At 72.3% G+C, this 113,660-nt stretch carries 99 protein-coding genes and 1 tRNA gene (2 of these 100 running past the window's edge); 50 read left to right on the top strand and 50 right to left on the bottom strand.

Annotation, left to right across the window (positions count from 1 at the left end):
- Window positions 1-2,530, bottom strand: partial view of an ABC transporter permease gene (locus tag ACF08W_RS06110; protein ID WP_392278572.1) — the 5' portion only. It extends 59 nt beyond the left edge of the window; the window shows 2,530 of its 2,589 coding nt (coding positions 1-2,530); its start codon is at window positions 2,528-2,530; the stop codon falls past the left edge of the window.
- Complete coding sequence (locus ACF08W_RS06105; protein WP_392278571.1) at window positions 2,527-3,315, bottom strand: ABC transporter ATP-binding protein; 789 nt, start codon at window positions 3,313-3,315, stop codon at window positions 2,527-2,529. The genes ACF08W_RS06110 and ACF08W_RS06105 overlap by 4 nt, the downstream gene beginning before the upstream one ends.
- Before the next feature lie 519 nt (window positions 3,316-3,834).
- On the opposite strand from ACF08W_RS06105, the gene ACF08W_RS06100 reads away from it, so the two are divergent.
- Window positions 3,835-4,248 (top strand): DUF485 domain-containing protein, encoded by a 414-nt coding sequence (locus tag ACF08W_RS06100; protein ID WP_385206708.1) that lies wholly within the window; start codon window positions 3,835-3,837, stop codon window positions 4,246-4,248.
- A complete protein-coding gene (locus ACF08W_RS06095) occupies window positions 4,245-5,870 on the top strand; it encodes a cation acetate symporter (protein ID WP_392278570.1) in 1,626 nt (541 codons plus the stop codon). Before ACF08W_RS06100 ends, ACF08W_RS06095 begins: the two co-directional genes overlap by 4 nt.
- A 212-nt stretch (window positions 5,871-6,082) precedes the next feature.
- On the opposite strand, the gene ACF08W_RS06090 is transcribed toward ACF08W_RS06095, so the two are convergent.
- The gene (locus ACF08W_RS06090) at window positions 6,083-6,589 is read right to left on the bottom strand and encodes a GNAT family N-acetyltransferase (RefSeq protein WP_392278569.1); all 507 of its coding nucleotides are present in this window, start codon (window positions 6,587-6,589) and stop codon (window positions 6,083-6,085) included.
- Window positions 6,590-6,826: 237 nt separating this feature from the next.
- On the opposite strand from ACF08W_RS06090, the gene ACF08W_RS06085 reads away from it, so the two are divergent.
- The gene (locus ACF08W_RS06085) at window positions 6,827-7,375 is read left to right on the top strand and encodes a GNAT family N-acetyltransferase (protein WP_352276894.1); all 549 of its coding nucleotides are present in this window, start codon (window positions 6,827-6,829) and stop codon (window positions 7,373-7,375) included.
- A gap of 1,870 nt (window positions 7,376-9,245) precedes the next feature.
- Here the strand turns inward: ACF08W_RS06085 and ACF08W_RS06080 are convergent.
- The 3 genes from ACF08W_RS06080 to ACF08W_RS06070 form a co-directional block, all read right to left on the bottom strand.
- Window positions 9,246-10,157 (bottom strand): cellulose-binding protein, encoded by a 912-nt coding sequence (locus ACF08W_RS06080; RefSeq protein WP_392278568.1) that lies wholly within the window; start codon window positions 10,155-10,157, stop codon window positions 9,246-9,248.
- Window positions 10,158-10,371: 214 nt separating this feature from the next.
- Window positions 10,372-12,948, bottom strand: a complete 2,577-nt coding sequence (locus ACF08W_RS06075) for an SUKH-4 family immunity protein (RefSeq protein WP_392278567.1) — start codon at window positions 12,946-12,948, stop codon at window positions 10,372-10,374.
- Between the two features lie 5 nt (window positions 12,949-12,953).
- A complete protein-coding gene (locus tag ACF08W_RS06070; protein ID WP_352276889.1) occupies window positions 12,954-13,931 on the bottom strand; it encodes an SMI1/KNR4 family protein in 978 nt (325 codons plus the stop codon).
- A 361-nt stretch (window positions 13,932-14,292) separates the two neighbouring features.
- On the opposite strand from ACF08W_RS06070, the gene ACF08W_RS06065 reads away from it, so the two are divergent.
- Both ACF08W_RS06065 and ACF08W_RS06060 read left to right on the top strand, forming a co-directional pair.
- A complete protein-coding gene (locus ACF08W_RS06065; RefSeq protein WP_352276887.1) occupies window positions 14,293-14,817 on the top strand; it encodes a YwqJ-related putative deaminase in 525 nt (174 codons plus the stop codon).
- A gap of 10 nt (window positions 14,818-14,827) precedes the next feature.
- Complete coding sequence (locus tag ACF08W_RS06060; RefSeq protein ID WP_352276885.1) at window positions 14,828-15,361, top strand: SUKH-3 domain-containing protein; 534 nt, start codon at window positions 14,828-14,830, stop codon at window positions 15,359-15,361.
- Between the two features lie 139 nt (window positions 15,362-15,500).
- Here the strand turns inward: ACF08W_RS06060 and ACF08W_RS06055 are convergent, their stop codons facing one another.
- The gene (locus ACF08W_RS06055) at window positions 15,501-16,817 is read right to left on the bottom strand and encodes a histidine kinase (RefSeq protein WP_352276884.1); all 1,317 of its coding nucleotides are present in this window, start codon (window positions 16,815-16,817) and stop codon (window positions 15,501-15,503) included.
- Between the two features lie 155 nt (window positions 16,818-16,972).
- Here ACF08W_RS06055 and ACF08W_RS06050 point away from each other — a divergent pair, with 155 nt between their 5' ends.
- The 7 genes from ACF08W_RS06050 to ACF08W_RS06020 all read left to right on the top strand — a co-directional run bounded on the left by ACF08W_RS06050 (window position 16,973) and on the right by ACF08W_RS06020 (window position 22,705).
- On the top strand, window positions 16,973-17,845 hold the full coding sequence (locus ACF08W_RS06050; protein ID WP_392278566.1) for a hypothetical protein: 873 nt from the start codon (window positions 16,973-16,975) through the stop codon (window positions 17,843-17,845).
- Window positions 17,846-17,856: 11 nt separating this feature from the next.
- Window positions 17,857-17,927: transfer RNA gene (locus tag ACF08W_RS06045), tRNA-Gln, on the top strand.
- A gap of 148 nt (window positions 17,928-18,075) precedes the next feature.
- Window positions 18,076-19,524, top strand: a complete 1,449-nt coding sequence (glmU, locus tag ACF08W_RS06040) for a bifunctional UDP-N-acetylglucosamine diphosphorylase/glucosamine-1-phosphate N-acetyltransferase GlmU (protein ID WP_352276882.1) — start codon at window positions 18,076-18,078, stop codon at window positions 19,522-19,524.
- 118 nt (window positions 19,525-19,642) lie between these two features.
- The gene (locus ACF08W_RS06035) at window positions 19,643-20,617 is read left to right on the top strand and encodes a ribose-phosphate diphosphokinase (protein WP_352276880.1); all 975 of its coding nucleotides are present in this window, start codon (window positions 19,643-19,645) and stop codon (window positions 20,615-20,617) included.
- 179 nt (window positions 20,618-20,796) lie between these two features.
- A complete protein-coding gene (locus tag ACF08W_RS06030; protein ID WP_352276878.1) occupies window positions 20,797-21,381 on the top strand; it encodes a 50S ribosomal protein L25/general stress protein Ctc in 585 nt (194 codons plus the stop codon).
- Window positions 21,382-21,508: 127 nt separating this feature from the next.
- Window positions 21,509-22,102, top strand: coding sequence for an aminoacyl-tRNA hydrolase (pth, locus tag ACF08W_RS06025; protein WP_352276876.1), 594 nt, complete (start codon window positions 21,509-21,511; stop codon window positions 22,100-22,102).
- Window positions 22,103-22,231: 129 nt separating this feature from the next.
- The gene (locus ACF08W_RS06020; RefSeq protein ID WP_352276875.1) at window positions 22,232-22,705 is read left to right on the top strand and encodes a hypothetical protein; all 474 of its coding nucleotides are present in this window, start codon (window positions 22,232-22,234) and stop codon (window positions 22,703-22,705) included.
- A gap of 37 nt (window positions 22,706-22,742) precedes the next feature.
- Here the strand turns inward: ACF08W_RS06020 and ppc are convergent, their stop codons facing one another.
- Window positions 22,743-25,472 carry a phosphoenolpyruvate carboxylase gene (gene ppc, locus ACF08W_RS06015; protein ID WP_352276873.1) on the bottom strand — a complete coding sequence of 910 codons (2,730 nt, stop codon included), beginning with the start codon at window positions 25,470-25,472 and terminating at the stop codon, window positions 22,743-22,745.
- A 324-nt stretch (window positions 25,473-25,796) separates the two neighbouring features.
- Here ppc and ACF08W_RS06010 point away from each other — a divergent pair, with 324 nt between their 5' ends.
- Together ACF08W_RS06010 and ACF08W_RS06005 are read left to right on the top strand one after the other, a co-directional pair.
- Entirely contained in the window at window positions 25,797-26,816 is a 1,020-nt protein-coding gene (locus ACF08W_RS06010; protein WP_385206736.1) for an acyl-CoA desaturase, read from the top strand.
- Entirely contained in the window at window positions 26,813-27,499 is a 687-nt protein-coding gene (locus tag ACF08W_RS06005) for a TetR/AcrR family transcriptional regulator (RefSeq protein WP_366292311.1), read from the top strand. Before ACF08W_RS06010 ends, ACF08W_RS06005 begins: the two co-directional genes overlap by 4 nt.
- Window positions 27,500-27,556: 57 nt before the next feature.
- Here the strand turns inward: ACF08W_RS06005 and ACF08W_RS06000 are convergent, their stop codons facing one another.
- Both ACF08W_RS06000 and ACF08W_RS05995 read right to left on the bottom strand, forming a co-directional pair.
- Window positions 27,557-27,952 carry a VOC family protein gene (locus tag ACF08W_RS06000; RefSeq protein WP_392278565.1) on the bottom strand — a complete coding sequence of 132 codons (396 nt, stop codon included), beginning with the start codon at window positions 27,950-27,952 and terminating at the stop codon, window positions 27,557-27,559.
- Complete coding sequence (locus tag ACF08W_RS05995; protein WP_352276866.1) at window positions 27,949-28,758, bottom strand: trans-aconitate 2-methyltransferase; 810 nt, start codon at window positions 28,756-28,758, stop codon at window positions 27,949-27,951. Before ACF08W_RS05995 ends, ACF08W_RS06000 begins: the two co-directional genes overlap by 4 nt.
- 88 nt (window positions 28,759-28,846) lie before the next feature.
- Here ACF08W_RS05995 and ACF08W_RS05990 point away from each other — a divergent pair, with 88 nt between their 5' ends.
- Window positions 28,847-29,341, top strand: a complete 495-nt coding sequence (locus ACF08W_RS05990; protein ID WP_352276865.1) for a MarR family transcriptional regulator — start codon at window positions 28,847-28,849, stop codon at window positions 29,339-29,341.
- Here ACF08W_RS05990 and ACF08W_RS05985 read toward each other — a convergent pair.
- From ACF08W_RS05985 to ACF08W_RS05960, 6 genes are all read right to left on the bottom strand, one after another.
- On the bottom strand, window positions 29,303-30,100 hold the full coding sequence (locus ACF08W_RS05985) for a LuxR C-terminal-related transcriptional regulator (RefSeq protein WP_385207595.1): 798 nt from the start codon (window positions 30,098-30,100) through the stop codon (window positions 29,303-29,305). The two genes, ACF08W_RS05990 and ACF08W_RS05985, sit on opposite strands and share 39 nt — an antisense overlap.
- Before the next feature lie 350 nt (window positions 30,101-30,450).
- Window positions 30,451-31,620 (bottom strand): galactokinase, encoded by a 1,170-nt coding sequence (galK, locus tag ACF08W_RS05980; protein ID WP_392278564.1) that lies wholly within the window; start codon window positions 31,618-31,620, stop codon window positions 30,451-30,453.
- Window positions 31,617-32,597: a UDP-glucose 4-epimerase GalE gene (gene galE / locus ACF08W_RS05975; protein ID WP_385206748.1), complete on the bottom strand. Its 981-nt coding sequence runs from the start codon at window positions 32,595-32,597 to the stop codon at window positions 31,617-31,619. The genes galK and galE overlap by 4 nt, the downstream gene beginning before the upstream one ends.
- Window positions 32,594-33,637, bottom strand: a complete 1,044-nt coding sequence (gene galT, locus ACF08W_RS05970) for a galactose-1-phosphate uridylyltransferase (protein ID WP_392278563.1) — start codon at window positions 33,635-33,637, stop codon at window positions 32,594-32,596. The genes galE and galT overlap by 4 nt, the downstream gene beginning before the upstream one ends.
- 106 nt (window positions 33,638-33,743) lie before the next feature.
- Window positions 33,744-34,646: a serine hydrolase gene (locus ACF08W_RS05965; protein ID WP_385206754.1), complete on the bottom strand. Its 903-nt coding sequence runs from the start codon at window positions 34,644-34,646 to the stop codon at window positions 33,744-33,746.
- Window positions 34,643-35,632, bottom strand: coding sequence for a LysR family transcriptional regulator (locus ACF08W_RS05960; protein WP_392278562.1), 990 nt, complete (start codon window positions 35,630-35,632; stop codon window positions 34,643-34,645). Before ACF08W_RS05960 ends, ACF08W_RS05965 begins: the two co-directional genes overlap by 4 nt.
- Before the next feature lie 179 nt (window positions 35,633-35,811).
- On the opposite strand from ACF08W_RS05960, the gene bla reads away from it, so the two are divergent.
- Window positions 35,812-36,765: a class A beta-lactamase gene (gene bla, locus ACF08W_RS05955; RefSeq protein ID WP_392278561.1), complete on the top strand. Its 954-nt coding sequence runs from the start codon at window positions 35,812-35,814 to the stop codon at window positions 36,763-36,765.
- Window positions 36,766-36,839: 74 nt separating this feature from the next.
- Here the strand turns inward: bla and ACF08W_RS05950 are convergent, their stop codons facing one another.
- From ACF08W_RS05950 to ACF08W_RS05930, 5 genes are all read right to left on the bottom strand, one after another.
- Window positions 36,840-37,517, bottom strand: a complete 678-nt coding sequence (locus tag ACF08W_RS05950) for a response regulator transcription factor (RefSeq protein ID WP_352276858.1) — start codon at window positions 37,515-37,517, stop codon at window positions 36,840-36,842.
- A 168-nt stretch (window positions 37,518-37,685) separates the two neighbouring features.
- A complete protein-coding gene (locus ACF08W_RS05945; protein WP_385206767.1) occupies window positions 37,686-39,611 on the bottom strand; it encodes a PQQ-binding-like beta-propeller repeat protein in 1,926 nt (641 codons plus the stop codon).
- A 169-nt stretch (window positions 39,612-39,780) separates the two neighbouring features.
- Window positions 39,781-41,628 carry a PQQ-binding-like beta-propeller repeat protein gene (locus tag ACF08W_RS05940; protein ID WP_392278560.1) on the bottom strand — a complete coding sequence of 616 codons (1,848 nt, stop codon included), beginning with the start codon at window positions 41,626-41,628 and terminating at the stop codon, window positions 39,781-39,783.
- A 280-nt stretch (window positions 41,629-41,908) separates the two neighbouring features.
- Window positions 41,909-43,714, bottom strand: coding sequence for a PQQ-binding-like beta-propeller repeat protein (locus tag ACF08W_RS05935; protein ID WP_392278559.1), 1,806 nt, complete (start codon window positions 43,712-43,714; stop codon window positions 41,909-41,911).
- 165 nt (window positions 43,715-43,879) lie between these two features.
- Window positions 43,880-45,697, bottom strand: coding sequence for an ABC-F family ATP-binding cassette domain-containing protein (locus ACF08W_RS05930; RefSeq protein WP_392278558.1), 1,818 nt, complete (start codon window positions 45,695-45,697; stop codon window positions 43,880-43,882).
- A gap of 129 nt (window positions 45,698-45,826) precedes the next feature.
- Between ACF08W_RS05930 and ACF08W_RS05925 the strand changes: the two genes are divergently transcribed.
- Window positions 45,827-46,573 carry a lipoprotein gene (locus tag ACF08W_RS05925; protein WP_392278557.1) on the top strand — a complete coding sequence of 249 codons (747 nt, stop codon included), beginning with the start codon at window positions 45,827-45,829 and terminating at the stop codon, window positions 46,571-46,573.
- Window positions 46,574-46,631: 58 nt separating this feature from the next.
- Here ACF08W_RS05925 and ACF08W_RS05920 read toward each other — a convergent pair whose 3' ends face one another.
- The 5 genes from ACF08W_RS05920 to rsmI all read right to left on the bottom strand — a co-directional run bounded on the left by ACF08W_RS05920 (window position 46,632) and on the right by rsmI (window position 51,073).
- Window positions 46,632-47,525, bottom strand: a complete 894-nt coding sequence (locus ACF08W_RS05920) for a 4-(cytidine 5'-diphospho)-2-C-methyl-D-erythritol kinase (RefSeq protein WP_392278556.1) — start codon at window positions 47,523-47,525, stop codon at window positions 46,632-46,634.
- Window positions 47,522-48,418 carry a 16S rRNA (adenine(1518)-N(6)/adenine(1519)-N(6))-dimethyltransferase RsmA gene (gene rsmA / locus ACF08W_RS05915; RefSeq protein WP_392278555.1) on the bottom strand — a complete coding sequence of 299 codons (897 nt, stop codon included), beginning with the start codon at window positions 48,416-48,418 and terminating at the stop codon, window positions 47,522-47,524. Before rsmA ends, ACF08W_RS05920 begins: the two co-directional genes overlap by 4 nt.
- Window positions 48,419-48,521: 103 nt before the next feature.
- Window positions 48,522-49,388, bottom strand: a complete 867-nt coding sequence (locus ACF08W_RS05910) for a TatD family hydrolase (protein WP_392278554.1) — start codon at window positions 49,386-49,388, stop codon at window positions 48,522-48,524.
- Between the two features lie 122 nt (window positions 49,389-49,510).
- Window positions 49,511-49,909 carry a hypothetical protein gene (locus tag ACF08W_RS05905; protein ID WP_392278553.1) on the bottom strand — a complete coding sequence of 133 codons (399 nt, stop codon included), beginning with the start codon at window positions 49,907-49,909 and terminating at the stop codon, window positions 49,511-49,513.
- 246 nt (window positions 49,910-50,155) lie between these two features.
- Window positions 50,156-51,073 carry a 16S rRNA (cytidine(1402)-2'-O)-methyltransferase gene (gene rsmI, locus ACF08W_RS05900; protein WP_392278552.1) on the bottom strand — a complete coding sequence of 306 codons (918 nt, stop codon included), beginning with the start codon at window positions 51,071-51,073 and terminating at the stop codon, window positions 50,156-50,158.
- A gap of 53 nt (window positions 51,074-51,126) precedes the next feature.
- Between rsmI and ACF08W_RS05895 the strand changes: the two genes are divergently transcribed.
- Window positions 51,127-52,896 (top strand): dolichyl-phosphate-mannose--protein mannosyltransferase, encoded by a 1,770-nt coding sequence (locus ACF08W_RS05895; protein WP_392278551.1) that lies wholly within the window; start codon window positions 51,127-51,129, stop codon window positions 52,894-52,896.
- A gap of 279 nt (window positions 52,897-53,175) precedes the next feature.
- Here ACF08W_RS05895 and ACF08W_RS05890 read toward each other — a convergent pair.
- Window positions 53,176-53,993, bottom strand: a protein-coding gene (locus ACF08W_RS05890) for an IS5 family transposase (RefSeq protein ID WP_392278550.1) whose coding sequence is annotated in 2 segments (ribosomal slippage) — window positions 53,176-53,663 and window positions 53,663-53,993 — 819 coding nt in all. Because the reading frame shifts where the segments join, the coding sequence is not laid out codon by codon here.
- Between the two features lie 93 nt (window positions 53,994-54,086).
- Here ACF08W_RS05890 and ACF08W_RS05885 point away from each other — a divergent pair.
- The 5 genes from ACF08W_RS05885 to ACF08W_RS05865 all read left to right on the top strand — a co-directional run bounded on the left by ACF08W_RS05885 (window position 54,087) and on the right by ACF08W_RS05865 (window position 58,722).
- Window positions 54,087-54,533 carry a DUF6228 family protein gene (locus ACF08W_RS05885; RefSeq protein WP_392278549.1) on the top strand — a complete coding sequence of 149 codons (447 nt, stop codon included), beginning with the start codon at window positions 54,087-54,089 and terminating at the stop codon, window positions 54,531-54,533.
- A gap of 435 nt (window positions 54,534-54,968) precedes the next feature.
- A complete protein-coding gene (locus ACF08W_RS05880) occupies window positions 54,969-55,334 on the top strand; it encodes an SH3 domain-containing protein (RefSeq protein WP_392278548.1) in 366 nt (121 codons plus the stop codon).
- Between the two features lie 354 nt (window positions 55,335-55,688).
- The gene (locus ACF08W_RS05875) at window positions 55,689-57,323 is read left to right on the top strand and encodes a penicillin-binding transpeptidase domain-containing protein (protein ID WP_385206798.1); all 1,635 of its coding nucleotides are present in this window, start codon (window positions 55,689-55,691) and stop codon (window positions 57,321-57,323) included.
- Window positions 57,324-57,376: 53 nt separating this feature from the next.
- Window positions 57,377-57,874 carry a YbaK/EbsC family protein gene (locus ACF08W_RS05870; RefSeq protein ID WP_352276834.1) on the top strand — a complete coding sequence of 166 codons (498 nt, stop codon included), beginning with the start codon at window positions 57,377-57,379 and terminating at the stop codon, window positions 57,872-57,874.
- Complete coding sequence (locus ACF08W_RS05865) at window positions 57,871-58,722, top strand: DMT family transporter (RefSeq protein WP_352276832.1); 852 nt, start codon at window positions 57,871-57,873, stop codon at window positions 58,720-58,722. Before ACF08W_RS05870 ends, ACF08W_RS05865 begins: the two co-directional genes overlap by 4 nt.
- Before the next feature lie 38 nt (window positions 58,723-58,760).
- Here the strand turns inward: ACF08W_RS05865 and ACF08W_RS05860 are convergent, their stop codons facing one another.
- A complete protein-coding gene (locus tag ACF08W_RS05860; RefSeq protein WP_392278547.1) occupies window positions 58,761-59,330 on the bottom strand; it encodes a GNAT family N-acetyltransferase in 570 nt (189 codons plus the stop codon).
- A 425-nt stretch (window positions 59,331-59,755) separates the two neighbouring features.
- On the opposite strand from ACF08W_RS05860, the gene ACF08W_RS05855 reads away from it, so the two are divergent.
- Window positions 59,756-60,922: an SGNH/GDSL hydrolase family protein gene (locus ACF08W_RS05855; protein ID WP_385206805.1), complete on the top strand. Its 1,167-nt coding sequence runs from the start codon at window positions 59,756-59,758 to the stop codon at window positions 60,920-60,922.
- A 145-nt stretch (window positions 60,923-61,067) separates the two neighbouring features.
- Here ACF08W_RS05855 and ACF08W_RS05850 read toward each other — a convergent pair whose 3' ends face one another.
- Window positions 61,068-62,678, bottom strand: coding sequence for an MFS transporter (locus ACF08W_RS05850; RefSeq protein ID WP_392278649.1), 1,611 nt, complete (start codon window positions 62,676-62,678; stop codon window positions 61,068-61,070).
- Window positions 62,679-63,014: 336 nt separating this feature from the next.
- Here ACF08W_RS05850 and ACF08W_RS05845 point away from each other — a divergent pair, with 336 nt between their 5' ends.
- The gene (locus tag ACF08W_RS05845) at window positions 63,015-64,007 is read left to right on the top strand and encodes an Lrp/AsnC family transcriptional regulator (RefSeq protein ID WP_385206808.1); all 993 of its coding nucleotides are present in this window, start codon (window positions 63,015-63,017) and stop codon (window positions 64,005-64,007) included.
- 12 nt (window positions 64,008-64,019) lie between these two features.
- Here the strand turns inward: ACF08W_RS05845 and ACF08W_RS05840 are convergent, their stop codons facing one another.
- From ACF08W_RS05840 to ACF08W_RS05815, 6 genes are all read right to left on the bottom strand, one after another.
- Window positions 64,020-64,463 (bottom strand): nuclear transport factor 2 family protein, encoded by a 444-nt coding sequence (locus ACF08W_RS05840; RefSeq protein ID WP_392278546.1) that lies wholly within the window; start codon window positions 64,461-64,463, stop codon window positions 64,020-64,022.
- 143 nt (window positions 64,464-64,606) lie between these two features.
- On the bottom strand, window positions 64,607-65,431 hold the full coding sequence (locus ACF08W_RS05835) for an SDR family NAD(P)-dependent oxidoreductase (RefSeq protein ID WP_392278545.1): 825 nt from the start codon (window positions 65,429-65,431) through the stop codon (window positions 64,607-64,609).
- On the bottom strand, window positions 65,428-66,597 hold the full coding sequence (locus tag ACF08W_RS05830) for a serine hydrolase domain-containing protein (RefSeq protein WP_392278648.1): 1,170 nt from the start codon (window positions 66,595-66,597) through the stop codon (window positions 65,428-65,430). The genes ACF08W_RS05835 and ACF08W_RS05830 overlap by 4 nt, the downstream gene beginning before the upstream one ends.
- Window positions 66,598-66,675: 78 nt before the next feature.
- Window positions 66,676-67,473, bottom strand: a complete 798-nt coding sequence (locus tag ACF08W_RS05825; protein WP_385206817.1) for an energy-coupling factor ABC transporter ATP-binding protein — start codon at window positions 67,471-67,473, stop codon at window positions 66,676-66,678.
- Entirely contained in the window at window positions 67,470-68,231 is a 762-nt protein-coding gene (cbiQ, locus tag ACF08W_RS05820; protein WP_352276819.1) for a cobalt ECF transporter T component CbiQ, read from the bottom strand. The genes ACF08W_RS05825 and cbiQ overlap by 4 nt, the downstream gene beginning before the upstream one ends.
- A gap of 1 nt (window position 68,232) precedes the next feature.
- Window positions 68,233-69,294: an energy-coupling factor ABC transporter permease gene (locus ACF08W_RS05815; protein WP_352276818.1), complete on the bottom strand. Its 1,062-nt coding sequence runs from the start codon at window positions 69,292-69,294 to the stop codon at window positions 68,233-68,235.
- A 201-nt stretch (window positions 69,295-69,495) separates the two neighbouring features.
- Here ACF08W_RS05815 and ACF08W_RS05810 point away from each other — a divergent pair, with 201 nt between their 5' ends.
- Window positions 69,496-69,819: an SsgA family sporulation/cell division regulator gene (locus tag ACF08W_RS05810; protein ID WP_352276816.1), complete on the top strand. Its 324-nt coding sequence runs from the start codon at window positions 69,496-69,498 to the stop codon at window positions 69,817-69,819.
- A gap of 109 nt (window positions 69,820-69,928) precedes the next feature.
- Here ACF08W_RS05810 and ACF08W_RS05805 read toward each other — a convergent pair whose 3' ends face one another.
- Both ACF08W_RS05805 and ACF08W_RS05800 read right to left on the bottom strand, forming a co-directional pair.
- On the bottom strand, window positions 69,929-72,163 hold the full coding sequence (locus ACF08W_RS05805) for an MMPL family transporter (protein ID WP_385206821.1): 2,235 nt from the start codon (window positions 72,161-72,163) through the stop codon (window positions 69,929-69,931).
- Window positions 72,164-72,360: 197 nt separating this feature from the next.
- Window positions 72,361-72,933, bottom strand: a complete 573-nt coding sequence (locus tag ACF08W_RS05800) for a TetR/AcrR family transcriptional regulator (protein ID WP_385206824.1) — start codon at window positions 72,931-72,933, stop codon at window positions 72,361-72,363.
- Between the two features lie 264 nt (window positions 72,934-73,197).
- Here ACF08W_RS05800 and ACF08W_RS05795 point away from each other — a divergent pair, with 264 nt between their 5' ends.
- From ACF08W_RS05795 to ACF08W_RS05785, 3 genes are all read left to right on the top strand, one after another.
- Window positions 73,198-76,554, top strand: a complete 3,357-nt coding sequence (locus ACF08W_RS05795; protein ID WP_385206827.1) for a S41 family peptidase — start codon at window positions 73,198-73,200, stop codon at window positions 76,552-76,554.
- A gap of 333 nt (window positions 76,555-76,887) precedes the next feature.
- Window positions 76,888-78,435: a serine/threonine-protein kinase gene (locus ACF08W_RS05790; protein ID WP_352276811.1), complete on the top strand. Its 1,548-nt coding sequence runs from the start codon at window positions 76,888-76,890 to the stop codon at window positions 78,433-78,435.
- A 209-nt stretch (window positions 78,436-78,644) separates the two neighbouring features.
- Complete coding sequence (locus ACF08W_RS05785) at window positions 78,645-79,049, top strand: hypothetical protein (RefSeq protein ID WP_392278544.1); 405 nt, start codon at window positions 78,645-78,647, stop codon at window positions 79,047-79,049.
- A gap of 173 nt (window positions 79,050-79,222) precedes the next feature.
- Here ACF08W_RS05785 and ACF08W_RS05780 read toward each other — a convergent pair whose 3' ends face one another.
- On the bottom strand, window positions 79,223-79,900 hold the full coding sequence (locus ACF08W_RS05780) for a hypothetical protein (protein WP_392278543.1): 678 nt from the start codon (window positions 79,898-79,900) through the stop codon (window positions 79,223-79,225).
- A 316-nt stretch (window positions 79,901-80,216) separates the two neighbouring features.
- Between ACF08W_RS05780 and ACF08W_RS05775 the strand changes: the two genes are divergently transcribed.
- The 3 genes from ACF08W_RS05775 to ACF08W_RS05765 all read left to right on the top strand — a co-directional run bounded on the left by ACF08W_RS05775 (window position 80,217) and on the right by ACF08W_RS05765 (window position 82,513).
- Window positions 80,217-80,942 (top strand): hypothetical protein, encoded by a 726-nt coding sequence (locus ACF08W_RS05775; RefSeq protein WP_392278542.1) that lies wholly within the window; start codon window positions 80,217-80,219, stop codon window positions 80,940-80,942.
- Between the two features lie 224 nt (window positions 80,943-81,166).
- Window positions 81,167-81,877, top strand: a complete 711-nt coding sequence (locus ACF08W_RS05770) for a chitinase (RefSeq protein WP_392278541.1) — start codon at window positions 81,167-81,169, stop codon at window positions 81,875-81,877.
- A 294-nt stretch (window positions 81,878-82,171) separates the two neighbouring features.
- Complete coding sequence (locus tag ACF08W_RS05765; RefSeq protein ID WP_392278540.1) at window positions 82,172-82,513, top strand: lysine transporter LysE; 342 nt, start codon at window positions 82,172-82,174, stop codon at window positions 82,511-82,513.
- A gap of 40 nt (window positions 82,514-82,553) precedes the next feature.
- Here ACF08W_RS05765 and ACF08W_RS05760 read toward each other — a convergent pair whose 3' ends face one another.
- Window positions 82,554-83,489 (bottom strand): MarR family transcriptional regulator, encoded by a 936-nt coding sequence (locus ACF08W_RS05760; protein ID WP_392278647.1) that lies wholly within the window; start codon window positions 83,487-83,489, stop codon window positions 82,554-82,556.
- Window positions 83,490-84,123: 634 nt separating this feature from the next.
- Between ACF08W_RS05760 and ACF08W_RS05755 the strand changes: the two genes are divergently transcribed.
- From ACF08W_RS05755 to ACF08W_RS05745, 3 genes are all read left to right on the top strand, one after another.
- Window positions 84,124-84,708 carry a hypothetical protein gene (locus tag ACF08W_RS05755; protein WP_392278539.1) on the top strand — a complete coding sequence of 195 codons (585 nt, stop codon included), beginning with the start codon at window positions 84,124-84,126 and terminating at the stop codon, window positions 84,706-84,708.
- A gap of 410 nt (window positions 84,709-85,118) precedes the next feature.
- Window positions 85,119-86,015: a helix-turn-helix domain-containing protein gene (locus tag ACF08W_RS05750; protein ID WP_392278538.1), complete on the top strand. Its 897-nt coding sequence runs from the start codon at window positions 85,119-85,121 to the stop codon at window positions 86,013-86,015.
- Complete coding sequence (locus tag ACF08W_RS05745) at window positions 86,012-86,956, top strand: helix-turn-helix domain-containing protein (protein ID WP_392278537.1); 945 nt, start codon at window positions 86,012-86,014, stop codon at window positions 86,954-86,956. Before ACF08W_RS05750 ends, ACF08W_RS05745 begins: the two co-directional genes overlap by 4 nt.
- 126 nt (window positions 86,957-87,082) lie before the next feature.
- On the opposite strand, the gene ACF08W_RS05740 is transcribed toward ACF08W_RS05745, so the two are convergent.
- From ACF08W_RS05740 to ACF08W_RS05720, 5 genes are all read right to left on the bottom strand, one after another.
- Window positions 87,083-87,538 carry a peptidoglycan-binding domain-containing protein gene (locus tag ACF08W_RS05740; protein WP_385206853.1) on the bottom strand — a complete coding sequence of 152 codons (456 nt, stop codon included), beginning with the start codon at window positions 87,536-87,538 and terminating at the stop codon, window positions 87,083-87,085.
- Between the two features lie 286 nt (window positions 87,539-87,824).
- On the bottom strand, window positions 87,825-88,055 hold the full coding sequence (locus ACF08W_RS05735; protein ID WP_385206855.1) for a hypothetical protein: 231 nt from the start codon (window positions 88,053-88,055) through the stop codon (window positions 87,825-87,827).
- Window positions 88,056-88,140: 85 nt separating this feature from the next.
- On the bottom strand, window positions 88,141-89,034 hold the full coding sequence (locus ACF08W_RS05730) for an SDR family oxidoreductase (RefSeq protein ID WP_385206858.1): 894 nt from the start codon (window positions 89,032-89,034) through the stop codon (window positions 88,141-88,143).
- Entirely contained in the window at window positions 89,031-90,050 is a 1,020-nt protein-coding gene (locus ACF08W_RS05725; protein WP_392278536.1) for an alpha/beta fold hydrolase, read from the bottom strand. The genes ACF08W_RS05730 and ACF08W_RS05725 overlap by 4 nt, the downstream gene beginning before the upstream one ends.
- Window positions 90,047-91,579: an NAD(P)/FAD-dependent oxidoreductase gene (locus ACF08W_RS05720; protein ID WP_352278222.1), complete on the bottom strand. Its 1,533-nt coding sequence runs from the start codon at window positions 91,577-91,579 to the stop codon at window positions 90,047-90,049. Before ACF08W_RS05720 ends, ACF08W_RS05725 begins: the two co-directional genes overlap by 4 nt.
- A gap of 180 nt (window positions 91,580-91,759) precedes the next feature.
- On the opposite strand from ACF08W_RS05720, the gene ACF08W_RS05715 reads away from it, so the two are divergent.
- On the top strand, window positions 91,760-92,440 hold the full coding sequence (locus ACF08W_RS05715) for a MerR family transcriptional regulator (RefSeq protein ID WP_392278646.1): 681 nt from the start codon (window positions 91,760-91,762) through the stop codon (window positions 92,438-92,440).
- 144 nt (window positions 92,441-92,584) lie between these two features.
- Here the strand turns inward: ACF08W_RS05715 and ACF08W_RS05710 are convergent, their stop codons facing one another.
- Window positions 92,585-92,761 (bottom strand): hypothetical protein, encoded by a 177-nt coding sequence (locus ACF08W_RS05710; RefSeq protein ID WP_352278221.1) that lies wholly within the window; start codon window positions 92,759-92,761, stop codon window positions 92,585-92,587.
- Window positions 92,762-93,393: 632 nt separating this feature from the next.
- Here ACF08W_RS05710 and ACF08W_RS05705 point away from each other — a divergent pair.
- Entirely contained in the window at window positions 93,394-94,626 is a 1,233-nt protein-coding gene (locus tag ACF08W_RS05705; RefSeq protein ID WP_392278535.1) for a multiprotein-bridging factor 1 family protein, read from the top strand.
- On the opposite strand, the gene ACF08W_RS05700 is transcribed toward ACF08W_RS05705, so the two are convergent.
- Window positions 94,607-95,269 (bottom strand): HAD family hydrolase, encoded by a 663-nt coding sequence (locus ACF08W_RS05700; RefSeq protein WP_392278534.1) that lies wholly within the window; start codon window positions 95,267-95,269, stop codon window positions 94,607-94,609. The two genes, ACF08W_RS05705 and ACF08W_RS05700, sit on opposite strands and share 20 nt — an antisense overlap.
- Before the next feature lie 177 nt (window positions 95,270-95,446).
- Between ACF08W_RS05700 and ACF08W_RS05695 the strand changes: the two genes are divergently transcribed.
- A complete protein-coding gene (locus ACF08W_RS05695) occupies window positions 95,447-96,040 on the top strand; it encodes a flavoprotein (protein ID WP_392278533.1) in 594 nt (197 codons plus the stop codon).
- Here the strand turns inward: ACF08W_RS05695 and ACF08W_RS05690 are convergent.
- Window positions 96,028-96,843: an exodeoxyribonuclease III gene (locus tag ACF08W_RS05690; protein ID WP_392278532.1), complete on the bottom strand. Its 816-nt coding sequence runs from the start codon at window positions 96,841-96,843 to the stop codon at window positions 96,028-96,030. The genes ACF08W_RS05695 and ACF08W_RS05690 overlap by 13 nt on opposite strands.
- A gap of 78 nt (window positions 96,844-96,921) precedes the next feature.
- Window positions 96,922-97,695: an SAM-dependent methyltransferase gene (locus ACF08W_RS05685; RefSeq protein WP_385207607.1), complete on the bottom strand. Its 774-nt coding sequence runs from the start codon at window positions 97,693-97,695 to the stop codon at window positions 96,922-96,924.
- A 158-nt stretch (window positions 97,696-97,853) separates the two neighbouring features.
- Between ACF08W_RS05685 and ACF08W_RS05680 the strand changes: the two genes are divergently transcribed.
- Window positions 97,854-100,583 (top strand): BTAD domain-containing putative transcriptional regulator, encoded by a 2,730-nt coding sequence (locus ACF08W_RS05680; RefSeq protein ID WP_392278531.1) that lies wholly within the window; start codon window positions 97,854-97,856, stop codon window positions 100,581-100,583.
- Between the two features lie 168 nt (window positions 100,584-100,751).
- On the opposite strand, the gene ACF08W_RS05675 is transcribed toward ACF08W_RS05680, so the two are convergent.
- Entirely contained in the window at window positions 100,752-101,810 is a 1,059-nt protein-coding gene (locus ACF08W_RS05675) for a hypothetical protein (RefSeq protein WP_392278530.1), read from the bottom strand.
- Between the two features lie 196 nt (window positions 101,811-102,006).
- On the opposite strand from ACF08W_RS05675, the gene ACF08W_RS05670 reads away from it, so the two are divergent.
- The 3 genes from ACF08W_RS05670 (at window position 102,007) to ACF08W_RS05660 (ending at window position 105,296) form a co-directional block, all read left to right on the top strand.
- Window positions 102,007-102,180 carry a hypothetical protein gene (locus ACF08W_RS05670; RefSeq protein ID WP_392278529.1) on the top strand — a complete coding sequence of 58 codons (174 nt, stop codon included), beginning with the start codon at window positions 102,007-102,009 and terminating at the stop codon, window positions 102,178-102,180.
- 49 nt (window positions 102,181-102,229) lie between these two features.
- On the top strand, window positions 102,230-105,097 hold the full coding sequence (gene lanL, locus ACF08W_RS05665) for a class IV lanthionine synthetase LanL (protein ID WP_392278528.1): 2,868 nt from the start codon (window positions 102,230-102,232) through the stop codon (window positions 105,095-105,097).
- 73 nt (window positions 105,098-105,170) lie between these two features.
- Window positions 105,171-105,296, top strand: coding sequence for an ALQxL family class IV lanthipeptide (locus ACF08W_RS05660; protein WP_352278210.1), 126 nt, complete (start codon window positions 105,171-105,173; stop codon window positions 105,294-105,296).
- Between the two features lie 199 nt (window positions 105,297-105,495).
- Here ACF08W_RS05660 and ACF08W_RS05655 read toward each other — a convergent pair whose 3' ends face one another.
- A complete protein-coding gene (locus ACF08W_RS05655; RefSeq protein WP_385206904.1) occupies window positions 105,496-106,143 on the bottom strand; it encodes a ScbR family autoregulator-binding transcription factor in 648 nt (215 codons plus the stop codon).
- A gap of 270 nt (window positions 106,144-106,413) precedes the next feature.
- On the opposite strand from ACF08W_RS05655, the gene ACF08W_RS05650 reads away from it, so the two are divergent.
- From ACF08W_RS05650 to ACF08W_RS05615, 8 genes are all read left to right on the top strand, one after another.
- Entirely contained in the window at window positions 106,414-107,403 is a 990-nt protein-coding gene (locus ACF08W_RS05650; protein ID WP_385206907.1) for a ScbA/BarX family gamma-butyrolactone biosynthesis protein, read from the top strand.
- A gap of 50 nt (window positions 107,404-107,453) precedes the next feature.
- On the top strand, window positions 107,454-108,200 hold the full coding sequence (locus tag ACF08W_RS05645) for an HAD family hydrolase (protein WP_392278527.1): 747 nt from the start codon (window positions 107,454-107,456) through the stop codon (window positions 108,198-108,200).
- 188 nt (window positions 108,201-108,388) lie between these two features.
- The gene (locus ACF08W_RS05640; protein WP_392278526.1) at window positions 108,389-108,991 is read left to right on the top strand and encodes a TetR family transcriptional regulator; all 603 of its coding nucleotides are present in this window, start codon (window positions 108,389-108,391) and stop codon (window positions 108,989-108,991) included.
- A 168-nt stretch (window positions 108,992-109,159) separates the two neighbouring features.
- Window positions 109,160-110,125 (top strand): 2-dehydropantoate 2-reductase, encoded by a 966-nt coding sequence (locus ACF08W_RS05635; protein WP_392278525.1) that lies wholly within the window; start codon window positions 109,160-109,162, stop codon window positions 110,123-110,125.
- Window positions 110,122-111,216, top strand: coding sequence for an NAD(P)/FAD-dependent oxidoreductase (locus tag ACF08W_RS05630; RefSeq protein ID WP_392278524.1), 1,095 nt, complete (start codon window positions 110,122-110,124; stop codon window positions 111,214-111,216). Before ACF08W_RS05635 ends, ACF08W_RS05630 begins: the two co-directional genes overlap by 4 nt.
- A gap of 48 nt (window positions 111,217-111,264) precedes the next feature.
- Window positions 111,265-111,561, top strand: a complete 297-nt coding sequence (locus ACF08W_RS05625; protein WP_385206922.1) for a 2Fe-2S iron-sulfur cluster-binding protein — start codon at window positions 111,265-111,267, stop codon at window positions 111,559-111,561.
- 262 nt (window positions 111,562-111,823) lie between these two features.
- A complete protein-coding gene (locus ACF08W_RS05620; protein ID WP_352278198.1) occupies window positions 111,824-112,576 on the top strand; it encodes a hypothetical protein in 753 nt (250 codons plus the stop codon).
- Between the two features lie 87 nt (window positions 112,577-112,663).
- A protein-coding gene (locus tag ACF08W_RS05615) for an acetyl-CoA carboxylase biotin carboxylase subunit family protein (RefSeq protein WP_385206926.1) crosses the window boundary here: on the top strand, window positions 112,664-113,660 show its 5' portion. The gene runs 365 nt beyond the window's last position; only the first 997 of its 1,362 coding nucleotides appear in the window; it begins with the start codon at window positions 112,664-112,666; its stop codon lies off the right edge, out of view.

Genomic DNA, 113,660 nt, shown 5'->3' with positions numbered 1-113,660 from the left:
CCAGTGCGGCGAACAGGCCGACGAAGGCGGAGGCGACGAAGACCGTGAGGATCGTCGGCCACGGGATCTCCAGGACGTCCAGCCCCTCCAGGGCCAGCAGCCGCTGGGCGGCGGTGCCCCAGCCCATGCCGAGCCCGAGGCCGAGCAGGGCGCCGAAGACCGCGATGACGACGGACTCCAGACGGATCATCCGGCGCAGTTGGCGGCGGGAGAGGCCGATGGCGCGCATCAGGCCGATCTCGCGGGTCCGTTCGACCACCGACAGGGCCAGGGTGTTCACCACACCGAGCACGGCGACGATGATCGCGAGCGCCAGCAGCCCGTAGACGATGTTCAGCAGCTGGCCGATCTGGTCCTTCAGCTCCTGCTTGTAGTCGGCCTGGTTGCGGACCACGTACTGGGGGTACTTGGCGAGGGCGGTCTTGAGCGCGGCGTACGTCTCCTTCTCCTTGCCGTCCACGGCCTTGGCGAAGAGCATCACGTCCTGCGGCATGGCGTCGGCGGGGAGGTACCGTTCGGCGGTCCGGATGTCGGTGTACATCGCGCCCTTGTCGATGTTCACGTCGTCCGAGGTGATCGCGCCGATCCGCAGCTTCGCGGTCCTGCCGTCCCGGAACGCGACGGTGAGCCGGTCGCCGACCTTGAGGTGGTGCTTCGCGGCGTAGCCCTCGCCGACCGACATGGCGCCGGGGGCGTAGGCGTCGGCGAGTTCACCGGAGACGGTCTCGCGGCGCAGGTCGTCCTTGTACGTGGGGTCGACGGCGGAGAGGCCCTGCTTCTCGGTGGTGCCGTCGGGGGCGGTCACCCGGGCCTCGACGCTGCGGTAGCGGGAGATGTGTTCGAGGTCGGGTACGGCGGTGACGGCCTTCGCCGCCTGGTCCACGATCGGGGAGCCGTCCCCGGCGGACTGGACGATGAAGTCGGCGCCCACGGAGCGGTCCAGTTCCTCGGTGGCCGAGGCGACCATGGAGGAGCCGACCACGGAGAGGCAGGCGACCAGCGCGAGGCCGACCATCAGGGCGGCACCGGTCGCCCCGGTACGGCGCGGGTTGCGCAGGGCGTTGCGTTCGGCGAGCCGGCCCACCGAGCCGAACACCCGCAGCAGCACGGCGCTGAGCACCCGGACCACGAACCCGGCGAGCAGCGGGCCGATCACGATGAAGCCGACCAGGGTGAGCAGGACGCCCACCCCGAGCGGGAGCGAGCCGCGGCCCGCGTCGTCGGCCCGTGCCGCGGCGACCAGCGCGGCGCCGCCGCCCAGTGTGAGGACCAGCCCGAGCGCGGCCCGGACGCGGCCGGTGCGGCCGTCCGAGGGCGTACCGGAGTCGCGGAGCGCGGCCATGGGCGAGACCTTGCCCGCCCGGCGGGCCGGGAAGTACGCGGCGACGACGGTGACGACGACGCCCAGCACCAGGCCGGTCACCGGGGTCGTCCAGGCGACGGTGAGGTCCTCGGTGGACAGCTCCATGCCCACCGCGCCCATCAGCTTCATCAGGCCGACGGCGAGGCCGATGCCCGCGCCGACCCCGAGGAGCGAGCCGACGGTGCCGAGGAGCAGCGCCTCGACCAGCACGGACCGGTTGACCTGCTTGCGGCTGGAGCCGATGGCCCGCATCAGGCCGATCTCGCGGGTGCGCTGGGCGACCAGCATGGAGAAGGTGTTGACGATCAGGAAGATGCCGACGAGGAGGGCGATCCCGGCGAAGCCGAGCATGGCGTACTTCAGCACGTCGAGGAAGGAGCCCATGGAGTCCTTGTTGGCCTCCGCCGCCTCCTTCTGCGTCCGGAGCTCGTACGCGCCCTGGTCGCCGACCGCCGTGGCGACGTCCTTCTTCAGGCGCTCGTGGGGGACGCCGGTGTCGGCGGTGACGTTGACCAGGCTGAAGACGTCGTCCCGGCCGAGCAGCATGCGCTGCGCGGTGGCGGTGTCGAAGTAGACGACGGCGGCACCGGGGTTGGTGATCCGGAAGGTGGCGATGGCGCTGATCCGTGCCCGGATGTCGCCGTGGGGGGTGATGGTGCGCAGTTCGTCGCCGAGCTTCAGGTGGTGCTTGTCGGCGGTGTCGGCGTCGACCATGACCTCGGTCGGGCCGCGCGGTGCGTGGCCGGAGGATATCTCCATCGAGCGCAGGTCGTTGCGGGTCCAGTTGCCGGCGATGGTCGGGGCGCCGGTGGTCGAGCCCATGTTCTTGTCGTGGCTGTCGACGACGGTGACGGACATGCTGGTGACCGCGCCCTCGGCGCTCTTCGCGCCGGTGGCCTTCGCGGCCCGTTCGACGACGGAGGCGGGGACGGTGGCGGGCTTGCCGCCGCGCGGCCCCATCAGGTCCTCGTCCTCGGCGGTGCGGGGGCCGACGGTGACGTCGGCGGAGGTCGCGGCGAAGAGCTTGTCGAAGGTGGTGCTCATGGTGTCGGTGAAGACGAGCGTGCCGCACACGAACGCCACCGACAGCAGGACCGCGACGGCGGAGAGCGCCATCCGTCCCTTGTGGGCGAGGAAGTTCCGCCGTGAGGTCTTCCAGACGGTCATGAGGTCCGCCCGCGCGCGTCGAAGTCCTTCATCCGGTCGAGGACCTGGTCGGCGGTCGGGTCGCGCATCTCGTCGACGATCCGCCCGTCGGCCAGGTAGAGGACCCGGTCCGCGTAGGAGGCGGCCACCGGGTCGTGGGTGACCATGACGATGGTCTGGCCCAGTTCGTCGACCGAGCGGCGCAGGAAGCCCAGCACCTCGGCCCCGGCCCGCGAGTCCAGGTTCCCGGTCGGCTCGTCCCCGAAGATGATCTCCGGCCGGGCGGCCAGGGCACGGGCCACCGCGACGCGCTGCTGCTGGCCGCCGGAGAGTTCGGTGGGCCGGTGCTTCAGCCGTCCGGTGAGCCCGACGGTGTCCACGACCTGCTGGAGCCAGGCGGCGTCGGGGCGGCGGCCGGCGATGTCCATCGGCAGGGTGATGTTCTCCAGCGCGTTGAGCGTGGGCAGCAGGTTGAACGCCTGGAAGATGAAGCCGATCCGGTCGCGGCGGAGCTGGGTGAGCTTCTTGTCCTTCAGGCCGGTGATCTCGGTCTCGTCGAGGAAGATCTGGCCCGCGCTGACGGTGTCCAGACCGGCCAGGCAGTGCATCAGGGTCGACTTCCCGGAGCCGGACGGGCCCATGATCGCCGTGAACTCTCCCCGGACGATGTCCACATCGACATGATCGAGCGCGACGACCCGGGTCTCCCCCGCCCCGTAGGCCTTCACGACCTGCCGCGCCCGCGCGGCAACGGCCGTGCGTCCCGCGACACCCCCACGGCTGGGAACGGTTACCGCCGTTGTCACGATATTTCTCCTCTGTCGGCCGATGCCGGGAACGGCTCGGTACGCGTACGGAATCAGGTGCCGGAAACAGCCCGACACCTGCGCGTCCGGCCCATCCCCCGGGCGGGGTCTCCCCCGCCCGTCCCCCCGGGCCCGCCATGTCCGCGGCGGGCTCCAGCCGCTCCTCGCGGCGTAAGAACACCGTAAGGAATCAGCCGTCCCGGCCACGTCCTCCGCCGGGAGGAACGGCCCCTGCCCAGAACTGAGGAGCCACCCCTAAGGGTCTCGGCCCCTGGGTGGAGCCCTTGTAGGGGACTCCCCCCAGGGGTGCACCGACCGCCCCGCAGCGGTCCCCCGTCCCGCCCCGGGGCCACCTTCCGTTCACCGCCGGATGCTCAACTGAGCCAATACCAGAGGTAATTCGCTTCACACACTCCCCAACCGCCGTACTGGCGAGTAAGGTTCACGCTTCCGACCGCACCGCACTCCTGCCTTGCCGTCCCCGACCAGGACCCGAGCCACGCAAGGAGCAGCACCCCGATGTCGCACGGAAACCCGTCCCCGTCCCCCCAGCGCGCCGACTACCTGCTGCCCTGGCAGAGCACCGCTCCGGCCCCGCCCGACCCCCTGGCCGACCCGTCCACCGCTCCGGCGCCCGCCGCCCCCGTCCCGGGCCGCCACAGCGACCTGCGCCGGCTGCGGACCGCGTACCGGGCGCTGCGGCGGATCGCGACGCTGACCGCGCTCGGCTATTTCGTGGCCTTCCTGCTGCTGTCGGCGTTCGCCAAGGACGCGATGGCCACCCCGCTATTCGGCGGCCTCAATGCCGGTATGGCGCTGGCCGTCCTCCAGCTCCCGGTGACGGTCCTCGCCCTGGTGGTGTACGAGCGGACCGCCCGGCGCACGGTCGACCCGCTCGCCGCCCGTATCCGCAGAGCGGGAGCCGCACGGTGAACGGATTCGACAACTCCGCGCAGTCGATGTCCCTGGTGGCCTTCCTGGCGGTCGGCACCGTGGCGCTGCTGCTCTGTGTGATGACCGGCCCGGACCGGGACGACCTCGGCGAGTTCTACACCGGTTCCCGCTCGCTGGGCCCGGTACGGAGCGGGCTCGCCCTGGCGGGCGACTACCTGTCCGCCGCCACGGTGCTCGGCACCACCGGCATCATCGCGCTCACCGGGTACGACGGGACGATCCTCGCCCTGAGCATCACGCTCTCGCTGGTCCTGCTGATGTTCCTGCTCGCCGAGCCGCTCCGGAACACCGGCGGGTTCACCATGGGCGACGTGCTGGTGCGCCGCTCCCCCGGCCGCGCGGTCCGGGTCACCGCCTGCGCGGCCACGATCGCCGCGCTCGTCCCGATGATGGTCGTCCAACTGGCCAGCAGCGGCGATCTGCTCGCGTTCATCCTGGGTTTCGACACCTCGGGCTTCCGGACCGGCGCCATCATCGGCCTCGGCATCCTGATGATCGCCTACGCGGCGATCGGCGGGATGAAGGGCACGTCGCTGATCCAGATCGTGAAGATCGTCGTCCTTCTCGTGGCCGCCTTCAGCATCGCCGTCCTCATCATGAACCGGTTCGACTGGAGCACCGATTCGCTGCTCTCGGCCGCCCGGCAGAGCAGTGGGGCGGGGGCCGCGTTCCTGAGTTCGGGGCTCCAGTTCGAGGGCAGCGGGCTCGACATGGTCAGCTCCGAACTGACCGTGGTCCTCGGCGCCGCCTGTCTCCCGCACGTCACCATGCGGATGTCGAGCGCCCGCTCCACGCAGGCCGTCCGCCGCTCGATGTCATGGGCGGTCGGTACGGTCGCCACGATCTGCCTGCTGCTGGTGGTCATCGGTTTCGGCGCGGCGGCACTCGTCGGCCACGAGGGGATCACCGCCGCCGGGGCCTCCGGGAACAGCGCGATCCTCCAGATCAGCGGGGAGGTCGCGAACGGTACGCGGATGGGGGCGCTGATCATCACGACGATGACGACGGCGATCTTCCTGACGCTGCTCGCCTCGGTCGCCGGGATGATCCTGGCCTGCGCCAACTCCCTGGCCCACGACCTGTTCGCGCACGGGCTGCGCGGAACCCGCCGACCGGGCCGGGGACCGATGACGGGCCGTACCGAGATGCGTACGGCACAGATCTCGGCGATCGTCGTGGGCATCATCGCCATCGCCCTCGCCGTGGTGGCCCGGCACTGGAACGTGCAGGCCCTGGCCACGCTCTCGTTCTGCGTCGGCGCGTCGGCGCTGGCCCCGGCGCTGGTGTACAGCATGTTCTGGCGGCGCTTCACCCGTACCGGGCTGATCTGCACCCTGGTCGTCGGCACCGTCACGGTGCTGGTGCTGATCACCGGTACGAACCTGGTGTCCGGCTCGCCCACGTCGGTCTTCCCCGACCACGACTTCAACTGGTTCCCGTACACCACCACCGGGCTCGTCTCCATCCCGGCGGGCTTCCTCGCGGGCTTCCTGGGCACGGTGCTCCCCCGCAACACGGCCCCCGCCGCCCGCCGCGTCTACCAGGGCGAGGAGCCCCGCATCCTGGCCGGCGCCCCACCGATCCCCGCCGACCCGCACTGACCGCCCCGGCTGCCACGCGGCGGAGCCGGTACCGTGCTCCCGGCTGCCCCGAGCCAAGGGCGGGTCGGTGCGAGGCGGCGCAGGCCACCGGCCCGCACGGAACGGGACTGGCGCCGCCTGCCGAGCACGGAACTGGGCCCCGGTCCGCTCGATGGACCCTCGGCAGGTCCTCCGCCGTGATGGGCCGACGAACGCGTCGGTGATCAGCGGCTCTACGCGGCGGACGAGTCGAACGAGATCCAGACGTCGGGCGGCAGTTCGGGCCGGCCGGGAACCGCTCTGCGCTCCTCCGTCCACGCGTCGCCGGCGATCTCCGTCGCGACACGGCGCCAGAACCGCACCGCGGCGGTGTTGGCGTCCTGGAACGCGATCTCCCACGGACCGGGGTGCCGGGCCACGATCTCCTGTACGGCGCGCAGCCCGGTCCCCGCCCGCCGCGCCCCGCGCACCACGAAGAAGCTGTTCAGCACACGTGTCGCGGCGGTCAGGTTCCGGACGAAGGCGAACCCGGCCGGGCTGCCGTCACCGCTGGTGAAGAGGTAGGGCGCCCAGTCGGGGTCGTCGGAGAAGGCCGTGTGGAGCCGTTCGCCGCGGAAGGTTCCGTCGGCGTTGGGCAGCACACCGTCGAACTCCGAGAGGTCATGGCGGAACATCAGCCACAGCCGCTCCACCACGGCGCGGTCGGCGCTGCTGGCGAGGCGGACGGATACGTCGGGCACGGGACTCTCCTCAAGTCGGAGGCCCTCGACCGCGGCCTCCGTGTCCGGGTACGGGTACAGGTACAGGTACGGGTACGGGTACGGGTACGGGTACGGGTACGGAAAAAGCCTCCCCGGCGGATGTCTTCATCCGGGCCAGGGAGGCTCGTAGTCGGCGGAGACTTTAACAGACCCCCTCGGATACGTCCGCGTTCCGCACGAGTACCGTCCGGCGGGGCCTTCGGTAGATTCCCGCGCATGACCGAACCGAAATCCGTTGTCTGGCCACCCGCTCCGATCAGGACCGAGCGGCTCGTGCTGCGGGCTCCCGAGCCCCGGGACCGTGCGATGTTCGTCGAACTGTTCAGCTCGCCGGAGGTGGGCACGTACATCGGCGGACACCGGCCCCGGGACGAGTGCGAGCGCGCGTTGCCCGAGGAGCCCGAGAGGCGGCCCGGCCTCTTCGTGGTCGAGCTCGACGGAACGATGATCGGCACCGTCGAACTCAACCGACGCACCACGGAACACCGGGACGAGCCCGAACCGGGCTCGGGGAAGGCCGAACTCGGCTACCTGTTCCTCCCGGAGGCATGGGGACAGGGATACGCCGGCGAGGCGTGCGCGGCGGTGCTCGGCTGGTTCGCCGAAGCGCTTCCCGGCGAAACGGTGGCGCTGCGCACCCAGACCGCCAACGCCCGCTCGATGCGCCTCGCGGCAAAGCTGGGCTTCACCGAGGCGCAGCGGTACGAGGCATGGGGCGCCGAACAGTGGCTCGGCACGGTGTCCCCGGTCGCACCACCCGCTTGACCGGGGTTCCACCCCTGCCTCACGTTTTACATGACACTTGGGGCCAACTGTCACATTTTCTCAGGGGTGGGGTCGGGCTCGCGGCAGGGACGGCAGAGTCCGTCGCGGAAGGCTTCGGGCCTTCCCGGTACGCCACACTCGGTGCACTCCGGCATCACCCGGCGCACCGGGGCCTCCGCCGGTACGGGCGGAACGGGCGTCGCGGGCAGGTGGGGCGGAAGCTTGTCCTGGAGACGGCGGCGCACCAGCCCGAAGGGAGACCCGACCGCATCGGGAAGCCCTGCCGTCAGGGCCCGGGTCAAATAATCGGCATCCACACCCCGCGCGAACCACTCGACCACCAGCCCCTCCAACCCCGCACAGTCCGCCGCCGAAAGCGCCAGACGGGAGTCCACCCGCCCCAACCGCGCCAACGCCACGAACGCGGGCGAGGGAACACCACCCTGCGACTGCGGGCAGGACATCGGCAAAGGTCCGGGCTGGAGTCGAGGCTGGGGTTCCGGGCGGGACCAGGACTGAGCCTGAATCTGCGGCTGCGGCTGAACCGGGGGCACCGGCTCCGCCGCACGCGGCTGCGGGACCTGCGCAGCAGGTACGGGTACGGAAGCGGGAGCGGGCACCGAAGGAGCGGCGGCGGGGGCCTGGGGGTTGGGCTGTTGGGTGGCTCGGTGGTTCTCGGCGGCGAGGAAGGCGGTCCACCACTCGTTGTCGTGGGCGACCCGCGACCAGAACGTACGCGTGACCCAACGGACCTGACCGTCCTGGATACTCACGCAACGACCCCGGCGCAGGTGACCGGCCACACTCAGCGCCCGTAACGCACTGCCCACCGCCATCTGCCCGTACAACGGCAGAGACTTCGCAAGCGACTTGATATCCATCGCCGCACCCTCCGCCAACGCCTCCACATAACCCGCAATGTGCCGCTCACGCACCGGCAACGACGCGAAGTCGGCCTCACACGGCGGTCGTTCCTCCGGAACGGAACGCTTCCCGTAACCCGGCCTCGCCTTCGGCGGGGCAACGCGCGGAGCTGCGGGCGCACAAGGGTCGGAGATAAGCTCGGAAACAGCCACGGGATCGGCTTTCTACTTGGTTGCGATCTTGGGGTCAGACCCCGGGCAGTGCTCCAACACTGTGCCGGGGTCGTTTCGTTCGCACCGTAAACGGGCGCGACTCTGCGCCGCAACTTGATCACAATTAGTCATACTTGCTGGCCGTGACGGGTACGGGAGGGTGGGTGGGGTTCCCCAACCCACCCAAAAAACCAACCACTTGGAACACACCGCTCGAATCCCGAACCCCGAATCCCGGCCCCCGAAGCCCGAAGCTCAAGCCCCGGGCCCGCGCCCGTTTCCGCGCCCACGAAAGAGTGAACCGGCCCCCTCCCGAAGCTCGGGACTCGGGATTCGGGAAGCACTAGCTCCGCCGACAGCTCGGCGTCCTTCCGCAGGGCACGCCCGTTCCGGTGGGGGCGCGGCGTCGCGTCGCCGTTCGCCGGATCAGCTTCCACATCCGGAGGCGCCATCGCGGTTTCCAGCTCCACCCGGCCCCGTTCACGGCGCCACCGCAGCTCCCGCAGAACGCGCCGCCCCAGATTCGCCGTCTCGCCCACAGTGGCACTCTCCGCACGGGTCAACACCCCCACGCCATACGCACCCACGGCCGCCGTCGGATACGCGGCCCTGCCTGCTCCGCCGACTCCGCGCCCCCTCGGGGAGGCGCACCGGAGTCGGCCGGTCCAGCGTAGGAAGGCCACGGCCGTCCCGTAACCCGGAACACCGAATCCGCCCGGCCCGGTTTCGGGACGGGCCGGGGCAGGACACGGCGCGGCGGGGGGAGGAGGGCGCGCAGTGCGTTGCGGCCGGGGTCAGTTGTGGAGTTCGTCCACCGGGGCGGTGACGCGGCCGGTGAGGGCGGCGAGGGCGTTGCGTACGTGGGCCATGTGCGCGTGGAGCTGCTCGCGGCTCTCGTCGTGCTCGCGCACGACGCGCTCCGTCTCCCGGACCACCCGTTCCTCGCGGACCCTGGCCCCGGCGATCAGTTCGGCGGCGCGCGCCTCGGCGTCCTCCTGGCCGTGCCGGGCGGCCTCCTCGGTCTCCGCGAGGGCGCGCCGGGCCTCCGCCAGCCGGGCCTCGGCCCGCTCGGTGAGGTCGTCGTGGCGGGCCGTCTGCTCGGCCTCGGCGTCGGCGAGTTCGCGTTCGGCCGTCTTCAGGCGCTCCGTGTGCTCCTGCTCCTGGTGGGCCAGGACGCTCGCGGTGCGGCTGACGGTCTCCGCCATCATGGCGCGCGCCTTCTCCCGCACCCCGGCGGCCTCCTCGCGGGCTTCGGCCACCGCCGCGTCGGCCGTCTCCCGTGCGGTGGTCAGCGTGGCCTCCGCGTACGCGAGGGCCTCGGCCCGTATCGCCTCGGCGGCCTTCCCGGCCACGGCACGGACCTCGCGGCCCGCCGCCTCCGCCGCGTCCCGCAGCTCCTGCGCCCGGTCCCGGGCAGCGCTCCGTACGCTCGCCGCCTCGCCCTCCGCGAGGGCCAGGATCTGCTGGGCCCGCTCGCCCAGCGACTCGTAGGTCTGCGGAGCGAGCGTGGCGACGACCTCGGCCAGCCGGACCGACTCCGCCGACATCTCGGCCACCAGGGCGGTCAGCCGGTCCACCTCGGCCAGGGCCTCGTCCCGTTCCGCCGAGAGCGCGGACACCGCCCGGTCCACCTGCTCCGGTCGGTAGCCGCGTCCCCGTACACCGATACCGACGAAGCCGTGCGCGGACACCGGTACAGAACTCATGCGTGAAGCCTCTTTCCGACTCTGCGACCATCAGCGACACGTCAAGGATGCGGCAGATCGGACCATAAGTCGGAATCGATCATCTGCTTTACAGACAGAAGCGACAGGCATCACAGCCCCATGGACACCACAGAGCGCGGCGCCCGGCCCCTTCCGGGGACCGGGCGCCGTACGCGGATGGCTCAGAGCCCCACGAGGCCCGCAGGGCCTGCGATCAGAGCAGTCCGTCCCACATCTGTTCGAGCAGCACGGACCACCAGCTCTCCGGCGACGCCAGCGCCGCCGCGTCCAGCGCCATCAACTGGGCCTGGAAGTCGACCGTCCAGCGACCCGCCTGCTCCGGGGTGAGCCCGAACCGCAACCGCCACATCCGGCCGAGCAACGCCATCGAGCGCTGGAACTCCGGCAGCCCGGTGTTCACGAACTGCGGCGGCACCGACTGCCCGCCCGGACCCGCCTCGACGGGCACCGCGACGATGTTCGCCGTCCCGTACTGGACACAGATCGCCCGGCCGAAATCGGACCCCATCACCAGGTACGAGCCCGCGTCGGGCGCGGCCTGCACCTGACGCTGCTGGGCCAGCTCGCCCAGCGTCGGCACCACCGGCTGGCCCGGCTGCGCCCAGAAGAACGGCCCGAAATCGGCGGGCAGCCCCGCCCACACCAGCGCCCGGGCCACCGTCTCGGGCACCCCCTGACGGGACACCGCGCGCTGGTCGAAACGGAGGATGCCCTGCGGCCCGAAGCTCTGCAGCAGCTCCTCCGCGACGGCCTCCGGCGGCACCACCGGCGCGGCCGGCATCTGCGGGAGCGGTGCGCGGACCGGCGCCGGACGGGCCGGACCGTCCGCCACCTGGTGCAGCTCACCCTGGTGGGTGAGGAGGTGCTGCATGCCCTGCTGGCGGCTGGCGTGGTCGGTGCCGTACGGGGCGACGCTGGTGATCCGCACCTGCGGCCACGTCTCACGGATCATGCGCGCGCAGTAGCCGCCGGGCAGCTCGCAGGACTCCAGCTCGGTGTGGAGCTCGATGACCTGCTGCGGCGGCACGTTCATCGCCCGCAGCTCGTGCAGCATCTGCCACTCGGGGTGCGGGGTGCCGGGCGCCGAGCGGCGGATCAGCTGCTGCTCGCTGCCGTCGGGCGCGCGGTAGCGCAGCACGGCCTGGTAGCCGGGGCCGACGGTCGGCTGGCCGGACGGGGGCTGCTGCGGGTACCCGTACGCGGGCGGCGGCGGGGTGTGCGGACCCTGCGGCGGCACATGGCCGGGGGCACCGGGCGGACCGGGCGGGCCGGGCGGACCGGGGGGCTGTACGCCACCGGGGCCACCCATGCTCGGGTTGGCCAGCATCGTCGCGGCCTGATGGACCCCGCCACCGGGCGGCGGCGTCGCACCGGGCGGACCCGGGGGCCGCACACCACCGGGGCCACCCATGCTCGGGTCCGCCAGCATCGTCGCCGCGTGGTGCACCCCGCCACCGGGCGGCGGGGGCGGCGTCGCACCGGGCGGAGGCGGCGGCGTTCCACCGGGCGGACCGGGCGGGCCCGGGGGCTGCACCCCACCGGGGCCACCCATGCTCGGGTTGGCCAGCATCGTCGCGGCATGGTGCACCCCGCCACCGGGCGGCGGAGGCGGCACGGCACCGGGCGGGCCGGGCGGCGGCGTCGAACCGGGCGGCGGCGGCACCGAGGCACCCGGCGCACCGGGCGGACCCGGCGGCGGCACCGGCGCACCCGGCGCACCGATCTGCGGGGCGAGCTGGGTCGGCAGATACCCGCCCGCCGGGGCACCGGGCGCACCCGGCCCCGAGGGCGGCGGCACCGGCGCCCCAGGAACCCCCGGCGCGCCCGGAGGCGGCGGAGGTACGGCGCCACCACGCGGACCGGGCGGAGCCACGGCGGCCTTGCCGGTGGTCGCGTCCGCGATGCCCCCGGCCCCGGGCGCACCCGGAACCCCCGGCGCACCCGGACCTCCCTGACCGCCCGGCGCACCGGGACCACCCGGCCCGCCCGGCCTCTCCGGCGACGGCAGACCCGGCACCAGCGCGGTCCGGGGAAGCTGACTGCCCCCCGACATCAGGGCGGTCGGGGCGTCGGCCGGCACCACCGGCGGCGGCGTGTTCTCGTCATCGGCACCGGAGAGCGGCGGCGCGAACACCGTCGCGGGCAGCGGCACCTCCGCGTCGTCGGAGTCCGCACCCGTATTGGTGTCCGTACCGGCCCACGGGGTCGACCCGTCCGGCACACCCGCCGGAACCGGGGGCGGCGCCGCCGGAGCCGCCGCCGGGGCCACCGGCGGGACCGGCGCCGGGGGCGGACCTGCCGGAACACCGTCGTTGGCGGTCGGCTCATACGCCGGCTGCCCACCCTGCGAACCCGGCCCGCCGCCCGCCGGCGCACCCTCAGCGCGACGGTCCGGGATGCCCAGCTTGTCCGCCGCCTCCTGGAGCCACTCCGGGGGGCTCAACAGGAACGACGTCTGATTCAGATCGATCCGCTGCGGCGGCTCCGGAGCGGCCGCCGCCGCCTCGGCCCGCGCCCCGTACTCCTCCTCGTACCGCCGGATCACCTCACCCACCGGCAGCCCCGGCCACAGCGTCGCCTCACCACTGTCCCGGGCGATCACCAGACGCTGGTTGCCACCGTCCGAGACGGGGCCCTCCGCCCGGTCCTCGCCCCACACCACGAAGCCCAGCTCGAACTCCCGCACCCGCACCTCACGGTGCTGGTACGCCGGAACGTCCCCGTTGATCCACTCGTCCGCGCGCTCCTGCGCCTGCGCAAAAGTCACCATCGCGCTCACCCCTCCACCGGGACGGCCCGCGCGAAGCCGCCGTCCACCATCAGGTTCGCCACGGTCTCCAGCTCCGGCGGATTGCCCGCCAGCCGCTGGAGGAAGGCGTCGAAATCCGCACCGCACGGCAGCAGCAGCCGGCCCACCCGGTCCTGCACCGACCAGCCGTCCCGGTCCCGGGCGTCGTCATAGGCGCAGAACCACACCGAACCCACGCCGTCACCCCGCACCTTCACCGCGACGATGCCGCCCTGGACGAAACCGACGCCCAGGAAGTCCTTCGTGAGATGGTCGCGCAGACACTTGTTGACGTACACCAGGTCGTTCACCCCGGCCTGCTCGCGCACCGTGAAGAACGGCTGGTCCACCAGGAGCCCCAGCTCCGCGTCGAGCGCCGCGCCCACCGGCGCCGCACCGCCCGCCGCCTTCAGGAACGAGCGGTACGCCCCCGGCAACCGGTAACCGAGGTCCTCCTCCACCCCCAGGACCTGCGACTCGCTCACCGCGACGGCGCCCTTCGGCAGCCGGAAGTGCGCGGGCCGGGTCTCCTGCAACGGGCGGGTACCCCGCTTGTCGTGGTCGACGGCCGTACCGGCCAGCCCCGCATGGTGCCGCAGCAGCGCCTTCACCTCGACCGGGACCAGCTCCATCCGCCGGCCACCGGGCACGTGGTGCCAGGTCCAGCCGTGCGGGGTGGCGACCGCCGGAATCGTGTCCCAGAGCTCATGGCCGCTCGCCGCGAGCGCCGCGTTCGCCGAGACGTAGTCGGTGAGCCGCAGCTCGTCGACCCCGAAGCCCTGCGGCGGTTCGGCGACCTCGGCGGCGGCACGCGCGTACGGCGTGAAGACCGGGCTGCCGTTCCCGTCCATACGCACACCGCCGGGGTGGCGGGACGCCCGGACCGGGTCCGGGAAATGCACGAGCTGCCCGGCGTAGGCCGCGTTCGGTGGCGCGGCTTGCTGACCGAGCCGACCTGTCGTCATGGCGGTTGCCCCCTGCTGCGTCTGGCTGGTGAGGGACCGGCCCGCCCGAGAGCGGCGGTCCCGGCACAGCCTATGCGGTGACGCAAGGGCCGGTCCCGCCCATGTGACCTGTCCTACCCGCCCCTCCCCACAACCGTCACCAACCGTCACAACGGCGTGACGGACGAGCGACGCGCCCGGCACCGGCCCCCGCCCGAAACCACCCCGGCACGCGCCACGAAGCCGCTCCCCGCGCGACACGAAGGCACGTTTCACCCGCCCCAGCTTCCACACCAGCCCGGACATTTGGCAGGCTGTCACCGCAACTCGGGGGCGTGCACATCGCGCAGCTACCGCTGCCGGCACGGGAGGGAAAGCACCAATGCACACAGCACAAACAGTCACATCCGGAGATCCGCGCCTCAGCTGGAGCAGCGCCGACGGCAGCCGGACACCCCGGCTGATCCACCGCCGCGACGGCATCCTGCCCGCGGTCGCGGCAGCGCTCTCCGTACGCGGCGAAACACTGACCTGCACCGCGGGCAAGGGCGACCAGCCCCCCGTACTCCACCCGCTCGTCCAGGACTTCCTGGACACCCTCCCCAGCGGCCGGCGCGAACGGTTCACCGGCCGCTGCCCCGAAGCGATACTCCTCTCCCGGCAGCTCACCGCCGCCGAGTCCACCCGCTCCAAGCGCGCCCAGCGCAAGCCGCTGACCAACGGCGAAGCCCGGCGCGCCCTCAAGCACTCCCGGCTCACCGCGCGGCGCATCCGCGAGGACGGCGACCCCCTGCACGGCAGCTACGCGCCCCCGTGCCGCTCCTGCACGGCCATGCTCGCCCACTTCGGTGTACGCCCCGTCGACCTGACGACGCCCACGGCCACGACCACCGCCGAGAAGGGCTGACCGCACGCCGATGCACGACCGAACCGACCTGCCCGCACAGACGGGCCCCGCCGGACGCGACCGGAACACCACCACCCGCTTCCCCGTCGCCGTCGACGCCGCCCTGCGCGCCGCCGGCTGGGAACCGGGCCGCTGGGACATCCGCCGGGCCGAGGAATGGGCCGACACGCTCAGCTCGCACGTCTCCCCCGCCGGCCACCGGCACGCGGTCTTCCCGGCCGCCGTGGAGGCCTGGGCCGAATTCGGCGGGCTGCACATCACCGCCTCCGCCCCCGGCCGCCAGATCGCCCCCGCCCCCGTACGCATAGACCCGCTGAGCGGACTCCACCTGGCCCGGACCCTCGGCGACCTCGGCCGGGCCCTGGAGACCGAGGTCAGCCCCCTGGGCGAGGAGGGCGACGGGCAGGCCGTACTGGCCATCGACACCGAGGGCCGCGTCTACAGCATCGACCACACCGGCGACTGGTACCTCGGCCCGGACATCGACCAGGCCCTGGCCACCCTCGTCTCGGGCATCCAGCCGGCCCGCCTCGTCTCCGGCTGACCCGGACCGGGCCCGCGCCCACCACGGACCACCCCGCACCGGCGGCCCGCTCCCGAACCCGAGCCGGGACCGGGCCGCCGAAGCCGTACCCGGCCCCGCGCCCGTACCCGTACCCGTACAGAAGGGGAGCCGGAACGGATCAGACCGCCGTCTCCCCCACCGGCAGCACCGCCGACACCCGGAAACCCCCCGCCTCCGTCGGCCCCGACACGAACACCCCGCCCAGACCCAGCACCCGCTCCCGCATACCTACCAGCCCGTTCCCCCCGCTCGGCAGCCCCGCGTCCGCCGTCGCCGCGTCCGACGGACCGTTCTCCACCTGCATCGCGACCTCCGCACCCCGATGCGCCAACCGCACCCAGGTCCGCGCCCCCGCCGCATGCTTGTGCACGTTGGTCAACGCCTCCTGCACCACCCGGTACGCCGTCTGCTCGACCTCCGGCGGATACCCCCGCGCCTCCCCGTCCACCGACAGCTCCACCGTCATCCCCGCCGCCCGGGACTCCCCCACCAGCGTCTCCACCTCACGCAACCGGGGCCCGTCCTCCGCGGCCGCGGCCGCCGCCGCGGCAACCGCCTGCCCCACCGACGCCAACGGCACCCCGGCCGGACGCGACGACACCGGCTCCCCCGCCCGCAGCACCCCGAGCATCTCGCGCAACTCCGTCAACGCCTGCCGCCCCATGTCCCCCACCAGCGCCGCGTTCCGCACCGCCTTCGCGGGATCCTTCGGCGCGACCGCCTGGAGCGCCGCCGCGTGGACCACCATCAGACTCACCCGGTGGGCGACCACGTCGTGCATCTCCCGGGCGATCCGGTGCCGCTCCTCCGTACGCGCCCACTCCGCCCGCTCCTCGGCCCGGTCCGCGAGCAGCGACAGCTCCCGCTCCAACGAGTCCGCCCGCTCCCGCAGGCTCTCCATCAGCCGCCGCCGCGCCCCTATGTAGAGGCCGAGCAGCACGGGCGGCGCGGTCAGCCCGAGCGACATGAACAGCGAGATCAGCGGTACGTACCAGTCACCGGGCCCGAAGTCCGCCTGCTCCGCCACGTTCTGCCGCAGCCGCACGTACGACACGATGAACGAACCCGCGAAGGACATCCCGCTCAGCACCGCCGTGATCCGGCGCGGCACCTCCGACGCGGCCAGGCTGTACAGACCCACCAGCCCCATCAGGAACGCCATTCCGGCCGGCGCCGTCGCGATCGACACCAGCACCACCGCGATCGGCCACCGCCGCCGCAGCACCAGCACCGACCCCACCAGCAGCCCGAACAGCACCCCCACCGGCACCGGCAACCCGGCGTCCCCGGCGAAATCCACGCCCTCCAGCGCACACTCCAGCGCCGAGAGAACCCCGAGCCCCACGTCCAGGGCGACACTGCGCCGCCGCTCCCACCACCAGTAGCCGCGGGTGGTCGGTCCCGCCGCCTCCTGGTCTGCCCCCGTTGCGGTCATGGCATCCACCCTACGGGCGGCCGCCGCCCGATCCCGGAGAACCCGGACAGCACAGACGGCCACCACCGGAAGCCGAAACAGCCACTTATCGCTTGAAATGGCGAATCGATCAGCCTTTCGCACCGGACGCCCGCATTCCGGACGACGCTCACCGCATGACGAAGATCACGAGCACCTGTGCCGACTTCGAGAATCTGCGCGAACAGGCGATCACCCTGCGCCGGGAGGGGCTCAGCCTGCGCCAGATCCGCGACCGCCTGCGCATCCACAACAACGACCTCCTGAACCGCCTCGTCCGCGGCGAGCCCGCCCCGGAGTGGACGAAACGCCCGCGCGCCAGGGACGACCTCCGCGAGAAGGCCCGGGAGCTCCGCCTCCAGGGCATGACGTACGACCGGATCCAGTTGGAGCTGGGCTGCTCGAAGAGCTCGATCTCGCTGTGGGTACGGGATCTGCCGAAGCCGGAGCGCAGGCGGTCCCGGGAGGAGGCGTCGGCCATCGCCAGGCGCGGCTGGGAAACGACCCTCCGGCGACGCGAGGAGGAGCGCGGGGAGGCGAAGAGGAGGGCGGCGGCCGAGATCGGCCCGCTGAGCCCGCGCGAACTCTTCCTGCTGGGGGTGGGCCTGTACTGGGCGGAGGGCTCCAAGGCCAAGCCGCACCGGCCGCAGGAGCGGGTCACCTTCACCAACAGCGACCCGGGCATGATCGAAGTGTTCCTCGCCTGGCTCCGGCTGCTGGGGGTGGCCGACGCGCACCTCCGCTTCCACGTGCACATCCACGAGACCGCCGACATCGCGTCGGCGGAGCGGTTCTGGGCCGCCCTGACGGGGGCCGACGCCTCCGCGTTCGGCAAGACCTCCGTCAAGAAGCACTCACCGAGGACCAATCGGAAGAACGTCGGGGAGAACTACCGGGGTTGCCTGGTGGTGCGCGTTTTGAAGAGCGCCGACCTGTACCGTCGCATTGAGGGCTGGTGGTACGGCATAGTAGAGGCCGGAAAGCGATCCGATCAAGGAATTCGGACATAAGGGTCGCTCTATCCCGGGTCGTCTAATGGCAGGACAAATGGTTTTGGTCCATTGAATGAGGGTTCGATTCCTTCCCCGGGAGCAGCGCGGAGCGCCGTGAGGCATCACGGAGAGCGCCGCACAGCGCCGTGACGGGCCCCGACCAGCAGGTCGGGGCCCGTACCCATGCCCGGCCAACAGCCCCCCGGTATCCTTCGGGTGTCCACCACCCGAAGCCGAAGGGCATTTCCGTGAGCTCCGAACGCCCGGCAGCCGTCGTCGTCCTCGCAGCGGGTGAGGGCACCCGCATGAAGTCGAAGACCCCCAAGGTCCTCCACGAGATTTCCGGGCGCTCGCTCGTCGGACATGTCGTCACCGCCTCCCGCGAGCTGGACCCCGAGCACCTCGTCGTGGTCGTCGGCCACGCGGGCGAGCAGGTCACCGCGCATCTCGCCACCGTCGACGAGCGGCTGCGCACCGCCCACCAGCCCGAGCAGAAGGGCACCGGCAACGCCGTGCGCGTCGGGCTCGACGCGCTGGGCGGCTCCGTCGAGGGGACCGTGATCGTCGTCTGCGGCGACACCCCGCTGCTCTCCGGCGGGACGCTCCGCGCGCTCGCCGCCACCCACGCGGCCGACGGCAACGCCGTCACCGTGCTGACCGCCGAGGTCCCCGACTCCACCGGCTACGGCCGCATCGTCCGCGACCCGGCCGACGGCGCGGTCACCGCGATCGTCGAGCACAAGGACGCCACCGACGCCCAGCGCGCGATCCGGGAGATCAACTCCGGGGTCTTCGCCTTCGACGGCCGGCTCCTGGCCGACGCCCTCGGCAGGCTCGGCACGGACAACAGCCAGGGCGAGGAGTACCTCACCGACGTCCTGTCGATCCTGCGCGAGGCCGGTCACCGGGTGGGCGCCTCCGTCACCGGGGACCACCGCGAGATCCTCGGCATCAACAACCGGGTCCAGCTCGCCGAGGCCCGGCGGCTGCTCAACCAGCGGCTGCTGGAGCGGGCCATGACGGCCGGGGTGACGGTCGTGGACCCGGCGTCCACGCTGATCGACGTCACCGTGACGTACGAGCGCGACGCGGTCGTGCACCCGGGCACGCAGCTGCTCGGCGCCACCCACCTGGGCGAGGACGCCGAGGTCGGCCCCCACTCCCGGCTCAAGGACACCGTGGTCGGCGAGGGCGCCCGGGTGGACAACACGGTGGCGGACGGGGCGGAGATCGGCGCGGGCGCGTCGGTCGGCCCGTACGCCTATCTGCGGCCGGGTTCCCGGCTCGGTGTGAAGTCGAAGGTCGGCACGTACGTGGAGCTGAAGAAGGCCACGCTCGGCGAGGGGGCCAAGGTCCCGCACCTGAGCTACGTCGGCGACGCCACGATCGGCGACCACACCAACATCGGTGCCGCGAGCGTCTTCGTGAACTACGACGGCGAGGCCAAGCACCACACCACGATCGGCTCCCACTGCCGGACCGGAGCGGACAATATGTTTGTGGCTCCTGTCACGGTCGGGGACGGCGTTTACACCGCCGCCGGATCGGTCATCACCAAGGACGTACCGCCCGGTTCGCTGGCCGTCGCACGCGGCCAGCAAAGGAATATCGAGGGTTGGGTGGCCCGCAAGCGACCGGGGAGCGGCGCCGCGCAGGCGGCCCAGGCCGCCGCTTCGGAGCGCACGAGCGAAAGCTGACCGGAAACAGGTACGTCATGCACGGCGTACCGTGATAGATGCTCACCCCATTTCGGCTGGCTCGTCGCACATCGGGACACATGCGCGGGGCCAGGAACACGTCTGAGGAGACTGTGCTGTGACCGGGATCAAGACGACCGGCGAGAAGAAACTGATGCTCTTCTCCGGCCGCGCCCACCCCGAGCTGGCCGAGGAGGTCGCGCACCAGCTGGGTGTCGGTCTCGTGCCGACCAAGGCTTTCGATTTCGCCAACGGTGAGATCTACGTCCGCTTCCAGGAGTCGGCCCGCGGCGCCGACTGCTTCCTGATCCAGAGCCACACGGCTCCGATCAACAAGTGGGTCATGGAGCAGCTGATCATGCTGGACGCGCTGAAGCGCGCCTCGGCCCGCTCCATCACGGTGATCGTCCCGTTCTACGGGTACGCCCGCCAGGACAAGAAGCACCGCGGCCGTGAGCCGATCTCGGCCCGTCTGGTCGCCGACCTGATGAAGACGGCGGGTGCGGACCGCATCCTCACCGTGGACCTGCACACGGACCAGATCCAGGGCTTCTTCGACGGCCCGGTGGACCACCTGTTCGCGCTGCCGATCCTGGCCGACTACGTCGGTGCCAAGGTGGACCGCTCGAAGCTGACGATCGTCTCCCCGGACGCGGGCCGGGTGCGGGTCGCCGACCGCTGGTGCGACCGGCTGGACGCCCCGCTGGCCATCGTGCACAAGCGCCGGGACAAGGACGTCGCCAACCAGGTGACCGTCCACGAGGTCGTCGGCAATGTGAAGGGCCGGGTCTGTGTCCTGGTCGACGACATGATCGACACCGGTGGCACGATCTGCGCCGCCGCGGACGCCCTGTTCGCGCACGGTGCCGAGGACGTCATAGTGACCGCCACCCATGGTGTGCTCTCGGGTCCGGCGGCGGACCGGCTGAAGAATTCCAAGGTGAGCGAGTTCGTCTTCACGGACACGCTGCCGACCCCGGGCGAGCTGGAGCTCGACAAGATCACGGTGCTGTCGATCGCGCCGACGATCGCGCGTGCGGTGCGCGAGGTCTTCGAGGACGGCTCGGTGACCAGCCTCTTCGAGGAGCAGTAGAAGCAGTCGTTCGAAGATCCACTTTGGGGCGGCCTCCTTCGCCGGGTAGACTCAGTGAGTTGCTCGGCGAGGGAGGCCGTACTCATGGGTACGGCGGTCCGTTATCGACGCGCTCTTCGTAGCAGGCCAGTCGTGGCCGGGTGACCTTCCGTTTTCGTCATCCCACGAGGAGTGCAGTCATGGCCGAGGTCAAGCTCGACGCCCAGGTTCGTACCGAGTTCGGCAAGGGTGCCGCCCGTCGCACCCGCCGCGCCAACCTGGTTCCCGGCGTCATCTACGGCCACGGTGCCGAGCCGGTCCACATCACCCTGCCGGGCCACGCCCTGATGATGGCGCTGAAGACCGCCAACGTGCTGATCGCCCTGGACGTCGAGGGCAAGGACGCCCTGGTCATCCCGAAGGCCGTGCAGCGCAACCCGCTGAAGGGCGACATCGAGCACGTCGACCTGCTCACCGTGAAGCGCGGCGAGAAGGTCAGCGTCGAGGTCGCGGTGCAGGTCGAGGGCGACCTGGCCCCGGGCGGCAACCTGCTGGAGTACGTCCAGAACACCCTGCTGGTCGAGGCCGAGGCCACCCACATCCCCGAGTCCGTGACCGTTTCGGTCGCCGGCCTGGACGCGGGTGCGTCGATCCACGCCAAGGACATCACGCTGCCCAAGGGTGTCTCGCTCGCCGGTGACGAGGACGCCGTGGTGCTCCAGGTCCTGGCCGCGCAGGCCGAGGAGCCGGCCGCCGAGGGTGCCGAAGAGGGCGCCGAGGCCTGAGCCTCGCCTCTCCTGCTTCACTGACGGGGTGGCGGTTTCCTGTTCGGGGACCCGCCGCCCCGTTTCCCTGTCTGCGGTGCGGCGCCCGCCGCACCCCGTTCGTCGTACGCGAGGAGACCGAGCAGAGATGTCCGACGCCACCGCACCCTGGCTCATCGTGGGCCTCGGCAACCCCGGTCCCGAGTACGCGGCGAACCGGCACAACGTGGGCTTCATGGTGGCCGATCTGCTGGCCGAGCGGATCGGCGGGAAGTTCAAGCGGGCGCAGAAGGCGCAGGCGCAGGTCGTGGAGGGCCGGATGGGTCCGCCCGGTCCGCTGAGCCGGCGGGTCGTGCTGGTGAAGCCGATGTCGTACATGAACCTGTCGGGTGGGCCGGTCACGGCGTTGCGGGACTTCTACAAGGTGCCGGTGGACCGTGTCGTGGCGGTCCATGACGAGCTGGACATCGATTACGGGACGCTGCGGCTCAAGCTGGGTGGTGGCGACAACGGGCACAACGGGCTGAAGTCGATCACCAAGTCGTTGGGGGCGGAGTACCACCGGGTGCGGTTCGGGATCGGCCGTCCGCCGGGGCGGATGCAGGTCGCGGACTTCGTGCTGAAGGATTTCTCGTCCACCGAGCGCAAGGAGCTGGCGTATCTGGTGGACCGGGCGGCGGACTCGGTGGAGTGTCTGCTGGCCGAGGGGCTGGAGCGGGCGCAGAGCGCGTACAACGCGTAGGCGGGCAGGCCGCGGAGAACTGCGCAGGCGTGTGGGGCCGCGCGTACAACTCTGACATTCCTCCCGGTAACCGGCTTTTCGTGGGCGTGAGTTGACCGGTGGTGCCGGTCTGTCGAAGGATCGCTCACCATGAAGCGCAGCTCCTCCTCCCACCGCGCCCTGGTCTACGCCCGCAATGCCGTCATGGGCTGTGCGGTTCTGCTGTTGCTGGTGGCGGGTGTGCTGTCGTCCTGGGACAAGGCCCATCACATCGTTCTGGCCAAGGGCCGTGAGCACGGCACGATGGCGGTGACCGGGTGCGGTGCCGATGTGTGTACGGGGCCGTTCACGCCGTCGGACGGTGGGGTGGCGCGGTCCCGGGTGACGATCGAACGGTCGGTCGCGGCGCGGCGCGGGGACCGGTTCCCGGTGGTGGTGCGGCCGGGTACGGACGATGTGGTGCGGACCGGGGCGCCGGGGTTTCTGCATGCCTGGGTGCCGCTGGGTGGTGCGTTGGTGCTGTCGGGGCTGGTGATCGGTGGTGGTCTGCGGCTGTCCCGGGTCGGGTGGTGCACCGGGATCGCGGGTGCGGCCCTGCTCGTGGCGACGTTCTTCGCGCTGTGAGCGGGCCGCACCCGGTCCGGTCGGGTTGCCTGTGCGGTCAGCCGGTGTTGCGCAGGCCGGCGGCGACGCCGTTGACGGTGAGCAGGAGGGCCCTGGCGAGCAGCGGGTCCGGTTCCTCGCCCCGGGCGGCGGCTTCCCGCTGGCGGGCCAGCAGGGAGACCTGGAGGTAGGAGATCGGGTCGAGGTAGGCGTCGCGGATGGCGAAGGTCTGCTGGAGGGCGGGGCTGGTGCCGAGGAGTTCGGTGGAGCCGGTGACCCGGAGGACCTCCTGGACGGTGAGCGCGTGCTCGGCCTCGATCGCGGCGAAGACGTGCTTCAGTTCGTCGGGGACGAGGGTGTCGACGTAGTGGCGGGCGATGCGCAGGTCGGTCTTGGCGAGGGTCATCTCGACGTTGGAGATGAAGTTCCGGAAGAAGTGCCAGTGCTCGTGCATCTCGTCCAGGACGGTGTCGAGTCCGGCTTCGCGCAGGGCCTTGAGGCCGGAGCCGACGCCGTACCAGCCGGGGACGATCTGGCGGGACTGGGTCCAGCCGAAGACCCACGGGATGGCGCGGAGTCCGTCGAGCGAGACGCCGGAGCCGGGGCGGCGGGAGGGCCGCGAGCCCAGGTGGAGGTCGGCGAGCTGGTCGACCGGGGTGGAGGCGAGGAAGTACGTCGGCAGGTCGGGGTCCTCGACGAGCTTGCGGTAGGCCGCGTGGGCCGCGTCGGAGACGGTGTCCATGGCCGCGTCCCAGCGGGCGAGGGCCTCGTCGGACTGGCGGGGTGCGGTGTGCAGGGCGGATGCCTGGAGGGTGGCGGCGACGGTCAGTTCCAGGTTCTCCCGGGCGAGGGCCGGGATGAGGTACTTGTCGGAGATGACCTCGCCCTGTTCGGTGACCTTGATCTCGCCCTCCAGGGTGCCCCAGGGCTGGGCGAGGATCGCGTCGTGGGAGGGGCCGCCGCCGCGGCCGACGGTGCCGCCGCGGCCGTGGAAGAGGCGGAGGCGTACGCCGTAGCGGTGGGCGACGTCGCGCAGGCGGCGCTGGGCGCGGTGGATCTCCCACTGGGAGGTGGTGATGCCGCCGAACTTCGAGGAGTCGGAGTAGCCGAGCATGACCTCCTGGACGTCGCCGCGGAGTGAGACGAGGCGGCGGTAGGAGGGGTCGGCGAGCATCTCGTCGAGGATGACGTCGGCGGCGCGCAGTTCGTCGGTGGTCTCCAGGAGCGGCACGATGCCGATCCTGGCCCAGCCGGCGTGCAGGTCGATCAGTCCGGCCTCGCGGGCGAGGACGGCGGCGGCGAAGACGTCGTCGGCGCCCTGGCACATCGAGATGATGTAGGACTCGATGACTTCGGGGCCGAAGCGTTCGAAGGCTTCCTTGACGGTGTGGAAGACGCCGAGGGTCTTCTCGCCGGCGGCGTCGAGCGGGGCCGGGGTGGGGGCGAGGGGGCGGCGGGAGCGGAGTTCCTTGGCGAGGAGCTTCTGCCGGTAGTCGCGGGGCATGTCGGCGTAGCGCCAGGATTCCTCGCCGAGCCGGTCGAAGAGCTGGCCGAGGGCGTGGTGGTGGGCGTCGGCGTGTTCGCGTACGTCCATGGTGGCGAGCTGGAGGCCGAAGGCGGCGAGGGTGCGGATGGTGCGGTCCATGCGGCCGTCGGCGAAGAGTCCGCCGCGGTGGGCGCGCAGGGAGGTCTGGATGAGTTCGAGGTCGGTGAGGAGTTCGGCGGTGCCGAGGTAGTCGCAGCCGGGGCGGTGGGGGGTGCCGGAGGCGAGGCGGGCGCGGGTGTTGACGAGCTTCTGCCGGATGCAGGTGGCCTTGAGCCGGTAGGGCTCCTCGGCGTTCAGCCGCTTGTAGCGGGGGCTGATCTCGGGGAGGCGTTCCAGGTCGGTTTCGAGGGAGGCGAGGAGTTCGTCGGTGGCGCCGGTGTAGCGGATGGAGTTGGAGAGCAGTCCGCGGAGCTGGTCGATGAGTTCGAGGGCGTCGGTGATGCCGTGTTCGTGCTGGAGGATCAGGACGTCCCAGGTGACGGCGGGGGTGACGTTGGGGTTGCCGTCGCGGTCGCCGCCGATCCAGGTGCCGAAGGTGAGGGGGCGGGTTCCGGCGGGCAGTTCGACGCCGACCCGGTCGAGTTCGGCGGCCAGGTCCTCCAGGACGTCGCCCACGGCGTTGGCGTGGAGTTCGTCGAGGTAGTAGATGGCGTTGCGGGCCTCGTCGGCGGGCTCGGGGCGGACGACGCGCAGTTCGTCGGTCTGCCAGATGAGGTCGATGTTCTCGGCGAGGCGGAGGTCCTGGCGGCGGCGGTCGGACTCGACGACGGGGGTGTCGAGGAGGGCGGCGATGCGGCGGAGCTTGTTGAGGACGGAGCGCCGGGCGGCCTCGGTGGGGTGTGCGGTGAAGACGGGGCGGACGTTGAGGTTCTTGACCGTTTCGCGCAGGTGGTCGGGGTCGGCGTCCTTGAGCCGGTCGGCCGTTCGGGCGAGGAGGCCGCCCTCGGCGGCGCGGCGGTCGCGCATCTCGCGGGCGCGGTGCACCTGTTCGGTGACGTTGGCGAGGTGGAAGTAGGTGGAGAAGGCGCGGACGAGCCGGGCGGCGGTCTCCAGGTCCGTCTCACCGAGGAGCTGGGCGGCGGCTTCGCCGTCGGTGCGGGTCAGGGCGCGGACCCGTTCGACGAGGTCGAGGAGTTCCTGGCCCTCCTGGCGGACGAGGGACTCGCCGAGGAGGTCGCCGAGGCGGCGGATGTCGGCGCGCAGCTCGGTGCTGGCGGCAGGTGTCTGGTCGGCACTGCTCACGGTGTGCGGCTCCTTGCAGTGGTTGAGCACGGGGGTACTCCGGGGCCGCGGCGGGCCGCGCCCCCGGGGGTTTCCGGGACGTGGCGGGCTGCGGGACTGCCGCCGTCCCGGGAAAGCAGAGTGCGGACCGCGCTGTCCGACTCCACTCAGGATAGGTGTCCACGAAGTGGACACCCGCTCGCGGCCCGATCGGGTATCCCCGCTGGCGCGGCCCGGTCGCGCTCTCGTGCGTCGGGCCCTTGCGCTGCCATACTTACGTTGCCGTAGGTTACGGAACCGTAGCCGGAGCTGTCCGTCGTCTTTCTCTTCCCCAGGGGACCCCCCATGAACACCAGTCCCGCCGCGCTCGACGATCCCCGGTCCGCCGCGGCCGACGACGGCCGGCCCCTGCCCTCCGCGACGCTCGGCGGGGACAGCAAGCGGTCGATCGAGCAGATCGCCCTGCTGCTGTTCATCGTGGTGCCGTTCGTGGCGCTGGTCGCGGCGGTGCCGCTGGCCTGGGGGTGGGGGGTGAGCTGGCTGGATCTGGGGCTGTTGGTGGCGATGTACTTCATCGGCTGTCACGGCATCACGATCGGTTTCCACCGGTATTTCACGCATGGCTCGTTCAAGGCGAAGCGTCCGTTGCGGATCGCGCTGGCGGTCGCGGGGTCGCTGGCGGTGGAGGGGCCGGTGGTGCGGTGGGTGGCGGATCACCGCAAGCATCACCGGTTCTCCGACGCCGAGGGCGATCCGCATTCGCCGTGGCGGTTCGGGGAGAGCCTGCCCGCGCTGATGAAGGGGCTCTGGTGGGCCCACATCGGGTGGATGTTCGACGAGGAGCAGACGCCGCAGCAGAAGTACGCCCCCGATCTGATCAAGGACCCGGCGGTCCGCGCGGTCTCGCGTCACTTCGCGACGTTCACGGCGGTCTCGCTGCTGCTTCCGCCGCTGGTGGGCGGAGTGGTGACGATGTCGTGGTGGGGTGCGGCGACGGCGTTCTTCTGGGGCTCGCTGGTCCGGGTGGCACTGCTGCACCATGTGACCTGGTCGATCAACTCGATCTGTCACGCGGTGGGCAAGCGGCCGTTCAAGTCGCGCGACCGGTCGGGGAACGTGTGGTGGCTGGCGGTGCTGTCCTGCGGCGAGTCCTGGCACAACCTGCACCACGCCGATCCGACGAGCGCCCGGCACGGGGTGATGCGCGGTCAGATCGATTCGAGTGCCCGGGTGATCCGCTGGTTCGAGAAGCTGGGCTGGGCGTACGACGTGCGCTGGCCGGACGCGGCGCGGATCGCTTCCCGCCGGGTCGATGCCGGTCCGAGCGACGCCCGGCGCGACCGCGGTCGTACCGAGGCGGCATGATTGACGACGTGGCGACCGACTCCAGTACCAGCAGCGAGAACACCCGTCCCTCCTCCTCCCGGCGTACCCGCAGGGTGCGGATGACCGGGAAGGAGCGCCGGGAGCAGTTGCTGGACATCGGTCGCACGCTCTTCGCCGACAAGGGCTTCGAGGGGACGTCGGTCGAGGAGATCGCGTCCCGGGCCGGTGTCTCCAAGCCGGTGGTGTACGAGCACTTCGGCGGCAAGGAGGGGCTGTACGCGGTGGTCGTCGACCGCGAGATGCGCCAGCTCCTCGACATGGTGACCGGTGCGCTGACCGCGGGGCACCCCCGTGAGCTGCTGGAGCAGGCGGCGTTCGCCCTGCTCGACTACATCGAGACGTACACCGACGGTTTCCGCATCCTGGTCCGCGATTCCCCGGTGGCGCAGTCGACCGGGACGTTCGCCTCCCTGATCAGCGATATCGCCACCCAGGTGGAGGACATCCTGGGTCTGGAGTTCAAGGCGCGCGGCTTCGACCCGAAGCTGGCCCCGCTGTACGCCCAGGCGCTGGTCGGCATGGTCGCGCTGACCGGCCAGTGGTGGGTGAACGCCCGCAAGCCGAAGAAGTCGGAAGTGGCCGCCCACCTGGTGAATCTGGCCTGGCACGGCCTGGAGAACCTGGAGTCGAAGCCGAGGCTGATAGGCCACCGGAAGAGCTGAGCCGGGGCTGTTCACCCGTGGGGATGACGGTGGGGGATGTGCGGCCCAGTGGGGCTTTCAGGGCTGGGGATCCCGTCCATGGGAGGAACAGCCGTCCACCGGTTCCAGGAACTCCAGGCGGTTGCCCACCGGGTCCTCGGCGTAGAAGCGGCGGTGGCCGGGGAGGTGGTCGTCCCAGTGGACGTCGGCGCCGTGTGCCGCGAGGCGGGCGGCGAACGCTTCGATGTCCGTGACGCGCAGGCCCGGGTGGGCCTTGCGGGCCGGGCGGAAGTCCGGCTCGATGCCGAGGTGGAGCTGGACGGGCCCGGCCCGGAACCAGCAGCCGCCGCGGGCCGCGAGCGCCGGTGGCTTGGGGATCTCCGTCATGCCGAGCACCTCCGCGTAGTAGGCGCGCAGGGCGTCCTCCGAGCCGGGCGGGGCGGCGAGCTGTACGTGGTCGAGGGCGGCGATCATCGGCTCTCCTTGTGGGCGACGGCGAAGACGCGGCGGAACGGGAAGACCGTGCCGTGCGGGCCGGCCGGGTAGGCGGTGCGCAGCAGGTCGCGGTAGTCGGCGAGGAAGGCGTCGGTGGCCTCGGGGTCGTCGGCGAGGGCGGTCAGGACGGGGCGCAGGCCGGTGCCCTTCACCCAGTCGAGTACCGGGTCCTCGCCGGGCAGCAGATGCAGGTACGTGGTCTCCCAGACGTCCGTGGTGAGGCCGGGGGCGGTCAGCGCGTCGAGGTAGGCGGCGGGGGTGTCCACGGCGTCGGCGTGGCGCAGGAGGCCGGAGAGGCGGTCGCGCCAGCGCGGGGAGTCGGCGAGTTCCCGCATCAGGGCGTGGCTGGGCTGGTCGAAGTTGCCGGGGACCTGGAAGGCGAGGGTGCCGCCGGGGGTGATCGCGTCGAGCCAGGCGGGGAAGCGGGCGGTGTGGCCGGGGACCCATTGGAGCAGGGCGTTGGAGATGATCAGGGCGTGTGGTTCGGCGGGGGTCCAGGTGGCGGCGTCGGCCTCGGCGAAGTCCAGGCGGGGGCCGGTGCGGGTGCGGGCCCGTTCGAGCATCTGCGGGGAGTTGTCGTAGCCGGTGATCCGGGCGTCGGGCCAGCGGTCGGCGAGCAGGGCGGTCACGTTGCCCGCGCCGCAGCCGAGGTCGGCGATGCGGGGTGCGGGGGTGGCGGGGAGGTCGGGGACGCGGGCGAGGAGGTCGAGGAAGGGGCGGGTGCGGTGGTCGGCGTGGCGCAGGTACTGGTGCGGGTCCCAGGAGGGTGTGCCGGGTGCGGTCATGGGGCCAGGATCACGCCAGATTTATCTTGATGTCAAGACACTTGAATTCAAGAGACTTCATGTCGACAGACCAACTACACTGATCCGCATGGAGGACGAGGTCGACCGACTGGTCGCTGCATGGCGCCGCGAGCGCCCCGACCTCGACGTGGAACCACTCGAGGTGCTCAGCCGCGTCTCCCGCCTGGCCAGGCATCTGGACCGGGCCCGCCGGATCGCCTTCTCCGAGCACGATCTGGAGCCCTGGGAGTTCGACGTGCTGACGTCGCTGCGCCGGGCCGGGGCCCCGTACCAGCTCTCCCCCGGTCAGCTCCTCACCCAGACCCTGGTCACCTCCGGCACGATGACCAACCGGATCGACCGGCTCACCAAGAAGAACCTCGTCGAGCGGCTGCCCGATCCGAACGACCGCCGCGGCGTCCTCGTCCGGCTCACCGCCGAGGGCCGCGACAAGGCCGACCAGTCGCTGGCCGGACTGCTGGCCCAGGAGCGCGCCATCCTGGGCGAGCTCTCCACCCAGCAGCGGGGCGAACTGGCCGGACTGCTACGCCAGTTGACCGCCCCGTTCGACAACATCCCCTAGGGCGCCGCCCGGCGGTGCGGGGTCGGCCGGGCCGACGCCCGCGCGGCGGGCCAGCGCGACCGCGGCCAGGGTGGAGTGCACGCCGAGCTTGCCCAGCACGTTCTGCATATGGGTGCGGACCGTGTGCGGGGAGAGGAAGAGGCGTTCGGCCACCGCCTTGCGGCCCAGGCCAGCCACCATGCAGCGCAGCACCTCGCGCTCGCGCGGGGTCAGCGACTCGACCAGCTGCTCACTCTCGCTGCGGTGCTTGCGCGCCGCCGTCAGCTCCCGCAGTACGCCGGTGAGCAGCGCCGGGGGCAGATGCGTCTCGTCGCGCAGGACGCCCCGGACGACCGCGAGCAGGCGTTGCAGCGAGCAGTCCTTGGCGACCCAGCCGGCGGCCCCGGCCTGGAGGGCGAGCGCGGCACGCCGGGGGTCGTCCCGCTCGGCGAGCACCACCGTGCGCACCGAGGGGCGCCCGGCGCGGACACCGGCGACCAGCGAGATGCCGTCCACCGGGGCGTTCCCCCCGTCGGCCGGAACGGGGACGGGGCCCGGGGGCGGGCGGTCGCCCGCCGGAGACAGGGTGCCGAGGTCGGCGTCGACCAGCATCACGTCGTAGCCGCGCCCCTCCGCCGCGCCCCGCTCCAGGCACCGTAACGCCGCGGGGCCGCTGCCCGCCGCGGACACCTCGACGTCCGGTTCGGCCGCCAGCGCCGCCGCGAGCGACTCGGCGAAGATCCGATGGTCGTCCACCACGAGAACCCGGATACGCACCACAGGCACCCCCCTATGTGTCGGTCCCTGGGGCCACCCCGGGGACGACGAAAAGGGGCCGGTCAGTGCGGGTACGGCGACCCGGATCGGGGATTCGGACCGCAGTCCCACGGCCGCCGCCGTGTGCCGACTGCGAACCCTCCCCGGGTGCCGTACCCGACTGTCTCGTACCCCTGAATCAGCACCGGCCCCCACCGGTGCTGTGCATCAGAGTACGGGCGACGGGCCCGGGCGGAAGTGAATTCACAGAACTGGCCCATGCCGCTTGGGTGTTCGGGCCATAACCGGGATCCGGCCGTCTCCTTCGGATCGGGCCGGACCCCGCGAACCGGGCGTGATCCGGGTGGGACTGCCTACGCGAGGCGGCGGGCGCCTGCCGAGGGGACGGCCGGGAAGATCCGCGGGGCGGTGTACCCGGCCTCGGCGAACGCCTTGCGCACGGCGTCGGAGACCTGCTCCGCGCGCTCCTCCTCGACCAGGACGATCGCCGAGCCGCCGAAGCCGCCGCCGGTCATCCGCGCGCCGAGCGCCCCGGCCGGACCGGCCGCCGACACCACCAGGTCGAGTTCCGGGCAGGAGACCCGCAGGTCGTCGCGGAGCGAGGCGTGTCCGGCGTCCAGGACGGGGCCGACGGCCCGCGCGTCGCCCGCGTCGAGGAGCGCGATGACCCGTTCCACCCGTTCGTTGTCGCCGACCACATGGCGTACGTAGCGGATCACGGACTCGTCCACCCCGGCCCCGGCCAGGGTCTCCAGCGCCTCGTCGAGCCCGGCGTACGGGATCTCGCGCAGGGTGGCCACGCCGAGCGCCGCGGCGCCCGCCTCGCAGCCGGCCCGCCGCTCGGCGTAGGCGCCGTCGCCGAGCGCGTGCTTGACCTGGGTGTCGACCACCAGCAGCCGCAGCCCCTGGGCGGACAGGTCGAAGGGGACCTGGCGCCGGGTGAGGTCGCGGGTGTCGAGGTGCAGGGCGTGGCCCTCGGTGCAGCAGGCGGAGGCCATCTGGTCCATGATCCCGCAGGGCACGCCCACGAAGGCGTTCTCCGCGCGGCGGCCGATCACCGCCAGCTCGGGCAGGGAGAGCCCGAGGTCGAAGAGGTCGTTCAGGGCGAGGGCGGTGACGACCTCCAGCGCGGCGGAGGAGGACAGGCCGGCGCCGGTGGGGACGGTGGAGCTCAGCTGGATGTCCGCCCCGGTGACCGGGTGCCCGGCCTCGCGCAGCGCCCAGGCCACCCCGGCGGGGTACGCGGCCCAGCCGTGGCCCTCGTGCGGGGCCAGTCCGTCGAGCCGGAGCCGGACGACGCCGCCGGGCACGTCGGTGGAGTGGAGCCGCAGTTCGCCGTCGGTGCGGCGGGCGGCGGCGGCGAGCGCGGTGTGCGGCAGGGCGAGCGGCATCACGAAGCCGTCGTTGAAGTCGGTGTACTCGCCGATCAGGTTGACCCGGCCGGGGGCGGCCCAGATCCCTTCCGGCGGGTACCCGTAGAGCTCGGTGAAGGAGGCGGTCAGGGCACCGGTCTCGGTGGTCATGGGGCGGTGGGCTCCTCTCGGCGGGCGAAGTTCCAGGCGTCGGTGACGATTCCGGCCAGGTCGGCGCGGGACGGGGTCCAGCCGAGCCGCTCCCGGGCGGTGGCGGCGGAGGCGACCAGGACGGCGGGGTCGCCCGCGCGGCGGGGGGCGACGACCTCCGGGACGGGGTGGCCGGTGACCGCGCGGACGGTCTCGACGACCTCGCGGACCGAGAAGCCGTTGCCGTTGCCGAGGTTGCAGATCAGGTGCTCGCCCGGGGTCGCGGCCTCCAGGGCCAGCAGGTGGGCCTCGGCGAGGTCGGCGACGTGGATGTAGTCGCGTACGCAGGTGCCGTCGGGGGTCGGGTAGTCGTCGCCGTAGACCGAGATCGAGGCGCGGCGGCCGAGGGCGACCTGGAGGACCAGCGGGATCAGGTGGGACTCGGGGTCGTGCCGCTCCCCGCATGTGCCGTACGCCCCGGCCACGTTGAAGTACCGCAGGGAGACGGCGGCCAGTCCGTGGGCGGCCGCCTCGCCGGTGATCATGTGGTCGACGGCGAGCTTGGTGGCGCCGTAGGGGTTGGTGGGCGCGGTCGGGTCGGTCTCGGTGATCGGGGTGGTGGCCGGTTCGCCGTAGGTGGCGGCGGTGGAGGAGAAGACCAGGGTGCGCACCCCGGCGTCGCGCATCGCGGCGAGCAGCGCGAGGGAGCCGCCGACGTTGTTCACCCAGTACTTCTCGGGGTCGGTGACGGACTCGCCGACCTGGGAGTACGCGGCGAAGTGGAGGACCCCGTCGTAGGAGGCGTCGAGCCACTTCCCGGCGTCCTGGACACGGCCCTCGATGAACTCGGCGCCGGCCGGGACGCCCTCGCGGAAGCCGGTCGAGAGGTCGTCGAGGACGGTGACCGCGTGGCCGGCCTCCAGCAGGTGCTGGGCGACCACGCTGCCGACGTATCCGGCACCGCCGGTGACCAGGTACTTCTTCGGGGGCTTGCTCACTGGCTCGCTACCTCTCTCAGTCGCTTCGCCGCGGCTTCCGGCGGCACGTCGTTGATGAACACGTTCATGCCGGATTCGGAACCCGCGAGGAACTTCAGCTTGCCGGAGGTGCGTCGGATGGTGAAAAGCTCCAGATGGAGCCCGAACTCCTCCCGCCCCTCGACGCCGAACGGTGCCTGGTGCCAGGCGGCGATGTACGGGGTCGGCGGCTCGTCGGGGCCGAAGATCCGGTCGAACCGACGCAAGAGTTCCAGATAGATCTGTGGGAACTCTGTGCGCGCGGCCTCGTCCAGCTCCCGCAGGTCCGGGACGCGGCGGCGCGGGTGGAGGTGGACCTCGTACGGCCAGTGCGCCGCGTACGGCACGAAGGCGATCCAGTGCTCGCCGGCGAGGACGATCCGGGAGCCGTCGGCCTCCTCGCGGGCCACCACGTCGTCGAAGAGGTTGCCGCCGGTCTCGGCCCGGTGGGCGGCCAGAGAGCGGAACATCAGCTCGGTGCGCGGGGTGACGAAGGGGTAGCCGTAGATCTGCCCGTGCGGGTGGCCGAGCGTGACGCCGATCTCGGCACCCCGGTTCTCGAAGCAGAACACCTGCTTGACCTGCGGGAGTTCGGCGAGGGCGGCGGTGCGGTCGGTCCAGGCCGCGAGGACCAGTGCGGCCTGTTCCTCGGTGAGGTCGGCGAAGGACGCCTCGTGGTCGGAGGTGAAGCAGACGACCTCGCAGCGGCCGGAGTCGCCGGCCAGCGAGGGGAAGCGGTTCTCGAAGACGGCGACGTCGTACGTGGCCTCGGGGATCTCGCTGTGCTTGCCGTCCCGCGAGGGGCAGAGCGGGCACTCGTCGGCCGGCGGGTGGTACGTACGGCCCTGGCGGTGCGAGGCGATGGCCACGCTGTCACCGAGGAAGGGGTCGCGGCGGATCTCGGAGGAGGTCGACACGGCGCCGAGCGGGCGCTGGTCGACGGCCTCGCGCACGGTGTCCTCGCGGCGGTCGTAGTAGATCAGCTCCCGGCCGTCGGCGAGCGTCGTAACCGTCTTCTTCACCAGTCTCCTCCCAAACATAACCAAACACAATGAACCACAAGTCAACATGCGCGTCAATGAGTGGCGCCCGCCCGCGGGGAGCGGGCGGGCGCGGGAAAGGGAGGCGTTACAGCTGGCGGAGGTGGTCGCGCAGGCGGCGGGCCACCTCGGACATCAGGGCCTCGGCCCCGGGCTGGGCGCTCGCCGGGACGGAGGATTCCGTGAGCACGGCGACGGCGAAAGTCTGGCCGTCCGCGTGCTCCACGACGCCGACCTCGTGCCGGAGGTTGAGGAGGGTGCCCGTCTTGGAGGACCAGGTGCTGGCGTCGGAGGCGAAGTCCGGGGCGAGCCGGTGCCGCAGGACGTTGTCGCCCAGGAGGCCGCGGACCCGCCCGGCCACCTCCGGGTGGATCGCCGAGGGCGTCCACAGGGCCTGGAGCAGGTCGACGAAGGCGCGGGCGCTGCCGGTGTTGGCACGGGTGGTGTCGAGCTGCGGCACCCGGTGCCCGCGACCGCCCGTACCGGCGTCGATGGCCAGTGCGTGGGCGAGGTGGCGCCCCGCCGCGTCGAAGCGTTCGACGGGGGTGTCGGTCAGCTCGCCCATGGTGTGCCGGACGGTGATCCCGCCCAGGCCCAGCTCGTGGAGGATCGCGGCGACCCGGGGCGGCGGGGTCAGGTCGAAGAGCGCGTCGGCGGCGGCGCTGTCGCTCAGGCAGGTGCTCAGGTAGAGCAGGTCGTCGATCGCCATCCGGGCGGGGTGGCGGAAGCGGCTCAGCCCGGTCGGGCCGGGGGTGGTGATCCGGCCGGGGAGGACGTCGATCATGGTCGCCCCGTCGAGTTCGCCCCGGTGGACGCGGACCGCGGTCGCCAGTGCCAGCGGGAGCTTGATCAGGGAGGCGGCGGGCAGCCGGGTGTCCGGGTCGATGCCCAGCTCGTCGCCCGTGCGCAGGTCCCGGACGAGCAGGCAGCCGCGCAGACCGCCGTCGTCCAGCCGGCGGCGCAGCGCGCGCAGCAGGGTCTCGCTGTTCACGTCGCGGGGCCCTTCTCGCGGCCGCCGGTGCGCGGGGTGCGTCGGGTGTGCGGGGTGCGTGCGGTACGTGCGGTACGTCCGGGGCCGGGCGGAACTTCTGGGGCGGCGGGGCGGGGCGGGGCACCGAGGCAGCGCGCCAGGGCTTCGTCCAACTGGTCCCGCAGGGGCCGGGGGTCGCCCTCGGCGGCGGCCACGAGCGCGTAGCCACGGCCGAGGGGGAGCTCTCCGACGGGGCGCCAGTGCAGGCCGAACTCGCGGGCCTGGTCCGGGGAGCACAGCAGCAGGTCCCGCGTCCGGAGGACCTCGGCCAGGGCGGTCGTCGGATCGGCCGCGACGGCGAGCTGCCCGGGACGCAGCCCCAGCGCGTCCCGCAGCCGGGTCAGCGGGTCGCGCAGGTGCGGTACGTCGTCCTCGGGCTGGAGCCACACATGGCGGGCCGGGCCGGTGGAGCCGCGCCCGAGCCGAAGGGTCTCCAGGTAGACGCGGTTCACGCCGGGGTCCCCGGCCCCGGCCAGGCCGAGGGGGACGGACCAGACCGCCTCGTCGGCCGGCACGGCCAGCAGGGCGGCGCGGACCTGCTGGAGGCGGACCAGTTCGGCGCGGCGCGCGGGTGGTGCGACGCGGAGGTCGAGGACGAGGCCGTGGTCCCGGGCCTCGGCCACCAGGTGGGCGAGGGCCACGGCGGAGCAGGTGCCGGGCACCGCGAGCCGCACCGGCCTGCTGCCGGCCGCCCGCGCCTCGTGGATCAGGTCGTCGGCCGCCTGCACGAGCTGCCGGGCCGCCGGGAGGAGGTCCCGGCCGAACGGGGTGAGGACCGCGGCCCGGCGCGAGGTCCGCTCGAAGAGCCGCTCGCCGAGGCGTTCTTCGAGCGCGGCGATGCGGCGGCTGGCGACCGGCTGCGACATCCGGGCCGCGGCGGCGCCGACGGTGAAGCCGCCGCGCTCCCCGACGCTGACGAACGCGCGACACGCTCCGACAAGGTCCACGCAGGCATCCTAGAAGGGTCACATGCGGAAAGGGCATGGAACCGGCCATGCGCGTATTGGACCGTATGTCGGTGCGGGGGCCAGGGTGTTCGTACGCCCTCACCCCACCGGGACGGAGCCTTCTGCCGCTCCGTCCCCCGACTGCCCTGCCCCGAGCGGGGCGACCGGAGGTACGGATCATGCGCATTGCCCGTTCCCACCGCACCAGGCTCGGAGCGCTCGCCGCCGTTCTCGCGTTGACCCCGCTGACGGCCTGCGGTGCGGAGTCCGAGGACCGGTCCGCGTCCCCGTCCTCGTCCTCCGTCCCGTCCTCGTCCGCGCCGGGCGCGGCGGGGAAGGGCGCCGTGAAGCCGTACGCGGGGCGGCTCGAGGAGTTGGAGCGCGAGTTCGACGCCCGGCTGGGCGTGTACGCCGTCGACACCGGCACCGGGCGGGAGGTGGCGTTCCACGACGGCGAGCGGTTCGCCTTCCACTCCACGTTCAAGGCCCTGGAGGCCGGTGCCGTGCTCCGCGAGTTCTCCCTCGACGGGATGGACAAGCGGATCAGGTACACGCGGGACGACCTGATCCCCAACTCTCCCGTGACCGAGAAGCATGTGCGGACCGGGATGACGCTGGCCGAACTGTGCGACGCCGCCGTCCGCTTCAGCGACAACGCGGCGGCCAACCTGCTCTTCGACGAGATCGGCGGGCCCGCGGGACTCGACGCCGTACTGGAGGGCATCGGGGACGACGTGACCCGGATGGACCGCCGCGAGACCGCGCTGAGCCGGTGGGTGCCGGGTGAGCAGCGGGACACGACGACGCCCCGGGCCCTCGCCGGGGACCTGCGCGCCTTCGTCCTCGGTGACGTCCTCCCGAAGCCGGAGCGGGCGCAGCTCACGCGGTGGCTGCGGGACAACACCACCGGGGACGAGCTCATCAGGGCCGGGGTGCCCAAGGGGTGGGAGGTCGCCGACAAGACCGGGACCGGCACCTACTACGGCGGCCGCAACGACATCGCCGTGGTGTGGCCGCCGGGATCCGCCCCCGTCGTCATGGCCATCCTCTCCCACCGCAACACCAAGGACGCCCCTTACGACAACCGGCTGATCGCCCGGGCCGCGGCCGTGGTCAGCGCGTCCCTGTCCTGAGGGCGGAACGGCCTTCGTAACGGCCTTAGGAACGGCCTTAGGAACGGCCTTAGGAACGGTCTTCGGGACACGCCCTACGCGGTTCCGGGGCGGGTGGCGCGGTCCAGCAGTCCGGTGCGGGCGGCGAGGGCGGCGGCCTCCAGGCGGGAGCCGACGCCCAGCTTCATCAGCACCCGCTGGACGTGCGTCCGCGCGGTGCTGGGCGCGATCCCCATCCCGGCCGCGATGACCCGGGTGTCCTCGCCCTCGGCGACCCGGACCAGGACCTCGACCTCGCGCGGGGTGAGCAGCCGGAGCAGCCGCCGGCCCTCGTCGTCCGGGGCCGCGGCCGGGTTGAGGAGTTCGGCGAAGGCGCTGCGCAGCAGTTGCGGCGCGACCGCGGCCTCGCCGGCCCGCGCCTTGACCATGGCCCGCTCGACGCCCTCCATGCGCTCGTCGTGGCGGACGTATCCGGCGGCGCCGGCCGCGAAGGCCGCCGCGATGCCGCGCGGGCTGGGCACCGGTCCGAGCACCACGACGGCCACCTGCGGGCGCTCCCGCCTGATCCGTGCGACCGGGTCGAAGGTGCCGGGGGCGGCGGGGGCGGCGGTGCCGAAGAGGCAGACCTCCGGGGCCCTGCTGACGACCAGTTCGGCCGCGCCGGCCGTCGGCGCGGTCGCCGCGAGGACGCGGTGGCCGCGGAGTTTCATCGCCGAGGCGAGCGCCTCGGCGAGCAGCCTGTGATCATCGACCACCATCAGCCGCACGCCCATCGCACACACCCCCGTCGCACCGGCACGCCGGGCACCCCGGCTTTCCTGGTCCGGCAAGTTACACGCTTGTTCGACGCCGAGGGGCGCCTTACGGCCAAAAGGCGACGGGACACGCGAAGGGGGTGGCGCCCGTCCCCGGGCACCACCCCCTTCGTACTTACGCGCGTGTCAGCCCCGGCTGAAGCTGACGACCAGTCGGCGGTCGTTGTCCAGCGAACCGCTCGGCTTGCTGACCATCGTGGCGGACAGGAAGAGGTGCCCGTCGCTGTAGACGAACTCGGTGTAGTCCGGCGTGAAGCTGGTCTCCGCGTTGCGGACCGATTCGTCGCTCGGGTTCTCCATCAGCACCGTCTGCTTGAAGGTGGCACCGTCGATGGAGACGACCTGGCCGCCCTTGTCGTACGGCGGCTCCCGGTACGCGATGATGTTGCCGCCGTCCATCCGGAGCGGGAACATCGTGTAGCGGTTGCCGGCGTCGGCCCGGTCGCCGGTCTGCTTGCCGGTGGTGAGGTCGAAGGAGACGATCTCGTTGGTGTTGCCGTAGTCGCCGGTGCCCTCGTGCTCCTCGGTCGGCAGGTAGATGCGGTTGTTGCCGACCGCGAGCTGGCTGCAGCTCTCGACCTCGGTGGAGGCGCAGCGCGCCGCGTACTTCTCGGCGTCGGCGGCGATCCGGGTGGTCAGCTTGCCGGTCTCGGCGTCGATCGAGAAGAAGTCCGAGATGCCGCTGCCGTCACCGGCGGTGTCGCCGACGTCGGCCGCGACCACCAGCGGCTTGGTGGAGACGATGCTCGCGTAGTCGACGCCGGGCGGCATCTTGTACGAGGAGATCGGGGCCCCGGAGGTGGGGTTCAGCGCCTGGATGACGAGCTGCGGGTCGTCGTACGTGCCGCACTTGCGGACCACGGCGAGGGCGGGGCCGCCGCCGTAGCCGAGGTCGTAGCAGCCGTCGGAGGAGGTCTTCGGCTTCCAGCGCTCGGCGCCGGTGTTCAGGTCGAAGGCGGCGCCGCCCTCCAGGCCGCCCGCGGCGACGGTGGTGCCGCTGACGGTGACCTCGGCGAACCGGACCGGGGCGTCACCGCTGGTGGCGGCGGTGATCGACTTGCTCCAGAGCAGCTTGCCGGTCTTCAGGTCGAGCGCGCCGACCTGGTTGCACGGCGGGTACTTGAGCTGCTTGGTGGGCTTGCTCTGCTGGAAGAGGATCGCGGTCCGGAAGTCGTCGGACATGTGCCGGGAGGCGGCGCAGACCTGGCCCGCGAGCGGGATGGACCAGAGCTTGGCGCCCTTCTTGGCCGGGTCGTAGGCGACGATCTCGTTCAGCCCGGTCTTGACGTACGCCTTGTCGGTCAGCCAGGAGCCGTCGACCTTGGTGACCTCGGTGACCTTGGGCATGGGTACCTGGAAGGCGACCGTGGACTTGGGGTCGGAGGGGGCCTTCTCCTTGCCCGCGCCGTCGGTGGCTCCGCCGCCCTTGTTCTCGCCGTCCGTCCCGCCGCTGGTGCCGCCGGACTGGGTGGCCTCGTCCTTCTTGTCGTCGCCGCTGTTGGCGTACCAGATCCCGCCGCCCACGATGAGGACGACGGCCACGGCGGCGGCCACGATGATCTGCATCTGGGTGGTGAACTTCTTGCCGCCGCCGGTGTTCTGCGGCGGCATCGGCTGCTGCTGCATCGGCGCGGTCGGGTAGCCGTAGCCCTGCTGGGGCGGCGCGCCGGGCGGCATGCCCTGGGGGAAGCCGTAGCCCTGCTGCGGCTGGCCGGGCACGGGGGCCTGCGGGTAGCCGTAGCCGGGCTGGGCGGGCTGGGTCTGCGGGTAGCCGTAGCCCGGCTGGGTCTGCGGGTAGCCGTACCCGGCGCCCGGCTGCTGCTGTTGCTGCGGCGGCGGGGTCGGGGAGCCGTACCCGCCGGGCGGCGTCGCGGGGGACTGCGGGCCCTGAGGTGTCTGGGGCGCCTGGGGTGGCTGGGCACCGGCGGGTGGCGGGGTCGGGGCGCCGAATCCACCGGGCGGCGGGTCCTGCGGGGCACCGAACCCGCCCGGCGGCGGGTCCTGCGGGGCGCCGAATCCGCCCTGGGGCGGCTCGTTGGGCGGCTGCGTCATGGCGTACGTACCTCTGGGAGGGGACTGGAGGGACTGGAAGGAAAGAGAGTGGTGGGACGGGGGGCGGCGGGGCGGGCGTTGCGAACCGGCCGCCCCGCCGGCCGTGAGCCGTGGGGCTTCGGCGGCCGGTCCCCACCGGGGTCCGGCCGTCGAGGGACTTCCTGAGCCGTCAGTTGCCGAAGGCCATCATGGTCTTCGTCTCCAGCTCTTCCTTGTCGTTTCTGGCGCTGACCCGGCCGCTGGCGAGGAAGGAGCGGCCGTCCGCGTAGACGATCTGCGGCCGGTAGAAGCTCTTCTCCAGCTGGGACGTCGACGAGGGGTGCGTCAGCACCGTCTTCACTGCGCCTCCGGTCGGGGCGAGGGTGGCGATGCCGCCGCCGCGCTGGTAGCCGGGCTCCATGTAGAGCAGCACGTTGGCGCCGTCCATGCGCAGCGGCTTCACCGTGGTCTTGGCCGGGGCCGTGGCCTTCCACTTCGGCTTGCCGGTGTTCAGGTTGAACGCCACGACCTTGTTGGTCTGTTCGAGCCCGCCGCCCGCGTCGGTCGCGATGTAGAAGGTGTTGGCGTCGGCGGCGACCCCGGTGCACCCGTCGAGGGACTTGCCGAAGACGGCGAAGGCGCTGCCGCAGTCCGGGGCGAACGAGTCGCCCTTGTCACTGGAGAGGCCGGAGCGCAGCGTGCCGTCGTGCTTCAGCGCGAGGATGCTCCACTCCTTCTCCTTCTTCAGCGAGACGACCAGCGGGTCCACCGAGTAGACCTTGTCGATCTCCCAGCCGCGCTTGGGCTGGTACGTCCACCGGGCCTTGCCGGTCGCCGGGTCGATCTCCTGGATCTGGTGCTGCGGGTTGTCGACGTCGTCGGTGCGGCAGCTGGCGGCGGCGATCAGCTTGGAGCCGCCGGCGAACGCGAAGGGCTGGCAGTTGCCCGCGGGCTTGCCGAACAGTTCCTTGCCGTCGCTGACCCGGTACGCGTTGGAGTTCCCGGTGCGGGCGACGGTGACCGTGTCGCCGCTGACGGCGAGGGAGATGTCCGAGAGGAAGTCCCAGGTGCCGTTCTTCTTGACGGACTTCTTCCAGCCCGCCTTGCCGGTCTTCAGGTCGATCATCTGGAGGTCCGCGCAGTCGGCCCGGCTGGTGGTGCCGTTCTTGACCCCGATGACGATCTTGCCGTCGGCGGTGGTCTGGTTGGGGGCAGCGCACAGGTCGGCGGGCAGGTCGACCGACCACTTCTTCTTGCCGTCGGCGACGGAGTAGCCGGTGACCTGGCGGTACATGCCCTTGACGATCGTGTCGCCGACCACCCAGGGGCCGCGTACGTCGGAGCCGTTGCGCGGCAGGTCCACGTCGTTCGTCTGGAGCCAGAGGACCTTGGCCTCGCCGGCCTTGCGCCCGGCGTTGAGGTCCCCGTCGCCGCCGCGGCCCGTGCCGTCGCCGTTGCCGTCGCCCTGGTCGACGGAGGCGGAGACGCTCGGCTTGGCGCCCTCACTCTCCTTCGCGACGGGCTTGTCGTCGGAGCCGCCGCTCGTGGCGACGTAGACGCCGGTGCCGATCACCGCGAGCGCGGCGACCGCGGCACCGATGATGATCGCGGGCTTGCGCTTGGCGGAGCCGCCGCCCGGACCGCCCGGACCGCCCGGGGCCGGGGCGCCCGGGTACTGCTGCTGCGGGTAGCCGTAACCCGGCTGCTGCTGCCCGTACGGACCAGGCTGCTGGCCGTAGGGTCCGGGCTGTTGGGCGTACGGGCCCGGCTGCTGCTGGGTGGGGGCTGCGGGCTGCTGCCCGTACGGGCCGGGCTGCTGGGCGTACGGGCCCGGCTGCTGCTGGCCGTACGGGCCGGGCTGGGGCTGGGTCGGCGGCTGAGGCGGCTGGGGCTGCTGAGGGGCCTGCTGCGGGTAGCCGTAGCCCGGCTGGGTCGGCGGCTGGGGCGGGGCCTGGGGCGGCTGAGGAGTTCCCGGCGGCGGGTCCTGCGGCGCGCCGAAGCCTCCCTGCGGCGGTTGCTGGCTGGGCGGCTGGGTCATCAGCACGTCCCCCTTCGTGCGGTCCGGATGCCCGTTCCGATCTCCCCCGCGATTCCGTGGAACACCACGGGGCCGAAACCCCGCCGAATTCCCCGGAAAGGAGCGAATCGGGCATGGATCCCGCGGCGTTGCGTCAGTCGAGCGGGGCTTCTTTGTACCACCCGCGGATGCCCGGACAGCGGGTCGGTCCATCCCCTGTTCCCAAGGGAGAACCGCCCCGTGATGGCTCCGTTACGCCTGGGACCTTGCGTTCGTACCAAGGTTTCCACCCGTCGCGGCGTCAGTCGCCGAACATCTCCAAGGACTTCGCCCGTACCTCGTCCCCGTCCTTGATCCCGCTGATGAACGTGGTCATCACCAGGGAACGGCCGTCCCGGTAGACGACCCGGGGCTGGAACAGGGAGCGTTCGGTCGGCGATCCCGCGTCCGGGTGCTGGAGCAGCAGTTCGGGCTTGCCGCCGGTCTGCGGCAGGGCGGCGATGGCACCGCCCTTCTTCGACTCCGGTTCCACGTAGAGGATCAGCCGGCCGTTCTCCGTCCGCAGCGGCATCATGCCCTGTCCGGCGGGGGCCGGGGACCGCCAGCGGGGCTTACCGGTGGCCAGGTCGAAGGCGACGACCTTGTTGTCGACGGCGGAGTCGGAGGCGTCGGCGCCGAAGGGCTTGGTCGCCAGGTAGACCGTCCGGTCGTCGGTGGCCACCCCGGCGCAGTTGTCGAGGTTCCCGTTGCCGGTGATCAGGTCGGAGTCGCACTGCACCCGGTAGTCCTCCCCCTTGCCGCCGACCAGCTGGGAGCGGTAGGTGCCGTCCGGGTTGAGCGTGATGATCGCCCAGCCCTTCTCCTCCTTCTTCTCCAGGGAGACGACCAGCGGATTGACGGAGTAGAACTGCCCGATCTGCCAGCCCTTCTTGACCTTGTACTTCCACAGGAGCTTTCCGGTGGCCGGGTCGATCCGCTCGACCAGCTGCTCCTTGTGGTCGTCCTCGGCCGTCTGGCAGCTCGCCGCCGCGATGCCCTCCGGGCCGCTGGCGAATCCGAACGGCTGGCAGTTGCCGGGGAGTTCACCGAAGAGCACCTTGCCGTCACTGATCCGGAAGGCGTCCGTCCGGGTCGTGCGGCCGACGGTCACGGTGTTGCCGTTGGTCGCCATCGCGAGGTCGGAGAGCATGTCCCAGGCCCCCTGGCGCCGGTAGCTCTTGAACCAGCCGGCCTTGCCCGTCCTGAGGTCGACCATCTGGAGCCCGTTGCACATCGCCCTGTCGCCGGTGCCGACCTCGACCCCGAGGACGATCTTGCCGTCTGCGGTCGCCTGCGACGGGGCCCCGCACATCCGGCCGGGGAGTTGGAGGGTCCACTTCTCGGCGCCGTCGCCGACCGCGTAGGCGGAGACGGTGCGGTACATCGCCTTGACGACGGTGTCGCCGACGAACCAGGGACCGTACGCGTTCTGGCCGTTGCGGGGCAGGTCGATGCCGCCCTCCTGGAGCCAGAGGACCTTCGCCTCGCCCTTGCCGCGCAGCTTGTTGATGCCGTCCGCCTCGGCGCGCAGGTCGCTCGGGCCGGGGCTCTCCTCGCCCTTGCCGGTGGGCTTGGGGGCGGGGACGGTGGGACTCGCGCTCGCCTTCCCGCCGGGCGGCGGGTCGTCGCTGCCGCCCGTGGCCAGCCAGACGCCGCCCCCGGCGAGCAGCGCGACCGCGATCACGCCGCCGACGATCGCCCCGCGCCGCCCCCGGAAGAAGCCGCCCCCACCGTAGGAGCCGCCCGCCGGAGGGCCGGGAGGCGTCTGGGGCGGTGCGCCGTACGGACCGGGCTGGGACGGCACGTTGTACGGACCGGGCTGGGTCGGAGCGTTGTACGGACCGGGCTGCTGGGGCGGCGTGCCGTACGGGCCCGGCTGCTGGGCCGGGGCGTTGTACGGGCCCGGCTGGGCGGGCGCTCCGTACGGGCCGGACTGCTGCGGCGGCCGGCCGTACGGGTTCGGCTGCTGCCCGTACGGGTTCGGCGGGGGGTCGTACGAGGCCGGCGGTGGGTCGTACGGAGCCCCGAAGCCCTCCTGCGGCGGCTGCTGGCCGGGCGGCTGGGTCATCAGCACGTCCCCCTTCGTGCGGATCGGCCCGGCTGCGGCACCGGGGCAAGGTTTCTTTCTATCACCCGCCCCGTGAGCCCCATCCGTCACACCTGACGCACCCGCCACACCACCGCGTTCCCGTCAGCTTTCAGGCGCCATGCGTCGGCCGCCCCGCGTCAGCCGTCAGGCGTCCTCGGCCAGTTCGAGCCAGCGCATCTCCAACTCGTCGCGCTCGGCGACCAGTTCACGCAGCTCCGCGTCGAGCGCGGCGACCTTCTCGAAGTCCGTGGCGTGCTCCGCGATCTGCGCGTGCAGCGCGGTCTCCCGGGTGGAGATCTTGTCGAGCTGCCGCTCGACCTTCTGGAGCTCCTTCTTCGCCGCGCGGGCGGCCTGCGGGGAGACCGTCGCCGCCGGGGCGGCCGTCTCCTTCGCCGGGGCGGGGGCGGCGGACGGGGTGGCCGCCTCCTCCATCCGCTGCCTGCGCTCCAGGTACTCGTCGATCCCCCGCGGCAGCATCCGCAGCGTGCGGTCGCCGAGCAGGGCCATCACCCGGTCCGTGGTGCGCTCGATGAAGAACCGGTCGTGGGAGATAACGACCATCGACCCGGGCCAGCCGTCGAGGAGGTCCTCCAGCTGGGTCAGGGTCTCGATGTCGAGGTCGTTGGTCGGCTCGTCGAGGAAGAGGACATTCGGTTCGTCCATCAGCAGGCGCAGGATCTGGAGCCGGCGCCGCTCACCGCCGGAGAGGTCGCCGACCGGCGTCCACTGCTTCTCCTTCGTGAAGCCGAACCGCTCGCAGAGCTGGCCCGCGGTCATCTCCCGGCCCTTGCCGAGGTCGACCCGGTCGCGTACCTGCTGGACGGCCTCCAGGACCCGCAGCGCCGGGTCGAGCTCGCGGACCTCCTGGGAGAGGTAGGCCAGCTTGACGGTCTTGCCGACGACGACCTTCCCGGCGGCGGGCTGCACGTCGCCCTGGGTGCGGGCCGCCTCGGCGAGCGTCCGCAGCAGCGAGGTCTTGCCCGCGCCGTTGACCCCGACCAGGCCGATCCGGTCGCCGGGGCCGAGCTGCCAGGTGAGGTGCTGGAGCAGGGTCTTCGGGCCGGCCTGGACGGTCACGTCCTCCAGGTCGAAGACGGTCTTGCCGAGCCGGGCGTTGGCGAACCGCATCAGCTCGCTCGTGTCGCGCGGCGGCGGCACGTCGGCGATCAGCTCGTTGGCCGCCTCGATGCGGTAGCGCGGCTTCGACGTACGGGCGGGGGCGCCGCGGCGCAGCCAGGCCAGCTCCTTGCGGACCAGGTTCTGCCGCTTGGTCTCCTCGGTGGCGGCGATCCGCTCGCGCTCGGCGCGGGCGAAGACGTAGTCGGAGTAGCCGCCCTCGTACTCGTAGACCGAACCGCGCTGGACGTCCCACATGCGGGTGCAGACCTGGTCGAGGAACCAGCGGTCGTGGGTGACGCAGACGAGTGCGGAACGGCGGGCGCGCAGATGGCCGGCGAGCCAGGAGATGCCCTCGACGTCGAGGTGGTTGGTGGGCTCGTCGAGGACGATCAGGTCCGGTTCGCCGATGAGCAGCTTGGCCAGGGCGATCCGGCGCCGCTCGCCGCCGGAGAGCGGGGCGATGACGGTGTCCAGACCGTGCTCGAAGCCGGGCAGGGCGAGGCCGCCGAAGAGGCCGGTGAGCACGTCGCGGATCTTGGCGCTGCCCGCCCACTCGTGGTCGGCGAGGTCGCCGATCACCTCGTGGCGGATGGTGGCCGCGGGGTCGAGCGAATCGTGCTGGGTGAGGACGCCGAGCCGCAGCCCGCCGCTGTGCGTGACGCGGCCGCTGTCCGCCTCCTCCAGCCGGGCGAGCATCCGGATCAGCGTGGTCTTGCCGTCGCCGTTGCGGCCCACGACGCCGATCCGGTCCCCCTCGGACACGCCGAGGGACACCCCGTCGAGCAGGGCACGGGTGCCGTACACCTTGCTGACCTGCTCGACATTGACCAGATTGACGGCCATTTCACTCCTGCCCGGTGGATCGATCGACTCTCCAGGGTAATCGGCCGACGGCTGCGCTAGCGTGCGGCGACCGATCAAGGGCCGCGGCCCAGGTCGGAAGGGTTCGGCATTTCGGGAGTGGGGACATCGATGGGGAATTCCACGGCGCACGGCGTCCGGCGCGACGCCATGGACGGCGCCACGGACGGCGCCCTGCACGGTGCACGGCGCGACGCCGCTCGCGGGCCGGTTCGCGGTGTGGCCGCGGCGGTGGCGGTGCTGGCGGCGTTCGTCCTGGTGGGCTGCACGTCCCCGGCACGGGACGCGGACGCCGGGAAGCCGTCGCGGAAGGCGGACGCGGAGGCAGGGGCGAAAGCGGGGACGGCCGGGAGGACCGCCGCCGGGGTGGGTTCGGTCGGCGCCGCCGGCTCGGCCTGCCCGATGCCCCTCTCCTTCGACCTCGCGGCGTCCTGGAAGCCGAAGGCGGCCCATGTCGACAAGGACTCCGAGCTGGGCGCCGCGCTGGGAGTGCAGGGCGGGGCCACCCTGATCTGCGAGATCGACGCGAAGCCCGCGGGGAACATCGGGTTCCTGCGGGTGTGGCGGGGCGAGAAGTCCGACGCCACCCCGCGCCGGGCCCTGGAGAGGTTCACGGCGGCCGAGGAGGGCGCGGAGAAGTTCGTCTACACCGAGGTCAGGGCCGGTGACCTGCCCGCGGTCGAGGTGGCCTACACGGCCCACAGCGAGCTGCTGGACGAGAGCAAGAAGGAGCGGGCGTTCGCCGTCGCCACCCCGGACGGCCCGGTCGTGGTCCACCTGGGCGGGATGGACACGCGGGAGCACGAGCAGATGCTCCCGGCCTACGAGCTGGCGAAGAAGACCGTGCGGCTGGGCTGACCGGGCGGAGGGCGCGGGAGCCCGCCCCCTCCGGTCCGCTCCCCCTCGTGCGGGCCGTCTACAGGACCGTGGCCCCCGGGGCCGGGGACGCGGCGGTGCGGGCCTCGCGGCAGGTGCCGGAGGCCATGAGGGCGGCGGCCACCTGGCGGGCCGACTCCTCGTCCGCCGCCAGGAAGGCGGTGGTCGGGCCGGAGCCGGAGACCAGGGCGGCCAGGGCCCCTGCGGCGGTGCCCTCGGCGAGGGTGTCGGCGAGCGAGGGGCGCAGGGAGAGCGCGGCGGGCTGGAGGTCGTTCGAGACCGCCGCGGCCAGGGCCTTCGGGTCGCCGGTGCGCAGGGCGTCCAGGAGGGCGGGCGAGGCGGTGGGCGCGGGGACGTCGGTGCCCGCGGTGAGCCGGTCGAACTCGCCGTAGACGGCCGGGGTGGACAGGCCGCCGTCGGCGACCGCGAAGACCCAGTGGAAGGTGCCACCGACCTCGACCGGGGTGAGGTGCTCCCCGCGCCCGGTGCCGAGGGCGGCGCCGCCGACCAGGCTGAACGGGACGTCGCTGCCGAGCTCCGCGCAGATGGCCAGCAGCTCCTCGCGGTCCGCGCCGGTGTTCCAGAGCGCGTCGCAGGCCAGCAGGGCGGCGGCCCCGTCGGCGCTGCCGCCCGCCATGCCGCCGGCGACGGGGATGTCCTTGGCGATGTGGAGGTGGACGTCGGGGGCGATGCCGTGCCGTTCGGCCAGCGCGATCGCGGCGCGGGCGGCGAGGTTCGTCGCGTCCAGCGGGACCTGGGCCGCGTCCGGCCCGGAGCAGGTGACGCGCAGCGCGTCGGCAGGGGTGGCGGTGACCTCGTCGTACAGGCCGACCGCGAGGAAGACGTTGGCCAGGTCGTGGAAGCCGTCGGGGCGCGGGGCGCCCACGGCGAGCTGGACGTTGACCTTGGCCGGTACCCGGACGGTGATGCTCACGCGTCGCTCCCTGTGGGCTCGCTGGTGGTGCTGGTCGGCTTGTGCTCGGCGATGGCGGCGAACTCCTCGACGGTGAGCGCCTCGCCCCGGGCCTGCGGCGAGATCCCGGCGGCGACCAGGGCGGCCTCGGCGGCGGGGGCGGACCCCGCCCACCCGGCCAGGGCGGCCCGAAGCGTCTTGCGGCGCTGGGCGAAGGCGGCGTCCACGACCGCGAAGACCTCGGTGCGGCTCGCCGTCGTGGCGAGCGGTTCGGTGCGCCGGACCAGCGAGACCAGCCCGGAGTCGACGTTGGGCGCGGGCCAGAAGACGTTGCGGCCGATGGAGCCGGCCCGCTTGACGTCCGCGTACCAGGCGGCCTTCACGGAGGGCACGCCGTAGACCTTGTTGCCCGGCCGGGCGGCCAGCCGGTCGGCGACCTCGGCCTGCACCATGACGAGGGTGCGCTCGATGGTCGGGAACCGCTCCAGCATGGTCAGCAGGACCGGCACGGCGACGTTGTACGGAAGGTTGGCGACCAGCGCGGTGGGCGCCGGGCCGGGCAGCTCCCGGACGAGCATCGCGTCGGAGTGCACCAGGGCGAACCGGTCGGCCCGCTCCGGCAGCCGGGCGGCGACGGTGGCGGGCAGCGCGCCCGCCAGCACGTCGTCGATCTCCACGGCGACCACCCGGTCCGCCGCCTCCAGCAGGGCCAGCGTCAGCGAGCCGAGCCCCGGGCCGACCTCGACGACGACGTCGTCCGGGCGGACCTCCGCCGTCCGTACGATCCGGCGGACCGTGTTGGCGTCGATGACGAAGTTCTGGCCGCGCTGCTTGGTGGGGCGTACGCCCAGCGCGGCGGCCAGTTCGCGGATGTCTGCGGGGCCCAGGAGGGCGTCGGACTCTGTGGTGCTCACCTGTAAAGCGTAAGGGTGCGTAAAACGTTTTGCGGACCTCTCCCGCCCCGCCACTGGGCGTCAGGAGAGGTGCGTAAAACGTTTTACGCACCTCCTGCATCTCTCAATAGTCGAAGGCCCTCGCCGTGTTCACGGCGACCGCCTCGGCCAGGACGTCCTCCTGGACGCCCTTCACCTCGGCCATCGCGCGCAGGGTGACCGGGATCAGGTACGGCGCGTTCGGCCTGCCCCGGTACGGGGCCGGGGTCAGGAACGGCGCGTCCGTCTCGACGAGCAGCAGCTCCAGCGGGGCGATCTCCAGGGCGTCCCGCAGCGGCTGGGCGTTCTTGAAGGTGACGTTGCCCGCGAAGGACATGAAGTACCCGGCGTCCGCGCAGATCCGGGCCATGTCGGCGTCGCCGGAGTAGCAGTGGAAGACGGTGCGCTCGGGGGCGCCCACGTCGGCGAGGACGCGCAGGACGTCCTTGTGGGCGTCGCGGTCGTGGATGACCAGCGCCTTGCCGTGCCGCTTGGCGATCTCGATGTGGGCCCGGAAGGACTCCTCCTGGGCGGCCATGCCCTCGGGGCCGGTGCGGAAGTGGTCGAGCCCGGTCTCGCCGACGCCGCGTACGTGGTCGAGGGCGGCCAGGGCGTCGATCTCGGCGAGGGCCTCGTGGAGTGCGGCCCGTCCGCCGGCCGGGCGGGCGCCCTGGCGGGCGGTGCCGTCCGGGTCGCCGTGCACGATGCGCGGGGCCTCGTTGGGGTGCAGCGCCACCGCCGCGTGGACCTGGGGATGCGCGGCGGCGGTCTCGGCGGCCCAGCGCGATCCGGCCAGGTCGCAGCCCACCTGGACCACGGTGGTCACATTGACCGCAGCGGCCCTGGCCAGGGCCTCCTCGACGGTCGCGTCCTGCATGTCCAGGTGGGTGTGCGAGTCTGCGACCGGCACCCGGAGGGGTTCGGGCAGCGGCGGGGCTTCGGTACGGCTCATGCGGACGATCGTACGAGGGCGCGCCGGTGACCCCGTGCCGTTTCGGTGGAGGCGCCGCTTCCGGTGGAGGCGCCGCCCGGCTCTCCGGCGGCCCGGTGGAAGCGCTGCTTCCGGTGGAGGCGCTACTTCCGGTGGAAGGGGTGCAGCAGGTCGGACAGGTGCCAGTGGTGGCCGGTGGCCGCCGGTACCGGGGTCGCGCCCGCGGGCTCCCGGGCGTCGGCGGCGTCGGCGCTCCCGGCGGTGGGCCTGAACCGGACCGGCGGGGAGTGGCGGAGCAGCTGCTGGACGGTGGAGACCCGGCCGGGGCGCATGATGCGGACGACCTGTCCGCCGCAGTTCGCGCAGCTGGGCCTGGAGAGCGGCGAGGGGACCTGCTCCCCGTCCGCCTTGTAGATGACGAATGCGTTGTTCGAACCGTCGACGTGGTGCTCTATCTCGTACGCCTGTTCCCAGCCGTACCCGCACCTCATGCAGGCGAAGGCGTACGCCTCGTGTGCGGTGGTTGCTGCGATGTCGCTCATGCCCGCTCCTTTGTCCGCCGGACAGGCTCCCCGGGCAGGCGGCCCGGAGAGCCGGAGAACGCGTCCCCGAACCAGTGGACGCCTTCACCAGGAGGAGCGCACCGGGCCCGGCCGACTATTGGAGTCCTTTTGGTCTTCTCGTGGCGGAAAAGCCCGGTGCGCGGCTCTTGCTTTGCTTTTTACGATAGTCCTTTTGACCTACCGGAAGCAGGTGCACGATCAAGGGCCGGCGGCGGTGTTCTCCGTTCAGCCCTTCGCTCCGTCCTTCGCTCCGTCCTTCGCTCCGTCCTTCGCCGCGTCCTTGGCCGCGTTCTTCGCCGCCACGACCGCGTCGAACACCTCCCGCTTGGGCAGTCCGGCGTCGGCGGCGACGGCGGCGATCGCCTCCTTGCGCCGCTCCCCCGCCTCCTCCCGCACCAGCACCCTGCGCACCAGCTCCTCGGCGTCCAGCTCCTCGGGCCCGGACTCGGCGGCGCCCTCGACGACGACGGTGATCTCACCGCGTACGCCTTCGGCCGCCCAGGCCGCCAGCTCGCCCAGCGGGCCGCGCTTGACCTCTTCGTACGTCTTGGTCAGCTCCCGGCAGACGGCGGCCCGGCGGTCGGCGCCCAGGACCTCGGCCATCGCGGCGAGGGTGTCGTCGAGCCGGTGCGGGGCCTCGAAGAAGACCATGGTGCGGCGCTCCCCGGCCACCTCGCGGAGCCTGCCCAGCCGCTCACCGGCCTTGCGGGGCAGGAAGCCCTCGAAGCAGAAGCGGTCCACCGGCAGCGCGGACAGGGCGAGCGCGGTGAGCACGGCGGACGGGCCGGGCACGGCGGTGACCTTGACGTCCTTCTCCACCGCGGCGGCCACCAGCCGGTAGCCGGGGTCGGAGACCGACGGCATCCCCGCGTCGGTGACCAGCAGCACCCGGGCACCACCGGTCAGCGCCTCGACGAGCTCGGGCGTACGGGCCGCCTCGTTGCCCTCGAAGTAGGAGACGACCCGGCCCGTGGTGTGGACGCCGAGCGCCTGGGTGAGGCGGCGCAGCCGCCGGGTGTCCTCGGCCGCGACGATGTCCGCCGTCTCCAGTTCGGCGGCGAGCCGGGGCGGGGCGTCCGCCACGTCGCCGATCGGGGTTCCTGCCAGTACCAGCGTTCCAGTCGTTCCAGTCACGGGAACCATCCTCCCAGCACGGGCGACAGCGTTCCCACAGACGCGTTCCCTACGATGGCGCGGTGACGAGTACAGCGCCCGAAGCCCGGCAGGGCCAAGACGCCGGGGAACCGCACGGCGAAGAATCGGCCTCCTGGCAGCGGCGGCTCCGCCGCTTCGGCCATGTGCCCAGGCCCGAGATCGGGCTGCGCGAGCGCCTGGTCCCGCCGTACACGCGGCCCGGCGCCCAGCTGTGGGCGGTGCTCGGGGCCTCCCCGCGCCTGGCCGACCGGCTGGTGCGGTGGTCGGCGTGGGGCGGTCCACTGCTGGTGGCACTGGTCGCCGGAGTACTGCGGTTCTGGAACCTGGGCAGCCCGCACGCCCTGATATTCGACGAGACGTACTACGCCAAGGACTCCTGGGCGCTGATCCACCAGGGGTACGAGGGCAACTGGCCCAAGGACGTCGACAAGCTGATCCTCGCCGACCCCTCGAAGGTCGACATCCCGGTCGATCCGGGGTACGTGGTGCATCCGCCGGTCGGCAAATGGGTGATCGGCCTCGGTGAGCAGCTCTTCGGTTTCACGCCGTTCGGCTGGCGGTTCATGGTGGCGCTGCTCGGCACGGTGTCGGTGCTGATGCTCTGCCGGATCGGGCGGCGGCTGTTCCGTTCGACGTTCCTGGGCTGCCTGGCGGGAACGCTGCTGGCGGTGGACGGCCTGCACTTCGTGATGAGCCGGACCGCGCTGCTCGACCTGGTGCTGATGTTCTTCGTGGTGGCGGCGTTCGGTGCGCTGCTGATCGACCGGGACTGGGCGCGGCGCCGGCTCGCCGCCGCCCTGCCGGTCGACGAGGAGGGGGTGCTGCGGCCGGACGCGTGGACCGCCGACCGCCTGCGGCTGGGCTGGCGGCCGTGGCGGATCGTCGCGGGCCTGATGCTGGGGCTGGCGTTCGGCACGAAGTGGAACGGCCTGTACATCCTGGCCGCCTTCGGCCTGATGACCGTCCTCTGGGACGTCGGCGCGCGCCGCACCGCGGGCGCCGCACTGCCGTACCTCACCGTGCTGAAGCGGGACCTGCTGCCGGCCTTCGTGTCGACGGTGCCGGTCGCGATCGGCACGTACCTGGCCTCCTGGACCGGCTGGATCGTCACCGGCAAGGGCTACTACCGGAACTGGGCGGCGACCGACGGGCAGGGCGGCCACTGGACTTGGCTGCCGGACTGGCTGCGCAGCCTGTGGCACTACGAGTACCAGGTGTTCGAGTTCCACGTGAACCTGACGTCCGGCCACACGTACCAGTCCAACCCCTGGAGCTGGATCGTGCTGGGCCGCCCCGTCTCGTACTTCTGGGAGGAGGAGCCCGGCTGCGCGGCGTCGGAGACCGGCAAGTGCGCCCGCGAGGTTCTGGCCATCGGGACGCCGCTGCTGTGGTGGGCGGCGTGCTTCGCCCTGGTGTACGTGGTGTGGCGGTGGATCTTCCGACGCGACTGGCGCGCGGGCGCGATCGCCTGCGGGGTGGCCGCGGGCTGGCTGCCCTGGTTCATGTACCAGGAGCGGACGATCTTCCTCTTCTACGCGGTCGTCTTCGTGCCGTTCCTCTGTCTGGCGGTGACGATGATGATCGGCGGCCTACTGGGCCCCGCGGCCGGAACCGGCCCCCGCCCACCGGGGCTCGCGACGACGGACGACGACCCGTCCGGCGAGCGGCGCCGGACCCTGGGCGCGGTGGCGGCGGGTGTCCTGGTCCTGCTGATCATCTGGAACTTCATCTACTTCTGGCCGATCTACACGGGCGCCTCCATCCCGGACGGCTCGTGGCGCGACCGGATGTGGCTGGACACCTGGATCTGAGCACGGGCAATCGCGTGGAGGGGCCGCAGTCGACGACTGCGGCCCCTCTGCGGTTGTCGGCCGCCGTTGGTGCCGGTCGGCGGACCTGGGCACGGCCCTGGCACTCACGTGACGCCTGGGCGAGTACGGGGGCCCAGGGGCAGAGAAGATCTGGCGGTCCTGTCCGGTGCTGCATGTGGCGTGACGGGCCTGCCCGTTCAGGGGAGGGAGGGCCGACGCTGAGACCGGCACGAACGCCTCCTGCGGCTGGCACGAGCCAGAAGCAGCTAAGACGTGGACTCACGTGGTGAGTCTGGCAAGCCGCTTGTAGCAGATCAGGGTGGCAGCAAGACTGAGGAAGGCGGCGAAGTGGCGGCTCTTGCGTTCGTAGCGGACTTTCAGGCGCCGGTAGTTGAACAGCCAAGAGATGCTGTGTTCGACCTTCCAGCGGTAGCGCCCCTGGCGTTCGCTCGATTCGATGCCGCGTCGCGCGATCTTGGGTGTGATGTTCCGATTCCGCAGCCAGCAGCGGAGTTCGGGGTAGTCGTAACCCTTGTCCGCGCGAAGCTTGGTGGGCTTTCGGCGTCGGGGGCCGCGACGCGAGCGCACGGCGGGTATTGCCTTGACCAGAGGCTTGAGGGCAAGGCTGTCGTGGGTGTTGGCGGCGGAGACCGCAGTGACCAGCGGCAGCCCCTGGGCGTCGGTCAGGACGTGGAGCTTGGCGCCGGGTTTACCCCGGTCCACCAGGTTCGGCCCGGTGAGCTGGCCCCCCTTTTTCGCTCGGACGAGGCGGAGTCGACCAGGGCGGCAGACCAGTCGATCGCTCCCGCGGCGCCCAGCCGGTCCAGGACCTCGATGTGGAGACGCCGCCACAATCCGGCGCTTGTCCAGGCGGCGAACCGACGGTGCGCGGTGGCCGGGCTCACGCCAAAGCAGGGAGGCAATCGGCGCCAGGCACACGACGTGGTCAGCGCGTACACGATCGCGGTGAACACCTTCCGGTCAGCCACCGGAACCGTCCCACCACCCTGTCGACGGGGCCGGAACGCTGGTATCAGCGGCGCGGCTATCTCCCACAGCCCGTCAGGAACCAAGTCACGCTCAAGATCCACAGCCATGGTTGACGATCACGCCCCAGGGAAGCTCACTCCGCTGCCAGCCCATCAGAAAACGACGTTGGACCACCCAGCCTGGCCTTCTAACCTGCTCACGTGATCGACTACGACGAATCCGGCAGTCCCACGGTCCGGGTGGGAGACCCCGGACCGCGACCCGTCCACCTGCTGTTCTCCGAGCCGACGCGCCCGTATGACGACGATCCGACGCTCGACTTCCTAGTGAAGGCACGCGGTCAGTGGGTGAGTGCCGAGACCTTGGTACGGACTTGGGACGGCGACGGCCTATATAGCTTCCTCTCCTCACTGGCCGAGGACTTCCGGGGTTGGGAGGGAGCGCGCACCTGGCACTCGTTGGAATACGACCTGACAATCTCGGCGGAACACCAATCTGGCGGCCACGTCCACCTGACCTGGGGCATTCACGACCGGCCCCCGTTCGAGGAGTGGCACTTCGAGACCACCACGGTGCACGCGGCCGGCGAGGAGATGGGAAACCTTGCCGCCGAGGTCCATACCTTCCTCACGAGCGTGACGACGTAGCCGGAGCCCCTTCCCGCGCTGGCCACCACCACGTGAGACCACGCCTAAACGAAAACAACCGATTCCCCGAGTGAAACCCCCAGTTAGTGTCCTATAAAAATGCACCACAAATAAGAGGATCTCGCTCGTTTCCCCGCAGGCGCGGGGGTGGTCCGTTCGTGAAGCTCAAGTGCGACATCGAGGAGGCGTTGTCCCCGCACCTGCGGGGCTGGCCCCCGCTCCCCGACTCCGAGGCCGAGAAGCACATCAACGGGGCGGAAGCCCTCCGGCATCCCCGACCGCCTCCACCCCGTTGGTACCGGCGTTCGAGAGTGTCACCCTCTCGGGCGGTCATCGCCCCTTTCACGCCGCTATGACAGGAAAGGGCCCTCTCGGGCCATGTCGGCGAAATTACCCTTCAGCACATTGGGACGGTTCTCGGCGAAAGGGTAAAAAATGCGTTTCTCCATGCGGGCCCTGGTAGTTGGCGGCATGTCGGCGGCCGCACTCTCGTGTGCGGCCGCCTTCCCCGTGAACGCCACCGAGGCACCGGCCGCCGCGCCCGTCACCGTGGCCACCGGCTGTTACATCCACAATGTGTCGGGCGGCACCCTCAACATCCGCAGCGGGCCCGGAACCCGGTACACGGGGATCGGGACGATGGCGGCGGGCAGTCGGCTGCCCTGCGGCGTCGACAAGGAGAGCGTGACGAAGGGCCAGAGCTACACCTCCTGCGGCGGCGGGAACGGCTGGATGACCGTGAAGATCGACGGCCGGGACGGCTGGGTCGCCGAGGAGTGCGTGGCCGTGGGCGCCAACTGACGCGCCATCGATGGGACGGGACGCCTCGGAGGCTGGGTCTCCGGGGCGTCCCGTCGCGTCGGACGAGGTCGGACGAGGTCGGACAAGTCCGCGCTGGCGCCGCGGAGGGCGACGCGGATCTTTTCCCCGGCGGCCCGCCGGTAGCCGTGGCCCGCGGTGTCGCCGTACGGGAGCCGGTAGCCCGTCGCCGCTCCCGCCGAGAGGTGGTGGTGGCCGGGCTACGAGCCGGTCCGCGCCACCCCGTATCGCGTTCCGGTAACAACCGTCACGGCTTCAACCATCCTCCCGTAGGGTGCCCAGAAGTATGCCGTTGAACATGTTCAACGGAAACTTCCGGGGAGGGGGACTGCGGATATGCGCAGTGGAGTGAAGATAGGAATGGTCAGTGGAGTCCTCGCCGTCGTGGTCGGCGGGGCGGGATACGGGGCGTACAACGTCTGGTCCGCGCTGAACGACGGGGGCGGAGGTACGGACACGGCGTCCGCCTCCACCGAGGTGAAGACGGGCCCCGTCACCAAGGAGGAGATCGCGGACGCCTCCAAGAAGTTCCTGCTGGCCTGGGCGAACGACGAGTCGGACGCCGCCTCCCAGCTCACCAACAACCCCGTCGAGGCCGAGCCGCTCCTCGCCGGGTACCGCGGGGACGCGCATGTCACCAAGGCGGTGATCACGCCCGGGGCACCGACCGGCGCGAAGGTCCCGTACACGGTGAAGGCGACCGTCTCCTACGGGGGCAAGTCCGCGTCGTGGTCGTACGCCTCGGAGCTGACCGTGGTGCGCGGGGTGACCACCGGCCGCCCGCTGGTGGACTGGTCCCCCTCCGTGGTCCACCCGGACCTCACCGACGGCGCGAAGCTCCGGACGGGCGGGCCGAGCACCCCTGCGATCAAGGCCCTCGACCACACCGGCCGGGAGCTCACCAAGGAGAAGTACCCCTCCCTGGGCCCGATCCTCGACACCCTGCGCGAGAAGTACGGGCAGAAGGCCGGCGGCACCGCGGGCATCGAGACCTGGATCGAGTCCGGCGAGGCGAACGGCCCGGACAAGACGCTGCTCACCCTGTCCAAGGGCCGCCCCGGCGAGCTGCACACCACCCTGGACGCCCGGGTGCAGGCGGCGGCCGAGGAGTCGGTCAAGAAGTTCAGCCAGGCGTCGGTGGTGGCGATCCAGCCGTCCACCGGATCGATCCGGGCGGTCGCCAACAATCCGGCGACCGGGTTCAACGCGGCGATGCTGGGCAAGCAGGCCCCCGGTTCGACGATGAAGATCGTGACCTCGGCGCTGCTCATCGAGAAGAACCTCGCGGCGTCCGGCCGGCCCATCGAGTGCCCGGAGACCGCGATGTACCAGGGCCGCACCTTCAAGAACCTGGACGGGTTCTCGATCCCCAACGGCACCCTCACCACCAGCTTCGCCCGGTCCTGCAACACCGCCTTCATCAAGCTGATCGACGACACGAAGGACGACGCCGCGCTGGCGAAGGAGGCCCGTGACGTCTTCGGCATCGGCCTGGACTGGCAGACCGGCATCGCCTCCTTCGACGGCAGCGTCCCCGAGGAGACCGGCGGCGAGGCGGCGGCCCAGTACATCGGCCAGGGCACCGTCCAGATGAACGCCCTCAACATGGCGTCGATCACCGCCACCGCCCGCAACGGCACCTTCCGCCAGCCGGTCCTCGTCTCCCCCGAGCTGGACAACCGCCCGATCGCGCGGGCCGCCCGCCCGCTGCCCGCCTTCGTGTCCGGGCAGCTCACCGAGATGATGCGGCAGACGGCGAGCTGGGGCACCGGCAAGCAGGCGATGGCCACGGTCGGCGGCGACAAGGGCGCCAAGACGGGATCGGCGGAGGTGGACGGCCAGTCCACGTCGAACAGCTGGTTCACCGGGTTCAGCAACGACCTGGCCGCCGCGGCGGTCGTCCAGTCCGGCGGCCACGGCGGCGACGCGGCCGGTCCGGTGGTGGCGGCGGTCCTGCGCGCGGGCCCGTGACCGAGGAACGGAACCTCCGTGAGGGCGAGTTGCCCGGCCCGTAGAGTGCGGCCATGACCACTCCTGACACCACCGCCGCCGAAGCCCACCCCCGATTCGCCGAGGCCCTGCGGGAGCTGGGCCTCGGCGTCGAGGTCCGCCGCTTCCCGGAGGCCACCCGCACCGCCGCCGAGGCCGCCGCCGCGATCGGCTGCGAGCTCAGCGCGATCGTCAAGTCGCTGATCTTCGAGGCCGACGGCGTGCCGGTGCTGGTCCTGATGGACGGCTCCTCGCGCGTCGACGTGGAGCGGGTACGGGTGGAGCTGGGCGCCGCGAAGGTCAAGCGGGCCGGGGCCGATCTGGTCCGCGAGACCACCGGGTACGCCATCGGCGGCGTACCGCCTTTCGGCCATCGGACCCGCACGCGGGTGCTGGCCGACCGCGGCCTCCTCGACCACGACGTGGTGTGGGCGGCGGCGGGCACCCCGCACACGGTCTTCCCGCTCGATCCCACGTCCCTGATCGGGCACGCCGGAGGCACCGTGGTGGACGTGCGCGAGCAGACGAAGTGACCCCGCTGGTCGCCCTGGCAGTCCTGGTCGCGGCGGTCACCCACGCGAGCTGGAACGCCATCGCGCACGCCATCCGCGACCAGTTGGTCTCCTTCACGCTGATCTCCGGGGGCGGGCTGCTGATCGGTGCGGCCCTCGCCTGCTTCACCCCGCTCCCGGCGGCCGGGGCCTGGCCGTATCTGCTGGTCTCGGCGGCGCTCCATGTGGCGTACATGCTGCTGCTGATGCGCTCGTTCACCCTGGGCGACTTCGGGCAGATGTACCCGATCGCCCGGGGTACGGCCCCGCTGGTGGTGACGGTGCTGGCCGCCGTGTTCGTCGGTGAGCGGCCCGGTGGCTGGACCACCGCGGGGGTGGCGGTGGCCTCGGCGGGGCTCGTCGGGCTGGCGCTCTGGGGCATCCGGGGCTCGGGCCGCCGCCCGGACTGGCCCGCCCTGCTGGCCGCCGGGGCGACCGGCCTCGCCATCGCCGGGTACACCACCGTGGACGGGGTCGGCGTACGCGCCTCCGGCACCCCGCTCGGCTACATCGCGTGGCTGATGGTCCTGGAGGGCCTGGCCATCCCCGCCTACGCCCTGTATCGCCGCCGCGCCGAACTGCTCCCCGCCCTCCGCCCGTTCGCGGCGCGCGGCCTGCTGGGCGCGGCCCTGTCGGTGACCGCGTACGGCCTGGTCCTGTGGGCCCAGACCCGCGCCGCGCTGGCCCCGGTCGCCGCTCTGCGCGAGTCGTCGATCATCGTCGGCGCGGCCATCGGCACGGTCCTGTTCAAGGAACGCTTCGGCGCTCCGCGCATCGCCGCGGCCGGTCTGATGGTCATCGGCATCGGCCTGATGCTCCACCCGGGCTGAGCGCGTCGTACCGCACCGCCCTTGCCCGGCCCCGCCGTTCAGGCGGTCCGGCGGCGGATGTGCAGGTGCCCCTCACCGGGGAAGGCGGGCGGCGCCGGGGGCAGGACGCGGTCGAAGTCGTACCGGCTCTTGCGCGCGACGCGGCACGACGCCGGGTTGTCCACCTGGTGCAGGAGTTCCAGCCGCTCCAGGACGTCCGGCCCCCAGGTGGCGAAGGCCCAGTCGGTGACGGCTTCCAGGGCGCGCGGGGCTACGCCGCGACCGCGGGCGTGCGCCGCGGTCCAGTAGCCGACCTGGGCGGAACGGCTCGTGAAACCCACGTCCTTCTTGAAGATCAGCTGCCCCGCCAACTCCCCTTGCGGCGCGTCGGCCCGCTCCTCCAGGACGGCGAACCCGAACCGGCTCCCCGCCGCCCAGCCGGCTTCCCGGTCCCGCACCCACTGTTCCGCGTCGGCCCGGTCGTCCAGGGGCGGACCGGCCCAACGACGCAGCACGGGGTCCCGGAACGCGTCGACGAGAGCCGGTACGTCGGCCGGCCGCCAGGGGCGTAGCAGCAGGGCGGGAGCGGACGGGGTCGCGTCCGCGCGCAGGGTGGTGGCAGCGGGCATCGACCGATCGTACGGATCGGCGCCCGCGTCACCAAGGGGCGCGGACGCGGCGGGTGTACGGTCCGGGCCGCGCCCCCGGTGGGGGTCACGAAAGGATGTGACAGGTCGGGGGCGAGTGTCACACCTTCTGCCTCGGGGCGGGGAGACGGCGCGGGTTCGGCCCCGATGTCCGGGGCTGCGGAGGCGGCGTTCCTCGCCCGCCGCCTCCGCCGATTTCGTCGCGGGCGTCAAGTACACGTGTTTCGGCGGGCAGTTCGGCACCCTTCACGGTTGACCCGGGACTCTTCTGACATGCGGTGATTCACAGGTATGCCGCCGCGGATAGACCCAGTGGAGTGAATGATCGGCAGCCCGCTGGACTGGCGCGAAACGTAGCTGTTTGGGTGCGATACGTAATCGTTTTGTTTTGCCCCAGGAGGCTTTCCGTGTTCCACCGCAAGACGTCCCCCGCCGCCGGTTCCGGGCACGGCAGGGGCTTCGTCCGCAAGGTCGCGCTGGGGGCGGTGGCCACACTGACGCTCGTGGCCACCGCGCAGGCCGGCGCCTCGGCGGCTCCGGCATCCGATCCGGCCCCGGCCCCGGGCCCCGCCCCGGCTCCGGTGGCCGAGCCCGCGCAGTGGGTGGTGCTCGGTGACTCGTACACGAGCGGGGAGTTCGTCGGCGACCCGAGCCCGGCACTGGGCAATCCCGGCCGGGACGGGTGCGACCGGACGACGGGCGCGTATCCGAGCCTCGTCGCGCGCAAGCTGGCCGCCGACCCGCCGGGCGGCCGGGCCGTGAAACTGACCGACGTCAGCTGCGGCGGCGCCACCATCAAGGAGATCACCACCGACCGGCAGACCCCCGTCAGCCTGGTGGAGCCGCCCGAGGGCGGCTGGCCCAGTGTGTCCTCCCAGATCGGGCGGGCCGGGATGAATGCCGGCACCGACGTGGTCACGATCAGCGCCGGCGGCAACAGCCTGCCGTTCACCAAGATGTTCGTGTCCTGCCTGATCGGCGGGATCGGGCAGTCGGACGGGGCCGCCCCCTGCCGGGACGCCTACGAGGCGAACGGCCCGGTCTTCGACCCAGAATCGATCCAGACCAAGTACGACCGGGTCACCCGGGAGTACGCCGCCATGCTGCGCGCCGTCCACCAGAAGGCGCCCAAGGCCAAGGTCATCACGGTCGGCTACCCCACGATCGTGCCGTCCGACCCCGCCACCTGCGACCGGCAGGACTCCAGCGAACTGGCCGCCGACGTCCAGGGCCTCGGCCGCATCTCCGTCACCCATGGGGACATCGCCTGGCTGAACGGGGTCAACACCCACCTCAACGCGATCATCAAGGCCCTCACGAAGCTGAGCGGCGACACCTACATCGACATCGCGGCCCCCAGCGTCGGCCACGACGCCTGCCAGCCCCGGGCCCGGAAGTGGGTGGAGGGGATCTGTGGCGAGGGCGGCCCGTACTGGCCGCAGGAGACCGCCCTCGGCCTGGTCACCCTGTCGTGCCCCGATGACCAGCGGGCCACCCTCATGCACCCCAACGCCACCGGTCAGGCCGATACCGCCACCCGGGTCGAGGCCGCCGTCCGCAACGCCCTGAAGTAGCCCGGGGCGCCACCCGGCGGGCCCCGCGCCCTCTCCGCCCCCGGTCGACTCCGGTCGGCCGGGGGACAGCCTCGGGGCCGGTCGGGGTTGGCCGGAACGCGCCGCCCCCTGTCCCTCCGTCACGCCGGAGGCGCACTGGAACGGCTCAGGGAGAGGTCTCCGCCACCGGCGCGGGCGCCGGAGCGGTTCCGGTCCCGGTCCCGGTCCCCCGGGGGCCGAGCCCGCCGGACGCGTCGCCGTCCCGAGTCGGCGGAGCCGTCGCCCCGGCGGACGTACCCGCCGCGCCCGACCCGGCCGGGCGCAGGAGCAGGGCGCAGGCGAGGGCGGCCAGGAGGGCGAGGGAGCCCGCCACGGTCATGCAGAGCCGCATGCCGTCCAGGAACGACTCGCTCAGCGCGCCCAGGGCCTGCCCGGTGGCCGCGTCCAGGTCGAGCCGGGCCACGGCGCCGAGCCCCTGCTCGCGGGCGGTGTCGACGACGAGGGCGGCGGTCCGGTCCGGGACACCCGCGTCGGCGAGGCGGCCGGGCAGGGCGTCCACGGCGCGGGTGGTCAGCAGGGCGCCGAGCACGGCGGGGCCGAGGGCGCCGCCGACCTGGCGGAAGGCGTTGTTCCCGGCGGCGGCCATCCCGGCGAGCCGGAACGGTACGGAGGAGACCGCGGAGGCCGTCATCGGGGTCATCACGGCACCCATGCCGAGGCCGAGCAGGACCAGCCGCCAGGCCATCGCACCGTAGGAGGTGCCGGCGTCGACGGTGTTCAGCGAGAACATCGCGGCCGCCGCGACGACCAGGCCCGAGGTGATCAGGACCCGGGCCGGGACCCGGTGCATCAGGCGCCCGACGGGCACCGCGACCAGCAGCGACGTACCGGACATCAGGACCATCCGCAGCGCCGCGTCGATCGTGCTCAGGTGCTGCACCATCCCGAAGTACAGGCTCAGCACGAAGAAGAAGCCGATCAGCCCGAGGAAGCTGATCATGGCGACCAGGGTGGTGGCGGTGAAGGCCGGGCTGCGGAACAGCGCCAGGTCCAGCATCGGGCTCGTGCTGCGCCGCTCCACGAGGACGAAGACGACCGCGGCGACGGCGCCGAGCGCCAGGGTCGCCACCACGACGGGCTCACCGAACCCGTCCGCGCCGCCCTCGATGACGCCGTAGACGACGGCGGAGACCGCGACGGCCGCGCTGATCTGGCCCGGCCAGTCGAGACGGCGGCCGTGCGGGGCGCGCGAGTCGGGCAGCAGGAACGCGGCGACGACCAGGACGATCAGCGAGACCGGTATGGGCAGCAGGAAGATCCAGCGCCACCCGACGTGCTCCAGCAGCGTCCCGGCGATCAGCGAGCCCACGGCGAGCGAACCCATCAGGGACATCGCCCACAGGCCGATGAACTTGCCGCGCTCCCGGTGGTCGGGGACGGCGTGGCTGATCAGGGCCAGCGTCGTGGGCAGCAGCGCCGCCGCACCGAGGCCGGAGGCCGCCTGACCGGCCCATACGCCCTGCACCGAGTCCGAGAACAGCGAGATCGCCGCGCCCAGGGCGCAGAGGGCCATGCCCGTCTGGAACACCCGCTTGCGGCCGTGGACGTCACCCCACACACCGGTCGTCAGGATCAGCGCGGCCATCGGCAGCACGAACGCGTCCGACACCCAGGACAGCTGGGAGGTGGAGGCGCCCAGGGCCCGCTGGATGGCCGGGAGGCTCACCGAGACGGTGGTCACGGGGAGGTAGGCGACGAAGACGCCCAGGCAGGCCATCAGCAGCGTGACGCCGCGCCCCGATGCTGCGGCGGCCGGCTTCCCGGCGGAGTGCTCGGCCCGGCGGTCCGGGACGGCCTGGGTCGTTGGGGGGTTCACTGGTGGTTCCTCCGGCGCTTCGCGCGGGTGTGCGCGCTTGGGTGGGTGAGCGCCGCCGCCAGGCGTGCGCCCGCTCGCGGGTCCGGCGCACCGGCGCACCACCACGGTCCGCGCGGGCCGCCGGTCGCCCGCGGAGCCGCCGACCAGCTTCGCCCCGGACCGCGCCGAACTCCCAAAAGATCCCGCCGGGTGTCATGAAACCCCCGCTCAGGGCGCCGAACGTGTGAGGATTCCTCCATGGCCGACGATCTGGACCGCACAATCATCCACGGACTGAGCTGCTCGCCCCGGGTCTCCTTCCGCCGCCTCGGCGAGGTCGTCGGGGTGTCCGAGCAGACCGTGGCCCGCCGCTACAACGCGCTGAAGCGCGGCGGGGTCGTCCGGGTCGTGGGGCTGAGCAACCCCGTCGCCCGCGGCCGGTCCGAGTGGATCGCGCGACTGCGCTGCCGCCCGGACGCGGTGGGGCCGCTCGCGGACTCGCTGGCCCGCAGGCCGGAGGTCACGTACACCAGCATCGCCTCGGGGGGCTCGGAGATCATCTGCATCATCCGCTCCCCCGCCGGGACGGCCGGCGACAACGTGCTGCTGCGGCGGCTGCCCCGGTCGGCGTCGGTCCTCGACATGAGCGTCGACCTGCTGATCCATCCCTTCGGCTCCCCGGAGACGACCGGCTGGTCGGGCGGGGAGGGCTCGCTCACCGACGAGCAGGTGCGGCGGCTGACGGCGGACCGGCCGGTGGTGACCGGGCCGCCGCGCCCCGCCACCGACGAGGACCGTCCGCTCCTCGAAGCGCTGGCGGAGGACGGCCGGGCCTCCCACACCCGCCTCGCGGAGGTCACCGGCTGGTCCGCTCCGCGTGTGGCCCGGCGGCTGGAGGCCCTCGAAACGTCGGGCGCGCTCATCTACGACGTGGACGCCGTGCCCGAACGCCTCGGCTACGAGCTCAACGCCACCCTCTGGCTCCAGGTCGACCTCCCCCGGCTCCAGGAGGTCGGCGAGGAACTGAGCGGGCACGACGAGTGCGCGTTCGCCGCGGCGGTCAGCGGCAGGCACAACATCATGGCCGTCGTCATCTGCGAGGACGCACAGCACTTCTACCGCTACCTCAGTGGCCGTCTCGCCCGGACCGAGGGGGTCAGGGGGTACGAGATCAGCGTGCGGGTGCGCCGCCTCAAGCTGGCCGCCTCCCTGATCCTGAACGGGCGGCTGATCCACCCCGCGCTCGCCTGAGAGGCGGGCGGCTCAGGAAGGGGTGCACGCCTCGGCGATCGACACACTGTTCTCGTAGAGGTGGAACCGGACGATCCGGCCCTCCTCGACGGTGACGCGCAGCGCGTAGGGGCCCTCGAAGGACTTCCCCGTCGCGCGCACGGTGCCCGCGAGGTGTCCCATCAGCACGGCGTCGGTGCCGTCGACGAGGAACGTGTCGACGGAGGCCCGCGCGTCCTCGGGCACGGTGTGCGCGGCCAGTTCCCCGAACTGGGCGGCGCATTCGGCCGCGGTGGAGCGCGGCCGGATCCACGGGACGGCGGGGTTCTCGGCGAGCTGCCAGTCGACCTCGTCCGCGAAGAGGGCGACGAGCCGCTCCGTGTCCTCGGCGGCCCGCGCGGTGAAGAACTCCTGGACGACCCGGCGCGTGGCCTCAGCGGCGGAACTCGCGTTCTTCTCGGTCGGATTGACGGTCATGACCGCTCCTCTGTCCTCGGTACCGGAAACCCAGTCGGGTGTCGTTGACGTGCCCCACCCTGCCCCGGCGGGGACACGTCGTCGATGACGTCCGGGGTAATGACCGGGTGACCACCGGGACGGCAGGCGGATCACCGGGCGGGTCAGGCGTCCGAAACAGCTTGGTGGAAACCGTAGTTGGAGGAGGTCAGGCCGCCGTCCACCCGGAGGGTGGTGCCGGTGATCCAGGAGGCGTCGCGGGAGGCGAGGAAGGCGACGGCGGACGCGATGTCCTCGGCCTCGCCGACCCGGCCGAGCGGGTAGAGGGCGGCCGCGCGGGCCAGTTGGGCGTCCTTGCCCGCCCAGGCGTCGGTGCGGATGGTGCCGGGGGCGATCAGGTTGACGCGGACGCCGCGCGGTCCGGCGTGGCCGGCGAGGGTGCGGGTGAGGCTGGCGAGCCCCGCCTTCGCGGCGCTGTAGCCGTGGTTGCCGAAGTCCTGCTCGCCGTTTACCGAGCCGATGTTGACGATCGCGCCCCGGCCCGAGGCCACCAGGTGCGGGAGGGCGGCGCGGGCACAGCGGTACGGGCCGGTGAGGCTGACGTCCAGGTCGCGCTGCCAGGACTCGTCGGACTCGTCCTCGAAGAGCGGGACGTCGGTGGAGCAGGCGTACGCGTTGTTGACCAGCACGTCGAGGGTGGGGAAGGCGGCGACGGCGCGGGCGACCGCCGCTTCGACGGCGTCCTGGTCGGCGACGTCGCAGGCGAGCGCCTCGGCGGTGCCGCCCGCCGCGCGGACCGGCGCGGATTCCCGGATCGCTTCGGCGGTGCGGGCGGCGCGGGCGCCGTCCAGGTCGGTGACCAGGACGTGGGCGCCCTCCGAGGCGAACCGGTGTGCGGTGGCGGCGCCGATGCCCCGGCCCGCTCCGGTGATCAGTACGCCGTAGCCGTCGAACCTCGGTGTCGTTCCAGGGGGTTGAGTGGGTGTCATAGCGCCGACCGTACTGCCCCGACCAGTGCCTGGGCACGGGGGTCGGCGGTGACTCCCTTCTGCAGGCCGTTGGTGACGTAGCCGAGCGCGATGCCCGATTCGGGGTCGGCGAAGCCGAGCGAGCCGCCCCGGCCGGGGTGGCCGAAGGAGCCGGGGGCGAGCAGCGGCGCCGCCGGGCCGTGCAGCATGTAGCCGAGGCCGAAGCGGGTGCTGACGACCAGGACCCGGTCCGGTCCGGCCGATTCCTCGGTGCGGGCCAGGGTGAGGGTGGCGGGGGCGAAGAGGCGGTGGCCGTCGACCGGGCCGATCATCGCGGCGTAGGCGCGGGCCAGTGCGCGGGCGGTGGAGATGCCGTTGGAGGCGGGGAGTTCGGCGGCCCGGTAGCCGGGGTCGTTCTCGTCGGGCAGCGGGTCGATGGCGCCGAAGGCGCGGCGGGTGAGGGACTCCGGGTCGCGGTAGGCCTCGGTGACGGAGCGCTTGGGGCGCATCCGCAGGACACCGCCGTCCGATGTGCCGGTGGCGGCGGGCGGTTCGACGGGTCCGATCCGGCCGACCCGGTGGGTCTCGTCGGCGGGGAGGCCGAACCAGAAGTCCAGGCCGAGCGGGCGGGCGATCTCCTCGGCGATCCACCGGCCGACGGTGCGTCCGGTGACCCTGCGGACCAGTTCGCCGACGAGCCAGCTGTAGGTCTGGGCGTGGTAGCCGTGGTCGGTGCCGGGCTCCCACTGGGGGCGCTGGGCGGCGACGGCCTGCGGACCGGAGATCCCGTCGGCCGCCTCGGAGGGGGTCAGCGGGCAGTCGAGGGCGGGGAGTCCGGCCCGGTGGGCGAGGAGGTGGCGGACGAGGGTGCGTTCCTTGCCGGCGGCCTTGAACTCGGGCCAGTACGTGCTGACCGGGGCGTCCAGGTCGAGTTGGCCGCGCTGGTGGAGGAGGAGCGGTACGGCGGCGGCGATGCCCTTGCCGGCCGAGCGGACGATCTGAACGGTGTCCAGGGCCCAGGGTTCGGTGCCGTCGACGTCCCGGGTGCCGGCCCAGAGGTCGACGACCTTGTGGCCGTCCCGGTAGACGGCGACGGCCGCGCCGCGTTCGCCGCGCTGCTCGAAGTTACGGACGAAGGCGTCCCGGACCGGTTCGAATCCGGCCGCCACCGTGCCGCGTACGTCCACGCCCGCACCGGCGCCTGCTTCTGCGCTCCCGCTCATGCCCCCATGGTGCACGCCGGAGCGCGTGGGGCGGGGACCGGGTCACCCGTGGCGGACGGTCACCGAGCGCGGGTCGAAGCCGAAGGGCAGCTCCAGCCGGTGGGCGCGCATCAGTTCGTCGTCGCAGAGGAGGTCCTGGGTGCGGTCGTCGGCGGTGATGACGCCGTCGCTGAGGATCACCGAGCGCGGGCAGAGCTCCAGGGCGTACGGCAGGTCGTGGGTGACCATGAGCACGGTGACGTCCAGGGACCGCAGGATGTCGGCGAGTTCACGCCGCGAGGCCGGGTCCAGGTTGGAGGACGGCTCGTCCAGGACCAGGATCTCCGGCCGCATGGCGAGGACGGTGGCGACGGCGACGCGGCGGCGCTGGCCGAAGGAGAGGTGGTGCGGCGGCCGGTCGGCGTACTCCGCCATCCCGACCCGGGTCAGCGCCTCGGTGACCCGTTCCTCCAGTGCGGCGCCGCGCAGCCCGGAGGCGGCCGGGCCGAAGGCGACGTCCTCGCGGACGGTGGGCATGAAGAGCTGGTCGTCGGGGTCCTGGAAGACGATGCCGACGCGGCGGCGGATCTCGGCCAGGTTCCTCTTCTCGACGGGGAGTCCGGCGACCCGGACGGTGCCCGCGCCGGCGTCGAGGATGCCGTTGAGGTGGAGGACGAGGGTGGTCTTCCCGGCGCCGTTGGGGCCGAGCAGGGCGACGCGTTCGCCCCGGCCGACCGTGAGGTCCACGCCGAAGAGGGCCTGGTGGCCGTCGGGGTAGGCGAAGGCGAGGCCGCTGACCTCCAGCGACGGCGCTCCGTCCGGGGACGGGGCGGCTTGGGGGGACGCGGTGGGTCGGCTCATAGGGTCCATCCCAGCAGACAGACGGCGAGGGCGAGCAGGGGGAGCACCGCGGCGTGCGCCCACTGGGCCCGGGAGGCGGTCACCTCGTCGATGACCGGCATGGTGCCGGTGTAGCCGCGGCTGACCATGGCGAGGTGGACGCGTTCGCCGCGTTCGTAGGACCGGATGAACAGGGCGCCCGCCGTCTTGGCGAGCACCCCCCAGTGGCGTACGCCGCGCGCCTCGAAGCCCCGGGAGCGGCGGGCGATGGACATCCGGCGCAGTTCGTCGGTGACGACGTCGCCGTAGCGGATCATGAAGGAGGCGATCTGGACGAGGAGCGGCGGGAGCTTGAGCCGCTGGAGGCCGAGGAGCAGTTCGCGCAGTTCGGTGGTGGAGGCGAGGAGCACGGAGGCGGCGACGCCGAGGGTGCCCTTGGCCAGGACGTTCCAGGCGCCCCAGAGGCCGGGGACGCTGACGGAGAGGCCGAGTACGTGGGTCTGCTCGCCGGGCACGACGAACGGCATGAGCACGGCGAAGGCGACGAACGGCACCTCGATGAGCAGCCGTTTGAGCAGGAGGCCCGCGGGGATGCGGGCCAGTGCGGTGACCGCGCCGAGCAGCGCCGCGTACAGCCCGAAGGCCCAGACCGACTCGCGCGGGGTCAGGACGACGACCACGACGAAGCAGAAGGCCGCGGCGATCTTGCAGTGCGGCGGCAGTGCGTGGACGGGCGAGTGGCCGTGCCGGTAGAGCTTGTGCGCGTGCCCGGCGCCCATGTCAGACGGTTTCCTTGTCGTGGGCGGGGGCCTCGGGGGTGTCCTGGGCGCGTCGGCGGCGGAGCACGTAGAAGACTCCGCTGCCGACGACGACGGTGGCGCCGACGCCGATGACCCCGGCGAGGCCGCCGGAGAGCCGGGCGTCGGCGACGTCCTTGACGCCGTAGTCGGCGAGCGGGGAGTCCTTCGCCGCGTGCTCCTCGGTCTTCTTGTCGATGCCCTGGTCGGCGGCGACCTTCTCCAGGCCGTCGGGGCTGGAGGAGGCGTAGTACGAGACGAAGCCGGCCAGGACGAGGGCGGTGACCAGGCCGGTGGCCCACAGGCCGCGGTGGGAGCGGGCGGCGGCCGGGGCGGGGGCGGGCTCGGCGGCGGGGGCGTCGACGAGTTCGCCGTCGACCCGGAGCTTGAGGGTGGTGGCCAGGCCCCGGGCGCCGTGCACCAGGTCGGGGCGGACGGCGATGACGGCGCCGACGGTCAGCGCGGTGATCAGCGCCTCGCCGATGCCGATCAGGACGTGGACGCCGACCATCGCGGTGAAGACCTTGCCGATCGGGATGTCGGTGGTGCCGCCGACCCAGTAGATCAGCGTGAAGGCGACGGCCGCGGCGGGCACGGAGACCAGCGCGGAGACGAACGAGGCGACGGTCACCGAGCGGCGCGTACGCGGCAGCACCGTGAGCAGCCCGCGGAAGAGGGCGTACGCGACGACGACGGTGACGACGCCCATGTCGAGCACGTTGACGCCGAGCGCGGTGAGGCCGCCGTCGGCGAAGAGGATGCCCTGCATCAGCAGGACGACGGTGACGCAGAGGACCCCGGTGTACGGCCCCACCAGGATCGCCGCCAGCGCCCCGCCCAGTAGATGGCCGCTGGTGCCGGCCGCGACCGGGAAGTTCAGCATCTGCACGGCGAAGATGAACGCGGCGACGAGCCCGGCGAGCGGCGCGGTCCGTTCGTCCAGCTCGCGCCGGGCCCCGCGCAGGCCGACCGCGACCGCGCCCGCGGCGACCACGCCGGTGACGGCGGAGACGGGCGCGTCGATGAATCCGTCGGGTACATGCATGGAGGACTCCGCTCCCTGAGGTCCGGGGCCGCCACGGACGGCGCGACCAGGAATGTCGTGAACCGCTCAATAGTAGGGCCTTATTGCGAAGACTTCGCAAGAGCGTACGTACGACGACTGCCCGCCATGCCGCCCGGGAAATCATTGGTGAAGATAGGGGACACTAGGTGACGAAGTAGTACGAACACGAGGAGTCGTTCCATGTCCCCCGTGATCCGTGAGCAGGCCGACGCCTGGCTCGTCAACGACACCCCCGACCTCCCGGCGGTCCCGGTCGACCTGCTGTACGACGCCGAGAAGGATCCGCGCACCGTCCATGTCTCGTTCCCGGGCGGCGCCGACTGGGCCTTCGCCCGCGATCTGCTGGAGGGCGGGCTGACCGCCCCCACCGAGCGCGGCGGCGTCCGGGTCTGGCCCTGCGGGCGTACGCAGCTGGTGGTGGAGGTGCATTCGGCGGAGGGCGTGGAGGTGGTGCAGTTCGACAGCGCCCCGCTGATCCGCTTCCTGCACCGCACGCACGCCTGACCCGCGGACGGGCCGCACGCACCCGCGCCCGTGCAGTGCCTGACACGCGGACGGCCCGCACCCGCGCCGGGGAGGCGGGGTGCGGGCCGTCGGCGTACCGGTGGCAGGGTCAGACGCGGGCCAGCTCGCGCCCGTCCCCGCCCCCGGCACCGTCACCGGGGCCGTCGCCGGGCGTTTCGTCGAGCTGCTTGCGCAGTCCCTCGCCCTCCACGTCCACGTTGGGCAGGATCCGGTCCAGCCAGCGCGGCAGCCACCAGGCGCGGTGGCCGAGCAGGGCGAGGACGGCGGGCACGATCGCCATCCGGACCACGAAGGCGTCGAAGAGGACGGCGATGGCGAGCGAGAAGCCGATCATCTTGACCATCTGCTCGCTGGAGCCGATGAAGCCCGCGAAGACCGCCATCATGATCACGGCCGCGGCCGTGACGACCCGGGCGCCGTGCCGGAAGCCGGTGACGACGGCCTGGCCGGGCTTCTCGCCGTGGACGTACGCCTCGCGCATCCGGGTGACGAGGAAGACCTCGTAGTCCATCGCGAGGCCGAAGACGACGCCCACCATGAAGATCGGCATCATCGACATGATCGGACCGGTCTGCTCCACCCCGAAGAGCGAGCCGAGCCAGCCCCACTGGTAGACCGCGACGACCGCGCCCAGGGCGGCGACCACCGAGAGCAGGAAGCCCAGGGCCGCCTTCAGCGGCACCAGCACCGAGCGGAAGACCACCATCAGCAGGAGGAAGGCGAGACCGACGACGAGTGCCAGGTAGGGCAGCAGGGCGTCGTTCATCTTCTGCGAGAAGTCGATGTTCATCGCGGTGGAGCCGGTGACCAGCAGTTCGGCGCCGGTGTCGGACGTGATGTCCTGGCCCGCGTCCCGGATCGCGTGGACGACGTTCTCCGTCTCGACGGAGCTCGGCCGGTCCTTCGGGACCACGGTGATCATCGCGGCGTCGCCGGCCTTGTTGAACTGGGCCGGGGTGACGGCGACGACGCCCTTCATGCCGGAGATCTCGTCGGTGACCCGCTTGGCGGCGACCTTGCCGTCGGAGCTGTTCGCGGTGTCGACGACGACCATCAGCGGCCCGTTGAAGCCGGGGCCGAACCCTTCGGAGAGCAGGTCGTAGGCGCGGCGCTGGGTGGTGCTGGTGGGCTGGGAGCCCTCGTCCGGCAGCCCCATCTCCAGGGACGCGGCCGGTACGGCGACGGCCCCGAGGCCCAGGACGCCGACGAGCAGCACCCACACCGGGCGGCGCAGCACGAACCGGGCCCAGCGGGTGCCCATGTTCGGTTTGGCGTCGGCGGCCTGCCCGGCCGCCTCCGCCTTGCGCGCCTTGCGGCCCATGACCCGCTTCCCGGCGAAGCCCATCACCGCCGGGACCAGGGTGAGCGCGATGAGGACGGCGATCACGACCGTGCCGGCCGCGGCGAAGCCCATCTTGGTGAGCATCGGGATGTTGACGACGGCGAGGCCGGCCAGCGCGATGACGACGGTGAGCCCGGCGAAGACCACCGCGGACCCGGCCGTGCCCACGGCCCGCCCGGCCGCCTCCTCGCGCTCCCGGCCCTCGGCCAGCTCGGCCCGGTAGCGGGAGACGATGAACAGCGCGTAGTCGATGCCGACCGCGAGGCCGATCATCATCGCCAGGATGGAGGTGGTGGAGCCCAGGTCGAGCACGTTCGCCAGCGCGGTGATCGTGGAGACGCCGACGCCGACGCCGATCAGCGCGGTGAGCAGCGGCAGCCCGGCGGCGACCAGCGAGCCGAAGGTGATGACCAGCACCACCGCCGCGATCGCGACGCCGATGATCTCGGTGGCACCGGTCTCCGGCATCACCTGGAGCGCGTCACCGCCGATCTCCACGGTCATCCCGCTCTTCTGCGCCGCGTGGCCCGCGTCCTCCAGGGCGTCCCGGGTCGCGTCGGTCAGCTCCATCGAGTTGACCTTGTACGAGACCGAGACGTAGGCCGTGGAGCCGTTCTTGCTGACGGCGTTCGCGGTGTACGGGTCGCTGACCGAGGCGACCTGGTCCGAGCCCGACTTCAGCTCGGCGACCGCCTTGCCCACCGCGGCCTTGTTGGCCGGGTCGGCCATCTTCTCGCCCTCGGGGGCCTTGAAGACGACCCGGGCGGTCGCGCCGTCGGCGCTGGCCCCGGGGAAGCGCTGTTCCAGCAGGTCGAAGGCGCGCTGCGCCTCCGTGCCCGGTATCGAGAACGAGCTGGAGGTGGGGGTGGACGCGGTGGCGGCGCCGAATCCGGCGAGCGCCAGCAGCGCCACCCAGATCAGGGCGACGTACCGGCGGCGCCGGAAGGCGAGCCGTCCGATGCGGTAGAGGAATGTGGCCACGGAGGAGGTCTCCCGGGTCGGGTCGTGGTGGAAAAAGGGCGTGCGGTGCCGACCCGACGACGAGAGCGGCGTGTCAGGTGGACCTGGGGAGGGGTCTGAGATCGTACGGGGACCGGACCGCGCTCGGGGCACGTCCGGGGGACCGGACCGCTTGGGACGGCCCGGGAGGACCGGGCCGCGCCGGAGCGCGTCCGGGGTCAGACTCCGAGGGCGGGGAGAACCACGGAGTCGACGTAATCGATCAGGAACGCCTGGTCGACGGAGCGGTCCTCGACCAGCTGCCGGGCGGCGAAAGCGCCGATCAGCATGTGCGACACATATTTCAGCGCCGGGTTGTCCGGACGCACCTCGCCCCGGTCCACGGCTCGGCGCAGCAGCAGTTCGAGACCGGTCATCTCCGGCTCGATCAGCAGCTCGCGCAGGGCCTGGTGCAGATCGGGATTCTCGTGGACGGCATGGCTCAGGCCCCGCATCAGCGCGGAGTCCTTCTCCATCTGGCAGTCGTCGGTGCGGCTCAGCACGGCGTGGAAGTCGCCGCGCAGCGAGCCGGTGTCGATCTCCACGAGGGACACCGGTTTGTTGTGCCGCAGTGCCTTGACGACCAGCTCGGGCTTGCTCCCCCACTGGCGGTAGAGGGTGGCCTTGCTGGAACGGGTGCGAGCGGCGACGGCGTCCATGGTCAGGGCGTCGTAGCCGACCTCGCGCAGGAGGTCGAGCACGGCGGCGTAGAGCTCGCTCTCGCGCTCGGGCGTGAGCCGGGTACGTGCCATGTCGGCCTCCTTTCTCGTACGCGTACGGCGGCCTCGTACGGCGGCGGGTCTCGCACACCAGTCAATCGAACGAAACCGTTTCGTACACAGCGACGGTACCCCGCCCGCCGAGCGAAACGAAATCGTTTCGCTTGTGTTCCGCACCACAGGCGACGCGCACCGTGGGGCCGCGACCGCGTTCCCCGCCGCGCTCCGGCCCACCGCGCTCCGACACACCACGCACCAGGAGTTGCCGGGGCCGTTGAGCGCGGAAAGCATGGGAGGGTGAGTGACGACGTCGCGTATCTCCGTTTCCCGCACCTCCACGACGATCTGCTGTGCTTCGCGGCCGAGGACGACCTCTGGGTCGCCCCTCTCGCGCCCGAGGGACAGCGGCCCGGCCGCGCCTGGCGGCTCACCGTCGACCGGACCAGGGTCGGCCACCCGCGCTTCTCCCCGGACGGCAGCCGGATCGCGTACACGAGCTGGCGCAGCCTCGACCCGGAGATCCATCTCGTGCCGGTCGACGGCGGACCGGCCCGCCGGCTCACCTACTGGGGTTCGACCGACACGCGGGTCTGCGGCTGGACCCCCGACGCCGGGGACGCCGCACAGCTCCTGGCCGTGTCCTCGCACAGCCAGCCGTTCTCGTACGTCTCCTGGGCCTACAGCGTCCCCACCGACGGCAGCCCCGGCGGCAAGCTGCCCTGGGGCCCGGTCTCCGACATCGCGGTCAGCGACGTGGACGGCGAACGGCGCACCCTGCTGCTCACCGGCACCCCGCCGCACGAACCGGCCGCCTGGAAGCGGTACCGGGGCGGCGCGACCGGCCGGCTCTGGCTGCACGGCAAGCGGCTGCTGCCGGACATCGGCGGCCACCTCGCCTCCCCGATGTTCGTCGGCGGCCGGATCGCCTTCCTCTCCGACCACGAGGGCGTCGGCAACCTGTACTCCTGCCGCCACGACGGCACCGACCTGCGCCGCCACACCGACCACGACGCCTTCTACGCCCGCCACGCCTCCAGCGACGGCCACCGCGTCGTCTACCAGTGCGCGGGCGAGCTGTGGCTGGTGGACGACCTGGCCTCGCCGGACGCGGTCCCCCGGAAGCTGGAGGTCCGGCTCGGCGGTCCGCGCACCGGGCGGCGCCCCTACCAGGTGCCCGCCGCCAGCCACGTCGACTCGCTCTCCGTGGACGAGACGGGCCGGGCCAGCGCTGTCACCGTGCGCGGCAGCCTCTACTGGCTCACCCACCGCGACGGCCCCGCCCGCACCATCGCCGACACCCCGGGCGTCCGCGTCCGGCTGCCGGAGATGCTGGGCAGCAGCGGCCGGGTCGCGTACGTGACGGACGCCGAGGGCGAGGACGCCGTCGAGATCGCGTACCTGCCGCGCGCCAGCGGCGACCGCGCGCCGCACAGGCTGGCCTCCGGGCGGATCGGCCGGGTGCACGAGATGGTCGCCGACCCGGAGGGCGAACGGCTGGCCATCGCCACCGACGACGGCCGCCTGCTGCTCCTGGAGACGGGCGAGGAGGCCATGGCGGCGGACGGCGCGGGGGATGTCACCGCCGAGGGCGCCCCGGTGGCCGGGGTCGCGGCCCCGGCCACCGCCCCCGGCGAACCCACCGAGCTGATCCGCTCCATCAACGGCCCCGTCCGCGACCTGGCGTTCTCCCCGGACGGCGCCTGGCTCACCTGGTCGCACCCCGGCATCGGCCGCTCCCTGCGCCAGATCAAGCTGGCCCGCATCCTGGGCACCGGCGCCCCGGTGATCGTCGACGTCACCAACGGCCGGTTCGAGGACGAGAACCCGGTCTTCACCGGCGACGGCCGCTATCTCGCCTTCCTCTCCTGGCGCGGCTTCGACCCGGTGTACGACGTCCACACCGGCGACCTCTCCTTCCCGCTGGGCTGCCGCCCCTACCTCGTGCCGCTCTCCTCCGCCACACCCTCCCCCTTCGCCCTCTCCCCGGAGGGGCGCCCGGCGGCGGGCGGGCTCGACCCGGCCGACGACCTCCCGGAGACGGGCGAGGGCACGGTGCCGGTCACCGTCGAGTTCGAGGGGCTGGAGAACCGGGTGACGCCCTTCCCGGTCTCCGCGTCGAAGTACTCGGCCCTGTACCCGGTGAGCGGCGGCGGACTGGTCTGGCTGCGCTGGCCGATCTCCGGCGCACTCGGCGAGACCTTCGCCAACCCGTCGGACATGTCGGGCCGCCCCACCCTCGAACACTTCAACATCTCCAAGGCCAGGAAGACCGAACTCGTCGCCCACCTCGACTGGTTCGCGGTCAGCGGCGACGCGACCCGGCTGGTCGTCATGGACGAGGGCGAGCTGCGCGCGGTCCCCGCCACCGAGCCCGGCGACGGCGACTCGACCGTCTACCTGGACCTGCGCCGCATCCTCCACGAGGTCGACCCGGCGGCGGAGTGGCGCCAGGCGTACGCCGAGGCCGGCCGCATCATCCGCGCGTACTTCTGGGAACCGGACATGTGCGGCATCGACTGGGACGCCGTGCTCGACCAGTACCGCCCGCTGCTCGACCGGGTCGCCTCCCCCGACGACTTCGCCGATCTGCTCCGCGAGGTCCTGGGCGAGCTGGGCACCTCGCACGCGTACGTGTCCCCGGCCCGCCGCAACGAGGGCCCGCCGCACTACCAGCGGGCCATCGGCCTGCTCGGCGCCAACCTGGTCTGCCGGGACGGCGCGTGGACGGTCCGCCGCATCCTGCCCGGCGACTCCTCCGACTCCAAGGCCCGTTCCCCACTGGCCGGTACGGGCATCCGGGAGGGCGCCGTCCTCACCCATGTGGACGGCCGCCCCGTCGACCCGGTCGCCGGCCCGTACCCGCTGCTCACGGCGGCGGGCGGCACCACCGTCGAGCTGACCTTCCGCCCGGCGGAGGGCGGCGGGCGGCCCCGCCGGGTCGCGATCGTCCCGCTGGTCGACGAACGCCCGCTGCGCTACCAGGACTGGGTCGCCAAACGCCGCGAGGTCGTGCGGGAGTTGAGCGGCGGCAAGTGCGGCTACCTGCACATCCCGGACATGGGCGGATCGGGCTGGGCGCAGTTCAACCGGGACCTGCGCATGGAGGTGTCGCGCCCCGCGCTGATCGTCGACGTACGGGGCAACGCGGGCGGACACATCAGCGAGTTGGTGGTGGAGAAGCTCACCCGCACCATCCTCGGCTGGGACCTGACCCGCAACGCCCAGCCGGTCAGCTACGCCTCCAACGCGCCCCGGGGCCCGGTGGTCGCCCTGGCCGACGAGGCGACCTCCTCGGACGGCGACATGATCACCGCCGCGTTCCGCCTGCTGAAGCTCGGCCCGGTGGTCGGCCAGCGGACCTGGGGCGGGGTGGTCGGCATGACCGGCCGGACCCGGCTGGGCGACGGCACGGTGATCACCGTGCCGATGAACGCGGCCTGGTTCGACACGTACGGGTGGTCCGTCGAGAACCACGGCGTCGAACCGGATCTGGAGGCCCTGCGCACCCCGCTCGACTGGGCCGAGGGCCGTTACGCGGTGCTCGACGACGCGGTCCGCGTCGCCCTGGACCTGCTGGCCGCCCAACCGGCGGCGGCCCCGCCAACGTACGAGGACGTCCCGGACCGCCGCCGCCCGCCCCTGCCCCCGAGATAGCCCGAGGTGACCGGGGGTGCCGGGGGCGTTTCGCGACGGCCCGGGTCGGCCGCTCGACGGCCCGGGACAGCCCGCGGCGGGTCTGCGGCGGTCTGCGGCCGGCCCGACCGGAAGCCCCCTTCCGAACCGGCCCGGTTCCGGCCCCACCCGGCCCCGTTCGATCCCATCCGATCCGTTTCGGACAGAAGGCCCCGGCCCAGCGGAATCCGATGCTCCGCTCCGGGCCGGGGCCTTCCGCGTCCTGTCCACATCGCCCCGGAACGGGTGACATGATCGGGTTGGGTGATTCGCCACGAGCGGAGAGCCACACGATCAGGACCGGGGAGGACCGTGATGCGCGATCAACTCCTGGGAAACCGCTACCGCCTGGTGCGTCAGCTCGGCGAGGGCGGCATGGGGGAGGTCTGGGAGGCACAGGACGAGACCCTGGACCGCCGGGTCGCGGTCAAGGTGATCTCCCTGCTCGCCGGGGGCGGCAGCCGTGGCAGCGAGGCGCGGGCCCGCTTCCTGCGCGAGGCCCGGATCACCGCCGGCCTCCAGCACCCGAACGTGGTGACCGTCCACGACCTCGGCGAGAGCGGTACGGAGAACGGCGACGCCCCGTTCCTGGTGATGGAGTTGCTCCAGGGCGAGACCCTGGAGACCAAGCTGGGCCGGGGCCCCGTCCCGCTGGTCGCGGCGGCCCGCTGGGGTGCCCAGGTGTGCGACGCGCTGGCCGAGGCGCACGCGGCGGGCGTCATGCACCGGGACATCAAGCCGTCCAACATCGTCATCACCGACGCCGGGACGGTGAAGGTCCTCGATTTCGGGGTGGCCCGCGCCGCCGACCCGTACGCGACCTCCGACCGGCTCACCCGCACGGGTGTCATCGTGGGCACGCCCCCGTACATGGCGCCCGAGCAGGCCCGGGGCCGCCCGGTGCCGGGCAGCGACCTGTACGCGCTGGGCTGTCTGCTCTTCGAACTCATCACGGGGCGGCTGCCGTTCGACGCCCCGGACGCGATGGGGTTCCTCACCGCCCACCTCAGCCAGGACCCGCCCGCCCCGAGCTCGGTGGCCCCGGGCATCCCGGCGCCCTGGGACGACCTCGTCCTCACCCTCCTCCACAAGGACCCGGACGAGCGGTACGCGTCCGCCGCCGAGGTGGCCCTCGCGCTGCGCCGTCTGGACCGTGTGCCCGGTCCGGCGGCCGCCCCGACCTCCGACTCCCTCGCCCCGTCGCTGCCGACGCTGAGATATCCGCCGTCCCGGCCCACTCCGTCGCCCGCCCGGCCCAGGAACCCGATCCCGGCCGGTACCTGGCGCGCGGCCGGGGTCTGGCTCCTGGTGGTGATGGTGAGCACCCCGCTGGCGGTGGGCAACACGAACGGGGTCGGGGACGCCCGGGACATCTCCTCCGCCGTCGGCATGATCACCCTGGCCACCGCCGTGTTCATCAGCTACGTGGTGCTCGCGGTGCCCGGCGGGGCGGGGGTGCAGCTCCTCGACTGGCGGGCCAAGGCGGCGGCGCTCTTCCGCTTCCTCCCGCCGACCCTTCTGTTCGGCGCCTACGTCACGGCGGCCGCGCCGAACGCCGAGTTCCACCCGTACATCACCAGCGCCGGTTCCTCGGCCGCCCTGGCGGGGCTGCTGGTGCTGGCCGCCGCCCTCACCCCCCGCTCGGGGCGGGGGACGCGCGGGGTGGGCTATGTGTTCCTGGGGCTCAACGCCGCAGCCGTGTTCAACACGGAGATCCTGGTGCTGATGGACGTACGGTTCCCGTATCTCGCGCTGGTCCCGCCGCTGACGGTCAGCCTGGGCGTGACGGTCCTGGCCATCGCCCTGTTCCGCGTACGCGAGACCGCCACCCGCCGCATGGGCCACCAGCCGGACACCGCGTAGCCGGGCGCCGATCCCAGGCCGAGGAAAGCGCCAACTTCCGCGTTGGTCACGGCCGTTGCGCGAACGCCGTCAGCGTGACGTCAGCCCGGCGTGAGCGAAAGGCACGCGGCACGTCAGCGGCGGCGTGCAGGGTGAGGCCCGCCGCCCGGTCCGGACCCCCCTGCCGGACCGGGCGGACACCCACCCGAACACGCTGGGAGAGATGTGCAATGAAGAGACTCAAGGCAGCCGTCGTGGCGGCCGCCGTCGTCGCGGGCACGGCCGTCGCCGCCACGCCGGCCCACGCGCTGAGCTACTGCAACGTGGGCAGCGGCACCATCATCTGCGAGTACGGCATCGCCAGCTACCGCCCGTCCAGCGGTCGCATGTACCAGTTCGCCATCGGCACCGACCGCGCCGCCTACGTCCGCTGGGAGAACGGTTCCGGCGGCTGGACCAACTGGAGCTCCATGGGCGGCGAGTGGCGCAGCGGCGTGATCGTACGCAACCAGCAGCTTCCGGGCCAGGTCGAGTTCGGCATCATCGCCACGGGCACGGACAATCTGCAATGGGTCAACTGGTACATGGTCGGGAGCAACTGGACCGGCTGGGGACACCTGCCCGACCCGGTGTGACCGGTTACGGCTCTCTCCCCTCAGGGTCCCCTCCGGACCGGGAGCGGTGCTGCCAGAATCCGCACCATGACGGGGGCCGGGACCGGGAAGGTCTTCGAACGGGCCGTCGCCGCACTGCGGGAGGGCAGCGCCTGACCGCCCTCGGCCCCGCTGACCGTTGACCGCTGCTCCGGTCAGCCGGTGGCCTTCCGGCTGAGCAGCGCCTGTAGGCGTTCGGCCTGGAAGAGGGCGAACTCCGATGCCTCACGGACCTGGTTCGGCCCGCCGGCCTCCACGGAGACCTCGGCGAGGACCGTTCCGACGCGGAAGACGACGACGTTGTCCGTGCCGCCGCTCGCGGTGCGCGTGAAGTACTGCGACTCGTTCCCGGCCGCCGCGCCCTGGGACTTCACCTCGCCCTCGCCACCGGCCGCCGCGGCCGCGAACCGGGCGCGCGCGTGCTCGATGCTGTCGTATGACTCCAGGCCCGAGTGGGTGACCACCCCGGCGGCGTCCTTGTACTCCCCCGTGGCGGTGAACAGCGCACCGGAGCAGGGAATCGGGTCGATCAGGCAGTCGTCCTCGGCGTCGTCCACCGGGTCGGCCCGGAGCGCGTCGGCACCGCCCGACGTCGACCATCCCTCGATGAGCTCGCCGCGCGCGGGAAGCATCTGCTTCAACTCGTCCGCGCCCCGCAGCACGACGTCCGGATCGGCCATGGGCGTCGAGGACTCCGCGGGCCGCGACGGCGACGGCTTGGCGGCAGGCGGCGGTGCGGGGTCGGCCCCCGTGTCCGAGCCACCGCCACACGCCGTCAGCCCCATCAGCGCCGCCGCCGTCACCACCGCCACGCGCACGTACCCGGCCTTCATGCAATCCCCCGTCCGTGTATGAACCATCAACGGCAACTACGTTCCCACGAACGCCCGTTACGGCGGGACTTCGCTTCCCCTTCCCTGCACTTCCCGGCCTTCGGCGCGCCGGCCCCGCCCCTCACGCGAGGGGGCCCGGCCATCCACCTTTCGTTGCCACCCGTGACGAACACGTCACACACTGCCGCGCGGACCTCTACCGTTGAAGCATTTCTTGCCCCTTGTTCTATCTCCCTCGTCCCTCGTCCGCGGAGCACGGCACATGTGAAGGCGGACCGGTCGAGGAATCCCGAACCCGCAACACCCCGGAGAGTCGATGAACGAGCTGGAACAGATCAACGTCGCATGGGACCGGATCGAGGCGTGGCTGGGGCGGCATGCGCCCCGGACGCTGTACTCGCTGGACGACCCGGTCGACGAGGGGGTCCTGCGCGAGGCGCAGCGGATGCTCGGCCTACGGTTCACGCCCGCCATCGTGGCGTCCTTACGGCGACACGACGGGGCCTCGGCGTTTCTGCCCATGGAGCCGCCGACCTCGGACGAGGCCGTGTTCTTCCTGCCCACCGGATGCCGTCCGCTCTCCGTGGTGGAGATGATGATCGGCACCTACAAGCTGCGCTCCCTGGAGGCCGAGGACGGGGAGGGCGCCGCGATGTGGGAGCACGGCTTCGCCCCGATCGCCATGGACACCACCACCAACCACTGCCACTTCATCGACTGCCGGTCCACCTACGAAACCCACGGCCGCCTCGGCACGTTCACCCCCGAGTCCGGTGTGGAGTTCACCGAGCCGGGCAGCATCGGCGCGCTCTTCCTCGCTGCCGCCGAGGCACTTGAGGCGGGGAAGGGGCGGCTGATCGACCGGCACGGCCGGGAGGTCGACGAGGAGGATCCGGGCACCGTGTCGTTCAGGGAGCGCGCGCTGATCTGGGGAGAGCCCAGGCCGCCCATCCCCGACGTGATCGAGGAACTCGACGGTCCCGGCGGGTACGGCGGGACCGGCGGGTACGGCGGGACCGGCGTGCCGGGCGAAGCCGCCTGAGGCCCGTCACCCGCTCCGGTTCCTCTGCCGGGTGCGTCCTGGCGGGCGGCTGGTGACCGCCCTGTTCACCGATTGGCCCGAAGCCGCGTCAGCTCTGTGTATGCCTGTGGCACGTGCGGGTGGTTTCGGGCCTTCGTTGTGTTGAGCCTCGGGATCGGCGAACACGATGACCTAGGTGGTTCACACCTGAATCTCCAACGCCCACTGCCGAACCGAGGAACACGATGAAGCTCTCCCGCACTCTGTCGATGATGGCCTCAGCCACCGTTCTCGGCACGCTCGCTCTGGCCGGTCAGGCGTCATCGGCCTCCGCCGACTCCTTCGTGGTCAGCGAGGCCCAGTTCAACCAGATGTTCCCGTCGCGCAACGCCTTCTACACGTACAGCGGTCTCACCGCTGCTCTGGGCGCGTATCCGCAGTTCGCCAACTCGGGCAGCGACACCATCCGCAAGCGTGAGGCGGCGGCGTTCCTCGCCAACGTCAGCCACGAGACGGGTGGGCTGAAGTACATCGTCGAGCAGAACACCGCCAACTACCCGCACTATTGCGACACGTCGCAGCCCTACGGCTGCCCGGCCGGCCAGGCCGCCTACTACGGGCGGGGCCCGATCCAGCTGAGCTGGAACTTCAACTACAAGGCCGCCGGGGACGCGCTCGGCATCGACCTGTTGAACGACCCCTCCAAGGTGGAGAAGGACCCGACGGTCGCCTGGAAGACCGGCCTCTGGTTCTGGAACACGCAGTCCGGCGCCGGAACGATGACCGCGCACGACGCCATCGTCAACGACAAGGGCTTCGGCGAGACCATCCGCAGCATCAACGGCGCCCTGGAGTGCAACGGCAACAACCCGGACCAACGCGACGACCGGATCAACCTGTACAAGCAGTTCGCCTCCGTGCTGGGCACCGACCCGGGCGGCAACCTCTCCTGCTGAGAAGCTGCGGGTAGTCCGACGGATTCTCCGGCTGCACGGGCCGGTGCCTCACGGCGCCGGTCCGTTCCGATGTTCCCCGTCGTTTCCCACGCGCGGGACGCGGCGGTGCGGGAGGCGGTGCGCGGCACCGGCATCTACACGGCAAGCGAGCGTCTCCGGCTCGTGGGGCCGCCACAGGTCGCGCCAACGGCGCCTGGTTGGCTTTGACCACGACAACGGGCTCTGGCTCAGTTTTCGTTCAGTGGCCATGATGAGTAAGGGTGACGCCTCATCTTTCCGATGAAGGGATAAGCAGTGCCTCTCAGAGACCGCAGGGCAGCGAAAGGCATCGGCGACTTCCTGATCGACACAGTGGGAGAGGCCGTCGCCGAGGTGATCCTCAGCCTGCTCGCCTGCGCGCTGCTGGGCGGTCTAGCTCTCATCGCCTACCTGAGCTGGTCCTTCAGTCCACGCTTGACCCTCGCAGGGGCCGGCCTGCTCAGCCTCGTCCTCGCCCACGGTGCCTGGCGGACCTTCCGTCCTCCCACGAAGGGCCGCCGTCGCGGCCTCGCCGCCGTGACCGCTTTCGGCTTCACCGCGGCCGCTGCAACGGCCCTGTTCCTGCTGCTCTACGCCACGGACTGCGACTGTCTGTGAGACCGCCTGGCTCCTTGTACTCAGTCGTCCGTGAGCGAAGTCATGGCGTTGCTTCAGGGGTGGGGTCGGGTTCGCGGCAGGGGCGGCAGAGTCCGTCGCGGAAGGCTTCGGGCCTTCCCGGTACGCCGCACTCGGTGCACTCCGGCATCACCCGGCGCACCGGGGCCTCCGCCGGTGCGGGCGGAGCGGGCGTCGCGGGCAGACTCGGCGGAAGCTTGTCCTGAAGGCGGCGGCGGACCAGGCCGAAGGGAGAGCCGACCGCGTCGGGAAGCCCGGCGGTCAGGGCCCGGGTCAGGTAGTCGGCGTCCACACCCCGGGCGAACCACTCGGCCACCAGCCCCTCCAACCCCGCACAGTCCGCCGCCGAAAGCGCCAGGCGGGAGTCCACCCGCCCCAACCGCGCCAGGGCCGCGAACGCGGGCGAGGGAACACCACCATGCGACTGCGGCTGCGGCTGGACCGGGGGCACCGGCTCCGCCGCACGCGGCTGCGGGACCTGCGCGGCAGGTGCGGGCACGGAAGCGGAGGCGGGGGCGGGCGTCGAAGGGGCGGCGGGGGCCTGGGGGTTGGGCTGTTGGGTGGCTCGGTCGTTCTCGGCGGCGAGGAAGGTGGTCCACCACTCGTTGTCGTGGGCGACCCGCGACCAGAACGTGCGCGTGACCCAACGGACCTGACCGTCCTCGATGCTCACGCAACGACCCCGGCGAAGATGCCCGGCCACACTCAGCGCCCGTAACGCACTGCCCACCGCCATCTGCCCGTACAACGGCAGAGACTTCGCAAGCGACTTGATATCCATCGCCGCACCCTCCGCCAGGGCCGTCACGTATCCGGCGATGTGCCGTTCACGCACCGGCAACGACGCGAAGTCGGCCTCACACGGCGGTCGTTCCTCGGGGACGGAACGCTTCCCGTAACCCGGCCTCGCCTTCGGCGGGGCAACGCGCGGAGCTGCGGGCGCACAAGGGTCGGAGATAAGCTCGGAAACAGCCACGGGATCGTCTTTCTAATCGGGTGCGATCTTGCGGTCAGACCCCGGGCAGTGCGCTAACACTGTGCCGGGGTCGTTTCGTTCGCACCGTAAGCGGGCGCGACTCTGCGCCGCAACTCGATCACAATTAGTCATACTTGCTGGCCGTGACGGGTACGGGAGGGCGGGTGGGGTTTCTCCAACCCACCTAACAAACCAACCTCTTGGAACACACCGCTCGAATCCCGAAGCCCGGATCCCGGCCCACGAATCCCGAAGCTCAAGCCCCGGACCAAGGACCCACCGCGCACCCACGAAAGAGTGAACCGGCCCCCTCCCGAAGCTCGGAACCCGGAGCCCGAAGCTCAAGCCCCGGGCCGCCAGGAGAGCGCACGCCAACGCATCGCCCCGGGTACCGCCGCTGCCCGGCGACGTGCCCAGGCGTCCGGACGGGTGTTGACGGAGCCTGTCGGCGGCGGCAGGATGACCGACTGCGTGGCCTACGCCGAACCTCCCGCGACCGTCCCCGGCACGGTCTCCCATCGGAGGCAAAGGGACCAGCGTCTCAGGCCGTTGTCGCAGCCCGATCGCCTCGGGCGTGGTTGCCGGGGAGCTGTCGCTCAAGGCGTGGAAGGCAGCGATGACAGCCCGTAGCAACTTCAAGCGCCTGGTGCGCGCCCGCGCCGCAAAGACCGGCGAGTCCTACACCTCCGCCCTCAGGCACCTGCGTCCCGCGCACGCGGGAGGCGTCGGGCCCGAAGCGGAGCAGGCGAAGAGCGTGCGGCTCGCCGTGGCGCAGACCCCCGTACACGTCGACCCCCGCGACGTCGACGCGCTGCGCGAAAGCGGGCGTACGGTCCGTGCCCTGATGCGCGAGGCCAGTGCCCAGGGTGCGAGGGTCGTACATTTCCCGGAAGGAGCAGTCTGCTTCCCCGACAAGCTCGTCATGTCCGTCGACGGCCCGGACGCGGTCGGTCCGGCGGACTGGGGCCGGTGCCAGTGGTCGGTGCTCCGGGCGGAGCTGGCCGCTGTCGCCGAGTTGGCCGGTGAGCTGCGGCTGTGGACGGTGATCGCCTCCGCGCACCGCTTTAATCGCCGCCCCCAACGGCGACTGGATCGCGCGGTGCTCCTCGGGCGACGAGCCGTCGGTGGCGGTGGTGACCCTCGGCGACAGTTCCGAGGCCGCCGCCGAGTCGGTGACCTACACACGTCCCTGGCGTCGTGAGGCGCGCGCGGGCATCTATGCCGAACACCAGGTGAGCGACCCGCGCAGCGAAGACCGGACAGCGGCCTTCTAGCCAGGGCACTCCCCCGGGTGGACGGCCCCGGCGGCCGGTGCGAAGCAGACCCCCGTCCTTCTTCGCACCGGCCGCCGGTGGCGGCCTGCGGTCCTGGTCCGGAACGGGTCCGGACCAGGGCCGACAGCGACTCTGACGCACCGGATCCTCCGCCGCCAAGCCCGCTCGTGGATCAGGTGCGATGTGGGACGATACCCATCCTGACCTGCGAGGATGTCCTGTCTCAGGGTGCGATCGTGGGACGGCCCCCGCCGGCCGACACGCCACGGCTTCGTCCATGTGGCAGCGATGCCGCACTATTTACGGGCAACGGCCGGAATGCATCGGGGGGATCTGAATGCCGCGTTGGAAAGAGCTGCCTGCCGCACTGACCACAAGCGAGCATCAGCTTCTGGTCCAGCTGCGCAGGTTGAAGGACCACAGCGACCTCAGCCTCGCGGCCCTCGCGGGTCGCACCAGCTACAGCCGCTCCTCGTGGGAGCGGTACCTGAACGGGAAGAAGCCCGTACCGCGCAAGGCCGTCGAGGAGCTGGCCCAGGTCTGCGGTACGGACCCGACGCGACTCGTCGTGCTGTACGACGTCGCCGAGCGGGCCCGCGCCAAGGAGGCGGGGCGGGCGGACGAGGTCCAGGAGCCGGAGGGTCCCGGGGGCGGGGACGCGCGACGGGAAGAGGGCAGGTCTCCGGAGCCGGTCGCGGAATCGGCCACGAAGCCGGTCACGGAAGCGGTCACAGAGCCGGTCGCGGAACCGGTCGTGGAACCGGTCGTGGAGCCGTTGCGGGCGGGAGGTCCGCGTCGTGCGGGCCGTACGGTACCGCTGGGCCGGGCGATCGGCGTGGCGGTCGTGGCCGTCGCGGTGGCGTTCGGGGCCGGAATGCTGGCGAGTGGAGCCCGGAGCGGAACCGAGGTACGGGAGGCGCGCCCCGGCAGCACGGTGGCGGCCGACGCGGGATACCTGCGCGGCCAGACGTACCCGTGCGAGGTCCGGCGCAAGCACGGCGAGCTGCGGGCGGGGCACAGCGGCACCCGCGAGATGCTGCTCGACATCAACAGCACCGGCTTCGACGTGGTGGAAGCGCAGTGCCTGCTGCGCGAGAAGGGCTTCGACCCCGGCGCCACCGACGGTCTGTACGACGAACGGGCCAAGGACGCGGCCAAGAAGTTCCAGCAGGCCCACCACCTGGTCGTCGACGGGATCATCGGCCCGGACACCTGGAGAGAGCTGCGCCGATGACCGCTTCCACGGCGAGCGGGCAGTTGGCGGAGGAACTCCGTGCGATCAGGGCGCGGGCCGGGCTGAGCCTAGCCGCGCTGGCGGCCCGTACCCCGTACAGCAAATCGTCCTGGGAGCGGTACCTCAACGGGAAGAAGCCCGCGCCCCGGCAGGCGGTCGAGGCGCTGTGCGCACTCACCCGGACACCGCCCGGCAGGATGCTGGCGCTCTGGGAGCTGGCCGACGCGGAGTGGAGCGGCCGGGCCCGTCCGGTCGCCGCGCCGAGGAACGCGCCAGCGCCAGCGAGCAGCCCGGAGGACCGGCCGGAGAAGCCGGAGGACCGGCCGGAGGAGAAACCCGAGGAGAAAGAGGAGCAGAGAGAGGAGGCGGGGGACGGAGTCCGGATCAGACCGGAGGACCGGCCCCAGGAACCGGGGGACCGGCCGGAGGAGGCGCCTGCCGCCCGGTCGGGTGTGCTGTGGTGGGCGGTCGCGGTGGCGGTCGTCGGAGTCGTGGCGATGGGCGCGGCGGCGGGGGCCCTCGCCGGTGGGTCCTCCGACGAGCCGGACCGGTCCGGGCGCACGGTGGCCGCGACGGAACAGGCCGTCCGCAACCCGGGCTGCCGGGGCGGGAGTTGCGAGGGCAGGAACCCGGTCGCGATGGGCTGCGGCGGGGCCGGGATGGTCACCACCCTGGCCAGCCACACCGCCGCCGGCGGCCGCCGTCTGGAGCTCCGTCACGCCGCCCTCTGCCGTGCCGTGTGGGTACGTACCACCGGGCTGCGGCCGGGCGACAAGGTCGAGCTGTCGTTGTCGGCCGGCCGCTCCCAGCAGGTCACCGCCGTGGGCACGCGCGACGCCGGGCAGTACCTGTCGACCCCGATGGCCGCCGGGGACAGCGGGGCCGACACCCGGATCTGCCTCACCGTGCCGGGCGGCCGCCCCGAGTGCTTCACCGGCTGAGCGGACCCCCGCCGGTACGCCGGGCCCGAAGCCCCGACGCACCGGCGGACGGACGTATCAACGTGCCGATGTGCCTTCCGCCGGTCACCGCTCCCGAACGCCGGGAGCGGTGACCCGCTCAGCTACTCAGGCGGACATGAGGTAGATGGCGAACCGGGCGAACGCGGCCTGGGTGCCGGAACCGGCGATCCCGTCGATGGCGCCCGTGTACCCCCAGTAGCTCTTCAGCCAGTTCTGCATCGCCCGGATGGTGTTGGGGCCCGGGTCGCCGTCGATCGCGTCCGAGTAGCCGTAGTTCGCCTTGAGGAAGCGCTGCATCGCCTGCCAGCTTCCGTTGCCGAGCTGGCCGTCGATGGCGCCCGTGTAGCCCCAGAAGTTCCGCAGCCACATCTGGACCGCAGAGGCCGCCGAGCTGTTGAGGCCCATGTTGTTCACCGCGAGCGTGGAGACGGTCGTGGTGCTCACCGTCGCCTGCGCCTGGTGCCCGGTCGCCGCGTAGCTGGTCCCCGCTGCGGCCACGCCGCCCCCGGCGATCGCGACCGCCGTGGTCATGGTGACGAACATCCGCGTCATCCTGCGCATGTCTTGTTCCCTCCCCTTGATACGGAACCGGCCCCCCGGCCGGCTCGGGAACAAGATTGCGGGGCGGGGCGGGCGGGCCGCCATGATCGCCGGGAGACTGACGCGATCACGGGACGTCCCACCCTCCGACCTGCGGGGACGAGGGGTGCGGTGAGGGGGCGGTGGGACGGCGGGGCCGGCCGGGACATGCGGAAGGGGCGCGCCCGGTCACCCCGGACACCGACAGTGTCCGGTCACCCCGGGAGCGCCCCTCACCGACAGACCCGACAGACCCGCCGGACCTGCCTCAGCGGTCGTCGCGGCGGTCGCGGAGGTCGTCCATCGCGTCGGTCGCCCGGTCGCGGCCCCGCCGCACGGTGTCCGAAGCCTGGTCGGACGGGTTCTTCATCCGCTCCTGGGCCTCGTCGCTCGTCCGGTCCTGGCCCTTGTCGTTGCCCTGACCGCTCTGCCCGGCCCGCTTCTTCGCCTCATCGGCGAGCTGCTGCGCCTTGTCCTTGAACTGGTCTGCGATACCCATGCGGGGTCACTCCTCGTGGTGCGTGGGGGACGGTCCATGAGGACCGCGTTCAGCGTCGCAGCCCCCGCCGGGCACCGCATGTCGATCACTTACGCTGCGTGTCCGCCGCCCGCGCGTCCTGGTCGGCGGCGCCTCCGGCGCCCACCAGCCCCTTGCCGATGCTGTTCAGCCGCGGGGCGAACTTCCGTACTTCCCGCTGGCCGACGACCCCTATCAGCGTGGGCAGGTAGCCGCGTACCGACTGCATCCCGCGCAGCCACCACTGCGCGTACACGTGCGGGGCGCGGCGCTCGATGCCCGCAACGATCCGGTCGACGGCGGGCCCCAGCGGGTACGTGCGGTTCGCCGGGAAGGGCAGCCGCTGGCGCAACTCCCGCATCACGTCGTCCTGGTCGGCGCCGCGCACCATGTCCGTGTCGGTCCAGGACAGGTAGCCGACCCCCACCTTCACACCCCGGTAGCCGACCTCGGCGCGCAGACAGTGCGCGAACGCCTCCACGCCCGACTTCGACGCGCAGTACGCCGTCATCATCGGGGCCGGGGTCATCGCGGCCAGCGAGGCGATCTGGAGGAAGTAGCCCCGGCTCTCCATGAGCACCGGCAGGAAGGCCCGCCCGGTCACCGCGCCACCGATCAGGTTGACCTCGATGACCCGCCGCCAGGCGTCCGGGTCCGAGTCGACGAACGGTCCGCCCGCCGCGACCCCGGCGTTGGCGACGACGACGTCGATCTTCCCGAACCGCTCCTTGACCTCCTGGGCGACGCGCGCCATCGCCTCGTGGTCCGTGACGTCCGCGAACCAGTGGTCGCTCTCCGTGTGGAGCCGCTCGGAGACCTTCTTCAGCTCGTCCGGCTCCAGGCCGACCAGGGCGACCTTGGCGCCGCGCGCCGAGAGCTTGCGGGCCAGCAGCTCCCCCACGCCCCGTGCCGCGCCGGTGACGACGACGACCTGTCCTTCGAGACTCCGCCTGCCGCTCATGCGACCTCCTCCTTCTCGGCCGTGCCGTCCGTGCCGTCCGTACCGTCCGCGCTCTTCGTAGCGCCCGTGCCGCTCGTGCCGCTCGTGTTCTTGCCCGTGTCCGTGCCGGGGATGCCTGCCGGGAGGTACGCGGCGGCCAGTTCCCGGATCTTCTCGGTGACCGCTTCCGGCGCCTCCACGGGGGTCATGTGGCCCAGGCCCGTCAGTTCGGTGAGGCCCAGGCCGTCGGGGAGCGCCGCCGCGATGGCGCGGGCGTGCCCGATGGGCGTCAGCCGGTCCGCGGTGCCCGCGACCACGGCCGTGGGCACCCTCAGCTCCCGTACGCCCGCGTCGAGATCGAGGTCGGCGAGGACCTTGCCCCAGGCTGACCTGGCCGCCCTCGGGCAGGCGTGCACGATCCGGGCGCAGAGGGCGACGCGCTCCGGGGGCGCCCCCGCTCCCATCGTGGCGTACTTGAGCACCCGGCGGGTAATCGGAGTGACCGGGCCGAGCGGGGCGGCGGCCGCGAGGATCGCCCGGGTGCCGGCGGTCCGGGCCTTGCCGGCCGGGAGCGGGAGCACGGTCGACGCGTCGGGCAGCCGTGAGCTGCCGGTGCTGCACAGGAGTACGGCGGCGGCGTGTTCGCGCAGCCCGTCCCGGCGGGCGGCGGCCATGACCGTCATACCGCCCATGGAGTGCCCGGCGATCACCGCCTTGCGCCCCGGTCCGAGGGTGGCGGCGAGCACGGCTTCGAGGTCGTCGGCGAGGGCGTCGGTGCTGTACCCGCCGGGGGCGGCGGCCGGGGAGCCGCCGTGGCCGCGCTGGTCGTAGGCGACGACCCGGTGGTCCGGCGAGAGGGCCCTGATCTGCGCGTCCCAGAAGCGGGTGCTGCACGTCCAGCCGTGCGCGAGGACCACGGTGGGGGCGTCCTGCGGTCCGTGCACCTCGACGTGGATGCGGGCGCCGTCGGCCGAGCGCACGGTCAGCTCGCGCTCCGGTACGGGCGGGGCGTCGACGCGTCGCAGCAGGCGGCTCATCCCACGACCTCCTCGGTGCGCGGGGTCCCCTCCGCGCCGGCGGCGGGCTCCTGCTTCGGGGGGCGTACGACCTGGTACTCCGCGAGGTCGACCGTGCGGGTGGCGCGGCGGAAGTCGGCGGTGGTGCCGGGCCAGACGGTGGTGTTGCGGCCGTTGGCGTCCAGGTACCAGCTGTCGCAGCCGCCGGTGTTCCAGACGGTGCGCCGCATCCGGTCCTGCACGCGGCGGTTCCAGGCGCCGAGCGCAGAGGGGCGGGCGTCGAGGGCGACCCGGCCGCCGAGCACGTCCAACTGGCGTACGTAGTCGGCGAGATAGTTCAGCTGGGACTCGATCATCAGGATCATCGAGGAGTTCCCGAGGCCGGTGTTCGGGCCGATGATCGAGAGCCAGTTGGGGAAGCCGGAGACGGTGGCGCCGCGCAGCGACTGCACCCCGTCCTTCCAGTGCTCGGCGAGGGTGATGCCCTCGGCGCCCACCACGCGCTCGGCGATCGGCATGTCCGTGACGTGGAAGCCGGTGCCGAAGATGATGACGTCGGCCTCGGTCTCCGTACCGTCGGAGGCGACGAGGGTGGAGCCGCGCACCTCGGTCAGGCCGGCGGCCACCACGTCCGTGTTGGGCTGCGCGAGCGCCGGATAGTACGTGTTGGAGAGCAGGATGCGCTTGCAGCCGATGCGGTACGAGGGGGTGAGCTTGGCCCGCAGCGCCGGGTCCTTGATCGCCCGCGCCATGTTGCCCTTGGCTATCTTCTCGACCAGGCCCAGCTCGTTCGGGTGCTTGGTGAAGGCGCCGACCTGCAACTCCCGGATGCCCCAGAGCAGTCCGCGGCGGGCGGTGCCGGTGACGGGCAGGGTGCGGTGCAGCCAGCGCTCGACGCCGCTGATCTTCCGGTCCATCCGCGGCATGACCCAGGGCGGGGTGCGCTGGAAGAGGGTGAGGCGGCCGACCTTCGGCTGGATCGCCGGGACGATCTGGATGGCGGAGGCGCCGGTGCCGACGACGGCGACGCGCTTGCCGGTCAGGTCGGTGTCATGGTCCCAGCGGGCCGAGTGGAAGACCTTGCCGGGGAAGTCGGCGAGGCCGGGTATGTCCGGCATCTTCGGGTCGGAGAGCGGTCCGCAGGCGGAGACCACGAGGTCGGCGGTGAGGGTGGTCCCGTTGGCCGTCTCGATGACCCAGCGCAGCTCCGTACCGTCCCAGCGCATGACGGTGACCTCGTGGCCGAGCCGGATGTGCGGGCGCAGCCCGAAGGTGTCCGCGACGTGCTCCAGGTACGCGCGGATGTGCCGCTGCCCGGAGAAGGTGCGCGGCCAGTCGGGGTTGGGCGCGAAGGAGAACGAGTAGAGGTGGGACGGGACGTCGCAGGCGCAGCCCGGATAGCTGTTGTCGCGCCAGGTGCCGCCGACCGAGTCGGCGCGTTCCAGGACGACGAAGTCCGTGATGCCTTCGCGGCGCAGCCGGACCGCGGCCCCCAGGCCCCCGAATCCGGATCCGATCACCGCCACCCGTACGTGCTCGTGCTGGGCCATGCTGCCGCCTCCTGCGGTACGTCACACGACTCTGCCAGCAATCACTGGCAATATCGGGAGCGTAGAGCAGCTCCGTACCGATGGGTAGGGGTACGACGGGGGAAAGTTACCGGCGGTACAACATAGGGTGCGGGTGTGGCCGAAGGACGCGAGAGGCGCGACGAGCAGCGTGAGTACCGCATGGCGGAGCTGGCCGAGAAGGCCGGGATCCCCGTGCGGACCGTGCGCTTCTACCGGGAGCGCGGGCTGATCTCGCCGCCCCGCCGCGAGGGGCGCATCGCCTGGTACGACGACCGGCACCTGGCCCGGCTCCGCACGATCACGGGCCTCCTGGAGCGCGGCCACACCCTCACCGGGATCGCCGATCTGGCCCGTACGTTCGAGAGCGGCCGGGACGTCGCCGAGGTGCTGGGGCTGGGCGAGCCCACCGAGGAGACCCCGGTCCACCTCACACCCGAGCAGCTCGCGGACTACTTCGAGGGCGAGACCACCACCGAGAACCTGGCCACCGCGCTCGACCTGGGCTACCTCGCCATCGACGGCGAGGAGATCGTCCACATCAGCCGCCGCCTGCTGGACGTGTCGTCCGAGCTGGTACGGGAGGGCGTCCCGCTGGCCACGGTGCTGGCGGCCGGGAGCCGGGTCCGCGCACACGCGGACGCGCTCGCGGAACTCTTCGTGCACGTCCTGCGGGAGCACACCGACGACCCCGAACCACCCCAACTCCGCCCGCTGGCCCGCGCGGTGGTGGACGCCGAACTGTCCATGGCCCTCGACCGCCGCCTGCGCACGGAGCCGCCACAGAAGCCGGCCGAACCACCCACGGGCGGTGCCGCCGAGGGCTCCGGGGAGCCCGCCTGACGGTCGGCGGCACACGGCCCGGGCCGAGGTCTTCCGCGATCGCACGCCGGAATACTGCCCGCCCCGAACGGCCCGGCACGCCCTCCCGTTCGCACGAATCCCCGTTCGACCGCCCCACCGTCCGAGGCGGCGGGGAGCGGCGGATCAGAGCGTTTCGGCTTCTCCGGCGGTTTCGGCAGGTTCGGACAGGCGGTCGGACAGGCGGCGGGAGCGGGTCTGCTGGAGCCAGATCAGGTTGTCGAGGATGTCGCCTTCCCAGACGCGGAAGCCCCGCGCGTCCTCGGCGACCGGTTCGTCCTGCATGTCCTGGATGTTGCGCACGGGTCGTTCCTTCTCTACCGCGGGAGGGGCTGGGCACGGGCCACCGTGCGACGGAAGGCCGGTGCGGGCCGACCCGGTCACCGCCCGACCACCGGTCGAAGACCGCGCTGCTGACGGCACGGCGCACACGCGTACCGCGGAGCGTCCGCGTCCGGCCCATCCCCGGCTGCGTCGACCGGGACGGCGGTGCCGGACGGCCCCTTGTGCCAGTCGCACCAGCCGGTCGTGCCGGTGCACCGATCGCACCGGCAGGGTGGATACGCCTGACTGACCGGGACGGTGTCGGCCGGAATGACCTCGGTTTTGGGCCTCACCACCCGCTTCGTGAAACCGCTCCGGTCGACCTCGTACACCTTGATCGTCATGCCCGCCATCACGCCACCACAGAGGTGGGGAAGCAGGTCGTGCCCCAGTTGCTGGTACTGGGGGTGCGGGGTGGCATGGTGGCGGCTCCTCTAGGCACCGTGCTGGGCAGTACGTCAAGACTGGCCCGCTTACTGCGGCACTTCGAGGACTCACAGAGGTCTTTTCACGACATAGAAGAGGGCTTTTATGTCGTCGTACGGGTGATGAGTAGCGCCACGGAGGACCTTCCCGCCACACTGACGGAAGACCCTTCTCGGGAGGCCCGCATGCCGCAGTCAGCCAGCAATATCCGTCTTCGGTCAGCCCGTCATGCTGCGGGCTACCGGTCCCAGCAGGAGTTGGCCACTGCGCTCGGCGTGGGTGTTCGGCAGGTGCGGCGCTGGGAGTCCGAGAACCCCCCGTGGCCGCACCCTGATCTCCAGCAGGCTCTGACCGAATTGCTCGGGCAGGACATGGAGTCACTCGGATTCACCCCTCCGGCCGGTCGCGACCGGGCCGACCCTGTGCGGCGGTCGCTGATCGGGGCATCCGCGGCCGCCGTGGGACTGGCCGCAGTGCCGATGCAGTCGGCTGCGGCGTTGCAACCCGCCTCCGTCGCCGGGGACTTCGAAGCGGTTACGCGGTCGCATCGACGCCTTTACTGGTCCGTCGCTCCGGCCACTCTGCACCCGGCGGCCGTCGCACATGCCGCCCTCGGCTGCACGCTGCTGACCGAGACCGCCGGGCAGACCCGCCGAACCGTCGCTGCGGCTCTCGCCGAGACCTACCTGCTTGCCGGGCGCATCGAGTTCTTCGACCTCCGCGACGCAGACCGGGCTGGGAAGAGCCTGCTCCTCGCGCTCCAAGCCGCCGGGCAGGCAGACGACCCGCTCCTCGGCAGCGCGATCCTCGCCCACTCTGCCTTCGTGCCCGGCTGGGCGGGCGACCGGGACGCCGCTGTGGAGCGCATGGTGGCGGCCCGTACATACGCACGTCGCGGACCCGCCTCTGCCCTCCACCTCGCGTGGCTCGACGCCGTCGAGGCCGAGTGCGAGACCCGGTGCGGCAACGTCCGCACCGCCCTCCATCTGATCGGGCACGCCGAGGACGTCCTGGCGACGGGCGTCGAACACGGGGTTCCGGAGTGGCTCGACTGGTTCAGCCGGGTCAGGCTGGCAGCTTTCAAGGGGAACACCCAACTGAAGGCAGGGCACCTACCGCAGGCGCGCACCACCCTCCTCGGGGTCCTCGACGATCTGACAGCCACGGAGGACAAGCAGCGCAGCGTGGTCTACGGCGATCTCGCTGCGGTGGAAGCTGCTGCGGGGAACCTGGAGGAAGCGTGCGCGTATGCGTGCCGAGCCCTCGACCAACTTGAGGTCACCTGGTACGCGACGGGCATGGACCGGGTCAGGGACGTACGCCGGACCTTGGCCCCGCACCAGCACGACCAGTGCGTGCGGGACCTGGACGAGCGGCTGTACGGATGGTCGACGACGGTCAGCGCTCTCGCGCGTTGAACTTGGCGATCTCCGTGGGGAGGTCGGCCAGCGACGTCACGCGGAACGTGGGCAGGTCCCGGGCCTCCGCGGTGTTCCACTGGATGGTGCCCCACGGTCCACGCCTGATCAGCGCGGTCTGCATCCCGGCCGCGACGGCGGGACGCAGGTCGTTGTCGACGCGGTCGCCGACGTAAAGGATCTCGCCCGGGGTGTGCGGGACAGCCTCGGCCACCCGGTCGAAGAACGCCCGATCCGGCTTGCTGGCGCCCCAGTCGTCCGAGGTGCCGATCAGATCGACCGAGTCCGTGAAGAGGCTTCGCAGGATACGGCCGGCGCGAACGGTCTGGTTGCCCGCGATGCCGAGCCACAACCCGTCGGCCCGAAGCTCGGCGAGCGCCGGGCGCACGTCCGGGTACAGGTCACTTTCGCCGAAGGTCTCGGGCTGTCCGACGGCGGCGCGGGCTTCCCGCTGTTCGTAGAGGTCGAACCCGGGCCGGAGCTCCTGGAACGTCTCACGGTAGTCCCGGCCCTGAGCGATCACGGCGCCGAACACGGCGGCGAATGTATGCCTCGGCACACCGAGCCAGTCGGCCCAGGTGCCGTACTCGCGGGTCTCGTCCACCAGGCACTCGCCAACGTCGAACACCACTGCGCGAATCATGACCGCATCCTAAGGCGGCGCCCAACGCCTCGAATCACTGATCGCAACAGTACGGCCGGCCTCGGAAGAGGTCGTCGGCCGACAGCCCACGGTCGGCCTCGTCGCCGACGTGGTCGGAGCGACCCCGGCCCCGGGCGGAGACTTGCGCCACCTGACCGCGCGATGTGGACTCCCCGCATGATCCTGTACCTCATCGCCTGCGCGGCCGGCCCCACCCAGTACGTCGACGAGGGCGTCAGGCAGGCACAGGCGCGGGGGTGGGACACCTGTCTCGTCCTGACCCCGTCCGCCGCCCGGTGGTGGGAACCGCGCCTCGCGGAGCTGGAGGGGCTGACCGGGCACCGGGTCCGCTCGCAGTACAAGCTGCCCGGAGAACGCGACGCGCTGCCGAAGGCGGACGCCATGCTCGTGGCGCCGCTCTCCTGCACGAGCCTGAACAAGTGGGGCAACGGGGTGGCCGACACCCTCGCGCTGGGCCTGGTGTCCGAAGGCGTCCACCTCGGGGTGCCGGTGGTGGCCATGCCGTACTTCAACCGTGCCCAGGCCGCGCAACCCGCCGTGGCCCGCAGCATCGCGGACCTACGGGCCCAGGGGGTGCTCTATCTCGATGGTCCGGACGGGTACGTGTCGCACCCGCCGAAGCAGGGATCCCCGGGGGACTACCCGTGGCACGCCGCGGTGGACGCGGTCACGAAGCTCGCCGGTGCCGCGCGGCACCCTGAGGGTCGGCCCGGGGAGCCCGGGCCGGGGGCGTCCGGTCAGTGCTCGTAGACCGCCGTCACCGGCGCGTGGTCGCTCCAGCGCTCGGCGTGGGTCGCGGCGCGCTCGACGTACGCCTTGACGCACCGCTCGGCCAGGCCCGGTGTCGCCACCTGGTAGTCGATGCGCCAGCCGGTGTCGTTGTCGAAGGCCCGGCCCCGGTAGGACCACCAGGAGTACGGGCCCTCCTGGTCGGGGTGGAGGGCGCGTACGACGTCGACGTAGGCGGCCTCGTCGAAGACGCGGGTCAGCCAGGCGCGCTCCTCGGGGAGGAAGCCGGAGTTCTTCTTGTTGCCGCGCCAGTTCTTCAGGTCGGCCTCCTGGTGGGCGATGTTCCAGTCACCGCAGACCAGCACCTCGCGGCCACCGGCCGCCGCCCGCTCCTTCAGGCCCACCAGGTACGGGAGGAACGCGGCCATGAACCGCTCCTTCTCCTCCTGCTTCTCCGTGCCCACCTCGCCGGACGGCAGATACAGGCTGGCGACCGTGACGCCCGGGAGGTCGATCTCGACGTAGCGCCCGCTGGTGTCGAACTCGTCACACCCGGCGATCCCGAAGCCGCCGAACCCGATCTGCACCCGCTCCGGCGCGCGCCGCGTGTAGAGGGAGACCCCGGCCCGGCCTTTGGCGGCGGCCGGTGCGTGGACGGTGTGCCAGCCCTCCGGGTCCCGTACCTCCTCGGGCAGCTGGTGCGGCTCGGCCCGCACCTCCTGGAGGCAGATCACATCGGCCTCGGTCCGGGCCAGCCACTCGACGAAGCCCTTCTTGGCGGCGGCGCGGAGCCCGTTCACATTGACGGTGGTGACAGTGAGCATCCACCCGACGATACCGATCTCGGACCTCGGACGCGTAACGCCAGAAGGCACGCACCGGCGCGGGCGGGGTCGGGTCGGTCAGCGGACACGGCCCACGCCCACGTAGAAGCCGCTGCGCTCCTGGACCGGCGCGGGCTCCTCGCGGTACCACTCCGTGGCGAAGACCAGACCGGGCTCGACCAGATCCAGCCCCTCGAAGAACGGCTCGACCTCGCTCCGGGTCCGCATCCGGAGCGAGATCTCCCCCTTCCGGTACGCCTCCTCGGTGGCCGCCTTCAGCTCCGGGTGCTGGTCGGCCGTGCCGTGCGAGAGCACCAGGTAACTGCCCGGGGCCAGGGCGTCGACGAGGGTGCGGGTGAGGCCGTAGGGGTCCTGGTCGTCCGGCAGGAAGTGCATCAGCGCGATGAGCGAGAGGGCGATGGGCCGGTCGAAGTCGAGCAGCGCGCGGGCGTGTTCGAGGATCGTCTCCGGCCGGCGTACATCGGCGTGGATGTAGTCGGTGATGCCCTCCGGCGTGCTGATCAGCAGTGCCTCCGCGTGGCGCAGCACGATCGGGTCGTTGTCCGCGTAGACGATCCGGGCGGTGGGCGTGATCCCCTGGACGACCTGGTGGAGATTGGGTTCGGTGGGGATGCCGGTGCCGATGTCGAGGAACTGGTCGACGCCGTTGCGGGCCAGCCAGGCGGAGGCCCGGTGCATGAAGGCGCGGTTGCGCGCCGCGTTGCCGCGCGCCTCCTCGGGCAGCTTCTCGGCCACCTCCTGGTCGACGGGGTAGTTGTCCTTGCCGCCCAGCAGCCAGTCGTAGACGCGGGCGGGGTGCGGCTTGCTGGTGTCGATCCGGGACTCGGGCATGTCGACGGGCACGGGGCGCCTCCTTCGGGCCTGCTCACTCGTGCGAACGCGCCCAGCGTAGGTGACACGATTCCACCGCAATACGGCAGGGTTCGTAAGATCATCGGGCCGGCGGCTGGCCTTCAGGGCGCGGCTTCCGGACCGTTGGGGAGGCGGCGATGGAATTCCGGTTGCTCGGCAGGGTGGGCGTCATCAGCGGGGCGGGAGAGCTCCAGCCGGGGCCCGCCAAACGGCGCGGCGTGCTCGCCGTACTGCTCCTCAAGGCCAACTCCCCGGTGTCCGTGGACCGGTTGATCGGCGCCCTCTGGGACACGGCGCCGCCCGTCCACGCCCGTACGGTCGTCCAGGGCCATGTCTCGCGGCTGCGGGCCCTGTTGGACGCGGCCGGGGCCGCGGAGCACGGGGTGCGCCTGCTGACCCGGGGCACGTCGTACGTGTTCGAGGTGCCGGAGGCGCTGCTCGACACGTACCGCTTCGAACGGCTGGTACGGCGCGGCAGGTCCCGGCTGCGGCCCGCCGACACGGTGGCCGACCTCACCGAGGCGCTGGCCCTGTGGCACGGTCCGGCGCTCGACGGCACCGCCCCGAGCGGCACGCTGCGGGCCGCCGCGCAGGCCCTGGAGGAGGACCGGCTGGCGGCCGTGGAGACCCTGGCGGCCGGCTACGGCCGGCTCGGGGACGCGGCGGGCGCGGTGGCGGTGCTCCAGGCGGAGACGGAGGCGCACCCGCTGCGCGAATCGCTGGCCGAGGCGCTGGTCGGGGCGCTGCACCGGGCGGGGCGCCCCTCGGACGCGCTCGACCACTACCACCGCACCCGCCGTCTACTCGCCGACGAGCTGGGCGTCGACCCGGGGACGGGGCTGCGCCGGGCGTACGAAGTGGTCCTGCGCGCGTCGGGGAAGGCGGTCGAAGGGCGGCGGCGTTCCGGAGCGGCGGGTGCGGTGGCGGTGGCCGGTGAGGGCGGCGCGGTGCCCCGGCTGCTGCCGCGCGGGGTACGGGGGTTCCTCGGCCGGGACGCGGAGCTGGTCGAGCTGGACCGGGCCACCGCGTCCGGGGCCCCCGCACTGGTCACGGGCGCCCCCGGGGTCGGCAAGACCGCGCTCGCGCTCCACTGGGCGCACCACGCGCAGTCCCGCTACCCGGGCGGCACCCTCTTCGCCGATCTCCTCGGCTTCGGCGGCGTTCCGGCGGAACCGGCCGAGGTCGTACGGGAGTTCCTGCTCGCACTGGGGGTGCCGGCGCGTGAACTGCCCGAGTCCGCCGCCGGTGCCGCCGCCCTGTACCGGGAGCTGACCGGGCGGCGCGCGCTCCTGGTCGTACTGGACGACGCGCGCGGCTCCGACCAGGTCCGCCCACTGCTGCCCGCCGGGACCGGCTCGGCCGTCCTGGTCACCTCGCGCCTCCGGCTCGGCGGGCTGGCCGTCGAGGAGCTGGCCCGGCCGGTGCGGGTCGACGCCCTCGCCCCGGCGCCCGCCGCCGAACTGCTCGCGGCGGCGGTCGGCGAGGACCGGGTGGCGGCCGAGCCCGGGGCGGCGGACCGAATCGTCCGGCTCTGCGACGGGCTGCCGCTCGCGCTGCGCATCGCGGCGGCCCAGCTCGCGGCCAGACCGCACTGGCGGCTCGCCGATCTGGCCGCTGAACTCGCGGACGAACAGCGGCGGTTGGCCCTGCTCTCGCTGGACGACGCGGAGGAGTCGGGGGTCGCGGCGGCGCTCCAGAGCACGGTGCGGGGGCTGGCGCCCGAGGCGGTGCGGCTCTTCGCCCTGCTCGGGGTGGTGCCCGGCCCCGATCTGGACCGGTACGCCGCCGCCGCGCTGCTCAATCGGCCGCCCGCCGTGGCCGCCGAGGCGCTGGACCGGCTCGCGGGGGCCCATCTGGTGACCGAGCACGCCCCCGGCCGCTACGCCCCGCCCGATCTGATCCGGCTGTACGCGCGCGGCCTACCCACCGACGACGGGGCGCTGCTGCGGCTGCTGGACGGCTACGCGGCCACCGCGCTCGCCGCCTCCCTCGCCGCCGAGCCGGGCGACAAGCCGTGCTGCGCCCTGCCCGCGACGGCCGCGCCGGACCTCCCGGTACGGAGGTTCGCGGACCGGGACGCCGCCCTGCGCTGGTACGCGACGGAGTGCGACAACCTGGCCGCCGCGGTCGCCGCCGCACGGGCGGCGGGCCACGACGACCGGGCCTGGCGGCTGGCCGTGCTCCAGTGGCCGTACGTGGTGTGGAGCGTCCGGGACGACTGGGTGCCGCTGCTCGAACAGGCCCTGGCGGCGAGCAGCCGGGTCGGCGACCCGGACGCGGAGTCCCGGGTGCGGGCGCTGCTGGGGTGGGTGCTGACCCGGGCGGGGCGGCTCTCCGAGGCGCTGACCCACCTGGAGACGGCACCGGCCCTCGCGGCCCGCGCGCACGATCCGTCGAGCGAGGCCATCGCCCTGATCAACCTGGCGGTCGCCCTGGACACGGACGGGATCACCGACACCTCCCTGCGCCATGTCACCCGGGCGGTCCGCCTCGCCCGCGAGGCCGACGACGTACTCACCGAACTCCTGGCGCTCCAGCACCGCACGAACCAGCTCCTGACCCGGGGGGACGTCGCGGCGGCGGAGAGCTGCACGGCGTACGCGCTGGCGCTCGACGACCAGGGGGTGACGACCGGGCTGGGCGTGATGCGCCGGGCCACCCTGCGGCTGAGCCGGGGCGAGGCGCTGCTCGCGCTCGGCGAGCGGGAGGCGGCGGAGCGGTGCGTGCGCGAGGCGCTCGCGGAAGCCACTCGGCAGGGGTTCCAGGAGGGGGTGAACCGGGCCAGGTACCAACTCGCCTCCCTGAAGGGGGCGGTGGTCCCGCGAACGCGGCCCGGCGGCGACGATCGGTCCGTTCTGTCTCCCTGACCGACCTGCGCGTCCCCCTCGCGGTCCGTGTCCAACGCCGCCGGCCTCCGGCGGTCGCGCGGCCCGACGGGCCGCATGGTGGACGGGATTGTCGCAGCGGCCGCCAACGCTTCACGGAGCACCGGCTAACGCCCCCGCGTTCCGGCGTTAGGGGTGTCTGGACGACGGTCAGGACACGTCGGCCCCGCCCGCCGCCTCCGGCGCGGCAGGCGCCGTGAGTCCCGCGCGTTCGGCGAGGGCGCCGCCCTGGAAGCGGCTCGTGGCCCCCAGCTCCTCCAGCAACTCCGCGATGTGCCGTCGGCAGGTGCGCAGTGACATGCCCATCCGCCGGGCGATCACCTCGTCCTTGGCACCTTCGGCCAGCAGCCCCACCAGGGCGCGCCGCAGGCTGTCGCCGACCTCCTTGTACGCGGCCCCGCTGGTGCCCCGGAAGGGCGTCGCCCCGGACCAGTGCTGCTCGAAGGAGCGGCAGAGGTAGGCCACCACGTCGGGGTCCCGCACCAGCACCGCGCCCTCGCCCGAGCCCCCGTTCGACCGCATCGGCAGAAAGGCCACGGCCCGGTCGAACACCACGGCTCGGTCCGGCAGTTCGGCGGCCGTGCGGTACTCGGCACCGGCGGCGGTGAGCCGTTCCACGTACCCCTGGGTGGCCAGGCTGGTGCGGGCCGAGTGCTGGTAGAGGGTGCGCATCCGCACGCCCCGGTCGAGCATCGCCAGGTCCCGGTCGAGGGCGCTCCCGAGGTGGCGCGGCGAGCGGCCGCCGCCGGGCTGGATGGTGAACACCTCGTCCCAGCAACGTGCCGACTCTTCCGTGAGCATCGCCGAGGCGGCCGCCAGATCGGGCAGTACGGTGACGCCCTCCTCGCCGCGCCGGGCCCGCCGGGCGGCCCGGTACTGCGGCATCAGGGACCGCAGTTCGTCGCGTACCGCCTGGACGTGCGCGGCCGCCCGCGCCAGCTCCGCCTCCCGGGGGCCGACCACCTCGGCGGCCGCGGTGTCCGGGCTGACCGGGATGAGCTGGTCGGGGTTGCCCGGGGCCGGTCTGAGCAGGCGCAGGGCCAGCAGGGAACGGCAGGCCCGCTCGACCTCCTCCGGGGCCAGACCGAGCCCCGGCGGCACATCGGGGCGCCGCCGCTCGACACCGCCCAGCGACAGCGCGTGCTCGAAGACCGCGACGGTCGCCGGGTCGAGGCGCGGCAGTTCGCCGAAATTTGTCCCTTGAGTCATGTTCTTCCCCGCAATGCGGCCCTGCTACTTCCGTGCCATGCAGGGTATTGCCAGCCGGGATCGCTGGACCGGGAGGGCGTCGGAGGATGAACTTCTGACGTCCGGCCGAAACCCCCTTCAGCTGCGACGACCGGCGGCGGACCCCGTCCCACGCGGTGCTCGCCGCCACCACACTCCCGATCCAGGAGCCGCACCCATGACCTCAGCCGTCCGCAGCCTTCTCGTCCTCACGGCGGTGCTCGCCGCCGGCGTCGCCGCCGTGGTGGCCGGTCCCGCGGACCACGGGCACGGCGCGGACCCGGCCGGCACGGTCGCGGCGTCCCTCGCCGACACCAGCTGGGGCGACGACTACGCCCCGCCACGGCAGTAGACCCCGCGCCCTTTCGTCCGTCCGTCCACGACTTGCGAGGTCGATCCGCGTGTCAGCACCGCCCGAGACCGCCGGACCGCCGGACGGGGAAGGTTCCCACCAGGAAGGTCCCCACCAGGAAGGTGCCCGTCCCGAACGCCCGGAGGACCTCGCGCTCCTCCCCGGTCTGGTACGCGCCGCCATCGCCCGGCACGCGCCGGGGGCGGAGCACGAATGGCGCCTCGACCAGGCGGCGTTCTGGTGCCACGCGATCCCCGAGGGCCCGGCCCCGCGCGAGCAGGGCTGGAAGCTGCACGTCTCGGCCACCCCGCTCGCCGCGCCGCTGATGCTGGCCAGGGCCGCCGAGGTGCTGGTCGCCCACCGGTGCCGGTTCAAGTTCGCGGGGAGCCCGGCCCGGGTCACCGAGCTGGTCTCGGGGCGCTTCGCGCGCGGCGGGTCCGGCAAGTTCATCACCGTCTACCCGGCGGACGACGAGCAGTTCCGGCTGCTGGCCGAGGAGTTGCACCGGGCCACCGTCGGCCTGCCCGGCCCCGCCGTCCTCTCCGACCGGCGCTACCGCCCCGACAGCCAGGTCTTCTACCGGTACGGGGTGTTCTCCGCCCCCCGCCGACTCGCCCCCGACGGCACGTACGTCCCGCTCCTCACCGACCCCGAGGGGCGGCCGGTGGCCGACGAGCGCAACGCCTGGTACAGTCCGCCGGCCTGGGCGGGCGACCCGTTCCCCGACCGTCCGGCCGCCCCGGTCCGTACCACCGCCACGGCGAAGCCCGTGCTGCTGAACGGGCGTTACCTCGTACGGGGCGCGATCCAGCACTCCAACAAGGGCGGGGTGTTCCGGGCCGAGGACACCCGGACCGGGGAGCAGGTCGTCGTCAAGCAGGCCCGCGCCCATGTGGGCGCGGGGGTGGAGGGGCTCGACGTACGGGACCTGCTGCGCCGGGAAGCGGCACTGCTGGAACGTTTCTCCGCAGCCGCCCGGACGCAGGACGAGACCCCTGCCCCGGACTCGGCTGCCGCCCCGGCCCCGGAGCTCCCCCTGGCGCCCCGCGTCGTCGAGGTGTTCGAGCAGCAGGGCAGTGTCCTGATGGCGGTGGAGTCGGTGCCGGGGGCCACCCTGCGCCGCACCGTCGCCCAACGGCTCGTCGCGGGCGGCGTCGCCTGCCCGGACCTGGGGACGGCCGCGTCGCTGGTCGGGCAGCTCGTCGGACTGGTCGCCGCCGCCCACGGACTGGGCGTCACCCTGCACGACTTCAACCCCAACAACATCATGGTCACCCCCGAGGGGCGGCTGCTCCTGATCGACCTGGAGATGGCGGCGCCGGAGGGCGAGCGCTGGATCCTCGGCTCGACCCCGGGCTACGCCGCCCCGGAGCTGCGTACCGCCGGGCAGGTGGCGCCCGCGCTGGGGCCGTCCGTCGATCTGTTCGCCCTGGGCGCGACCGTGCTGCACGCGCTGAGCGGCGCCGATCCGCTGTTCGCCCCGGACCTGCCCCGGGCGGCGGCCCGTCCCGGTGAGGAGCGCATGGCCCGGCTCGTGGAACTCCTCGGCCGCGACCGGCCGGTGGTGCGCGCGTACGCCCCGCTGGTCCTCGGGCTGACCCGGGACGACCCCGCCGGCCGCTGGACGCTGGAGCGGGCCCGCGCCTTCCGCCCGGCCCCGCCGGAGAGCGCCCCCACCGGCGCTCCGGACCGTACGGACCGGCCCGAGGACGTCCGCGAACGCCTTCTGCGCGACGGCCTTGCCCACCTCCTGGCCACCATGCGCCCCGACGACCCCGAACGGCTCTGGCCCTCGGACCGCTTCGGCGAGACCTGCGACCCGGTCGCCCTCCAGCACGGCTCGGCGGGCGGGGTCGCGGTCCTCGCCCGGGCGCTGCGGCACGGCGCCGGGCCCGACCCGGCGGCGCTGCGCGAGGGGCTGCGCACTGCCGCGCACTGGACCGCGGACCGGCAGGACGCGCTCCCCGGCGACCTGCCCGGCCTGCACTTCGGCCGGTCCGGCACGGCCTGGGCGCTGCTCGACGCCGCCCGGGCGCTGGACGACACAGACCTCGCCGAACGTGCCGTGAAGACGGCCCTGGAGCTGCCCGTACGGTGGCCGAGCCCCGATGTGACGCACGGGGCGGCCGGTGCGGGCCTGGCCCAGCTCCACTTCTGGGACGCCACCGGCGACGAGCGCTTCCTCGACCGGGCCGCCCGGATCGCGGACGGGCTGCTCGACGCGGCGCGGCGCACCCCCGAGGGCGTCTTCTGGCCGGTGCCCGAGGACTACGGCACGGCGCTGGCGGGCTCCTGGCACTACGGATTCGCGCACGGCGTGGCCGGGGTCGGCACCTTCCTGCTCCGGGCGGCCGGGGCCACCGGCGAGGAGCGTTTCCGCGCCGTGGCCGCGGAGGCCGGCCGGACCCTGGCGACGGCCGCCCGCGGCGGTCCGGCCGGGACCCTCTGGCCCGTCGACCGCGCCCGGCACCTCTCCGACTCGCCGGACCTCGCCCGGCACTGGTGCAGCGGTTCGTCCGGCGCGGGAACCTTCCTGGTCCGGCTCTGGGCGGACGGGGACGGCCGGGACGCCACCCTGCGTTCCCTGGCCGAGGGCGCGGCCGAGGCGGTCCTGGCGGGCCGGGTGACGGACTCCCCCGCCACCTGCCACGGGCTGACCGGCAACGCCGAACTCCTCCTGGACATGGCCGGGCTGACCGGCGAGGAGCGGTACCGCGCCGACGCCGAACTGCTCGTCGAGCACCTGGCCGCCCAGGCCGTCCTGCGCGACGGCCGCCTCCTGGTGCCCGACGAGAACCGCCGCACCGTCCTCGCCGAGTACGCCACCGGCCTCGCCGGAAGCCTCTCGCTGCTGCTGCGCCTGCGGTACGGCGGCCCCCGCGCCTGGCTCCCCGAGGGAGACCGCGCCACCCCCTGAGTCGTCCGGCGGCCACCCGGCCTCCGGCACCGGGTCCCCACGGACCCGGCCCCACCGATCGAAGGAGACCGACATGATGGAGCACGACATCGACGCCCTGCAGCTCCTCCCCGAGGACCTGCGCGCCGAGGACAGCCGGGGCGAGGAGCACGCCGCCGCGCTGATCACCGCCTGCAACATCCACACCAGCGGCTGCTGACGGGACGTCACAGCACACCTCGGGGTACCGGCGTCCCAGGCCGGTACCCCGAGGTCGCGCCCGGCCGATCACGGCCCGGCCGTCCGTCATCCGGACCTCCCCGGGCCGGGTGACGGACACCGCGCCGGGTGACGGACACCGCGCGGGCCCGGGTATTCCCGTCGCCCACACGGCGACGTCGCCTACGCGGTCGCGTCGCCTACGCGGTCGCGTTCTGGAGCGCGCTCACGCCGCGGGCCGGGTCGAGCTCGGTGCGGGCGATGACGGTGGGGACCGCGATCCCCGGCAGCAGGAGGCGCCACATGCGCACCACGCGGTCGACCAGGTCCGCGCGCCCCTCGCTCGCGACGGCCGAGTAGGTCTGCATCCCTGTACAGGACTCCACCACGAACTCGGCCAGCTCCGCCGGCTCGATGCCCGACAGGAGCTCCCCCTTCTCCACCGCCACCCGCAGGCAGTCGGCCATGATCCGGCTCCAGTCCTGGTACGGCGTGCTGTCGCGCAGGCCGAACGCGCCCTGCTCGCCGGTGAGCCGGACACCGGCCCGCAGAAGGACGTCCGTCTGGAGCCGGTGGGCCCAGACGAGAGTGATGTCGACCAGGCGCTGAAGACCCTCGGACGAGAGCTGCGGAACTATGGACTCCGGCTGCGCGTTCATGACGGCGCGCGCGAGGTCTTCCTTCGACTTGAAGTGGAAGTACAGCGCACCGGCCGTGAGATCGGCCTCCGCGAGGATGCGGTTGATGCTCGCACCGGCGAAACCCGACGTGTCGAAGACGACCGCCGCGGCCCGGAGGATCTCCTTGCGGGTCTGGATCGCCCTCTCCTGCTTCGGTCGCTGCGCCACGGTACGTACCTCCTAGAACAAACAGAACATTTCTTATGGTACGCGGGGGTAAGCAGCGCTGCCAAGCCAGCGGAGGGCAGCGGATTCCGATCGGGACCATCGGGCGACATTTCGGGAAACTGCCCCCTAAACCACGGGCATTTGACTTACCCATGACTTACACTTTGCCGTTTCTTTGCTCAAAACAAAACGAGCATTCTTTATTTTCGTTGGTGGAACAGCTCGGCCATTCGCACCAGCTCCATTCCATGCATCTCGGGGGGATTCCAGATGTCCGTCACCACCACCGACACGAGCCCAGGCGATCTGCGCGAACTGCTCGCCACGTCCGTACCGAAGGAGTTCGTCCACAAGACGGTCCAGTCCGAAGTGCTGCTCACGGGCTGGTTCCCCGTGGCGCCCGACCGCTTCCGGGTCACCGCCCGCTGGCCCGTCGACCACCCCTTCTACGGCCCGGTGAACGCGCACCACGATCCGCTGCTCGTCGCCGAATCCGTGCGCCAGACCGTTCCGCTGCTCAGCCACGCCGCCTACGACGTCCCCTTCGGACACCGCCAGACGTGGAGCACCTTCCGCTACGAGATCGACCCCGCCGCCCTCGCGGTCACCGACGGGCCGGCCGAGGTCGAGATGGACATCCGCTGCTCCGACGTCGTCCGCCGCGCCGGACGGCTCTCCTCCGTGCGGATGCACGTCGAGATGTACGTCGACGGCAGGCCGCTCGGGTGGGCGGAGACCGCCTTCGCCAACCTCACACCCACCGTCTACCCCCGTCTGCGCGGCCCCTACGCCGACATCGACGAGGCGGTCCGCCGGTCCGTGCCGCAGGCCCCGCCGATGGCCCCCGGCCAGGTCGGCCGCTCCCGGTTCGCCGATGTGGTGCTCTCCCCCACCGACGTACCGCTCCGCGCCGGGCTGCGCGTCGACCACGCGCACCCGTTCCTCTTCGACCACCCGGTCGACCACGCCCCTGGCATGCTGCTCCTCGAAGCGGCCCGGCAGGCCACCCACTCCGCCACCGGGGCGCGGCCGGTGATCGCCACCGCCATGGACGCCACCTTCTCGCAGTACGTCGAGTTCGACGCCCACTGCTGGATCCAGGCGTCTCCCGGCGAGCGGACCGACGGCCGCGAGCGGGTGCGCGTCGAGGCCGAGCAGAACGGCACCCTCGCCTTCACCGCGCTCGTCACCGCCACCCCGCTCCGGCCGGTGCGGCTGCTCTCCAGGATTCCCGCCCAGCGCCGCGGGCACGGACGTTGATCCGCCCCGCCACCGGCCCGCACGACCCAGCACACCAGGGGGACACCACCATGATCCGACCGCTCACCCGGCTGCGCCTGGCCGCCGTCAACATCGACGGAGTGATGCTGGAGGACACCTTCAGCCCGGTCATCCACCACTTCCTCACCAGCCGCGGCTGCGCGTACACCGCGGAGACCGAGCGCAGCATCTTCTCCCAGCCCCGGGCGGTCGCTGGCCGGCTGCTCGCCGAGGCCGTCGACGAACCGATGACAGGGGACCAGGCTCTGGACGCGTACTTCGCGGAGCGGGCGCGGTACGTCGCCGAGCATCCGGTCCGGGTGAGCGAGGGAGCGGTCGAACTGCTCGCCCGGCTGCGGGCGGCGGGGCTCGCGACGGTCTGTTACGGAGGCCTCGCCAAGGGCCACTTCGACAGGTTCCTCGGCGACCACGCGGAGCTCTTCGACGAGCCGGGCTACATCTGCACCGACTCCTTCCGGCCCGGTCTGCGGGAGATCGCCACGGACCACTTCGGGCTCGCCCACGACCAGGTGCTCGTCATCGACGACGTGGCCAGGGTGGGAGAGGAGGCCGCGCGGCTCGGCATGCCGTTCATCGGGCACCCCAGCTCCTTCGAGCACAGCTATCAGAGGCATCTGATGCGGGAAGTCGGCATCCGGCACGTGGTGGACTCGCTGCACGCGATCGACGGGGAGCTGCTCAGGACCCTGGACGAGGAGGCGGCCGGGCCGCGCGACGGCCGGGCCTCCCTCTCCGCCGCCGGGAGCGCGGTGCACGACGGAGCACTCGCCCGGTAGGAGGTCAAGGGGTTGCGCATCGGGGGTGGTCGGCATCTAGCGGCCACCCCCGAAGTGCATCCGGGCCCGGCCCACAGTCGTCTTTCTTTCATCGAAGCCGTTCCAGGGCCACAAATAATACAGAACGCTTGCTATTTTTTGACGGACAGGAAACGGGGGGTATCGAAGCAAGGAAGGAAGACGCGTTGATGGTGATCCAGGGAAGGGCCGCTCGCACGCGCGGCATACTCGTCCGGGCGGCCGCGACGGAGTTCTGCGAGGTCGGCTACCAAGGCGCCAGACTGTCGCGCATCAGTCAGCTGGCCGCCGTCTCCATGGGGGCGCTGACCTTTCACTTCCCTGCGAAGGCCGCCCTGGCCGACGCCGTCGAGGAGGAAGGTCTCGCGATCACGAGGGACCTGGTGGAGCGGCTCTCGAAGGAGCGGGACCCCGGCCTGGAGGCGGTCGTCGGGCTGACCGTGGGGATCGCGACCCTCCTGGAGGAGGACGACGTCGTGCGCTCCGCCGTCCGGCTCGCCCGGGAACGGCCCGGCGGGGCGGGCCGGTGGGTGGAGGTGTGGCTGCCGGCGGTGCGCGAGCAGCTCCACCGGGCGTACGAGGACGGCCACCCGCCCCGGGCCGAAGAGCTCCGGCAGACCCTGGCGGACATGGCCGTATACCTGCTCGCCGGTGCGGAGTTGCAGGTCAGGGCCGACAGGGAGGCCACCGACCCGGTCGTACGGAGCTCGGCCGCGCGGCTGGAGCGGATCTGGCGACTGGCCCTCACCGGGACCCCGGCCGAGCGGATCTGACGCACGGAAACCCCGTCTCCTCCGGTCGATGCCAGGAAACCCCTAGCAAAACAAAGCGAACGTTCTGTATTGTTCTCGGTGCAGGAGGTGATCCGGCCTCCGGGGCGCGCGCCCATCGGGCGCCGCCCGCCGCATCGCAGAGAAACGGGGAAGTCCGTGAAAGTAGCGGTGGTTGGAGCCGGCGGCATCGGCGGCTACTTCGGTGGCCGTCTCGCCGCGGCCGGGCACGATGTCCGGTTCATCGCGCGGGGGCGCCACCTGGAGGCCCTCCGGCGCGACGGACTCACCGTCGAGGGCCCGGCGGGCGGCGCGGCCGCGGGCTCCCCCGGCGGCTTCTCCGTTCCGGCCGACGCACTGCACGCGACCGGCGACCCGGCCGAGGCCGGGCCGGCCGACTTCGTCCTCCTCGGCGTGAAGACCTGGCAACTCGCGGACGCGCTGCCCCTGTTGAAGCCCCTGATGAAGGACGGCACGGCGGTCCTCACCACGCAGAACGGGGTGGAGGCGCCGGCCGAGGTCGCCGGGGCCGTCGGCAGGGACGCGGTGCTGCCGGGCAGCGCGAAGATCATCACGTATCTGGAGGGGCCCGGCCGGATCCGCCACGTGGGCGGGCTCGGTTCCCTGACCTTCGGCGAGTGGGACAACCGCCCCTCGGAGCGGGTCGAGGCGCTGCGCCAGGCACTCGACGGGGCCGGGGCGACGGCGGTGGTTCCGCAGGACATCTGGGCCGAACTCTGGGCCAAGTTCCTGTTCGTGGCCCCGTTCGGCGGCCTCGGAGCGGTGACCGACGCACCGATCGGCGCGCTCCGGTCCCGGCCGGGCACCCGGCGCCTGCTCGCGGACGCGATGACCGAGATCCAGGAGGTCGCCCGGGCCACCGGCACCGTCCTGCCCGAGGATGTCGTCGCCACCACCCTCGACTTCGTCGACCAGCAGCCCGCCGAGGGCACCTCGTCGCTGCAACGCGACATCGCGGCGGGCCTCCCCTCCGAGCTGGAGGCGTGGACGGGCGCGGTGGTCCGCCTCGGCGCCCGCCACTCCGTCCCGACCCCGGTCAACGGCTTCCTCCACCAGGTCCTCGGCCTGCGCGAGGCGCGCGCGGCCGAGCGGCGCGCGGAAGCGGGTGCGGCATGACCTCCCCGGCCGGACCCACCCGAACCCACAACTCCGTCCGAACCAACGGTCCCACCGAGACCACCGCGGACGTCGCGATCGTCGGCGCCGGCCCCGCCGGTCTCTACGCCGCCTACTACGCCGGGTTCCGCGGCCTGTCGACCGTCGTCATCGACGCGCTGGACGAGCCGGGCGGCCAGGTCGCGGCGATGTACCCGGAGAAGCTGCTGTACGACGTCGCCGGGCACCCCGGCATCAAGGGCCGGGAGCTGGTCGGCAACCTGCTCGCGCAGGCCGCGCCCTTCGAGTCCACCCACCTCCTCGGCCGCACGGCCGTCACCCTGACCCCCCGGAACACCGACACCGGCACCGGCTGGACGCTCGGCGCCGACGACGGCACCCGGGTGCACGCGGGCGCGGTGGTGGTCGCCGCCGGGCTCGGCCGGTTCGTCCCCCGCAAACTGCCCTGCTCCGTCCCCTACGAGGGCCGGGGCGTCGCCTACCACGTACCGCGGCTCGACGCGCACGCCGGGCACGACGTCGTGGTCGTCGGCGGCGGTGACAGCGCCGTGGACTGGGCGCTGGCCCTGGCCCCGATCGCCCGGAGCGTGACCCTGGTGCACCGCCGGGCCGCCTTCCGCGCCCACGAGCACAGCGTCCGCCAGCTGTACGCGTCCTCCGTGCGCGTCCTCACCGACGCCCAGGTCGTCGCCTGCCACGGGCCGGACCGGCTCGAACGGGTCGAGGTCCGCACCGGCACGGGAATCCTGGAGCTGCCCGCCCACTCCCTGGTGGCGGCACTCGGCTTCTCGTCCGGGCTCGGACCGGTCGCGGACTGGGGCCTGGAGCTCGAACACCGCCGCATCCGCGTCGACCAGTCCATGCGGACCAACCTGCCGGGGGTGTACGCGGTCGGCGACGGCTGCACCTACCCCGGCCGGGTCCCGCTGATCTCCGTCGGCTTCGGCGAGGCCGGGACCGCCGTCAACCACGCCGCGGTGGCCCTGCGGCCGGGCCAGCGGCTCGCCCCCGAGCACTCGTCCGACACCCTCCCCGGGGGCATGCCGCCCGCACCGGCCCCGCCGACCGCACCGGTCGCCGTGCCCGTCTGAGCCACGCCCCCGCCACTTCGACCCCGCCCAAGAGGGGACTTGGAAGCGATGAAGCTCAACACACTCACCCTCATGCCCGACGGCGTCGCGATAGCCCTACCGCAGGGCTCGCCGCTGACGGACATCGAATACGAGACCTCCGAGCCGCTGATCCCGTTCGGCTGCCGCTCCGGAGCCTGCGGCGCCTGCGTCGTCGAGGTCATCGACGGCTCCGACGCCCTCGGGGAGAGCGACCCCGAGGAGACCGACTTCCTGGAGGACCTGGGCTGGGCGGACGGCAACCACCGTCTCGCCTGCCAGTGCCGCCTCCTGGATTCCGCGACCATCCGCGTCGTGGCGAACTGACGACCCGGTTCGAAGAGCGCCCGACGGTTCCCGCGGGCTTCCGGTAACGCGCGCGCCACCCCCTCCGGGGCGGCCGGAGCACGCGTCCGTACGGCAGTCCGGCCGGTGTCCGCCGGAGCCGGCGAAGAACTCCGACCCGAGTCACCCCCGCATGTCCTCCCCGGATCACGACCAGGGGCCGGGATCCCTCCTGCCCAGGGACCGGGGGACATGTCACAGCCCATCCGTAAACGCACCACCATGTCCTTTGACGAGGAGAGTCATGAACAACCGTGTGTCCAACGTGGGTTATGGCAACCGCAAGCCCTTCCTCGGCGCCGCCGCCGCGGTCGAGCTGCGGGCCGAGATGGACCGGCTGATCGACGCCCAGGTCGTCGAGTGGTACGCCAACGTGCCGGCCGCGGCCCACCTGGAGAGCAAGAACGTCGACTCCGCGTACTACAAGCGCAACCTCATAGAGACCGCCTGGCGCATCCGCCTGCTGCGCGTCGCCGAGGCGAAGGCGCTCACCGAGATCGCCAAGCAGAGCCCCGAGGCCGCCCAGATCTGGGCCAACTACGAACAGGAGGAGATGCTCCACGACGAGCTCTTCATCCAGGACCTCGCCAAGGTGGGCGTCTCGCGCGAGGAGTTCCTCGCCACCGAGCCGTACCTCTCCACCAAGCTGCTCGCGGGCTACTTCTCGTACCTGCTGGACCACGAGGGTCCGCTCGGCGTGGTGGCGTACTCCTACCTGGTCGAGTACGTGAACGTGAAGCTGGAGCCGCGCAAGCTCGTCGCGCTCAAGGAGTCGATCGGCGAGAAGAACATCGGCGGCCAGATCAGCCACTCCCACACGGACATCAACGACGACCACCCGGGCGAGGTCTGGGCGGCCGTGCGCTTCCTGATCCGTGACGAGCAGGACATCGAGTCCTTCAAGAAGTACCTCCAGGAGCACCAGACGGTCCTGGCCCTGTACTTCAAGGAGCTCGCCGACAACACCATCGCCGCGGCCGAGAAGACCGCCGCCTGATCCTGGCCGGTCCGGAACGGCGTGGACGCCGCCGACCCCACCGGCGGCGTCCGCGCCCGGCCTCTCCGTAAAGGAGCAAGGAGCATCGTGCACAAGCAGCACACGGGCGGGGGGATCCTCCTTCTCAGCCATGTCGGCTTCTCCTTCGTGGAGGACCTCGTCGAGGCCCTGCGCGCGAGGGGACTGAAGAGCTTCGTACTCAGCTCGCGGCCCGAACCGGCCCACCCGGGCCGCCTGGACGAACTGCGGCGGATCGGCGACCACGTCACGGCCACCACGGAGCACGCCCTGACCCGCCAGGACGTGGAGTCCTGCCTCGACGGACTCCGCCGCGACGGCGAGACCGTCCTCGCCTGCCTCACGGTCTGGGAGGGCTACCGCCATCTGATGGCCCTGGCCAACGAGTCGCTCGGCGTGAGCGACCTCGGTGAGAAGCAGGTCCTCGGCATCCGCGACAAACTGACCCTGCGCAACCGGCTGTTCGACGCGGGGCTCACCCGCGTCCGGGCCGCCGGACTCACCCCCGCCTCACTCGCGGCCCACCAGGCGGCCGAGGGCCGCCACTTCGTCAAGCCGGTGAGCGGCATCGCCTCGTACGGGGCCTTCCCGCTCACCCCGCGGACCACCTGGGCGGAGATCGAGCGGATCGCCGCCGAGTCCCGCGACGACGCGGTCTACGCCTCGGCCTTCGGCGACGACGGCCCGGCCTTCCTCGTGGAGGACTACCTGCCCGGGCAGGAGTTCAGCTTCGAGGTCGTCGCGGTCGACGGCACGGCGCACGTCGTCGCCCTGCACGAGAAGTGCGAGGTGACCGAGACGGCCGGCACCGTCCTGGAGAACGCGTGCACCAGCCCGCCGGTGAGCATCGGTGCCGCCGAGCGCGCGGCGGGAATCGGCTGGGTGCGCCGGATCCTCACGGAACTCGGCCTGGAACAGGGCTGCTTCCACATCGAGGCCCGGTACGACGCCTCCCGACCCGACGGGGAACGCTGGGACCTCATCGAGATCAACCCACGGGTCGGCGGCAGCCTGATCTCCCACAGCACCAGGGAGCTGACCGGCGGCGTGAGCCTCCTCGACCTCT

It is taken from the genome of Streptomyces sp. NPDC015144 (assembly GCF_043079735.1).
GTDB lineage: Bacteria > Actinomycetota > Actinomycetes > Streptomycetales > Streptomycetaceae > Streptomyces.
This window is presented reverse-complemented; position numbering and strand designations above follow the sequence as displayed.

Bases quoted from the DNA above. Each gene is read 5' to 3' on its own strand.
- ACF08W_RS06100 (WP_385206708.1), top strand. From the start codon at position 3,835: ATGTCGCACGGAAACCCGTCCCCGTCCCCCCAGCGCGCCGACTACCTG.
- ACF08W_RS06085 (WP_352276894.1), top strand. From the start codon at position 6,827: ATGACCGAACCGAAATCCGTTGTCTGGCCACCCGCTCCGATCAGGACC.
- ACF08W_RS06080 (WP_392278568.1), bottom strand. From the start codon at position 10,157: ATGAGTTCTGTACCGGTGTCCGCGCACGGCTTCGTCGGTATCGGTGTA.
- ACF08W_RS06075 (WP_392278567.1), bottom strand. From the start codon at position 12,948: ATGGTGACTTTTGCGCAGGCGCAGGAGCGCGCGGACGAGTGGATCAAC.
- ACF08W_RS06070 (WP_352276889.1), bottom strand. From the start codon at position 13,931: ATGACGACAGGTCGGCTCGGTCAGCAAGCCGCGCCACCGAACGCGGCC.
- ACF08W_RS06065 (WP_352276887.1), top strand. From the start codon at position 14,293: ATGCACACAGCACAAACAGTCACATCCGGAGATCCGCGCCTCAGCTGG.
- ACF08W_RS06060 (WP_352276885.1), top strand. From the start codon at position 14,828: ATGCACGACCGAACCGACCTGCCCGCACAGACGGGCCCCGCCGGACGC.
- ACF08W_RS06055 (WP_352276884.1), bottom strand. From the start codon at position 16,817: ATGACCGCAACGGGGGCAGACCAGGAGGCGGCGGGACCGACCACCCGC.
- ACF08W_RS06050 (WP_392278566.1), top strand. From the start codon at position 16,973: ATGACGAAGATCACGAGCACCTGTGCCGACTTCGAGAATCTGCGCGAA.
- ACF08W_RS06030 (WP_352276878.1), top strand. From the start codon at position 20,797: ATGGCCGAGGTCAAGCTCGACGCCCAGGTTCGTACCGAGTTCGGCAAG.
- pth (WP_352276876.1), top strand. From the start codon at position 21,509: ATGTCCGACGCCACCGCACCCTGGCTCATCGTGGGCCTCGGCAACCCC.
- ACF08W_RS06020 (WP_352276875.1), top strand. From the start codon at position 22,232: ATGAAGCGCAGCTCCTCCTCCCACCGCGCCCTGGTCTACGCCCGCAAT.
- ACF08W_RS06010 (WP_385206736.1), top strand. From the start codon at position 25,797: ATGAACACCAGTCCCGCCGCGCTCGACGATCCCCGGTCCGCCGCGGCC.
- ACF08W_RS06005 (WP_366292311.1), top strand. From the start codon at position 26,813: ATGATTGACGACGTGGCGACCGACTCCAGTACCAGCAGCGAGAACACC.
- ACF08W_RS06000 (WP_392278565.1), bottom strand. From the start codon at position 27,952: ATGATCGCCGCCCTCGACCACGTACAGCTCGCCGCCCCGCCCGGCTCG.
- ACF08W_RS05995 (WP_352276866.1), bottom strand. From the start codon at position 28,758: ATGACCGCACCCGGCACACCCTCCTGGGACCCGCACCAGTACCTGCGC.
- ACF08W_RS05990 (WP_352276865.1), top strand. From the start codon at position 28,847: ATGGAGGACGAGGTCGACCGACTGGTCGCTGCATGGCGCCGCGAGCGC.
- galK (WP_392278564.1), bottom strand. From the start codon at position 31,620: ATGACCACCGAGACCGGTGCCCTGACCGCCTCCTTCACCGAGCTCTAC.
- bla (WP_392278561.1), top strand. From the start codon at position 35,812: ATGCGCATTGCCCGTTCCCACCGCACCAGGCTCGGAGCGCTCGCCGCC.
- ACF08W_RS05950 (WP_352276858.1), bottom strand. From the start codon at position 37,517: ATGGGCGTGCGGCTGATGGTGGTCGATGATCACAGGCTGCTCGCCGAG.
- ACF08W_RS05945 (WP_385206767.1), bottom strand. From the start codon at position 39,611: ATGACGCAGCCGCCCAACGAGCCGCCCCAGGGCGGATTCGGCGCCCCG.
- ACF08W_RS05940 (WP_392278560.1), bottom strand. From the start codon at position 41,628: ATGACCCAGCCGCCCAGCCAGCAACCGCCGCAGGGAGGCTTCGGCGCG.
- ACF08W_RS05935 (WP_392278559.1), bottom strand. From the start codon at position 43,714: ATGACCCAGCCGCCCGGCCAGCAGCCGCCGCAGGAGGGCTTCGGGGCT.
- ACF08W_RS05930 (WP_392278558.1), bottom strand. From the start codon at position 45,697: ATGGCCGTCAATCTGGTCAATGTCGAGCAGGTCAGCAAGGTGTACGGC.
- ACF08W_RS05925 (WP_392278557.1), top strand. From the start codon at position 45,827: ATGGGGAATTCCACGGCGCACGGCGTCCGGCGCGACGCCATGGACGGC.
- ACF08W_RS05910 (WP_392278554.1), bottom strand. From the start codon at position 49,388: ATGAGCCGTACCGAAGCCCCGCCGCTGCCCGAACCCCTCCGGGTGCCG.
- ACF08W_RS05905 (WP_392278553.1), bottom strand. From the start codon at position 49,909: ATGAGCGACATCGCAGCAACCACCGCACACGAGGCGTACGCCTTCGCC.
- rsmI (WP_392278552.1), bottom strand. From the start codon at position 51,073: ATGGTTCCCGTGACTGGAACGACTGGAACGCTGGTACTGGCAGGAACC.
- ACF08W_RS05880 (WP_392278548.1), top strand. From the start codon at position 54,969: ATGCGTTTCTCCATGCGGGCCCTGGTAGTTGGCGGCATGTCGGCGGCC.
- ACF08W_RS05875 (WP_385206798.1), top strand. From the start codon at position 55,689: ATGCGCAGTGGAGTGAAGATAGGAATGGTCAGTGGAGTCCTCGCCGTC.
- ACF08W_RS05870 (WP_352276834.1), top strand. From the start codon at position 57,377: ATGACCACTCCTGACACCACCGCCGCCGAAGCCCACCCCCGATTCGCC.
- ACF08W_RS05860 (WP_392278547.1), bottom strand. From the start codon at position 59,330: ATGCCCGCTGCCACCACCCTGCGCGCGGACGCGACCCCGTCCGCTCCC.
- ACF08W_RS05850 (WP_392278649.1), bottom strand. From the start codon at position 62,678: ATGGCCTGCCTGGGCGTCTTCGTCGCCTACCTCCCCGTGACCACCGTC.
- ACF08W_RS05845 (WP_385206808.1), top strand. From the start codon at position 63,015: ATGGCCGACGATCTGGACCGCACAATCATCCACGGACTGAGCTGCTCG.
- ACF08W_RS05840 (WP_392278546.1), bottom strand. From the start codon at position 64,463: ATGACCGTCAATCCGACCGAGAAGAACGCGAGTTCCGCCGCTGAGGCC.
- ACF08W_RS05835 (WP_392278545.1), bottom strand. From the start codon at position 65,431: ATGACACCCACTCAACCCCCTGGAACGACACCGAGGTTCGACGGCTAC.
- ACF08W_RS05825 (WP_385206817.1), bottom strand. From the start codon at position 67,473: ATGAGCCGACCCACCGCGTCCCCCCAAGCCGCCCCGTCCCCGGACGGA.
- cbiQ (WP_352276819.1), bottom strand. From the start codon at position 68,231: ATGGGCGCCGGGCACGCGCACAAGCTCTACCGGCACGGCCACTCGCCC.
- ACF08W_RS05815 (WP_352276818.1), bottom strand. From the start codon at position 69,294: ATGCATGTACCCGACGGATTCATCGACGCGCCCGTCTCCGCCGTCACC.
- ACF08W_RS05810 (WP_352276816.1), top strand. From the start codon at position 69,496: ATGTCCCCCGTGATCCGTGAGCAGGCCGACGCCTGGCTCGTCAACGAC.
- ACF08W_RS05800 (WP_385206824.1), bottom strand. From the start codon at position 72,933: ATGGCACGTACCCGGCTCACGCCCGAGCGCGAGAGCGAGCTCTACGCC.
- ACF08W_RS05790 (WP_352276811.1), top strand. From the start codon at position 76,888: ATGCGCGATCAACTCCTGGGAAACCGCTACCGCCTGGTGCGTCAGCTC.
- ACF08W_RS05785 (WP_392278544.1), top strand. From the start codon at position 78,645: ATGAAGAGACTCAAGGCAGCCGTCGTGGCGGCCGCCGTCGTCGCGGGC.
- ACF08W_RS05780 (WP_392278543.1), bottom strand. From the start codon at position 79,900: ATGAAGGCCGGGTACGTGCGCGTGGCGGTGGTGACGGCGGCGGCGCTG.
- ACF08W_RS05775 (WP_392278542.1), top strand. From the start codon at position 80,217: ATGAACGAGCTGGAACAGATCAACGTCGCATGGGACCGGATCGAGGCG.
- ACF08W_RS05770 (WP_392278541.1), top strand. From the start codon at position 81,167: ATGAAGCTCTCCCGCACTCTGTCGATGATGGCCTCAGCCACCGTTCTC.
- ACF08W_RS05755 (WP_392278539.1), top strand. From the start codon at position 84,124: ATGACAGCCCGTAGCAACTTCAAGCGCCTGGTGCGCGCCCGCGCCGCA.
- ACF08W_RS05750 (WP_392278538.1), top strand. From the start codon at position 85,119: ATGCCGCGTTGGAAAGAGCTGCCTGCCGCACTGACCACAAGCGAGCAT.
- ACF08W_RS05745 (WP_392278537.1), top strand. From the start codon at position 86,012: ATGACCGCTTCCACGGCGAGCGGGCAGTTGGCGGAGGAACTCCGTGCG.
- ACF08W_RS05740 (WP_385206853.1), bottom strand. From the start codon at position 87,538: ATGCGCAGGATGACGCGGATGTTCGTCACCATGACCACGGCGGTCGCG.
- ACF08W_RS05735 (WP_385206855.1), bottom strand. From the start codon at position 88,055: ATGGGTATCGCAGACCAGTTCAAGGACAAGGCGCAGCAGCTCGCCGAT.
- ACF08W_RS05730 (WP_385206858.1), bottom strand. From the start codon at position 89,034: ATGAGCGGCAGGCGGAGTCTCGAAGGACAGGTCGTCGTCGTCACCGGC.
- ACF08W_RS05725 (WP_392278536.1), bottom strand. From the start codon at position 90,050: ATGAGCCGCCTGCTGCGACGCGTCGACGCCCCGCCCGTACCGGAGCGC.
- ACF08W_RS05720 (WP_352278222.1), bottom strand. From the start codon at position 91,579: ATGGCCCAGCACGAGCACGTACGGGTGGCGGTGATCGGATCCGGATTC.
- ACF08W_RS05715 (WP_392278646.1), top strand. From the start codon at position 91,760: ATGGCGGAGCTGGCCGAGAAGGCCGGGATCCCCGTGCGGACCGTGCGC.
- ACF08W_RS05705 (WP_392278535.1), top strand. From the start codon at position 93,394: ATGCCGCAGTCAGCCAGCAATATCCGTCTTCGGTCAGCCCGTCATGCT.
- ACF08W_RS05700 (WP_392278534.1), bottom strand. From the start codon at position 95,269: ATGATTCGCGCAGTGGTGTTCGACGTTGGCGAGTGCCTGGTGGACGAG.
- ACF08W_RS05695 (WP_392278533.1), top strand. From the start codon at position 95,447: ATGATCCTGTACCTCATCGCCTGCGCGGCCGGCCCCACCCAGTACGTC.
- ACF08W_RS05690 (WP_392278532.1), bottom strand. From the start codon at position 96,843: ATGCTCACTGTCACCACCGTCAATGTGAACGGGCTCCGCGCCGCCGCC.
- ACF08W_RS05685 (WP_385207607.1), bottom strand. From the start codon at position 97,695: ATGCCCGAGTCCCGGATCGACACCAGCAAGCCGCACCCCGCCCGCGTC.
- ACF08W_RS05680 (WP_392278531.1), top strand. From the start codon at position 97,854: ATGGAATTCCGGTTGCTCGGCAGGGTGGGCGTCATCAGCGGGGCGGGA.
- ACF08W_RS05675 (WP_392278530.1), bottom strand. From the start codon at position 101,810: ATGACTCAAGGGACAAATTTCGGCGAACTGCCGCGCCTCGACCCGGCG.
- ACF08W_RS05670 (WP_392278529.1), top strand. From the start codon at position 102,007: ATGACCTCAGCCGTCCGCAGCCTTCTCGTCCTCACGGCGGTGCTCGCC.
- ACF08W_RS05660 (WP_352278210.1), top strand. From the start codon at position 105,171: ATGATGGAGCACGACATCGACGCCCTGCAGCTCCTCCCCGAGGACCTG.
- ACF08W_RS05650 (WP_385206907.1), top strand. From the start codon at position 106,414: ATGTCCGTCACCACCACCGACACGAGCCCAGGCGATCTGCGCGAACTG.
- ACF08W_RS05645 (WP_392278527.1), top strand. From the start codon at position 107,454: ATGATCCGACCGCTCACCCGGCTGCGCCTGGCCGCCGTCAACATCGAC.
- ACF08W_RS05640 (WP_392278526.1), top strand. From the start codon at position 108,389: ATGGTGATCCAGGGAAGGGCCGCTCGCACGCGCGGCATACTCGTCCGG.
- ACF08W_RS05630 (WP_392278524.1), top strand. From the start codon at position 110,122: ATGACCTCCCCGGCCGGACCCACCCGAACCCACAACTCCGTCCGAACC.
- ACF08W_RS05625 (WP_385206922.1), top strand. From the start codon at position 111,265: ATGAAGCTCAACACACTCACCCTCATGCCCGACGGCGTCGCGATAGCC.
- ACF08W_RS05620 (WP_352278198.1), top strand. From the start codon at position 111,824: ATGAACAACCGTGTGTCCAACGTGGGTTATGGCAACCGCAAGCCCTTC.